The following is a 115,343-nucleotide window of genomic DNA, read 5'->3' on the forward strand; positions in this document are numbered from 1 at the left end:
GCCGGGAAGCGAGCGCCCGTCAGATACCGGCGCCCGCCACATACGTGAAACCTGCGGCCGCGGTGGCGCTTCCGCCGGTTGTGCTGACGACGACGTCGACCGCGCCGGCGTTGCCGGGCGGTGTGACCGCTGACACCGTGGTGCTGTTGATCACCGAGAACGGCGCGGTCACGCCGTCGAAGGTGACCGACTCGGTGGTGGACAGGTCGGTTCCGGTGACCGTGACCGCGGTGCCGCCGGAAGTCGAACCTGACGTCGGTGTCAGCGAGGTGATCGTGGGTGGATCCACGTAGGTGTAGGAGAACCCGTTGTTCGCACCGCCCGCCGTGGTGACGCTCACGCCGACCGAGCCGCTGGCGCCGGCAGGAACGGTGACGCTCAGCAGGCTGTCGGAGGTGACGGTCGGGGTTGCGTTGTTACCTCCGAAGGCGACGGACGTTGCGGTTGCGAGACCGGTGCCGCCGATGGTGACGGTGTTACCGCCGGCCGAGGGCCCTGAAGCAGCACTCAGCGCGGCCTTGAACGGCGCGCCGATGTAATAGAAGTTGAGCGGATTGCTCGCACCTGCGGCCGTGGTCACCGTGACGGGGACCGCACCGCTGCCCGAGGGGGAGGTCACGGTCGCGGAAGTCGGGGTGTTGGCGGTGATTGTGGCCAGCTTGCTTCCGAACCTCACGGCAGTAGCACCAGCGAGGTTGGTCCCGGTGATGGTGACGGTTGTACCACCGCCGGTGGTTCCCTGATTCGGAGAGATGGGCATGGTGACCTCCTAGAAGGCAAACCGATGGTTGGGGCGAAGGGTTGCTCTGCCCGGTGAGCCATGTGCCATTGCTCGTCAGCAACGCGTGCACCGCACTGGAATTGGCGGTAGACAGGTGAAACCGGATGCTCCCTGCATAAACTCGAATTCCGTGGAGTCGACGGCTGTCGACCGGATTCGAATGCGTGCCCCTGAACGCGAGGCGTCAAGGAGTAGGTTGGGGAGGGGGGAATGACACCGCCGTCGGCGGGGCCTGGCCGTTCGAACGTGCCGCGCCGCCGCCGGCCCAGTCGCGGGAATGGGCCAACCATGCGGCTCAGCTGCATCTATTGACCCATATGCGCCGGCCTGGGCACAACCCCCTCATGACGCGACCATAAGAATTGCCGATTTCCACCTCGCTCTCGTTCGCTAATCTCGAACGAATCTGCAAAGTCGAGGAGTGCGGAGAGAGGCTCTCGCGATTTCGGTGCGGCAGAGAACCGTTTTTCCGTCCCTTGCCCGTTGGCTCGGATGCGGAACCGGCCTTCGCCCGGAGCTCCACCGAGATTCTCCAAGTGAGCCCCATATAAAGCGAGTTATGCATGGCGTAGACGGACCGTCCGGTCGGCCGGTCACTTCGGACACGGGAATGGACGTCTTCCGTACGGAAGACACACCATGCGGGGTGACCAATCGATTTCCGGCCGCCGCGAACGTGCATGATTTGTCGCGTGCGCGCGAGGTGGGCGGGTTCGGCCGCCGGACGCACGGCGTTGTCTGCTTCGGCGCCGGCCCTTGCCCGTCAGCACGCGCACAGTTTCGCCGGCCAGCAGCCATGACACCGGCCCGAGGACGAAGGCATCTGGAGCCACCGCGAGGGGCACTCCAGCCGCGAACCAGAACGCAGACCGATTGCGCCTCACCCACACGGCGATGTGACTCCAGCTCACCAACCTGTCCTCCGGTTGCCCCAACCGTGCTGCGCCGCATGGTCACACACGGGCGACCATGAGCACTGGGCGTGAAACCGACTGCGGCTGGTCGTTGAACCGCCCGGACAGCGAAGTGCACCGAGACCCCAAGCTCATGGCGCGGGTCGCGACGTTTCGAATCACGCCGACTGCTGTGCGAGCCTTCCTCGCCAAGCGGGTGCCGCATGGTCTGCCATCCACGGCGGGGGCCCAGGAGGTGCTGGAGGCCCAGGTGGTCATCGTGCCGTCGCCTTCGTCGTGGCAGTCAGGAGGGCGCCCGTGTCCAGCGTGGTGATCTCATCACGCGGCCGCCCTTACGGCCTGGTCGGCTCTTGGCGGGCGAGTTGCTGCTTCGGCCCGTACCACCGCGCGCGGATGCCGGCCGCGGCCAGTACTGCCATCGCGGCGGCGGCCGTTGTGGCGGCAGCGAAGCCGCCGGGTGCACCGGATGCGTCAACTGCCCAGCCTGAGATTGCCGCTGCACCGGCCGCGCCCGCCGCACTGGCGGAGTTCAGCCAGGTGAACGCCTGGGTCAGGACGGCCCGATGGACGGTTGATTCGGCCAGCACCGAGAAGAGCACCAACATGGGAGGGACTGCCGCGCCGGTCAACACAATCACGAACCCGAGTTCGAGTGGTGAGCCAGCCGTGAACAGCAGCAGGCTGCCAAGAGCCAGCCCGGCCGTGGCCGCCGCCAGTTGCACCCGCGGCTCCGCGCGCCACCGGCGCAGCCCGTACAGCCAGCCGGCCAGCAGGCCGCTGCAACTCGACACAGCGAACAGCGGAGCGGCTGCGTCGGGCGCGCCGTGGTCCACCGCGAAGGCTGTCACCGATACCTGCATGGCGCCGAAGTACACGCCGATAGCCAGATTATGGCCCACCAGCACCGCAAATCCGGGCCGCAGCAGTGAGCCGCGTGCTCGAGTGCGTTCGGCGAAGGCGGATACCGGTGGCGGTGCGGTACGGTGCTGCGCGGCGAAGGCCAGTCCGCCAGCCACTACCAGCACAGCGGCCAGTACCGTGCCGAGCGCCGGATGTCCGCCCGCCCCGATAGTGCTGACCAGGGCTGGGCCGGCCAGGTAACCCAGCGCGTTGCTGAGCGACTCGAGCGCGAACGCGGTGGGCAGCCCCGCGGCCCGGTCGCCGCGCAGCAGCGCAGACCAGCGGGCCGCGGACAGTGCGCTGAGCTGCGGGATGGTCGCTCCGACCAGCACCCCGCCCGCTGTCATCAGCCAGCTCGGGCTGCCGCCCGCGACCAGAGTCAGCAGCGCGGCTACCGACGCGGCGTGGGCGAGTAGCACGGGTGGCAGCACCCGGGACTGGCCGAAGCGATCGATCAGCCGGGCGAGTTGCGGCCCGGCCAGAGCCTCGGCGACGGCGAAGCCGCCGGTCACCAGACCAGCATCGGCATAGGAGTCGGTCTGTCCGTGCACCAGCCAGACGATGCCGAGGCTGGTCATCGCGATGCCGACGCGGCCGACGGCGGCGGTCAGAAAGAAGGCTGCGGCGCCGGGAGTGCGCAGCAGGGTGCGGTAGGTCGCCGACGACACGGCGGGTCCCTTTCGCTGCCCGGCGGGGTGGACCACACGGGGTCGTCGGTGTCCGGAATTCACCGACCCGTGGTCGTCACCTGGAACCGTCCAGTGTTGGCGTGGAGCGGGGACACGCACCCCACGCCGACTCCGTCACCGGGCAGAAGTCTCACGAATGGTCTCGACTGGTCTCAGCCGTTCGAATGCGGTGACTGTAGGCGCCCCAAGTCGGCCTGTCCAGACGAATCTGCGCATGTCCTCAGGAACAGCCTTGGCAGCCGGACCCGAACGATCTGCCCTTCACCACCCATCTGATCAACCCGCACGGTGACCGGCACCTGGAATCCGACGACGAAGACAGCCGCTTCCACCGGGGGTACACGGAGCCGGCGCCCACTTGCTTGAACGTCATCATGCAACCCGGCCCAGCGCCTAAAAGGTACTGGGCAACGGCTTGTTTCAAGGGCTCCCGCCCAGCGGGAGGAAAACGTCGACATCACGGGCCGGCCTCCCGCACTTCCCATCCTGCCCCGAACCGGCAGAGCTCCGGTGCTGCAAGAGGCCGGCGCCCTGCACGGGGAATGATCCTGACTTCTTCCTGGCCTTGTCATTTGGTTGATCAACGTGTCTCTCGGCGGAAGAACACGATCAGGCAGACCCCGCCTTGTTGCCCGGCAAACGACGCACCCCCACCGAGAAGCGACCTCGGTGGGGTCTGAAGCCAGGCCGAAGGCCGGGCGCCCTGGGAGAAGTCAAGTGGCGGAGATCAGGTCGCGCGCTGCGGCCCGCACCGCGTTGTAGGCCTGCTCCAGCATCTCCGGAGAGGTCGTCACCCTGGGCAGGTCGTCGGGGGTGTGGAACTCGCGGAAGTTCCCTGCCAGGGACAGCAGCGGGGCCGAGGGCCCCAGGGCCGTGTTCCACACCGCGCCTTCACCGGGGAACTTGGCCGCCTGGTTGAACCTCGCGGAGGCGAGGTCGGCGGCGAGCCCCGGAACCGCGTCGAAACCCGGATTGCTTGCCGCGCCCCGGGGCACCAGTGCAAAGCGCCCGTCAGGTCCGGCGGCGGCTGCCGCAAGCGCGGAGCCCAGGTGGAACACCGCGCGTGGCTCAAGATCGAACTCGTCGGCCAGGTAGGCCCGGACACCGTAGTTGTTCAGCTCGTGCCCCGTGTTGCCGAGGAAGAACACCGGGTGTTCGCGTGAAAGCTCGACGGCCAGCGCCAACGCCAGCGCGATGCCGGTCCCGCGCTCGGCTGCGCAGGTGAACCATCCGCTCAGGGGGGTGGTGACGACGATGGGGTCGGATATCGGCTTCCGGGTGCCGAACCAACCCGTCAGGCAGTACGAACGTGCGGGAACAGTCCGCGCCGTGAAGTCGACGTCGGCGCCGTACTGCTGGATGCGGTCCGCGACGCGTCCAGGGACGAGCAGCGTCGGGACGCCGGACTTCTCGACATCGGGGTCGCTGTTGTAGCCCACCAGCCCGTCGTACGACGGGTAGCCACTGGCGGTCGTACTGGTCGTGGGCAGCAGTGCCACAGCTGCTCCGGCCCGGGCGGCCTCGGCCACCGCGGCGAGCACCGCCGGGTCGCTTCCGTCCTTACTGGTCGTCACAGGCCTCACGAACTCCGCGCGACCCTTCGCCCGGCCGACACCTTCGTAGTACAGCGGAACGGTCGGCACGCGAACCTTCCCGACCCGGACCTCTGCCTTCCACTGGTAGTGCGGGTAGTCATAGCCCCACCGGCCGGTGACCGCACCCCGATCCCGCAACTCGCGCTCGAGCCACGTGAGCGCAGCCGACTCCTCCCGAGTCCCGGTCCGGTGGATCGGCCACCGGCTGTAGCCCTCGACGATCGAGTAGAGCGACGCGCCGACGCGGCTCCCGTCCCGCGATGCGACGCGCGTAGGGTGAGCGGCGTCGGCACGAGCCGGGGCAGCACCGAAGGCTGTGATACCGGCGACCGCGGCTCCGGCAGCGAGCACTGTACGGCGAGTCGGACGCCCGGGAAGATTCGAACTGTTCGAGGTCATTCACTGCTCCGTCAGGGTTCTTGATCGGCCGCACGTCGTAGGCCGCACGGAGAAAGACCAGTGGGAAGCCCAGCTCAGCGGCTTCTTGATCTTTCATGCCCGGCGCCCCGACGGCAACGCCACAGCCGGAGATTTCACACGTTGGCAATCGTTGGGATTCGGCCGGTGGTCAACCCGAGCGTGCAGGTGGGCCAGGAGTCGCTCTCCGCGGCGTCGCCAGTTGCTGACCATGTCCCATGTCTGATGCGGGCGAAGCCCCAACTCTCAGGTCAGGGTGGTCTCGACGGGATCGTGGGAGTGAGACGGGTAGCAGCACCTGCGTCCGACGCGCGAGGTCGTACCTGGGCTTTCGGCTGACACAGCGAGCGTTCGCGCCTGGGGGCGCCTCCCAACTGCCAGGAGTGGGGAAGCGTCGCGGCAGGGCGGACGTCGGCGGGGCGGCCAAGTACTCCGCGGGCGATACTCATTGACCGTTCATCAGCCTGTGGGAACGGAGGGGGCGGTGTCCCCGTGCTCCGTATCCACTCGGGGAGCCATGCCTCCGACAGAGGGTCCCGTGACAGCGATTCCCGATGTCGTCTGTCAAGGCATTCCGCTCAGGTGCGTGGGGTTCAGACGGCCTGTGTCCCGCACGTCTCGATCGTTGTAGCGACCGACCGGCGTTGCAGCCCGGCGGCAATGAAGTCCATCTCGACCAGCGTGCCGACCAAGCCTGTCTCTTTGAGCGTGCTGGCCGTCGCACGCGCCTGGCGCAGGGACAAGTGGAGCACCTCGCGCAGGGCTCGCAGGATGGGGACGAGATTCGATTCGTTGTCCGCAAGGTGAAGGCGCGCGGGCCCGTGCTCCGCGAGCAGGGCATTCCGGATCACCTCGGGAGTCTCTCCGCCGGTGTCCTGCTCGCACCAGCCGTCGATGCAGGTCTCACAAGCTCCTTCGGAGCCCCACCACAACTGCCCGCAGTCGATGTATTGGCCACTGTCGGCTATCAGCATGCCGCCGCAACTTTCGCACCGCGCCGTAACTTTCACTCCTTGAGTGATCACCGGACTCCTCGCCATGGACGTCGATCAAGGGATCCTTCTGCAAGCCGGCCAGGTAGTCGACCGTCTTTTCGCTGGCTAAGGGCTGTCCCGTCATCCCTGGCGGGCGCACGACGACAGCTACGGCATCTCGCTGCGTTGTCGGAACGCCCGAATACGCCCAGTGCTTGGCAGCCGAGTCGTCGTGTGACGTCGGGCGGCCAATCGGTGTCGGCCATAGTCGGCAGAAAGTTGAAAGCCGCATCCGACGCCCCTGGGGGCCAACCCTACGAAGGGCTCGCCCGGTCCCGTGGCAGAACCCAGGCCTTGGTCTGTGTTTTCAGCGGCGCGGCCTGTCGCCGCCCGCCAGAAGTGGCTTCCCGGCATCGCGAGCGCCTCTCCTGCGGTACCCGGCCGTCGCATTCCACTACCCGGGTACGGTACGAAGTCCCGTGTGAACGATCAGACTCAGCCCGCGACCGTTCGTGTGTTCATCGCCCTCGCCCCGCCCGACCACGCGAAAGAAGAACTAGCCCGGGAGCTGCGCCCCGCCTATGACACACACCCTCGCATGCGGTGGAACCGCATCGAAGACTGGCACATCACCCTGGCGTTCCTCGGGGAGCTACCGGCCCAGACAGTTCCGCTCCTACGACCGCCTCTCGCCAACCTCGCAGCGGACCACCAACCACTCTGCTTGGCACTACGCGGCAGCGGAACCTTCGACGACCGGGTGCTGTGGAGCGGAATCGACGGAGACCTCGATGAGCTGCACATGCTCGCCACCGATGTGCGTACCGCCGTCAAGGACTGCGGGGTCGCCTTCGAGGATCGGCCCCTGCGCCCCCATCTGACGTTGGCCCGCGCCCGCCGAGGAGATCGATCCTCGGCAGGAGAAATCGCCGAAGGGTTCGCCGAATTCACCGGACGCCGATGGCCTGCCGAACGTCTGCACCTGGTCGGCAGCAACGTCGGCCGTAGCCGCGGACCGATCCACTACCGCGACATCGAGGCTTGGTCCCTCGGCAGGGGGAACTCCACTGGATCTTGAACGAACCAAAAACGGCGACCTGGGGAAACATGATCATCTCGGGGGCTTCCTCAGAACTCGCGCATCAGGCGCTGGGTGATCACAGCACCGTGGCGGCGCGAGCCCGGCAGGCGGCGGAGAACGCGGACGGGGTGGCGTACGCCGACGTGGTGTCGGAGTACGCCACCCTTGGAGTGGGACGAACTGCGGCCCGCAAGCGGTCCTTCTCCCGCTACTTCGGGTCGCGGTCGTACAGCGACTTGGACCAGAAGTAGCCGAGCACGGCCAGCCCCAGGCACCAGACGACGGCCAGCCACCCGTTGTAGCCGATCTCGCTGCCGAGCAGCAGTCCGCGCAGGGTCTCGATGGCCGGGGTGAACGGCTGGTACTCGGCGATCGGCTGGAACCAGCCCGGCATCGCGTCGACCGGCACGAAGGCGCTGGAGAGGAGTGGCAGGACCATCAGCGGCATCGCGTTGTTGCTGGCCGCCTCGGCGTTCGGGCTGGACAGGCCCATCCCGACCGCGATCCAGGTGAGCGCCAGGGCGACGAGCGTCAACAGCCCCAACGCCAAGATCCACTCCAAGGCAGTGGCATCCGTGGACCTGAACCCGATGGCCACCGCAACGGCCCCGACGAGGACCACGCTCATCACGCACTGCAGCACGCTGCCGATGACGTGCCCGATGAGCACCGACCCGCGGTGGATCGCCAACGTGCGGAAGCGGGCGATGATGCCCTCGGTCATGTCGTTGGAGACGGACACCGCGCTGCCGATCGTGGTGCCGCCGATGGTCAGCAGCAGGATGCCCGGGACGATGTAGGCGAGGTACTCGGACCGGTCCGCCCCGCCGTCCCCGATGCCGGCGCTCATCACGTCGCCGAAGATGTAGACGAACAGCAACAGCAGCATGACCGGGGTGAGCAGCAGGTTCAGGGTGAGGGACGGGTAGCGGCGCGCGTGCAGCAGATTCCGCCGCAGCATCGTCGACGAGTCGCGCACGGCGAGGGAGAGGGAGCTCATCGGACAGCCTCCTTGGGCTGGTTGGGCAGGCTGGACTGACCGGGCTGTGGGTCGGTGCCGCCGGTCAGGGCGAAGAACACGTCGTCGAGGTCGGGGGTGTGCACGGTCAGCTCGTCCGCCTCGATGCCGGCGGAGTCCAGCTGGTCGAGGATGGAGCGCAGTTCGCGCTGGCTGCCGTCGCTGGGGATCTGCAGCGCGAGCGCTTCGTCGTCGCGAGTGACCTCGCGCAGCACGGAATCCGCGGACTGGTACGCGGTCGGGTCGGAGAAGCGCAGCCGTACGTGACCGCCGGGGACGATCCGCTTCAGCTCGTCGGCGCTCCCCTCGGCGGCGATCCTGCCGTCGTTCAGGACCGCGATACGGTCGGCGAGCTCGTCGGCCTCGTCCAGGTACTGGGTGGTCAGGAAGACCGTGACACCACCGGAGACCAGCTCACGGATGATCTGCCACATGTTGTGGCGGGAGCGGGGGTCGAGGCCGGTGGTGGGCTCGTCGAGGAAGATGATCCGCGGGTTGCCGACCAGGGTCATGGCGATGTCGAGGCGGCGCTTCATGCCGCCGGAGTAGGTGGAGGCGGGCTTCTTCGCGGCCTCCACCAGGTCGAAGCGCTCCAACAGCTCGGCGGTGACGCGCCGCCCCTCGCCCTTGGACAGGTGGTGCAGGTCCGCCATCAGGAGCATGTTCTCCTCGCCGGTGATCAGCCCGTCGACGGCCGAGAACTGCCCCGTCACGCCGATCGCGACCCGCACCCCGTCCGGTGACGTGGCGACGTCGTGGCCGGCGGCCTGGGCCTGCCCGCCGTCGGCGGTGATGAGCGTGGAAAGGATCTTCACGACGGTGGTCTTGCCGGCGCCGTTCGGACCGAGCAGCGCGAACACGGACCCCGCCGGGATACGCAGATCGATGCCGTCGAGCACGGTCTTGTCACCGTACGACTTGCGCAGACCGACGGTGGAGACAGCGGCCGGCGACGGGTGACCGTCACCCTTCCTGGATGTGGGCATGACAGAAGAAGGCATGGAACCCTCCCGTTGAAGGCTGAAGCAGCAAGGGAAATAGGCGAGTTGAGGGTGGTGCGGGGTACGGAGGCGCTCAGGCCTTGGCGCGGCGGACGTCGATGTTGCCGTGCCGGGTGCGGGCACGGACCTTGACGGTCTCCTCGGCCTTCTCCGGGGCCTGCGACGCGGTGAGCGTATTGCGCACCTGGCCGGAGCCCGAGCTGACGTCGAGCCAGGCGGCCGTGCCCTCGCGGACGCCGACCTCGATGGCGCCGTAGGAGGTCTCCAACTGGACGGTGCCGCGGGCCACGTCGCCCACGCGCAGGGTGCCGTGGGCGGTGGTGGCGGTGACCGAGTCCTCGGCGCGCCGGATCTCGATGTCACCGTTGGCGCCGCTCACCCGCAGCTCGCCGGTCGCGGCGCCGACGGTCGTGGTGCCGTGCGAGTTCTTCAGGACGGCGGGGCCGTCGATGAGGCCGACGCGCAGGCTGCCGGAGCTGGTGGTGATCTCAGCCTTGCCCTCGGCCCGGTCCACGGTGATCGAGCCGTGCGACGCGGTCAGCTGCAGCGGGCCGGTCGTGTCGAGGCGGACGTCGCCCGACGAGGACTTCACGCGGACCTCGCCGAGCCGGCCCTCGCCGAGCACCTGGACCCAGGCGCCGGTCATGTCGATGCGCGAACCCGTGGGCAGTTCGACCGTCACGTCGACGGTTCCGGTGCGGCCGAACAGATTGGACTTGGGCGTCCTGATGGTCAGTACACCGCTCGCGCACGTGACCACGGTCTGGTCGACCACCCGCACGTCCTGATCCCGCTTCGGGTCGCGGGGCCGCACCTCGACGACGGTGTCGAGGCGGTCGCCCGCCGTGAACTGGATGGAACCGGCCTCCACGTGCGCGGTGACCGAGATCGGTTCGGGAGTGTCGAAAGAAGGCATGGCTGTCCCGTCCTCTTGGGTCTTTGGGACGTCCCCGCTGGTGGGACGTGGTGTGGGTGAAGCGGTGCGGGCGGGGCGCGGCTAGCGCACCCAGCCCGTGAAGCTCTGTCCGACGGTCTGCGTCTTCTCCGTCGTACGCGGCCGGGTGCCGCCGTCGACCGCCGCCGACACGGTGCGCACCAGCCACGCGTTGACCGACAGGCCTTCGCCACTCGCGGCCTCCTCGGCGCGGACCTTGAGATGGGCCGGCAGACGCAGATTGACGCGAGCGGTGCCGCCCTCGTCGCCGTCGGCCGGAGCCGGGGTCTTGAGCGGTTCGACGGGCGCGGCCGGCTCCGCCGGAACGCCACCGTCGGTGGGCGGCAGTGTCACCACGAAGTCGGGTTCGAGCCCGCGCAGCCGTACGTCGACCGAGCCGGGGGCGAGTTCACGGGTGATCTCGTCCATCGCGGCGGAGAGCACATTGAGCATGGTCAGCCGGGTCGCCGACTCCAGGGGAGCAGTGAGCCTCTCCGCCAGCTCGCGGGCTTCGTCACCGCCGGCTTCGGCGGCCACCGCAAGTTGGCGGCGGAGGGTGTCGACATACGGAGTGAGGTCCATGACGCCATCATGGCACCATAATGGCTCCACACACAAGTCGTGCGGCAACATCTCCGGGTCGGTGACTGACGAAATCACCCTGACCTGCGAAGACATCATGGCGTCTACCAAAGTGATTATGGCGTCGTGCGCGCCCACGCGCCTTGGGGATCGCGGAATGGCGCCTCGCGGCACCGGATGGCACCAGATGGCGCCAAGCCGTGCCACCCGAGGCCATGCGATACCGCAAGAAGGTGACCTGCCCCGCCCCACGGTCCACCGCCGAGCCGGCCCCCACCCGCCCCGCCCTGCGCCACCCCATCGCGCGCCGCACGTCGGCCGTAACGGCCAACACAGTCATCACGCCGAATCCCGCCGGCGAGCGGTGTCATTGTGTGGTCACGTCCGCAGCGCGATGGCTCGTGGCGCACGGGCCTGGCGTGATGGGCGGGGCTGGATGGTTCATGCGGTGACCTTGGCGATGAACCTGGCGAGGTTCACGACGGTCCGCTGGATCTTCTCATCCAGGGTGAGCGACTCGTGGAGCCGTGCACCGACGCCCGCGTCCTTCTAGCCCCGCACGTACAGCGGGCAGGCGAGGTCGCTGCATATGTAGGCGCCCACGGAGTTGCCCTGCTGCCCGGCCCTGCCCGCCCTCGCGGCGACCATCAGCGAGACGCCCCCGGTATGGGTGGTCACGCACATCGAGCACATGCTGCGCCGCATCTGCCCGGAGGCGGCACCGGGGCAGCGCAGGGCGAGCGCCGCCGTGCGGCCGTCCAGCTCGGTGGCGAGGTAGGCGCGATCGGGGGCCTGGGGGTCACGCCACCCGAAGAAGTCCAGGTCACCCCAGGGCCGCTCGGCCAGGTCGCGAGGGACGGACAGGCGCTTCGCCTCGCCCTTGGTGCAGTTCACGAACGCGGCACGGATCTCTTGCTCAGTCAGTGGCTTCATGAGCGGGATGCTAATTTGCCTATAGGTGATAGGTAAAAGCATAATGGCTGTCGTTGAAAGTGAGGAAGGTTATGGTTCGAGCAGGGCTGACCACGGAACGTCTGACCCGGGCGGGGGCGGAACTGGCCGACGAGGTCGGCTTCGACCAGGTGACCGTCTCGGCACTCGCCCGGCGGTTCGACGTCAAGGTCGCGAGTCTGTACTCGCACCTGAAGAACTCCCAGGACCTCAAGACCAGGATCGCCCTGTTCGCGCTGGAGGAACTCGCCGACCGGGTCGCCGCCGCCGTGGCCGGGCGGGCCGGCAGGGACGCCCTGGCCGGCTTCGCGGATGCCTACCGCGACTACGCCCGGGAACACCCCGGCCGCTACGCCGCCGCCCGGCTCAGGCTCGACCCCGAGACGGCGGCCGCCAGCGCCGGCGTTCGGCACGCACAGATGACGCGAGCGATCCTGCGCGGCTACGACCTGACGGAGCCGGACCAGACGCACGCGGTCCGGATGCTGGGCAGCGTCTTCCACGGCTACGTCAGCCTGGAGATGGCCGGAGGCTTCAGCCACACCGCCGTCGACTCGCAGGAATCCTGGGCCTGGATCTTGGATTCCCTCGACGCTCTGCTGCGGAACCCGACCACACCTTGACCGGCAGAGGGCCGCACCGCCGGAGGCGGTCCGCCGCGCCGCGCACCGATTCATTCGAACAATCCTAAAAAATCTTGATCAACAGGCTGGGACGATGAACACTGAGCACGACTGGATCACCACACCTGTCACCGCGGACATGCTTCGCGGTTTCCTCGACGTGGAACCGACCGCGCACGGCCTGCTGCCGCATCGCCTGCCCGCTCGGGCTCGTCGGCAGATCCCTGACAGCCAACTGGCCGTAGCCGAGGCCCAGCCCTCCGGCGTGCGGTTGGCCTTCCGCACCCGGGCCACCACCATCGAACTGGACACACTGCCCACCAAGCGGGTCTACCGAGGTTTCCCGGCCCCGGCGGACGGCGTATACGACCTGCTGGTCGACGGCCGACTCGCCGCCCAGGCCACGGTGACCGGCGGGAACGTGCGCACGATCACCGACATGGTCACCCAGTCCGCCGAACTGCGTGAGGGGCCTCCCGGCACCGCTCGGTTCACCGATCTGCCGGCGCGTGACAAGGACGTCGAGATCTGGCTTCCGCACACGGAGACCACCGAGCTGATCGCCCTGCGCACCGATGCCCCGGTCGAGTCGGCACCGGACAACGGGCGCAGGGTGTGGCTGCACCACGGCAGTTCCATCAGCCACGGCTCGAACGCCGCCCACCCGACCGCCATCTGGCCGGCCCTGGCTGCAACCCAGGGCGCAGTGGAGCTGGTCAACCTAGGGTTCGGCGGCAGCGCGCTGCTCGACCCGTTCACCGCCCGTGCGATGCGGGACACCCCCGCGGACCTGATCAGCCTCAAGACCGGCATCAATCTCGTCAACACCGACGCAATGCGCCTGCGCGCCTTCACCCCCGCAGTCCACGGCTTCCTCGACACCATCCGCGAGGGACATCCGACCACGCCGCTGCTGGTCGTGTCCCCCATCCTGTGCCCGGTCCAGGAGGACACCCCCGGCCCCCTCGCGCCCGACTTCGACGGCGCGACCCTGCGGTTCAAAGCCACGGGCGATCCCTCCGAACGCGCCGCCGGACGCCTGACACTCAACACCATCCGCGACGAACTCGCCCGGATCGTCGAACAGCGGGTGGCCGACGACCCGAACCTGCACTACCTCGATGGCCGTGACCTCTACGGCGAGAAGGACTACGCCGAACTGCCACTGCCCGACGAGGTCCACCCTGACCCCTCAGGACACCGCCGCATCGGCGAGAACTTCGCCCGGCTCGCGTTCGGCGTTGGCGGCCCCTTCGCCGCCAAGACCGGCTGATCAAATCGCGGTCACGCAGACCGCGAGGTTACAGCGCGAAGCCCAGCAGCTTCGCCGGGGAAATGAAGGCCAGCCGCTCCACCGCACCCTCCCCGCAGACGCGATACCGGACGCGGTCCGCTCGGCCGGCAGCAGTCCGGCGGTTTCGTAGAAACGCAGCGTCGTGGCCGGGAGAAGCATCGGCGCAGCTTCCCTCCTTCGCTCGTCGGGCGCGGTGACCGGCGTCGCTGACATCGGTGACGGTGGGAGCGTGGCCCCCGCGGTCCGCCCCGTGGGGGCGGGATGCACACGGCTCCCGGAGCCTGTGCTCCGGGAGCCGTGTGATGCTCAGTCGTCCGTCAGGCGACCGTGATGTTCTCCGCCTGCGGGCCCTTCTGGCCCTGGGTGACGTCGAAGGTCACGGCCTGGCCTTCCTGGAGCTCACGGAAGCCGTTTGCGTTGATGTTGGAGTAGTGCGCGAAGACGTCCGGTCCGCCGCCGTCCTGGGAGATGAAGCCGAAACCCTTTTCGGAGTTGAACCACTTGACGGTTCCGCTGGCCATGCTCGTGCCTCTCAGTCGATATCGGATCCGCACCGCGCGAACCCGGAGGTGATCGTCCTGGTCCCGCACTGCACAGCAGAACGCCCACGCCAGGGCGCGGGCAGGAACTGCGAACCACGACATCTGACAACGACGTTACACGGCGAAACCAGCGCCCACCAGAGAGCAACGACCATGATCCAGGCCAGGTCGCCTGTGCCGGACAGCAGCGCCGACGCGCGCACCGGCGGCGTCCCGGCCAAGCCAGCCGCCGTCCCCCGCACCCCACACCCACACCACCGGCCGGCCATCCGCCGCCGTCCCACCCGTCGCAGCCCTCACCCTCGCGAAGCCGTCCAGCCCCGCCCTTGATCTCCTCACCACGTTCACGACGCTCGAGCAGCCCCTGAAAAGCGGGGTCCGCTCGCCGTCATTCGAGTGACCAGCGGCCCGTGCAGACGGTCAAGGCGAGCCCCATACGCACCGCTGGGGTCGGCGCCGCCCCGTCATGGCTTCGCGCCGCGAGGCACGACCATCTCGGTCAGCCGGGCAGCACCCGGCTCCAGGTCCGACCATGGGCCGGGCAGGCACAGCACGGCGATCGCGGACGTCGGGAACTTCGCCCGCGTCTGCTCCAGGGCGCAGCCATCCGCCTCACCGGCGAGCATCAGGACCAGGTCCTGCACGCCGGGGTTGTGCCCGACCAGCACCAGCGTCCGTACACGCGCCGGGATGTCCCGTACGACACCGAGCAACTCCCCGGCGCTCGCCCGGTAGAGGCGTGCGTCGTGGGTCACCGGCGTGGTGGCGTCGAGCTCGTCCGAGACGAGGTCCCATGTCTGACAGGTACGGCCGGCGGTGGAGCACACGACGAAGTCGGGAACGCATCCGGCCTCGCGCAGCCAGCGGCCGGCCGCCGGGGCGTCACGACGGCCGCGCGCGGCGAGAGGCCGCTCGTGGTCGGCCACGTCCTCAGGCCAGGCGGATTTGGCGTGCCGCAGCACGACCAGGCGCCGAGAGTCGCCCGAGGTCATGGTGTCTCCGGGTGCTGGTGGCCGACCTCGCGCGCGAGGTCCAGCCCGAGGACGCGGTCGAGATGTGCGAACGTCTCGAACTTGGCACCGGCCGGCACATCCGCGTCCCTTTCCACGCTGCGCAACATGTCCAGGACGGCGGGGAAGCCGAGATCGTCGGCGAGCGCGGCATGAGCCTGTCGCAGCAGGTCGGCAGGGATCGGCCTGGATGGCTCCTGCGCCCAGTCGGCCACCAGTTGCCGCCAGTGCCCGAGTGTCCGCCGGGCCTGGGCGAGTGCGGCACCGGTGACCATGACGGGCGTGCGGTAGGCATGGCCGAGCAACAGCATCCTGACAGCCAGCGGATCGGTTCCCTCTGGGGCGACTGCGTCCGGGGAGCCTGGGCCGCCCTCGTCCGGGGTTGCTGTGCCGACCTGGCCCACGTCGATCCGTACCCCGCCGACGCCGGCCTGCTGGTCGGCACCGTGCGCGAGCACGTGCACGTCGGCAGCAGCGCTCGGTGTCTGATTCGGATCGTGACCACGGACGGTGGCGGGCGGGTGGATGCCGAGTACGGCCATGACCCGGTCGAGCGCCCGAACCTGCTCCTGCGGCAGGTCCGGCGCGGAGAGCACCGTGAGCGCCTGAAGGCCGTGCAGCTCAGCGGTACGCGCCAGTACATCGCCGAGCAGCAGCACACGCAGGTGCACCACACCGATCCCGTTGTCGATGACCGGCAGATGGACGCAGATGCGCAGGAGGTGGTGGTGCGCGGAGGGAATCTCCACGAGGCGGCCGGTGCGGGCGTCGGCGATACACAGCATGCTGCGGAGGCTAGTCGTGGAGACCTCCGGTACGCAGGAAGCAGGCAGATGAAACCCCGGGCCATGGAACCCCGGGTTCGGTCGGTGCGGCGTCATCGCAGGCGTTTGCGGCCGAGCCTGTGGCGTTCGACGTCGGCAGGGGCACGAGCCAGCCGGGGCCGAAGAGCCAGCCTCCTGCCACGCTCGGCCATGGCAGTGACGCTGGACGGCCACGGCGGTGTCAAGGCCATGACCCGAGGATGGCGAACGGTCAGGATTCAGTGGCACAGGACACCAGCATGGGGGACGGGGCCAGAGAACGCCTAGAACGGCGGGCAGCCCTCGCCCGCGATCGGCACGATCGTAAACTCACTGTCGTGAGCATGACCGGCCGGCTCCTGGCGGACTCGACGCTCCTGGCCGTTTGGCATACACAGCCGGAGCTCGTCACTGTCGAGCAGGTCAAAAATCCGGTTCGTCGGGACACCGCGCAGACTGCCGCGCCAAGCATCAGGCCCAGCCATCAGCTCGGCCTGAACAGGGATCTGCAACTGCCCAGCGACCAACAACGCATCGCCTTGATACCGACTCGCCATATGTCCCACAGTCCCGCCACCACCACACCAGGGCAACCGCACGCCCAGGGCTCAGCCCCCGCTCGCTCACACGGCGAGTTTGTGGATCGACCAGCGGCTGAAGCGCTGGCCGAGCTTGCGCGGGCGAGTGCTCATGCTTTGCGGAGCCGTCATCGGGAGGCGGAGGCGCTTGCACCGCCGCATGACCAGGCACAAGGAGATTCACCGTCCCGACGCGGCGCGACACCTGTGACGGTGTCCGGTCCGAACCCGGCCTGATTACCCTGCTGGGCCGGACGGTCTCCCCCGCCGGCCCGTTCGGCCTGCAGTCGGCGCGGTCACCGGTGGCGGCAGCGGGGGCAGGGCAGCATGGACCGTCGATTCCGCCTGGGTGCCTTCGCACGTCGACCGGGCGGACCGTTTCGAGCGGGGTCTTCGTGACCGGACGGCTGATGACGGCGTACCCGACGTCGGCCGAGCCCGTGATCCATCCCCTGCTGTGCAGCGGGCCACAGCGCTTCGAGACGCTCAGCGGCAGGCCTCGCTCCTTCCACGCGGTCCCGACTACCAGCGTCGGGCGCCCGGCGGACCCGAGCCTGTGCCTGGGCCGCGGCGGCTACTGGATGCGGTGGCACACGCAGCCTCCGCGCGGCCCTGTCGCGGGCCGCTGACGGAAGCATGGGAGAAGGGCCGTCCGCCCGTTCCACGGCCGGAAAGCACAGGGCCATGGCACGCCCCGAGATGAGTTCCGTCAGTCCCCCGTGAGTGACCCGTGCATGTAGCGCAAAGGTCTCCATCGGACGGCATTCCATGATCGCGACGTGGGAATGGTCCGGCCGTTGCCGATGCCCCCCACAAGGAGTGATCCGCCCCATGAGCGCCCCCGCCTCGTCGACGAACGCACCCGCCTCGTCGACAACCTCCACGCCAACCGCACCCGGCGCCCTCCCGCTGATCGGGCATGCTCTCCAGCTCGCCCGCCGGCCGCTGCCGTTCATGACCTCACTTCGCGAGCACGGCAGCGTCGTCCGCATACGTATCGGGCCCACACCCGCGTTTGTCGTCACCGACCCTGCTCTGACCCGCAAGGTCCTGGTGACCGACTCCGCACATTTCGTGAAGGGCGGCAAGATCATTGACGCGCTGCGCACGTTCTTCGGTGACGGGCTCGCCACGGTCGCGGACGGCGACACTCATCTACGCAACCGGCGCCTGATACAACCCATGTTCAACAAGTCCCACATCGCCGATCGCGGCGCCGCCATGATCGACCAAGTGCAGGGCCTGATCAGTGCTTGGCCTGCGGTTGTGCCGCGCGACGTGTACGCGGACATGAACGAGGTCGCCCTCTCCGCGTTCCTGGTCGCCCTGTTCGGCGCGGACCTCCCCGAGCATCTGGAGGGCGAGTTCGTCACCCTCATGCCCGAGATCATGAAGGGGGCGATCCGTCAGACGATCCTCCCGCCCTGGACAACTCGCCTCCCGCTGCCCGCCAACCGTGCGCACGCGGACCGTGTGGCACGGCTACGCACCCTCATCGACCAGGCGATCGATCACCACGCCGACCGGTCCCCGGGCCTGGCGCCCGCAGCCGACGAGGTGTCAGCCGGCGCAGAACGGTGCCCGCATGCCGAAGCCCGGACCAAGGACCAAGGCGGACTCTTCAAAACACTTCTGACCGCCGAGGACCCTCTCACGCGGCAGCAACTCCAGGATGAGGCAATCACTTTGCTGACGGGGGCGATCGAGACCACCGGCACCACCCTGGCCTGGACACTGTATGAGATCACTCAGCACGACGAGGTACAGAGGCGCCTGCGCGAGGAACTCACCGCTGTCTGCGGTGACCGCCCTCTCCGCTACGACGACATCGCTCAACTCCACTACGCCCGCCAGGTGCTGCAGGAAGCCATCCGCAAGTACGGGCCGGCCTGGATGGTGACCCGAACCGCAGCTCGTGACATCGACCTCGGCGGTCACCGCATTCCCGAAGGGGCAGACGTCGTGTGGAGCCCCTACCTCCACCAGCACGACGCCCGCTACTTTCCTGACCCCGACACGTTCGACCCGGACCGCTGGACAGCCGAGCGCGCACCCGCCGGCCGTGGTTCGTTCCTCGCCTTCGGCGACGGACGCCGCAAGTGCATCGGCGAGAACTTCGCCTGGGCCGAACTCCAGATCATCCTGGCGAGCATCCTCCGGGCCTGGCCTCGCTTCACGCTCACCTCCCACCCCCCTCGCGTGCAGGCCGTCGTCACCGTCAAGCCAGACACCCTGACAATGGCGTACTTCCCGCAAGCAACATCGATGTCGCAGGCAGGCGCCGAAGAGGCCCCTCTGTTGCAGCCTTCGAAGTCCCGGCACAAGGAATAGGCGATGAGCATGCTGGGGCACGAGCTATCCAGTTCAGCTCTCCCACCTCGCTACGGACCGTGATCCAGCCCCACCGGAGAAACACGCACGCGAGAATCGGAGCGCCGGGGGCAAGAGGCGGGTGGTGTCGACCAGCTGCCCGCCTCTACCGACCGCAAGTTGAGAGCATCCAAGCGCTCCGGAGGGTCGCCTCGCCGTCCCTGTCCATAGGCTGCCACCGGTGCACGGCCGGATGCCGACCGCACTGCTCGTGGTGCGGGCGATGTCCAACACGCCGTTGCGGAGGCGATCGAAGACGGCGCAGCCCCGCCCGGTCTGAAGGCCTCGATTCCCTCCGAAGATCAGGGATGGGATCCCTTCGACGGGGCACTGGGCATGGCGGTATTGCCTGCTTTCTGGGGGGCGCACGGCTGTTGCGGAGTTCGGGGCGTTCACACCGACAGTTCGACGGTGGTCCGGCAGATGCCGCCGGCGAGCGCGTCCACGAGGTATCCCGGGCTGACGGCACCGGTCCCGGCGGCCTTGCTTCAGCTGCGGCGGGGTGTGCTGAGTTGCGTCCCGCGCGAAGTCACACCTGCATCACGCGTTACGGAGATCACGGCATAGATCGTTTAGGCTCTGGGCAGTCTCGAAGCGTACTTGAGCCATCAACTTCCGGCTCAAAAGGTGCAGTTCGAGTCAGTGGGCGTCAATTCAGATCGCCCTTTCGCAGGGGCGGGGGCCTGTGAATCGTCTCAAGAGAGGACGGCAATGCCGCAGGACGTCACATTCGACCTCCCCTTCAAGACTCCCGTGAGCGAGCATCTCCAGTACGCCCGGGAGCGCCACTTGCGCTGGGTGTGGGAGATGGGCCTGGTGCGCAGCCAGGCCGGGTTCGAGGAGTATCAGTCCTGGGATCTGCCCCAGGCAGCGGCGCGAACCTACCCCTACGCCTCGGCCGACGACATGGTTGTACTGATGAACTGGTTCTCTCTGGCGTTCCTGTTCGATGATCAGTTCGACTCCGGGAGTCCGGACCGTGCGGACCGAATCGCCGAGGTCGCACGGGAGTTGATCGCCACCCCGCTGCGCCCCGCCGGGACCGCCCCTCGCGTGGTGTGCCCGATCACGGTGGCCTGGGCCGAGGTCTGGGCCCATCTCTCGGATGGCATGTCCCTGACGTGGCGGACGCGATTTGCTGCCTCCTGGGGGCGGTTCCTCGTCGCGCACACAGAGGAGGTGGACCTGGCGGCCCGGGGCCTTGCAGGAACACTTGGCCTGGAGGACTACGCGGAGTTCCGCCGGCGGACGGTGGGCATCCACCACAGCATCGACGCGGGCGAGCGCAGCCGTGGCTTCGAGGTGCCGCCACAGGTGCAGGCGCACGAACTGATGGTCAGGATGCGGGATCTGGCCGCGGACACCATCGGGTTCATGAATGACATCCACTCCTTCGAGCGCGAGAAGCGCCGAGGGGATGGCCACAACCTCATAGCCGTGCTCCACCGGGAGCGCAGCTGCAGCTGGGAGGACGCCGCCGCGGAGGCGTACCGGATGACCACCGACTGCCTCGAGGAGTACCTCGAACTTGAGGCACGCGTGCCGAAGATGTGCGAGGAGCTTGGTCTCGACACCGATCAGCGGGTCCAGGTGTGGATGGGGGTGGAAGCCATCCAGCACTGGATCAACGGCAACTACGAGTGGGCGTTGACCTCGGGCCGGTATGCCGCGGCGAAGGAGGGCCCGGCCGCCACCGCCGAGTTGGCGGGCAAGGGTTCGCTGGACGATCTGCTCGCGGTGTGACGTAAGGCTCTGCCCGGCCGGATACGTCCGGCCGGGCAGAGGTGGATCACATACCGGTGGTACGGAGGTGGATCACATACCGGTGGTCTGTGCTGGTCAGACCGCGGTGGTCTGTGCCACGAACTCGACCGGGAGACTGTCCAGGCGCGCCTCCCAGGTGGAAGCGGTCGAGGTGAGGTCGTCGGCCGGCACGGCGAGGCGCAGTCCCGGCAGCCGGTGCACCAGGACGTCGACGGCCGTCTCGATGATGGCCTGGCCGATGTTCTGGCCCGGACACTCGTGCGCGCCGCCGCTGAACGCGAGGTGCGACTGGTTGCCCTGGATGGAGACCCCGGTGTCGGGACGGATCTCCGGATCGAGGTTGCCGGCGGTGAGCCCGAGCACCAGCAGGTCGCCCTCCTTGATGTGGTGACCGGCGAGTTCGAGGTCAGCGGTGGCGAAGCGCCCCGGGAGGACGGCGAGCGGCGGGGTGTTCCACATCACCTCTTCGACGACCGTGGTGATGTTGAGCTGTCCGCTCACCAGGCCCGCGAGCCGGGAGGTGTCGGTGAGGATCAGCTGCAGCACCCGGGCCAGCAGGTTGCTGGTGGTGGTGTGCGCGGTGATCAGCACCAGGCGCAGATGGCTGAGGATCTCCTCGCCGTCGAGGCCGGCTTTGTGTCCGAGCAGCCCGGTGGTGAAGTCGGAGCCCGGCTCGGAGCGCTTGCGGTCGGCGAGTTCCCCGAGGATCTCCATGATGCGGTCGTTGTGGGCGAGGGCTCCTTCGCCGCCCTTGATGACCTGGGCGCAGGAGACGGCGAGGTTGTGTCCCTCGGCCGCCGGGAGCCCGAACAGCCTGGTCAGTACGAGCATCGGCAGGTACTCGGCGTAGTCGCCCACCAGGTCGGCGCTGCCCTCGTCGGCGAACGCGTCGATCTGCTTGTTGGCGAAGTGCGTGACATGGCGGCGGATGCCGCGGCCTGCGATGCTCTGCAGATTGTCGGTGACCGCTCCGCGCAGCCTGCGGTGCGGCTCGCCGTCCTGGGACACGCAGTCGGGGCGCCAGCCCAGCATCTGGATGAGCGGCGAGGTGGCCTCGACGCGTCCTTCCTTCCAGTCCCGCCAGATGCGCGAATCCCGGCTGAACTGGCGGGGGTTGTCGAGCACCCGCCGGTTCTCGCGGTAGCCGAGGACCAGCCAGGCCGGGATGTCGCCCTCGAGGAGTACCGGCGCCACAGCCCCGTGCTCCTTGCGCAGCCGTCCGTAGATGCTGTGCGGGTCGAGTGCCGCGTCCGGTCCGTACAGCCGGGTGAGGTCGTCCGCTCCGCCGTGCGCGACGGGGCAGCCGCGGGGGGCGGAGGGGCCGTTTGTGAGCTGGTCGTTCATCGGGGCTCCAGAGCGGCGGCGGCAGAGCGTTCCTGGAGGTGGCGTATCAGCGCGACGAGGACGTCGCGGCTGGATGCCCGGTCCCGGGCGTCGCAGGCCACGATCGGGGTGTGCGGGGAGATGTCCAGGGCGTCGCGGATCTCCTCGATCGGGTGCTCCTTGGAATCCGGGAAGACGTTCAGCGCGATGACGAAAGGGACGTCCTGCCGCTCCATCTCCTCGATGGCCCTGAAGCTGGACGCCAGGCGGCGGGTGTCCACCAGCACCACCGCTCCGAGAGCGCCCTTGAACAGACCGTTCCACAGGAACCAGAACCGCTCCTGGCCCGGCGTCCCGAACAGATAGAGCACCAGTTCGTCGTTGATGCCGATCTTGCCGAAGTCCAGACTGACGGTGGTTTCCGTCTTGTCCGCCACGCCGATCAGGTTGTCGACACCGGCACTGGCCTGGGTCAGCGTCTCCTCGGTCGTCAGCGGCTTGATGTCGCTGACCGATCCCACCATGGTGGTCTTTCCGGTGCCGAAGCCACCGGCGATCATCACCTTCACCGAGCGGGTGCCGCCGCCCAACTTTCGGTCGGGATGGTCAAAGCCTTTGAAGTCCACTGAGTACCTCCTCAAGCAGCGCGAGGTCGGGCCCGCGGCCGGCGCCTGACGCCGGGATGGGATTACGGGCTTCGACGCGGCCTGCGTCCAGCAGATCGGCCAGGAGCACCGCGAGAATGTTGAAGGGCAATCCGAGATGGGCGCCCAGTTCGGCCACCGACAGCGGATCGCGGCAGCGCCGGACGATCTCCTCGTGCTCATGCTGCATGCCCGGAACGGCAGCGGCGCAAGCGACGATGAGGGTCGCCACGTCGAGACTCGCCGCAGAACCGCCCGGTCCGCTGCGGCCACCGGTAAGGACGTAGTAGCGCTCAAGACCGGACGGGTCCGTGGGACGGCGGGGAGCACTCATCCAGAGTGCTCGTCCAGGCGCGGAGTGGTGCCGAGGAGCTCGCCCATCCTGCGCGCCAGATCCCTCATCTGGTGACCGAGAAGACCCTGGTCGAGTCCTTCCCTGGCAAGCACTCCCAGGTATGTCTCCACACCGGCCCGCACCACGAACAAGTGGCCCCCGTCGACCTCGATCATCGCGAGGCGCAGCTGCCCCGCGTACTTGGGGAACTGCTTGGCCACCGGCTGGGCCAGCGCCTGCAGGCCCGCAACCACGGCGGCGAACCGGTCCACGTCGTCGGGGTCCTCGGCACCGTAGGAAGTGATCGCCTTGCCGTCGCTCGATGCCACGAGGGCGAAGCGGATCTCCTTGATGCTCTCCGTCAGATCGCGGAGCGCCCAGCTCACATCGGTTCCCTGTTGCGTCATGGGACTAGTCGCTCTCTTCAGTGCGGTGCTCGTTGAACTCGCGTACGGCAGTCGTCTCGCCGTCCGGGGCCGGGTCGCGATCCGTGGTCATGTCGCGCGGCGGGCCGCTTGCCCGTCCGGCCGTGGCAAAGGCGGCCAGGCCGGTGAAGGACGCGTCGGGCGGCACGGCGGCCACACTCTCCTTGCGGTCGGCGGCACCGGACTGCGGTACCGCAATATCGTTCCGGATGCTGCGGCGCCTGGGCAGACCACCGGGAGTGGTGTCCAGCGCTTCAGCAGTCTCCACAGACCCGGTCCGGACCGGCTCGGGGGCCGGCGCGGCCACCGCAGTCGGTGCCTGCTCGGTGACGGCAGCGGGCAACTGACTGAAAAACTTGTGCGGTACGACCACGACCACCGATGTGCCGAGCCACGGCGAGTCCGCGAAGGTGACCCGGATGCCGTAACGGCGTGCCAGGGCGCCCACCACACGCAGGCCCAGGTTCGCGTCCTCCGAGATACCACCGAGGCCCGGCCCCTTCGAAGTACCCGCGAGGGACTGTTCCGCCTCGCGCTTCTTCTCCTCGCTCAGGCCCTTGCCCGCATCCTGGATCTCGATGCCGACGCCGTTGGGGACCTCCTTGCCGGAGACGACCACGGCCTCGGTGGGCGGCGAGTAACGCGCCGCATTGTCCAGGAGGTGGGCGAAAATCAGCGTGAGGTGGTCCACCAGACCCCCGTCGACGCCGAGTTCGGGCAGGTGACGGACCTGGACACGGTCGAAGTCCTTGATCCGGCCGATGCCGCCACGAACCACGCTCAGCAGTCGCTGCGGCTCCTGCCACTGCCGTCCTGGCCGGTCCGAACCGCCCAGCACACCGATACTGGCCGCGAGACAGTCGGCCGGGCCGATCTCCTGGTCCAACTCCATGAGCCCCTGGGCCACCGCGGGCAGCCGTCCGTGCTCGCCCTGCATCTCGTGCAGCCGTCCGCGCAGCTTGCTGGTCAGCACATGGATCCGGCTGCCGATACTGATCACAGCCTGCTCGGCCGACGTGGAACGGTCGAACTCCTCCTCCACACCGATCAGCGCAGTCCGCAGGACCTTGCGCAACTCGGCGCGCAACTCCGGTCCGGCATCCGCCTCCCGGCCGACCTCCAGCAAAATGTCGTCGATGGCCTCGCCGTCCCGCAACCGCCTCAGCGCATCGGGCAGATACGAATCCCCGAGCCTGCCCACGACGGCCTGCTGAAGGACGAGTTGCTCCTCCCAGACCCGGGCCTGCGTAGCAACGCCGTTCTCGTGGGCCTGCGACTGCTCGGCGAGCCGAGCCTCGAAACCCCTGGTCTGCTCGGCCAGTTCCGCATTCAGGCCAGAGCGCTCAGCCGCGAAATTCCTCTCCAGGGCCGCCACATGCTGCTCCCACTGCCGGGAGAGCTCGGCCTGCGAGGTGCGGAAGTGCCCGTCTGTACGCCGCAGTTGGTCCCGGGCACGGACGAGGAGCCGCACACAGACAGCACTGGCCGCGGTGGCTGCGGCGCCGGCGAACGTCGCGGGTATCTGGACCTGGTCAGGACCCGCGACCACCGCGGCGACGGTCCCGGCTCCTAAAGCGATCGGCATCAGCCACCAGCTGTACTGGCCAACCGGTGCACGCGCCGCCGGGGGCGGAGAGGCAAGTTCCATCTGCATCCTTCGAAGCAAACGACCGAACAAGGGGGTGTGCAAGCGCCGTATACGTCAAAAACACAGCACGAGGCGACCGAGTACGTTCGTGTCAACTCGCAGCGCCGCAGGGGAGCCTATCGGGTCCGACATCAAAAGGATCAACCCCCTCCGCATACCAGTTCGTATCAAGTCACGCTCCGAGCGGATCAACGCAGTGCACGCACCGGCGTTGCCGGGAAACCCAGCCTCTTCCCGCCAATATCCAGCCAAGTTCCAAGCAACGACCAGGCGAACGCCCCCGACGAGCACCGGCCGCACTCCGTAGGACTGCCCTCGCCCTCCTGGTGACCTGGGGCAGTCAACTCGCAGTGCATGCGACAGATACAGTCGCCCATCCGGACTGAAGAGTCCCGGGACGGCAGTGCTGTCGGCCCCTCGGGCAAGTACGTGCGAGATACTGCAGCCGGTCCAGGACGCATCCGACGACGGCCTCGCAGATGAGCCTCCAGCCCCTGGACCCGCCGGCCGGTGCCGTGCGCTGTCGCCCGCACTTCAACGCGGCAGCACAGGACAGGGCGAGAACCGAACAGAGCGGCCAGGCGGTCGGCGAGGCATCAACAGCATGGCTCAAAGACGGCGGGACGCCTTCGCTCAGCCGGCCAAAGTGTCCTGGCGGAAGCACCTGCGCCAGGGCAATTCAGTCAGACGCCGCAGAGCTTCGCATGCCCGGCGTCCGCTGTCGTCGGCGAAGTACGTCAGGCGAACGACGCCCTGAGCGCGTACAACCCCTGACCTCTCGCTGACATCGACCGGCGGCTCCGGGTCCACCGAACCCGCACGCGTCACGCCTGTGGTCAGAATTCGCGGTCGATGCCGGTCACGGCGGCCGGGCCCAGCGGGGCATCGTCCTGTGTGAAGCCGCCATCCCTCAGCGCGCTGGAAACCAGACGTACTGCTTCCGCCTCGGCTCCGGCCTGACTGTCGGCCTCGACTTCGAGCCTGACGGAAAACGTACTGCCCTCACCGACCGTCAGAAGGTTCAGCTCCTCACTCTCCCCCAGATCGGTGTTCTTCGGATCCTGTGGGCGCAGCCTGCGTTCCATATCGGCGCGTGAGGCATCGGTGACGCCGTGGACGAAGGTACCGGGAACAGTGATGACATAGGTGGTCACAGGAACTCCTTACACGGACGCCCCTGCCATGCGGGGCGCATCCGGCTTGATGAGCGGTTGCTGTCACTCCATGGAGTGACAGCCAGTCAGCACTCACGCCTTGTTGTCACTTGTGCCGCCCAAGGGCTGTCCCGTGATCCCTGGTGGATCAGCGCGCGGCGTCAGATGCAGTGCCTCGCAAGGCGGAGGAGCGCCTTCATACCGGGCGCATTCGGGCGTTCCGACAACGCAGCGAGGCGCTATAGCTGTCGTCATGTGCCCGCCAGAGGTTGCGGGACAGCTCTTAGCCGTCCCGGCCTTCAAAGACACGCCGCATAGCGGCCCCCTCGTCCTCAACCAGCGCACGCCGATCCGGCAGCTCCAGCACCTGCCCACAGTGCTCACACAGCTCCCCCTCCTTCGCCGGCGTGCCGCACGCCTTACAAAACTGCTGCCCCTCCGCCTTCTCCGCCATGACGCCTCCACTTCACCGAACGAGCCGTAGACGCCGCGTACCCCAGAAGGGCTATTGGAACCCCTGCATTGTGGCAGTGACCGGAGGGATTGTTGGCGGAGCGGGCTATCGGGGCGCTCCTGCCCCGGAGTGGCCTGGGTGACGGCGGACCATCCGGCCGGCCCAGGTGCGAGGGTCCCGGTCCGGAGTGAGGATCGGTGTACGGGTGGTGGCCCGGATGTCTCTCCCGGCCGCGGCTGGACCACCACCCGACCGCCCCACGGGGGCCCTGGGGTGTATGCATGCCGTCGACAATCTGGAGGGCGGCGATCTCGTTCGGGCTCGTCACTTCTCTGAACCAAGGCATGTGCGCGTGAGTTGGTGTTTTTCTCCCTCCCTGCTGTAACAGGTAGCGCGGTGTCGACGGAGAGACTTCCTGACGGCAGGGAAGTTTTGTGTCGGTCGTGTTCCCAACCGGCTTCTGGTGCGTCGTAGGAGAAGTTGTACTCGGTGATGTCGGTATCCAGGACGTACCCGATTCGCTCGTAGAGAGCGTTGCTGGTGGGTCGGCCTCGTCTTCGGGGAATCGCCATTCCACAGGTGAGGTCTCGGGCGCCCTTCCAAGGTTCCATGCGGTGTGGGTAGCCGTTCGATCACATGAAGTGTTGACGTGGGATATCTCCCACAAGGAATGTCGATAGCGTCAGAAAAATGAAGCCCCGCCGGCTACGTCCTGGCGTGACTTCCGATTAGCCACCGAAATCACCGGCCCTGTCACGAAGATCACCGGGACCATATGACAGCCTCGGACGCGGCACTCAGGTCTGACTGCCCAACCGGCTGCGTATCCTCGGCGCCGCACCGAACTACACCTATGGCTACCACCCCGTCCCAGGAAACCGTGCCCTGGTATCCACCAGCAGCCTGAGACCGGCAGCCTCGGGCTTACACCACCTGCTGCACCATCTACGACTCCCTGCTGCGCACCCGTGACACCCAGTCCCCGCCCGGCGGCCGCCTCGACAATCTGACGCAGCACGACACCCGCGGCCAGGTCAGCTCCACCTTGTCCGGCATCTGGGACGCGAGCAGCGCACTGTCCCGCACCCCGGCAATCGTCGAGGGCGGCCGGGCCCGCTGTAGGTGGCCACCGCCAACGACGGTGCCGCTGCGCCTGGGCGAGGCCACACCAGGCAAGGTGCACGCGAGTTCCCACGACTGTCGCGATCGACGTCGAGGCTCAAACCAGACGATCGCACATCGGCGAACGCGGAACTCCGCCCTCGGATACAGGGGACGCAAGCTCGCGGAGCTCAAGGCGACAGGCCTTAAGCAGTCCTTATACATTCACAACGAAATCCCGATCCAAGGAGGCGCGAATAACCGCCCCGCGCCCGGGAATGCGGCGGGCTCAAGCCTGCTCGCGGGCGCCACGGAGGCATCGTGTGTCGCATGTCTCAGACAAAATGTCCCCATTTGGCACACATGAGTTCAATACTTATCCGGGTACGAGCAAATCGGACGATGTCAGGGAGTCCTCACTCGTCATGCATACCCTCATACACGCTTGGGACGAGATCTACTCGTCCTGGCGCCAATTGCACTGGTACGGGGTGGCCGTCGGCTCACTCCTTGGTATCAAGTTGCTCCTGTCCATCCGCCGGCGCCGCAGTCCCGGGCTCACATTCAGGAAAACGAACCATCGGCTCAAAATTCACGGGGTCGTCACGGTGTACAACGAATCCCCCGCGATGCTGAGGCGCTGCCTGGAATCGATCCTCGCGCAGACGCTGCTGCCTCAGTCATTGACGGTCATCGACGACTGCTCCGCCGACCAGTCCGCCGCTGCCCTCATCGGGGAGATGCGCCCGCAGTTCGACCGGGCCGGAATCCGTCTCGGCTTCATCCGGTTCCCCGACAACCGCGGCAAGCGCCACGGACTCGCCGCAGGCTTCCGGGAGGACCCGCTCGCGGACGCGTATCTGTGTATCGACTCCGACACGGTGCTCGACGAGCACGCCGTCGCCGAACTCGCCGAACCCTTCGGGGAGCGCCGTGTCCACTGCGTCACCGGGTTGGTCCTCGCCCACAACCGCGGCACCAACCTCCTCACGCGCCTTATCGACATGCGGTACGTCAATGCTTTCCTGGGCGAACGGGTCGCCTACTCGCGTCTCGGTTCCGTCCTGTGTGCCTGTGGCTCTCTCGCAATGTATCGGGGGTGGGTCATACGCAAGAATCTCGACGACTTCCTCGACCAGCGGTTCCTCGGGCGCCCCGCGACCTTCGGTGACGACCGGCGTCTCACGTACTACTGCCTCACCGAGGGCAAGTCCCTCATCCAGCCGTGTGCTGTCGGCTACACCGACGTCCCGGAACGTCTCGGGCACTACATCCGCCAGCAGATCCGCTGGGGCAAGTCCTTCATCCGTGAAGGGTTCCTGCTCTTCGCCAAGTTCCGGCTGAGCCGTATGTACTGGTGGCTCAATCTGATTGAGCTCGTCACCTGGGTTGCCTTCACCGCGGGCATGCTCACCGCCCTCGTGGCCATCGCGCTGCATCCGACCGGTTGGGCCCTGCTCGCCAGCTACGTCGGCTACATGTGTGTCATGTCGTGGGTGCGTTCCATCCACTACCTGCGCGGCGCCGCCATGGTCGGGATCGTCGACCGGGTGCTGACGTTCCTAGCCGCCCCGCTGTACGCGCTGCTCAACATCGCGCTGCTGCTGCCGCTGCGCCTGTGGTCCCTGGCGACCCTGCGCCACACCAAATGGGGCACCCGCGCCAAGATCGAGGTCGGCACGGACGCCGCAGCTCCCGAGAGCCGCGGCGGTGCTCCGGCCCCGGCCCTCGCGATCCCCCACCAGGCTTGGGACGGCACCGCGAACCTACGGAGCGGACCCGCATACAGCCCGGACGGCGGGGTCGCACTGCCAGCCTTCGATCTTCCCAGCCCCCAGACGCAGGCCGTCCAGTAGGCGCCGCTCGGTTGGCGTCGGGGCCGTCCGGAGGTCGGCACATGCGGGAACACGCATAGTCGCCGATCCGCTACGGCGGTGCGACGGAGACTGCCGCCGCCACCCTTCCTGAGCGTTCTGTGGGATGCGCTCAGGGAGGACGGCGTCGGCCTCCGCCACCGTCACCCACGCCGGTCCCGGTACCGCCCCTCCACCTGCACTGGGAGCTTCTGTGGGCACTGCCCTCCCTACCGTCCGCCCTGTCCGTCCTGATGACCGCGGGCCTCGACGTCGTGCGTGGACCGTGTTCAAGACGTTGCTCCTGGTGATCGCCGTGACCGCCGGTGGCCTCGCGCTCTATCCCGAGTGGCGTGCCGCGCATCAGGCGCCCCCGCAGCTCACCGTCCGGTACAAGGCCGGGAGCCCTGCCACGGCCGCGGTAGCCCAGCCATGGCTGGAAGTTGTCAACACCTCCAAGAAGAGGGTGCGCCTGTCAGACGTGGCGATTCGCTACTACTTCACCGGAGACGGGGCTTCCTCGTACGCCTTCAACTGCGTCAAGGCCACTGTCGGCTGCTCGAACATCGCCGGGGAGACCGTCGCGCCGGCCGATCCCACCACCACCGCCGACCGCTACCTCCAGATCAGCTTCACGACGGGCGCCGGCAGCCTGGCACCCGGCGCCAAGAGCGGAGCCATCGGACTGCAGCTGTACCGCCCCGACGGCCGGAAGCTGGACCAGCTGGACGACCGTTCGTTCAATGCCGCTGACACCACCTTTCAGGCGTCGAGGACGGTGACCGCATACCTGCGCGGTGCGCATGTCTGGGGGGACGAGCCCACCGGCCCTGCCGGCTCCACAGGCCCTACCGGCTCCGCGGGCCACGCTGCTGCGTCCGCACGGGGCTCATCCGTCCCCCGCCCGAGGCCTGCCCACCCGCGCGGGATCGTGTTCGACGACTTCCACTACAGCGACGCCGACGATCCCGCGCTCCACGCGCACGGCTGGCTGGTCCGTACCAGCCCGGGCGGTCCGGGCATCCACGACACGTGGTCGGCCGCAGGCGTGAGTTTCCCGGCCGAGAAGACCGCTGCGGGCGGCCAGGTCCTGCAACTGCGGGCCAGCACCGACGGGACAAAGGCGAGCACCAAGCAGGCCGAGGTGCAGAGCAGCGGCACCAACTTCCTGACGGGGACCTACGCCGCCCGGATCTACTTCAACGACAAGCCCACGAGTGGTCGCAACGGCGACCACGTCAACGAGTCCTTCTACACGATCTCGCCCAACAACTCTCGCTACAGCGAACTCGACAACGAGTACATGCCGAACGGGGGCTGGGGTGCGCCAGGTCCCAAACTCGACACCACGAGCTGGTACAGCGCCGACACCGGAGACCGGGTCACACACAAACTGGTCTCCAGCCTTCAGGGCTGGCACACCATGGTGATCACGGCCGCGCACGGCGTGGCCACCTACTCGGTGGACGGCCACAAGCTGTTCAGCAGCGGCGGCAGGTACTTCCCACGCCAGAACATGTCCATCAACTTCAACACCTGGTTCGTGGACCTCCCCTTCACGGGACCGCGCGCCTGGGACATGCGGGTCAACTGGTTCTACTACAACGCCGACAAGGCCCAGTCCCTGCCGGATGTGCAAAAGGCTGTGAACGACCTCTACGAAAGCGGCACCCACTACGTAAACACCGTCCCCGAGCACTGAGCCTGCGGCCTTGCGCGACTGTCGGGTCACTCCGAAGTCCTGTGCCATCCGGGCGCCGGTCCGGCCCGGCCTGCGAGCGCAGGACCGACCACGGCCGGTGTCGAGCGCAGGCGCTCGGTCCACCGGCCGTGTCACCGCGTCAGCCCCGGCGGTTCCGCGAAGACGCCCGACGTCCACACGGAACGTACCTGAGCCGTCACTCAGCGCGCGCTCACGGAAGCGCCGTGGGCAAGCCCCCAGGGGCCGGCATCTTGGCCGCCCCGGCGGCTCTGAGTCGACGGCCTTCCGCACCTGTCCGGCTAGGGCAGACCCACCAGCCCCCAGCCGCGGCGGGCGGCCTCCGTGGTCACGTCGCCCCATTCGCGCAGAAGCGCGGTGAATTCCTCGAAGGTGCCTGGGCGGCCTGCCCAGCCCTCGCACTCGGCGGTGAACGGCTCGCGCAACTCCTCGAGGTGGGACTCCACTCGCCTCCAGGCACGGGCCTTGCCGGGTACTGCCTCAGGCGGGCATACCAGAAGGACGCGCAGGGACCCGTGGTCGGTGGCCGGCGGGAAGAACCCCCCGCCGCCGGCCAGCGCAGGAACGTCGGCCGGATCCGCATCCCAGATCAGACCGACGAGGAAGGTGTCCATCGCCTCGCGCACGGATGCGTCGACGAGGAGTCGTATGTCGGCCCATGCATCGCCCACCCTGGTATGCGGGCTGTAGGCGCCGGTGGTGGTGAAGTCGTACTCGGCGCACCATGCAGACCACCGATCCGGGGGCCACAGCCAGCCGCCGGCCAGTCCGTACCGCTGGTACTCGTCGTCGAGCTCAGGTGGCCAGGTCGTGTCGTCCAGTGCTTGGGCCCGATTCTCGTCGGGGATGGCGCTCAACTGCTCCCAGTCCGCCATGAACAGCGTGAGATCCAGACCCATAGCCGCAGCATAAGTAGGCCCTGAGCAGCAAGCCAGGACGGGTCAGCATTCCCGCCACGGATCAGCGGCGTACCGGGAGTGTCCTGCACGCCGGCGGTGGCACTCAAAGTGCCGACTGAGCTGCTCGAGTGCCTCAGTCACAAGTGGTGCGGCTGAGCACCGTAGTTGGCCGGCTTGAGGGCCGTACTTGGCCACGGGGCCTGGGTCTGTCAACGCATCAAGGCCGGGCGGGCGCAGCTTGGCACGAGCTGGCGCTCGCACCGTGAGACCAGGGTTCAGCTATGGCGAGCTGCACCAGCCGCTGCCGAACGCGCCGGTCAGGCGTCGCTAATACCCGGGTGCGCGCAGACGGGCGATGCTGGGACACTCCCAGCATGCCGATGCGGTGATGTCGGCGTCGTCGGCTTCTTCCCCGCGTACAGTGCGCTGCACTGAGCGGTGCGGTGACGGACAGGCGGTCACGGCCGGTGAGTTGAAGGATCATGGCAGGGCCAGACACAGTGAAGGCCCGGTATCCACCGGGCCTTCACGTTTGAGTAGCGGGGACAGGATTTGAACCTGCGACCTCTGGGTTATGAGCCCAGCGAGCTACCGAGCTGCTCCACCCCGCGTCGGTACGGTGAACTGTACGGCACTGACACGGCTCAGCCGAATCGGCCTTCGCCTCGAGACAGCGCCAACGCATCTGTGAGCGCTGTCGGCGCGTCATGAGCACCATCAGAAACTCGCCCTACGCCAGGAGACGGGGCAGTGGGAGCCTCACGATCCCTTGGCTCACTTGCTCCAACCGGTCGGACGCGCGGCGCTCTGCCGGGCGCGGAGCTGGAGGTACGACGCACGAGCCAGCCACCGCCAGGAGGGACCGGTGACGTCCCGACGGCGCGGGCTCAGCAGGGCGCGGCCCAGGACAACGGCGGCCCCAGACGCCGATCACCCGGCCGGGACCTGCTGCGATCACGACGGGGCTTCCCTTCTGAGGCGGTGTCCAGGTCTGTGGGGTGAGGTGGCTGGGCAGGTAGAGGGGGTTGTCCACTCTGGGCCGGCTTGGCATTTGACGTCTGGCGGAGCCTTATGGATATCTGTAACTTCTCCGCGGTGACGTCGATGGAGACACAGGGCATCGCTTCGATGACCGACGAGGCACAGATCCGCTGGATGGCGCTGGGTGACACGACTCGAAAGCCACTCGTGGTCATGCTCCATGGCGGCCCAGGACTGCCGGACTACCTGAGCGACGTCGCCCCCATGATCGCGGACCTCGCGCCCGTGTACCGCTACGACCAGCGCGGCACGGGCGCATCCCAATGGCACGGCCGCCATACCCTCTCCCGGCATGTGGATGATCTCGCCGAACTGCTCGACGTGTGGGGTGCTGGTAAGGCCGTTCTGATCGGACACTCCTACGGCACCACCCTGGCCGGCCGGTTCTGCCTTGCCCACCCCGACCGGGTGGCTGCAATCCTCCTGATGTGCGGGCCGTTCGTCGGCGACTGGCGCACGGGCGACCGAGCAGAACGCGATCGGCGCATGTCCGCGGCGCAACAGGAGCGCCTCCGCGCGTTGCAGCAGTTGCCGCACCGCACGGAGGACCAGGAAGTCGAGCTGCTCACGCTGTCGTGGTTCACTGACCACGCCGATCCCGAACGCGGCTGGCACTGGGCCGCGCAGGGTGCCCGGCAACGCCGCCCCATCAACTGGGCCATGAACAGTGAGCTGGGCAAGGAAGGACAGTCAGACCCGCTCGATGAGCACCTTGACGAACTACGCGCGTGCCTGCCGACGCACGTGGAGTTTCTCGGCGGAGACGCCGATCCCCGCCCGATGTCGGCACTTGAATCTCTCGCGCTCAGGCTCGATGTTCCGCTGACGCGGGTCGAGGGCGCCGGACACGAACCCTGGCTGGAGCAGCCCGACGCTGTACGCACGCACCTTCGGAGATTCGTGCAAGGCACGGTCGGCCCTGAGGGCTTCAACCGGTTCACTGGCTGATCCCCTCCCCGGCCATCGGCAGCGCAGCAAGTCCGGCGTCGTCGTCATCAGCGAGCCGGCAACCTCACCCCGCCCGCGGGAGTGGCCCGTCCGCTGCACCTTGTTCGATGTGGCGGGACGTCAGATGGACTTCAGCTGCGTACGCAAGAGACAGAACTCGTTGCCCTCGGGGTCGGCCAGGACATGCCAGCTCTCTTCTCCGGTCTGGCCGACGTCGACAGGTACGGCGCCCCGTGCGAGCAACCTGGCCAGCTCTGCGTCCTGGTCGCGGTCGGTGGCGTTGACATCGATGTGCAGCGGAAGCTTCCCGAACCGGGGGTTGCGGCCCGCGTTGAGGACGAGAGTTGGCTGTGCTCCGCCGAATCCGACGCCGGGCGGACCGATTTGGATGCTGCCGTCACCTTCTCGTGCCAGCTCGACGTAGCCGAGGACATCGCACCAAAATGCGGCCAGTCGGCCAGGGTCTTCTGCGTCGATGACGAGTTCGCTGATTCGGCATGCCATGCCGCGAGCATAGGTGCGCCGGCCCGGCCCTGTCCTCACCCGAGCGGCACGACCTCTGCTCCCCCGTCCAATGGGTTGATTCCATCTCATGGCGCGTCACATCGACTTGCTGGGATTCGGGTTGGGTCGGTAGTGGGCGATTCCCGCGTAGGACATCCCAGTGAGGCGGTGAGGACCTTGGTGTCGGGTTCGTCTGCGAGGGTGTAGGCGGGTGGAGCGCAGGATGCGGAGCAGGATGTCGACAGGGGCGAGGCCGTCGCGGACATGAGGGCGCCGACGGGTCCGCGGTGGGTCCGGGTGAGCCGGGTGACGAGCAGGTGGGGGTTACCCGAGCCGAGTGTGGGTGATCACGATTCCCGCCTCTACCGGCGATCTTGTGATGCCGCATGGCGAGCTCGCCATGCAGGTGAATAATCATTCCGGTTTGTTCTTTAAGATCCGATACGCATAGATTTCCGCCATGCTGCCAGCGAACTGTTTGCTCTCAGCTCGCAGTTGAGCGACAACACGACCCGTCATCATCGGCTGGGAGGATCCCGCCCACATGTCCGGAATCGTCGACCGGTGGACCACCACACTCCGCAGAGCCTGGAGGACCGGCACGCTGTGGCCGTGGTGCCTGGCGGCCATCGCGGCGGCCTGCGGCTACGCCGTGGCCACCGTCTTTCATCCCGGGTACCTCAGCGCGGACAGCAACACCCAGCTGTGGCAGGCGCTGGGGGACGAGCCGGTGAACGACTGGCATCCGCCGGTGATGGCGCTTGCGTGGCGGGTCATCATCCAGATCACGGGGGACTTCTCGACCATGGCCGCCCTGCAGGCCGCCTTGTTGTGGGGGACGCTGTGGGTCCTCGCCCGGCTGGGGTGGAAGAAGACCGGCAGCCGCGGGCTCTCCCTCGCGGTGCTGGCCGTCGGATTCGCGCCGCACATCATGAACTTCACGGGAGTGGTGTGGAAGGACGTGCACATGGCGTACGCGCTCCTCGCAGTCTTCGCGATCGCGCTCACCGTACGTGACCTGCCACAGGGCCGGGCCAAGGCCCGCTGGGCCCTGATGGTGCTGGGTGTGCTGTTCCTCGCATACGCCGCCCTCGTACGGAAGAACGGTATCCCCGCCGTGATCCCGGTCTTCGCCCTACTGGTCCTCGCGGCGTGGCCCACCCCGGGCCGACGCCGCTGGCTGGCTGCCACCGGTGTCTTCGTCGCGGTCGTGATCACCGGCAGCGCCGGTGTGTCCGCGGCCACTGCCCCGTTGGCCACCAGCGTGTACGCGGTGATCCCGGTGGACGATCTCGTCCACGTGCTCACCCCGGCCCAGGTGCGCACCGCCGCCGAACAGGCCGGCGCGAGCGCGGACTTGCGTGACCGCTTGGTCACCACCGCCGTCAGCTGCCAGGAGCAGCACATCACCTCCGATGCGTACCTGCAGTGCTACCCGCGCCGCCGGCCATTCGACGTGACGTACCTGAATCAGCACGCTGACGTTGTCGTCCGGATGTGGACGCAGCAGATGCCGCAGCATTGGAAGGGCTACGCCGAGTACCGGGTCCGGGTCTTCACCAAGCTGCTCTTCCAGAGCAACCAGGTCTTCTGGAACGGCACCCATGTCAATGCCGGCGCCCGACTACACCCTGCGGTGCAGAAGGAGCCGCTGAACGACACGCTGAGGTCCGCTCTGCAGAACTATGTGACCGGATTCGCCCGCGACCTGCCGATGCTCTTCCAGGGCTGGTTCTGGCTGGCCGTCTCCCTGGTGCTTGTGCTGCGTCGCCGGTGGACCGGCCCTTACTCCCGGGAACTCCGGCTCCTCGGGGCCAGTTCCCTCCTGTACATCCTCGCCTACCTGCCCACGGCGCCCGAGTCGAACTACCGTTACGTGTACTGGCCCGCGCTCTCCGGGACCGTCGCACTCGCACTCATCGCGATCGCCTTTGTGGCGCGTCGCCGCGCGGCGACCGACGACCCCGCCGGTGAGTCGGACGCCCACCCCACCGTGCCGCCGGCCGGCCGGGCCCCCGAAGCCGCCCCGGCAGGACCGCGCGAGGACTCCGGCGTCGCCGTGTGACCGCCCGTTGATCCGGGCCCTCAACGCTTTCCGGTGCTCAGAGGGCGTTTGATGAGGGTGCGGTCGACCAGCACGACCTCGCCGCCGCCCCGGGCGACTCTCCTCAGCGCGCGGTCCAGGCGATCGGAGCGTGCGGCGAGGAGGGCAGTTGCTCCGAGGTCCGGCCACGGTTACCCAGGCCGGCCGACTCGCACAGCGGCGCCGGCCGGGGTGTGGTGCAGCCGGCCCCGCCCGGCGAGCTGCTTCAGCTTCGCGTGCACCGCCTCGACCTGGGCTGGCAGTGTCCCCATGTCCAGCCGGACGCTGACACCCCCGGCCTTGGCCGGCTCCGCCGCACCGGCTACCACCTGCATGATCGCCTGATAGTCCTAGGGCAGTTCTGCGGTGTCCATGCTGTCCTCACGCAGTGGGTCCAGCAGCATCCCGCCCTCCCCCGGCGTCGTGTTCAACGCCGTACGGAACGGTCTGTGCGCCGGCCTATCGAACACGGGCAGAAGCTTGGCGTCGCTGCCGTTTCAGCGCGGGCGGCCGATCGGTCAGCACTCTGACCTGGGTCGGCAGCATCAGCCGACCTTCGGGTGTTGCGTTCCGTCGAGACGGGAGGAGCATGGGAACAGGGTTATTCGGGAGTCGGAAGTAGCAACGCAACCGATCGGGAAACATGCCCATGAGCTCCAGGAAAGAGGTAAAAATCCTGGTCGCCAGGGCGTCCGCAGAGATGGGCTGGACCGAGGCGGAAATCCTGGCTGCTTTCAGCCCTCGGGCGGCCCTCGACGTCGGTGCCGAGATGCCTCATCCCTTCCGGGAACGGGCGGCATTTCTGCGTCACAGCGTCTCGACCGCGGATGACGGTGTTCGTGTCGCGGATTCGGGCACTGGCCGGTTCGGTGTCCTCCTCAGCATGAGGCCGAGCGGCAGGGGACCCAAGAGATGACTGCAGCAGGCTCATACGATGCGGTCGTGATCGGCGGCGGCCATAACGGGCTGGTGGCGGCCTTGTACCTGGCTCGGGCGGGGTGGTCGGTGGCGGTACTGGAGCGTAACGCCACGGTGGGTGGTGCCATCGCGAGCGGTGAGGTCACATTGCCGGGGTTCATGCACGACCTGTACTCCACCAACCAAAACCTCTTCATCGGATCCCAGACGTACGCCGATTTCGGTTCCGACCTGTCACGCCATGGGCTGAGGTTCCACACCACCGACCACCCGTATGCCAACGTCTTCCCGGACGGGTTGAGCGTGCGTGTCTATTCCGACTACGAGCGCACCATTGGGCAGTTGGCGAAACACAACTCCGGGGATGCCGAAGGCTTCGCCGGCCTCTATCAGCAGTACAAACAATTCGCGCCGCATCTGTTCGGCCTTTACGGATGCGCCGTGCCATCGAGCGCGGCAGTCCGGCAGTTTCTGAACCTACTGCGTCACCATGGCCTGCGGGGTGCGAGGGAACTCACGCACACGCTGTTGATGAGTACCAGAGAGATGGGCACGACCTGGTTCACCACCCGGGAGGCGCGCGCCATGGCTGCCTGCTGGGGCATGCACCTGGACTTCGGCCCGGACGTGGCCGGCGGCGCGATGTTCCCGCTCCTGGAAATGTTCGCCGACATGGAGAATGGCATGTCCGTCGTCGAAGGGGGCGCGCAGCGACTGCCTCAAGCGCTTGCTGCGGTACTGGCGGAGCACGGCGGTGAGGTCCACACCGGTACGGAAGTGGACCGCGTCCTGTGCTCAAATGGCCGGGCTGTCGGTGTGCGCTGCGCCGACGGCAACACGCTGACAGCGCGTCGCGCCGTGATTGCGAACGTCGGGCCACCAGCCCTGTATCAGCGACTGCTGGAACCCGATCAGGTGCCTGCACAGGTGCGCCGAAAATCACGCGGATACCTGTACGGCCCCGGCACCATGATGCTGCACCTCGCACTTGACGGGCCATTGCCTTGGGCGGCGGGAAGCGAGCTTGCCGGCTTCGGGTACGTGCACGTGGCACCGTACGTCGATGATCTGGCACGCACCTATACCGAGTCCCAGGCCGGGCTCCTGCCCGTGGAGCCGCTGCTCATCGTGGGACAAACTTCCGCGGTCGACCCGACTCGGGCCCCGGCAGGCCGCCACGTTGTGTGGATCCAGATCCGTACGGTGCCCTCAGTTATCCGCGGAGATGCGGCAGGGACCATCCAGCACACCGGTTGGCCTGAAGCGGTCGAGCCGATGACCGACCGGATATTGACCAAGTTGGAGCACTACGCGCCCGGCAGCCGGTCACGGATTGTCCGCGCCACCGCATACACCCCCCAAGACCTTGAATCGGCCAATCCGAACCTTGTCGGCGGTGACAGTGTCGCCGGCAGCCACCACCTTTCCCAGAACTTCTTCTTTCGGCCTATGTCTGGACACAGCGGCTACCGCACGGCGGTCCCCGGTCTGTACCTGACCGGTGCGGCGACCTGGCCCGGCGCGGGCAACAACGCCACATCGGGTCGGCTCACAGCCCGCCAGGTACTCAAGGATGTTCGTCTGCGCGGTTGGGCATCACGTTCAGCGCGATGCCGGTGGCCAGCCGGCCCCCGACCTACATACACGGCTTCGGAAGGCCGGAGGGCTCCTTGAACCTTCCGAAGAGCGGCACCGCATCCTGCGCGCGTGCGATCAGACGTTCACGAATTGCCGTTGCTCGCCACGGACGTCGCCGAGCTCGGGCGGCGTGACACCCACTGAGCTTTTTCAGCGTTGCCTCTCCAGGGTGCGGACGGCATTGGCCACTGACGTGAGGCGGTTGGGGTGGCAGCGGGCATGGCGGAAGATGCGCCGGCGAATGAGGGTGCCCATACCGCGTTCGACGGGGTACCTGAGCCGGGAGTGCGCCCCGTTCAGCGACCTCTGCCCGATGGTGAGCTCCTTGCCAGGCGGTCGCCTGATCGGCACGGCGCAGGTGCCGCCGGCGCATCCCGTGGAGCAGGCGCCACCAGTTCACCGACCAGGCTGCCAACCCAAGGCCATACCGGCACGGTTGAACTGACGCATACGCCCGACAACGGGCCCTCTTTTCGGGTGGGACTGGCCAGTCCAGCCGAAGCGAAACTTCCCGTTCTCGTCCGGCCGCACCCCGGGCAAGGCGGACAACAACGAGTTCATCGCCCTACGGATCTCGCACCGTCCGGACGCCGACAAGCGCGCGTTCATCTGATTCCCCGCCTCATCCCGCCGGCGGCCGGTCCTCCGGCCGCCGGCGTGCCCGTACGGAGCGTGGAGTGCTGTTCTCGCCGCCTCGTGAGGGGTGTCAGGCGGCGGGCTGGTGCGGGCCGGCCGCTTCGGGGAGCAGTCGGGCGCTGACACGGTCCGCGCTCGGCCAGCGCACGTCGTGGACCCAGCGCAGCTTCTCGAATACCCAGATGAGGCGTGCCGACGGGTCGAGCTGGCCCGGCAGGACGCCGTGGCGCGCTCCCGTGGGGTCGGCGTGATGTGAGTTGTGCCAGCTTTCGCCGAAGGACAGCAGTGCGAGCGGCCAGAAGTTGGTGGCCTTGTCCCGACTGATGAACGGGCGTTTGCCCGCGACGTGGCAGACCGAGTTCACCGACCACGTGACGTGGTGCAGCAGCGCCATCCGGATCACGCCGGCCCAGAAGAAGCCCGTCAGCGCGCCGGTCCAGGTGCCGGTGACGAGCCCGCCGACCAGCGCCGGGAACAGGAGCGAGACGGCGGTCAGCAGCCCGAAGAACCGACCGACGAGCCGCAGGTCGGGATCGGCGGCGATGTCGGGCGCGAACCTGGCACGGTTACTCAGCTCGCGCTTCAGCATCCACCCGATGTGCGCGTGCAGAAGCCCCTTGAGCAGCGCGTGGGTGTCGGTCCCGTAGCGCCAGGGCGAGTGCGGGTCGCCCTCTCGGTCGGCGAAGGCGTGATGGCGTCGGTGGTTCGCCACCCACTGGACCGGTGAACCCTCGACCCCCAGCGAACCCGCGACGGCCAGGGCGATCCGCAGGCCCCGCCGTGCCTTGAACGAGCGATGCGTGAAGAGGCGGTGATAACCGACCGTGAGTCCGAAGCCGGACACGAGGTAGGCGACCACCGCCATCCCGACGTCCAGCACGGACAGGCCCCATCCCCACACAAACAGCGCCGCAGCGATCAGGCAGATCGGCGGGCCGACGACGAAGATCCACATCGCCACCCCCGCCGCGGCCGTCTGCGGGGCGTCGAGCAGCGGCTTGAACTCGGCCGCGGTCTCGGCGTCGCGTTCGGCGACGGCCTGTTCAGCACGGTCAGCGTCGGTCGGGTTCATCGATTCCTCGCCGTTGCTCGAGCCATTTCGGATGTGGTGCCGGACCGGCCGGGATCATGCGCACCTGTGCGCGCTTTCGAGCGCACTCGCCAGCCCACGGCATACGATCCCACCGGACGGCATCCGTGCAGGTCGTCGCCGATGTCCAGGGTGTGAACGCCGCGGGACCGAATTTCCTTCGACACGCCTCTCGACGTTCCACCCACCTCACCTTGCCCAGCAACGTATGTGCTCTGGCATCGATCTCCTCGTCTGTCGCGCACCGGGTCCGACCCGCGCCCTGCGCGAGGCGGATGCAGAGTATGCGCTGTTGGACGGCACTCTCGCCCAGTGCGACTGCGTTGGTGACGGCCGCGGCGACTATTCGGGCAAGCACCGCCGCCACGGCGTGAACTTCCGGCTCATCACCGACCCGCAGGGCAATATCGTGTGGATCTCTGGGGCCCTGCCGGGGCGGGGCCACGACCTGACGGCGGCCCACACGCATCACATCGTGAGCAACTACGTCTGTCTCGGCATGCCCGCCCTGGCTGACCTGGCCCACATCGGCGCCGGCTGATCCTCCCGTTCTTCGGTCCGATGCGAGGCAGAGTCACGGACCACCCGGGCCGGCGGGCTCGACCACCCGGAAGCGTTCGGCAACAACGAGCGTGTCATCGTCAACGACGGGGGTACGCCCCAGGAACTCGCTCACGCCATCGCTCTGGAAGAACTCTTCGTGGGCTGCCCGCCACTGTGCGACGTCGGAGTAGCCGCGCCCCTCGGCCCGCGCGAAGTCGTCATCGATGTCCTTCACGGGGACGACACGCACGTCGACGAGTTCGATCGTGACGGCCGAACGGCCTTCGGAATCGAGCACTGAGAATCGCTGACCGGCCTGTGGTACCGCCTCCCCGGCGTGCTCGTACATCTCCAGGAGGCCCGTGAGCGCGGTCTTCCGACCGCTCAGGATCGCCGCCACGCCACGGTCACGTTCCGGGCCAGGAAAGGCGAGTTCAAGAGCCGGAAGGTCGTCATGTCCCATCGGGAGAGGGTACGAAGCCCGGCCGCGCCGATCAATGGTCATCGCCCCGCTCGTCCCGGACACTCGCAGCGAGCACCTTCGCAAGCCCCGGCGTTCCGCGCCGGGAGACTCAGAACACCGGTCGGCTGATACCCCCGGTTCAGGCGGCGGGCTGGGAGATGAAAACTCGTTCCAGCAGGGCGTGCAGGGAGTCCCGTTGCTCGTCGCTGAGCGCGTCCAGGCCCTCCTGCGTAGTGTGCATCTTCGCGCGAATCGCGTCGGCGACGCGCTCGCCCTCGGCTGTGAGGACGACGTTCTTGATGCGCCGGTCGGAGGGGCTGGGCTCGCGGCGCACCAGGCCACGCTTCTCCAGCCGGTCGACGATCCCTGTCATGTTGGAGGCGTCGCAGGTCAGGGTGTTGGCCAGGGCGCGCATCGCGGCGGGGCCCCGGCGCAGCACGGTCAATGCCTTGCCCTGGCTCGCGGTGAGGTTCTCGCTCGCTGCCGCGACTGTGAAGTCGCCGTAATAGGCACCGAGGCACACCGAGAGCAGCTCCATGAGCTGTGCCGTATCGACGCGGGCAGTTCCTGTCATGGGAGTCATTTTACCCAGGAAACTTGACAATCTCAAATATTTATATTTACCGTCTTCTCGTTGCTTGAAGTTATCAACCATCACAGTTATCAAGTACTACGAGGAGCACCTCCGTGACCGTCACTGCGACTTCGGCCTCCCGCGCGGCCGAGATCCTGTCCCGGCCCGTCGCGCTGAACGGCCTGACTGTCCCGAACCGCATCGTGATGGCGCCGATGACGCGCATGTTCTCCCCGGGCGGCGTTCCCGGTGAGGACGTGCAGTCGTACTACGCCCGTCGCGCCGGCGCGGGTGTAGGCCTGATCGTCACGGAGGGGACCTACGTCGGCCACGAGTCGGCCGGGCAGAGCGACCGTGTGCCGCGGTTCCACGGTGAGGAGCAGCTGGCGGGATGGGCGAAGGTCGCCGAGGCCGTGCACGCGGCGGGCGGCACGATCGTCCCGCAGTTGTGGCACATCGGTATGGTGCGCAAGCAGGGCGATGCGCCCTACGCCGACGCCCCCGCCGTCGGCCCTTCCGGCATCCGCGTCGACGGCACGGAGGGCACCGGTAAGGCCATGACCCGGAGCGACCTGGACGACGTCATCGGCGCGTTCGTCGAGGCTGCCGCGGCCGCCGAGCGCATCGGGTTCGATGGCGTCGAACTGCACGGCGCCCACGGCTATCTCCTCGACCAGTTCCTGTGGGCGGGCACGAACCGCCGCACCGATGCCTACGGCGGCGGCCCCGTGGCCCGTACCAGGTTCTCGGCCGAGATCGTGGCCGCGGTCCGCGAGACCGTCTCGCCCGACTTCCCGGTGATCTTCCGTTACTCGCAGTGGAAGCAGGAAGCCTACGACGCGAGGCTCGCCCAGACCCCGGAGGAGCTGGAGGCGATCCTGACCCCGCTTGCCGCGGCGGGCGTCGACGCCTTCCACGCCTCCACCCGCCGCTACTGGCTCCCGGAGTTCGAGGACTCGGACCTGAACCTGGCAGGCTGGACCAAGAAGCTCACCGGCCGGCCCACCATCACCGTCGGCTCGGTCGGCCTCGACGGCGACTTCATCCGCGCGTTCGCGGGCGAGGGTGCAGCGGTCGGCAGCATCGACAACCTCCTCGACCGCATGGAGCGCGACGAGTTCGACCTGGTCGCCGTCGGACGCGCCCTGCTCCAGGACCCGGAGTGGGCGGCGAAGGTCCTGGCGGGCCGGGTCGAGGAACTGAAGCCGTACGACGCGGCGGCGCTGAAGATGCTGAGCTAGTGTCCTGCGCCAGTAGTTCGTCGTCAGATCTGGCGGTCCACTTCAGTGCCGCCCGCCGGGTCCGCTCCTCAGTTTTTGAGTGGACCACACGTCAGCTGGTAGGCCTCCTGGATCCAGGGCCTCTTGGTGTGGGGGTTCACACCGCAGGCCAGGGATGCACCTGCATCGCCGAACCAGGTGCTCACGCTGCCGTAGACGTCACCGCCGGGGCAGGTCACGGTGAAGCTCGCGTCGACGGCCTGGACTCCCTCGGCTTCGACGAAACGCCCCGCGTGCCCGAGGAAGTCGATCTTGGCGGGGTAGCGCCGACGATCGGCGGACTCCTTCCCCGGAGCGGCCAGTTCCTCGACGTCCCACCACTTGAGGCGCTTAGCCAGCGCGGCGAGGACCTGGTGCGCTGATACGCGGTCGTCGCTCGTGCTGACCTGGGGCACTACGTTGCGCACGAGCCCCGGGTGAAACGTGACCCCGCCGTCGCTCTTGCGGATGTTCACGACCGGCGAGACTTCGGTGAGTCGCCACTCCCGGTGCACCGAGGTCCACCGGACGGCCCCGCCCGCGCAGGACGGCGTGGACGCGGTGGCCTTCGCCTCGGCCTCGGTCGTCTTCCTCGCCGCCGGCTTCCCGGTCGCTGCCGTACAGGCCGCCGCCGACGGCACCACCGCACACAGCAGCGCTGCTATCACCCACCCATGACGTCGGGTCATCCTGCTGCGTGCCATTCGCTGTCGTTCCGCTCGCTCAAGTGCCGGACCTCGCCGTTCGGACAATTGGGTCCAAGATCCAGAAGTCTGCGACTATAAGCCCTCTGACCAGCGAAAACAGAGTTCGTGATGCAGTCGCAACACACAGATGCGGTGTGCCCGGGATGCAGCAGGGCGGAACGACACCGAAACAGTCTTCACGGGAGAGCTGCTGTCCTCACCCACGACGGGCTCTCGTTCTACAGATCTACCGAAACGGATTTCAGGCGCAGGACACTAGTGTCCTGCAATGCGAAGCCTGATCGTGCGAGATTCGGGGCGAAGCGCGAACTCGGGCCACACATCCGGTCCACAGGCCCGTGAGCCAAGCCCGTGCTGGACTGCATCGACGATCAGGTGACTCGTCGTCGAATCCGGAAGCTCATATGGGTGTCCAGCTTGCGCAATCTGCTGTGGGGTGTGACGGCTGAGCGTGAAGCCGGGGCGACGTCCGTGCGTGTCCGGGAATGTCACGATGCGTAGCACCTTGGTGCCGGCACTCGTCAGCGCCAGCTGTCGCAACTGAGAGCGGTGCCCAGTCTCCTGGGGTCGCGCGTAGTCGACGGAGAGGTCGCGGACGGTGGAGGAGAAACGGCCGGTGCGTGCCGCGCGGAGACTGTCAGGGTAGGACTCGAGCGGGCCAAGGCCGAACCACTCGGCGCCGTCGATGGGAGCCGCACCGTCCGGCAGATCGAAGCGAATCCCGATCCGCGGCCACACCGTCGGCCAACCGCTCGAGGGCTCGATCTCCACACGCAACTCGAGTTCGTCGCCCTCAAGTGACCAGACAGATTCAACAATCACCGACAAGGCGGAGTTCGCCGCGGAGACTCTTGCGATCGTCCGCAGGGCCTTCACGGTGCGCTCCACGGACACTCGCCGCGTGGTCAGCCGGTCAAGACCGTCGCGATGCCACAGTTCAGCGTTGGAAACCCCTGCGATGCTGGCGTCGCTCTCATCGACTTCTTCGGACGCGCCTTCATCGTTGTCGGTTGGGGCCCGAAACAGTTCCAACCGCGGGCCCGACACAGTGCGGCCGGCGAGCCGTACGAGGGACCCGTCAATGAACTCGGCGATTCCAAGCGTCAGCCTTCCGTCGCTCTGCCGCCAATTGGTTTCGGGTCGGACACCAGGGGCGGGACGACGCGTCGAACGGTCCAGCTGGGCGGTCGCGATCACATGCCCGTCGCGCGCCCAAGCAGTCCCAGCTGCCAATACCGCATCAAGGGTGAGCCACGTTTCCGAGGCTTGCGACACCGGTATCCGTGGAAGCGGCACACGTGCCGACTCGCCTGCCGCGACGACGGGAACCTCTATATCCCCAGAATCCACGAGCGTGCCGTCGTGCTCGACGCGCCAGCGGAAACGCAGGTCAGACGTGTCAGCCGAGTGCCGCAGGTTTGTAATCGCAAGTTCGTCACCGTCGAAGGTGAAGCGGACCGGCTGCACGACTGCCTTGTACTCGTGGAGACTGGGGGTCGGGACGTCGTTGCTCAACAGCATTCCGTCCATCACGAAGTTGCCGTCGTGAACGACCTCTCCGAAGTCGCCACCGTACGCGTAGTAGGGCGTACCGTCCGGGGTCGTCGTCAGGATGCCGTGATCGCGCCATTCCCAGACAAAGCCGCCGTGCAGCCGCGGATGCTCGTGCACAAGCGCCTCGTACTGGTCGAGCGCTCCCGGCCCGTTGCCCATCGCGTGGGCGTACTCGCAGAGCAGGAACGGCTTGGTGCGCTGCCGAGCGCCCTGCGCGGGAGTGCAGTTCAGCAGCGTCGAGCGTGAGCCCTCGGTTCCGATCTGCTCGGTCTCGAGCACGGACGGGTACATACGCGAATAGATGTCGGTGTATTCGCCGGCGTGGTCACCTTCGTAGTGCACAGGTCGTCCGGCGTCGCGGGCGTGGACCCACGCTGACATCGCAGCGAGGTTGCTGCCGGTTCCTGCTTCGTTGCCGAGCGACCAGATCACGATACTGGGATGGTTCTTGTCTCGTTCGACGGTGCGCTGGATGCGGTCGAGGTACGCGTCACGCCACACCGGGTCGTCGCTTGGATTGGCAACCCAATCGAGTTTGTCGAAGCCGTGCGTCTCGAGATCGCATTCGAGGATGACCCAGAATCCGAGTTCGTCGGCAAGGTCGAGCAGTCGTGGATGCGGTGGGTAATGGCTGGTGCGGATCGCGTTCACATTGAACCGCTTCATGCGGGCCAGGTCTTCGCGAGCATGCTCCTCGTCGAAGACGCGGCCGCGCTCGGGGTGCGTCTCGTGGCGATTCATCCCGTGGAACACGACGCGGCGGCCATTGACCAGGAACTGGTCGCCGCGGATCTCGACCGTGCGGAAACCCACCCTCATCGCGATGCTCTCTGCGGCGGTTGACACCGTGACGTTGTACAGGCGAGGCTGCTCGGCCGACCAGGGCTCCACGCCATCGACATCGAGCGGGGCCACGTCGGCCGCTGTCGCCCACACCTGCTCGATGCCGAGTTCAGGGAGGCGAAGGGTGACGGGGAATGCTGCCGCATTGGCGGTGACCTCCGTCTCGATCTGTCCGTGCCCACTCTCGAACCCGGTTCGCAGCCAGACGTCCTCAATGCCTCCGGCAGGCCGTGCGATCACGGTGACATCGCGGAAGATGCCTGGCAGCCACCACTGGTCCTGGTCTTCGAGATAGCTGGCCGCCGACCACTGGTGCACGCGCACAGCAACGACGTTGTCGCCCGGGCGTAGAGACGATGTCACGTCAAATTCGTGGGCGAGCCGGCTGCCGCTGGCGCTGCCGATCTCCTCGCCATTCACCCACAGTTTGAAAAGCGACTCGACACCGTCGAACCGCAGCAGGACGCGCTCGGCTTCCGACCAGTCGGCGGGCACGTCGAAATGGCGGCGATAGTCGCCGGTGGGGTTCTCATCCGGGACAAAGGGTGGGTCGATCGGGAACGGGAACTGCACGTTCGTGTAGATCGGCCGGCCGTAGGCTCCGTCACCCTGGAGCACCCAGTGGGAGGGCACCGAGATGCTGTCCCAGCCGCTGTCGTCGAACCCTTCGGCCGCGAAATCCTCTGCCACCGGAACCGTTTGCGAAAGACGGAAACGCCAAATCCCGTTCAGGGAACGAGAAGGGACGTCGGAGTGCAACCACGAGCGCGCCGTGCGCAGCGCGCCACGCCCTGGTGTGGTGTCCGAAACATACGCAGAAAGTTGGGAGGGCACGAGGTCACAACTCTTTCTTGTAACAAAAAGGATCCGACGCCGGCTGCATTCGCCGACTCGAGTGATCGGGGCTTGGCTGGTAATCCTTTTCGTGCGTGCAGTTGTCTACCGGACCACGACCGTTCGGATCTCCCAAGGGCAGAGGGCGAGTTCGAGTCCGTCCGCGACCGGCGTCGTGGAGAGCGGCCGGCCCAGCAGGTCGACCGTGGTGGCCTCTGTGAACGCGCCCGTCACGCGGACGGTCGAGCCCGTGTCGCTCATCGCGACCAATCTCACCTCGGTGCCGACACCGCGATCGTCGTCGGCGACGCGGCGGATGCTCGAGACGAGGATGTCCACACCGTCGACCTGCACGCCGGTCGCGTCGGGGGGCAGATGACCTTCGGCGGGCGCGGTCCCGCGGGCCACCAGCACGTCGTTGCGGAAGTCTTCGGCGAGAGCGACCACGTTCGCACCCTGCCAGCCGGTCGCTGAGGGCACGACCGCGAAACGGTTCTCGATGCGCACGCCGAGATCTTGCGCGCCCGGTGCGGGGATCTCGCTCGCCGCGGGTTCGTCACGGAGTGGATGGATGTTTACGCTGATCGAGCCGATCGCGCGCAGCAGAGTGATGGCGAGTTCGGAGCCGTCGCCGACGAGTTCGTACTCAGTGGCGTGGTCGAGCAGTACGTTGGCGGCGCCGGCTGACACGAACGAACTCGCGGGGAAGGTCGGGATCGGGTATTCGCCCCAGCCGCCCTCGGCGGTGAGCCCACGCTCGGTGACGGCGAACTGCCCGGCGGACGCGGACACGGCCGCAGGCTCGGGCAGTGGCACGTGGAAGCGCAGCCGGTGGTCGGCGGACTGGTTCAGGAACGACGTGGACACGCGTACGAACGGCTCACCTGCGCGCACCTCCACGAGTGTCTCCACCGGGGTCGGCACGGTCTGGCTGCTGCGTACGTCGCGCTCGGAGGTGAGCGCGGCGGGCCATGCGTAGACGCGGGTGACACGCATCCTCGAACGCAGCGGGCCGTTCTCGAGGAGTTCGACGGTGACCTCCGTCGGCTCCGACACGAGCACATCCTGCGCCGGCGGAGCGTAGTTGTAACTGTCGCCGCGGTCACCGCCATCGATGAGGCGGCCGACTCCGTGCAGCGCGGTGCCGTCGGCCCCGGCCACGTCCAGGGTGCCGTCGGCGGCGACCGCGACCTCGACGAGTCCGTTCGAAAGCGCGCGGGCCGTCGCCGTCGCAGGTGCGAACGTCGTCGAGTGCGCGGCAGTCCGGTCGCTCGGTTCGACCCGGAAACTTGCAAGCCCGGAGGCAGGGACGTCCACGGGCACGAGCGCGGTCGCGCGAGCCTCCTCCAGCGTGAGCACCCTCCACTCACCCGGATGTGCGGCGGCCGCGGCAGCGACCTCCCGGCGCAGGATCAGCAGGTCGAACGGTCCGCTGGTCGGCACCTCGGCAAGGTGGAAGACCAGCGACCCCGGGGTGAGTTCGTAGTGGTCGATCAGACGGCCGAAGAGCTCGCGGCGGTGGATGCGGCGCAGCACACGTTCGAGCTGCGAGGCGTCCATGTGCTCGTCGCTGAGCACGGTCGGGGCCTGCGAGATCAGCTGCACGGGGTGCGCCGAGCCGTCGGCGACAGTCGCGACGAGAACGGTTCCCTCGGGCGGGGCGACGACATCCACCTCGGCCAATGCCGTGCGCGGGAACGGCAGCGGGTTGGCGACCAGGTAGCCGTCGCTCGGCACCAGGGCGGCGGGCTCGGCGAGGGCCGCATCCCGCACCGCCCGCGCAGCGTGCGTGGCTTCGGCGAGACGCGCTTCGACCTGATCGGAGGTTTCGTCGGTGCCGGAGCCGACGACGGAGTCGTGCGCGGAGGATTCGATGATCTTGTGCCACGCGAGCATGAGGAACGGCGAGTCGTCGCGCTGGGACCACAGAGCGTTCGCCCGCTCGGCGTGGTCGACGGTGCGCTCGGCCACTGCCATCCGCTGCTTGAGCGCGAGCCGCACGGAGAGCACGCCCGGGAGGATGTTGCCGCGCACGTGGCTGCGCAGTTCACCGGTGACGAGGGCGGAGACCTCGTCACGCACGTGCTCCCGGATGTACTCGTCGAGCGTCGCGATGGTGATGGCGAGCTCGTCGCTGGATGCGCGCCGAAGCCAGGTCGCGAGTTGCGGGTCAGGCGCGTTGTGGTCGGTGCCGGCCATCGCGAGTACCGGGTCGTCACCCCACCGCTCGGCCGTCATCTCCGCGTACTCGCCGAGCGCGCGCCTGATGCGGTCGGGCACCAGCAAGACGTCGAGGCCGTTGTCGTAGCCGTCGAAGAGGAACTCGGTGCGTACCTCGGAGCCATCGGGAGCGCGCCAGCGGAAGGCGTGGCCGCCGACCGAGCCGGGAACACCGCGCCACAGCGCCGCATGCTCGATGCCGGCGCGCGCCAGGATCTGCGGCATCTGCGCGACGTGGCCGAACATGTCCGGCAGGTAGCCGACGGGCATCGGGCCGCCGAGGTCAGCCGCGGCCGCCCAGCCCATCTGCAGGTTGCGCACGATGGTCTCGCCGGAGCAGAGGAACTCGTCGAGCAGGATGAGCCACGGCCCGATGGCGACCCGGCCATCGGCGACCAGGGCCACGACGCGATCGCGGTTCTCCGGTCGCATCTCCAGGTAGTCCTCGATCGCGGCCATCTGACCGTCGACGGTGAACCGGAAGTCCGGGTTCGCCTCGGCTGTCTCCAGCACAGTGTCGAGAGCGGCGACAAGCCGGTGCCGGAACACCTGGAAAGGCTCGTACCATTCCCGGTCCCAATGGAAATGGGGCACGAAGACGGCGGAGTTCTGCATAGCGCGAGGGACCTTCTATTGGCGGGTGACGTGGGAGGCAAGAACGCAGGGGTGCGGAGCTACTTGAGAGAGCCGGAGGCGAGCCCGGTGCGCCAGAACCGCTGGAGGAGGATGAAGACGATGATCACGGGCACGATCGAGACCAGCGAGCCGGTGATCACGGATTCCTGAAGCAGTGGGGCACGGGCTGTCTGACCGTTCCACTGGTAGAGGCCGAGCGTGATCGGGAAGAGCGACTCCTTCTGCAGCATCACCATCGGTAGGAAGAAGTTGTTCCAGATGGCGACGAACTGGAACAGGAAGATGGTCACCAGCGACGGCGCCATCAGCCTGATCGCCACCGAGAAGAACGTGCGGAACTCGCCGGCGCCGTCCAGGCGCGCCGACTCGAGGATCTCCTCGGGGACGGCGGCGGCGGTGAAGATGCGGGCGAGGTAGACGCCGAACGGGCTGACGATGCTGGGCAGGAACACCGCGAGGTAGGTGTTGACGATCCCGGTCGCCGAGAACAGAAGGAACAGCGGGAGCGCGAGCGCGGTGGTGGGAACGAGGACGCCACCGAGGATGACGGAGAACAGGAACTCGCGGCCCCGGAACTTGAACTTGGCGAGCGCGTAGCCGCACAGCGCGGAGATCAGGGTTCCGACGGCCGCGCCGAGCACCGCGTAGATCACGCTGTTCAGAGCCCACCGCCCGAAGATGCCGTCGCTGCGGCCGAACAGGGTGCCCAGGTTGCTGAACAGGTCGAAGTGCGAGAACGCCAGCCCGTTGGTCGAGGCGAGGTCGCCCTGCGGTTTCGTCGCCGCGACGATCAGAAAGTAGATCGGCAGCAGGAAGTAGATCGCCAGGAGGAACATCAGAGCCATGGCAGCCGTGCGGCTGACGCGGCTTTCGCGGATCAGGGTCTGGTTGCTCACAGTCCGGCCTTCTTCGAGGTCAGTCGCATGAACCCGAAGCTCAAGACGAAGGTGATGACGGCGATGACCACGGAGATCGCTGCAGCCTGCTGGTAGTTGTTCCCGGAGGCCACCGCATACGCGAGCATGTTCGGTGTGTACGTGCTCGAGATGTTCGACGAGATCTGGCGCAGCACGGCCGGCTCGGCATAGAGCTGCAGTGTGCCGATGATCGAGAACACCGTCGTGAGGACGATGGACGGGGCGATGATCGGGACTTTGACCTTCCACGCGATCGCCCAGTTACTCGCACCGTCGAGCTTGGCAGCTTCGTAGAGCTCCTGCGGGATCGACTGCAGCGCCGAGTACATGATCAGCATGTTGTAGCCGGTCCAGAGCCAGGTGGAGACGTTCGCCGCCGACCACAGCACCGCGCCCGGGCCCAGGAAGTCGGGCTGGAGACCGATGCCTTTCAGCACGTCCACGAGGGGGCTGACCTGCGGCGAGTAGAGGTACGACCACATGATCGCGGCGATGACGCCGGGCACGGCATACGGCATGAACGCCGTGATACGGAAGAACGACTTGATCTTCAGCAGGGGCGTATCGAGCAGCAACGCCATGCTCAACGCGACGAACAGCATGACCGGCACCTGCACGATGCCGAACAGTCCGATGCGCCCGATGCTGGACCAGAACTCGGTGTTCTGGAACACCTGCGCGTACTGCTCGAAGCCGCCGAAGGTCGTGTATGACGTGCCGTACTGGCCACCGGTGCGGCGCACGACCAGGAAGCTCTGCCAGATCGCGTAGCCCACCGGCACCAGGTAGAACAGCACGAACGGGAGGAAGAACGGAGTCAGGAACGCGACGATGGTGCCCGCCCGGGGGCCGCCGCCGTTGCGACCACGGCGGCCTCCTCGAGCCACCACCACGCGGGTCTCGCGGGTTGCGATGTCGGTCATCCGTCGGTCACTTGCCCGCGACAGCCGGGATCGCCTGATCCTTCATCGACTTCAGCGCGGCCGCCTGGGCGGCCGCGAGCGCGTCGTTGAGCACACCGTCACCGGCTGCCGCCTTGGCCATGGTGTCCTGGAGCGCCAGGTTCACCGTCTTCTGGGTGGGGCCCCAGGAGAACTCGGTGTCGATGTTCTTGGACGACTCGGCGAAGACGTCGAAGATCCTCTCGTTGTTGTAGTACTCGACGCCCTGCGAGAGCGCGGGAAGCTCCGAACCGGCGGTGGCCGCCGGGTAGAGGCCGCCCAGCTTGTTCTCCAGCGCGAGGGCCTCCGGGTCGGTGTTCAGCCAGGAGTTGAACTTGACCGACTCGTACAGATGCGTGTTGCCCTTCATGAACGCGACGGTGGATCCGCCCCAGTCGCCGGACGCGGCGTTCGAGCCCCAGGTCGGCATCGGGACGATCGACCACTTGCCGGCCTGCTTGGGCAGGTTGTCGCGGAACATGCTGTAGCCCCAGGCGGCGCCGACGTAGCTGGCGATCTGGTTCTTCTGGTACGCGGTGTACATCTGCGTCGAACCGTGCGCGAGGTCGGTGCGGACGAGCTTGTCGTCGATCAGCTTCTGCCAGTAGCCGGCGACCTGCTTGCTCTGGTCGGACGCGACGGTGACGTGCCACTTGTCGCCGGCGTACGCGTACATCTCGGCGCTGTTCTGCCAGAGGAGCCCGTTGAACCACTCGGCGTTGTTCGGGTCGAAGAACGTGATGCTGAGGTTCGGGTCCGCCTTGTGCAGCTTCAGAGCGTCCGCCGCGTACTCGTCCCAGGTCTTCGGTATCCCCAGGCCGTGCTGCTTGAAGATGTCGCTGCGCACGTACAGGGCCATCGGACCGGTGTCCTGCGGAAAGGCGAACACCCCGGTGCCGCCGAAGCTGGACTGCGACCAGGTCCACGGCACGAACTTCGACTCGGCTGCCGCGGCGTCCTTGCAGGCCGAGGCGTCCACGAAGGCGTTCTGTGTGCGCAGGAAGGGGAGCTCGTCGTAACCGACCTGGGCGAGCTCCGGCGCCTTGCCCGCCTTGAGGGCGTTGCCGATGGTGCCGTACTGGTCGTTCGAGATGTTCTTCATCTGAACCTGGATGTCCGGGTTTTTCTTGTTCCACAGGGCGACGACCTGGTCCATGCCCGGAACGGTGTTCCAGTACTGGAGGGTGACCCTGCCCTTGGCCGGCTCACAGGAAGCCGCGGATGCGTCAGCCGACGGCGCGGGCGACGAGCACCCGGCGAGTACGGCGACACTGGCTGCCGCCGCGACGGCGGCGAGGCGGATGCGCGTGACTGTGCTGCTCATAATTTCCTTACCAGAGAACGACTAGCGGTGGCGCCAGCCGGGTCGACGTTGACACCTCAGGCGGGATGCCTTCTGGTCGGAATGGACAGGACGCAACGGTGTCGGTTCAAGCGCCGAGCGCCGTGGCGGGAATTAGCAGAGCCGTTCCCGTGAGCGCTCCCGTGAACGTTCACGTGAGCGCTCACGGGAGCGCTCACGGGAGCATTGTGAATTGCTCGGAAGTGTGCTCTCCGGTGCGGCCGAGTGTCAAGGCTTTCGGGTCACGCACGAGTCCGGCAGGTTAAGCCGACCCGCCCAACCGCAACTCGGCCCGGACGACGAGGTCGTCGGCCGCGAGCGGGGTCACCCCGGTCAGCAGCCGTTCGACCTGGTCGATGGCGAGCGCGCCGAGCTTTCGCGTGTCGAGGGCGACGCTGGAGAGTGGGGGTTCGACCAGGGTGCCGAGCTGCAGGCCGTCGAAGCCGATCACGGCGAGATCCTGCGGAACGTTCCTGCCGAGCCGGCGCGCCTCGCGCAGGACGCCGATCGCGATGATGTCGTTGAAGGTGAAGACCGCGGTGACATCAGGATGGGCGGTGAGCAAGGTCCTGAGCGCCGCGCCGCCGCCGTCGGCCGACTGGTCCGCGCCGACCACCAAGCCGGAGTCGATCCCGTACGCCGCCGCGGCCGTCGTGAACCACTCACGCCGGATGCTCGGCTCGGCGCGGCCGTCGTGGTCGAGCATGCCGATGCGTTCATGGCCCGCGGCGACCAGGTGCGCGACCGCGGCAAGGACGCCCGCCTCGCCGTCGATCCGGATCGAGCTGAACCGCGCCGTGTGGTGCTCACGGCCGATGAGCACCACCGGGACGCCGCGGGTGAACAGCTCGAGTTCGTCCTCGGAGCAGCTGAAGTAGCCGACGACCGCATCCACTTGTGAGGCGATCACCTGCAGCGTGCCGAGTTCCTCTTCGGCCCTGTCCGCGGTGTCGTACACGACGACGTGCCAGCCGCGGGCCCGGGCCGCCTCCAGAGCGGCCGCGGCGACCTCGGTGAAGAACGGGTTGAGCAGGTCCGGGATCACCAGCCCGATGGTGGTGGTGTCCTGCCGGACCAGACCGCGGGCGAACCGGCTCGGCCGGTAACCGAGCTCGCGGGCGGCGTCGAGCACGCGCTGTTTGGTGGAGCCGTCGATCTCGTCCTTGTCGTTGAGCGCCCGCGACACGGTCTGACGGGACACCCCGGCGGACCTGGCGACGTCATTGATCGTGACCTTCCGGGTTTCCGTCCCCGACAACGACACCATCGCGCACCTCCCGCTGCTCGCGGGTGCCGATGCGCCCGCAGGGCCTGAGTATGCCCGTGGCGGGCGCGGCGGCGCGATATCAGCTGCCCTTACGGACGTGATCTCCGGACTCCGGGAACGTGTCGCTTGTGAGCGGCTCGTCGCCGAGGAACGGGCCGCAGCAGGTCAGTGCCGCTTCCCTCGGTACTCGATGACGTCGACCGCGAGCCCGCCACGGGGTCTCCTCGTGACCAGCACCCCAGCCGCTCTTGATCATGTCGCTGACCTGGCCTCGGCCGATGTAGTGCGTTCTCTCCGGTACCGGGGACTTCGCAGGCGGGGTCGGCGAGTTCACCGGAGGGCCGGATCCGGGCAGGGGTGTCGATGAGCTGGGCCGTAATGCACTCGTCTTGGCCAATCGGGCGGCTCTTGCGGCAGCGGGCGATCTTGGGCGCCCAAGGTTAATGTAGGCCGATTGGTCACTCCGCCCGTCGGAGTTGTCGTGACGTGATCCCCCCACGCCGGCCCCTGGGCGCGAGCGGCGTCCCGCAGACGGACCCCCAGCCGCCCTCTTCGTGCCGGCACCCACTCAGAAGATCACGGAAGGACCCACCATGCGCAAGATCAGTCTCCGCAAGCTCATCCCCGCCGCCGGTGTGACCGCCGTGCTCCTCGCCGGTGCTCCGCCGGCATCGGCCAACACCCCCGACTTGCACCACGAGGACCACAACACGGAAATCATCCAGATGGTCGCCAAACAGACCCAGACCGCATCCATCGACGTGGGCAAAAAGGGACACAGCCTCGGCGACCAGCTCGTCATCGCCGAAGACCTGTACCAGAACGGAAAAAGGATCGGCGACCACAGCGTCGTGTGCACCTACGTACACACCAGCCCCGACGCACTGCAATGCCTGGGCACCTTCGCCCTGCCCAAGGGACAGATCGCCGGCCAGGCGCTCCTCCACCTCCCGGCCGCCTCCGCCGTCGACGTCGCCATCACCGGCGGCTCGGGCACCTACAGCGGCGCCGGAGGCTACGTCCACACAGTCCCGGCCGGCACGACGGAGAGGCACCTCACCTTCCACCTCACCCAGTGACCACACCGGCACGACCACGGTGAGACAAGCGCAAGAACCGCTGCGGACCTCCCGCACGCATCTCACGGCATCCCTCCGCACCGGACGGCCTCACACCGGCCTGCTGCAGTCGCCTGCGGCAGGCCGGTGCCCGCGACCGGCCTATGGGATGCCGCCGACGGTGGAGAAGCAGTGAGGCCGTGAGGGCGCCTACGGCGCTCCGACAGGCTCAGTGCGGTGGCTGCTCGCTGGGCGATCCCTGCTGGGCGCCAATGTGACGGGCTCTCTGTCCACTCGGGCAGCGCACACTTTTCCGACTCTGCATGGCCCCCTTCGCCCTGGTCACGGTCGCCCGTGGGCCGGGTCCCTGGATTGTCTGCAGGAACGCTGAACGGCCGTGAACGGCAGCGAATGAGACTGTCGATGAGACTGATGGCCCGCTCGGCCGGCAGTCGAAGACCCACAGCTCGTTCAAGTCGGGACAGGTGGGCCGACACCCGCTTCAGGAGTTCGACCTCACGTCCGCCACGGCCCCTGCTTGCCGCATCCGGACGAGCGCTGGTGAGACTGGCGCCTAAGGGCTGTCCCGCAAAGATCTTTGGGTCACCTTGGGCGTGCTTGGCCATCGTGTGGCCCGCTCGTCCATCCGGCGAGGGCGAGGTCGTGCATCCGGGCGATGCCGCGCATGGCGTGGTGGACTCCGTCACCTTCGGGGCGGCAGTCGCGGAGGACCTTCCAGGTCTTCATGCGGGCGAAGACGTGCTCGGCACAGGCGCGAACCTGCTTGTGGGACTTCGACACGGCCCCGCTACCGGCCGTCGGCCGGCTCACGGCCGAATACACCCTGGCCGACAACGTCTTCACCACGCCCCGGGATGCGGGGCACCAATTCTCCGCAGAACTGCGGACACAACTGCGCGGTGTCGTCGACGCCGATCATTTCCACCAGGGCTGAGGCCCCGGTTTCGCTGAGGAGGATATTCATGGGTGAGCGCAAGGACGTCGCGTTCGAAGCCGACGGCGGAGTCACGCTGCGCGGATGGCTCTTCCTGCCGGACGGGCCTGGTCCGCATCCGGCGATCACGATGGCCCATGGCTACGCGGCCGTCAGGGACCACGGCCTCGAGCCCTTCGCGCGAGCCTTCGCAGAGGACGGATTCGTCGTCCTGCTCCACGACCACCGCACCTTCGGAGCCAGCGACGGCGAGCCACGGCAGGACGTCGCCCCCTGGCAGCAGATCACCGACTGGCGACGGGCCATCTCCTACCTGGAGAGCCGGCCCGAGGTCGACGCGGACCGGATCGGCCTGTGGGGCACCAGCTACGCCGGAGGCCACGCCGTCGTGCTGGGCGCGACCGACCGCCGCCTGCGGGCCGTGGTCTCCCAGGTGCCGACCATCAGCGGGTTCGAGCAGGGGTTGCGCCGCATTGCACCGGACGCCGTCGCAGGCATCGAGGAGTCCTTCGCCGAGGACGAGCGGGCACAGTTCCGCGGCGAGGCGCCGCACACCCAGACCATCGTGAGCAGCGACCCGGCGGTGCCCGCGTCCTACCGGTCGCAGGAGGCCATCGACTTCTACCTGCAGCCCAAGCCCGACGGCGTGTGGGAGAACCAGGTCACCGTCCGCTCCACCCGCGCGGCCCGCATGTACGAGCCCGGGACCTGGATCACGCGAGTCTCCCCCACTCCGCTGCTCATGGTGGTCGCCCTCAACGACACGGTCACCGTGACCGACCTGGCGCTCACGGCCTACGAACGTGCACTGGAACCGAAGCGACTGCGGATGATCCCGGGCGGCCACTTCGACCCGTACACCGCCCGGTTCGACCAGGCAAGCGCCGCTGCCCTCGCCTGGTTCCGCGAGCACCTCACCTGACAGGCGGACAGGCCGAGTCACGCCGCATCATCGGCACGACCTGGAGGAACAACCATGTCGCACCTGACCCGGCCGGGGTCTACTCGGCGACCGCTCCGGCCGTCTCCCGCGCCTGGCGCAATCTGCCCGGGGAGCCGGCGTCCCGGCGCCGCAGTACCGGACGGGCGGACGGGATCAGCAGCGCCATCAGAGCGGCGGCGAGGCAGAGGGCCGTCAGGAGGGCGAAACCGTGGGTGTAGCCGGACTCGTGGGGCAGGCCCGTCGGCTGGAGACGGGCCGTGACCAGGAGGCCGGTGACCGCGGCGCCCAACGAGCCGCCGATCGTGCGGATGTTGGCGTTCATGCCGGTCGCCGCGCCGGTCTGGGTGGCCGGGACGCTGTGCACGATGAGCGTCGCCATCGACGCGAACGCCAGCCCGATGCCCAGGCCGAAGATGCCCGCGGCGAGAGCGACCTGCCAGGCCTGCGCGTGCAGCACGGTGAGCAGCCCACCGGCCGCAGCTGCGAGCGCGGAGCCGGTGACGAGCTGGGCCTTGGCACTGAACACCGGCGCGAGGCGGCCGCTCAGCACGCCGGAGACGAACATCGCGACCAGCATCGGCAGCATGAGCAGACCGGCCCCGGTGACGCCCGCCCCGAACCCGTACCCGGCGACGGCCGGGGTCTGCGTGAAGGCCGGCAAGAACGACCACAGGGCGAACATGCCCGCGCCGAAGAGCAGTGCGACCGTGTTGGTCGTCCACACCGCGGGCAGCCGCATGATCCGCAGGTCGATCAACGGATGCGCGGCCCGGGCCTCAGCGAGCAGCCACAGGGCGAACAGGACGACGGCGGCGGCGAGCAGTCCCAGGACCCGGGCCGAGCCCCATCCCCAGGAGCCTGCCTGGCTCAGCGGCAGCAGCAGTGCCACCAGCCACGCCGACAGCAGGCCGGCGCCGAGCCAGTGGACGCTGCCCTCGGCCCGCCGGGGCGATTCGGGTATGTGCCGGACGGCGAGCACGACCGTCACAGCGACGACGATGACCGGCAGCCAGAACAGCCAGTGGTAGTCGAGTGCTGCCACGGTGGGCCCCGCCAGGACCATGCCGAGGCCGCTGCCGGCCGCGATGACAGCGGAGAGGTTGCTGATGGCGGAGCCGACCCGTGACGAGTCGAACTCGTCACGGATGATGCCGAAGGAGAGCGGGAAGAGGGCGCCGCCCATGCCCTGGACGACACGCGCCGCGATCAGGACGCCGATGTTCGGTGCGAGGGCGGCGAGCAGGCAGCCCGCGAGTACGGTCAGCAGCGCGGCGACCAGCGTGCGCTTCTTTCCGAGCAGGTCGCCGACGCGGCCCAGGATCGGAGTGAAGACCGAGGCTGACAGCAGGTAAGCCGTCATCACCCAGGTCACCGTCGTCTGCGAGGTGTGCATCGCGTGCTGGACGGTGGGCAGGGCGGGCGCGATCAGCGACTGCAGGAGGGAGAACACCCCTGAGCCGGCCGCGAGGACGGCGAAGGTGGTGCGGTGCGAGGACCGCGGGCGAGAAGGTACGGACACAGTCAGCTTCTTCTTCCTCAGGCATGCGGGCAGGCCGATTTCACGCAAGGGGCGCGGCGAGAGGCCAGTCACTCCGAGAGGGGAAACGGGTGCCCGCGCCGATGGGGGACGCGGGGGTGCCCGGAGGCACGATGAGGCGCGCGGCGTCACTGCCGCGTCGGGGAGGATGGAGGGTCCTGGGCAGGGCACGACAAGTGCCGCCGCCCACCCACTGCTAAAGTGGAGGTATGCCTCCACATTACCGGAGGCATACCTCCGGTTCAAGTCAGGAGTTCCTCGTGGCGCACACCCCGGTGAACGAGATCGTCGCGGCCCGGCGCCCTCGCCGCGCCGACGCGCGACGCAATTACGACGCGCTGCTGCTCGCTGCCCGCGAGGCCTTCGCCGCGCATGGCGCCGACGCCTCACTCGAGGACATCGCACGCCGGGCACGCGTCGGCATCGGCACGCTGTACCGCAACTTCCCCTCCCGCACCGAACTCTTCGAAGCCGTCTACGCGGACGAGGTCCACGCACTGTGCCGGGTCGCCGACGAAGTCGCCGCAGAGCCCCCCTGGCAAGCACTCACCACATGGCTCCGTCGCTTCGTCGACTACATGGCCACCAAACGCGCGATCCGCGAGGCGATGGACACACAATCAGCCGTGTTCACCTCCTGCCGCGCCTCCATGTACGAAGCAGGCGCCCCCCTCCTCACCCGCGCCCAGACAGCTGGCGAGGCCCGCACCGACATGACCTTCGACGACCTGATCCGCATGGTCGCCGGAATCACCGGAGCGGCCTACCTCGAACCGGAACAGCGCGACCACATCCTCAAGATCGCCCTGGACGGCGTCCGCATCCACCGAACCTGACAAGCCCGCACGCACAAACGCGACCCCCACCCCTCACCGCCCTCGTCACCGGGCCGTGAACGCGCCCCACGTCGTCGCCCTCGTCAGCGCCGGGGCCCGCTTCGAACGCGACCAGCCGGTCGCACGCCCGGAGAGTCCTGCGGCATGATCAAGCTCAACTGATCCTGGAGGTCCCACGTGACATGGTCCGAGCACACCGTGACGCGAGACGGCGTCCGACTTGTCTGCCGGGACTGGGGCGGGCCGGGGCAGCCCGTCGTGCTGCTGCACGGACTCGCCGGTCACGCGGGCGAATGGGACCAGACGGCACAGAGACTGAGCCCCCGGCATCGGGTGATCGCGCTCGACCAGCGCGGACACGGCGCCAGCGAACGCCACCCTCAGGATGTCTCCCGCGACGCCTACGTCGCCGACGTCATCGCCGTCCTGGACCAACTGGCCCTGCGGCGCCCTGTCCTGGCCGGCCAGTCGCTGGGCGGGCACACGGCCATGCTCACCGCCGCCGCACACCCCGAGCGGGTCCGAGCGCTGGTACTCGTCGAGGCCGGCCCAGGCGGCCCGAACCCGAACGTCCCCGCCGACATCGGCAGTTGGCTCGCCTCGTGGCCGACACCATTCGTCTCCCGCGAGGCCGCTGCCCAGTTCCTCGGCGGCGGACCCGTCGGCGAAGGCTGGGCAGCCGGGCTGGAGGAACGCGGAGGCGGATGGTGGCCCCGCTTCGACCGAGAGGTGATGACCCGCTCGCTCGCGGAGAACGCCCAGCGTTCCTTCTGGCACGAGTGGGCACAGATCACGTGCCCGACCCTGGTCGTCCTGGCCCAGTCGGGCTTCATCCCTCGACAGGAAACCGAGGAGATGCTCCGGCAGCGGCCAACCACCGTGGCCATGAGCATCCCCCGAACCGGCCACGACCTGCACTTGGAACAGCCAGGGACCCTCCACTCCGCGCTCTCGGACTTCCTGACGGACCTCTCCTGAGAACCCTGCGGGGTCCCACCGACGAGGACATCAGAAACTGCAGACCGCCACCGATCCACAGACCTTGGCACTCGGAGTGGGCCGCACCGGGTACGTAGGTCTGAGCATGATGTGGCCGACCGAAAATTCCGTCGCGCCCTTCTCTCCGGCTGCCAGGAACTGGCCGCAGCCTGGGGCGAGGCGAGCTGAGTGAACAGCCGCACCGGAGTTCCTCCGACAGCGGGGATCGCCCATGTCGCGGACCCCTGAAACCGCGACGGGCGCCCGTGGTCGGCCGACGGCGAGGGCTGGACCGATCGGTGAATTGGTCCCCTCCGCCACCTGGGAATTGGTCCATGCGGCCGGGATGTCCAGTACGTACCGTCGAGATCATGACAGCAGCAGCTCCCACCACGATGAACGTCTGTGTTTTCCTCTCCGCGGCAGACCTCGACGAGCACTACACCCGACCTGCCCGCGATCTGGCGGAGCTGCTCGGCCAGGGCGGTCACACCTTGGTGTGGGGTGGATCCGATACCGGGCTGATGAAGGTCGTCGCCGATGGGGTGCGGGAGACCGGAGGGCGGCTCGTGGGGGTCTCGGTCACCTTTCTGCGGGAGTGGGCCAGGCAGGAGGCCGACGAGATGGTGTTCGCCGATGATCTCGCCGAACGGAAGGCCCTGCTGCTCGCCCGCGCGGACGCGGTGGTCGTGATGGCGGGCGGCCTGGGCACGCTGGACGAGGTGACCGAGATCCTGGAGTTGAAGAAGCACGGCCTGCACGACAAGCCGGTGGTGCTCCTGAACACGGCCGGCTTCTACGACGGTCTGACACTCCAACTCCGCCGGATGGAGGAGGAGGGATTCCTGCCGGTGCCCCTGAACAAGTTGTTCTTCCCCGCCGACACGGCTGCCGACGCCTTCGCCTTCCTGGAGGAATCCGTCGGATTGCGGTGAGTCGACCACGGTAGGCGTGACACTCGCCTGAGGCACCGAAGCCTGTTCCGGAGGCGGCGCAGCGGTGACCCGTCGCCTGCTCAACCGCGGTCACGAGGGCTGGTTCGGTTCATGTTGCCGACCGCGCGTGGGGAGGGAGCGGCGGAACGGGGGCATCGGACCGCGGTGATCGGCGACCTGAAGCAGCATCCGGGCCACGGCGGCCCTACCGACGGCATCAACCCTGCGTCTGTGGCATCACCCTGCACAGTGTGTCCAGCGCACCCGTCCACGCACTGTCCGAGGGTGCCGCATAGTTCACCACGAGCGCGTCCCGTTCGGGCAGCCGCCAGCCGGACTCCGGCACTTCGTAGTGGAACTCGGCGAGCCCACTGACTGCGAGGCCCTGCCGCGCTGCCGCCTGGGTGACCGAGTGCTCCGTTCCGTGTGGGAGTTCGAGGACCGCTTGCAGTCCGGCGGCCATGCCGGTCACGCGGACGCGGGGGGCCCTTTGCGCCAGGGCCGTGACCAGTTGGTCGCGGCGGCGCCGGTAGTGCAGCCGCATCGAGCGCACATGACGGTCGTACGCGCCTGACGTCAGGAACTCCGCGAGCGTCAACTGTTCCAGCGCACTCGACATGTAGTCGCCGTATCCCTTGGCTGCAACGATCTCCGGGACGAGTTCCTGCGGCAGGACCATCCAGCCGAGCCGCACCCCGGGCGCCAGTGACTTGCTTGCCGAGCCGAAATACACCACCCGGTCGGGGTCGAGGCCCTGCAGGGCACCCACCGGCTGACGGTCGTATCTGAACTCCCCGTCGTAATCGTCCTCCAGGATCAGCCCGCCGGTGCGCCGCGCCCACTCGACAGCCGCCGTGCGACGGTCCGGGCGCAGCGCGACGCCCGTCGGGTATTGATGGGCGGGTGTCATCAGTACCGCGCCGATGCCGTCCAACCGCGCCAAGTCGTCGGTGCGCGCGCCGAATTCGTCGACGTAGACGGGCGGGGTGCGCAGGCCGGCGCCGGTCAGCAGGTCGCGATAGAGGTCGAGTCCGTACGACTCGACGGCCACCGCCCGGACCTGCCGTGCCTCGAGCGCCTTCGCCATCAGCGCGAGCCCGTGGTGGAAGCCGGAGCAGATGACGATCCGCTCCGGCTCGGCGTACACCCCGCGAGCCCGCGCCAGATAGTCCGCTAGGGCGGTGCGCAGTCGGACCTGGCCGAGGGCGTCGCCGTAGCCGAAGGCGTCGTGTGGTGCCGAGGTCAGGGCGCGGCGGGCAGCGGTGAGCCACTGCGTGCGGGGGAAGTTCGCGAGGTCCGGTGAACCCGGCTGCAGGCCGTACATGGGACGTTTCCGGGTCGGCTGCGCGCGGGAGGCGGCGGGTGTGGCCCGGCGCGGCGCGGCCCGCGTGGCCACCCGGGTCCCGGATCCCTGTTGGGCGGTGAGCCAGCCCTCCGCGACGAGTTCGGCGTAGGAGTCGGTCACGGTGTTGCGGGAGACACCGAGATCGGCGGCGAGCGAGCGGGATGGTGGCAGCCGGGTGCCGGGGGCCAACCGCCCCGTGCGCACGGCGTCCCGGAGGGCGTTCGTGAGCCCGGCGCGCAGCCCGGGTCCGCGCAGTTCCAGATGGAGGTCGGTGCCGGGTTCGGGGGGCGGGCCGGCCTCTGAATTGGTCTGTGAATCTGCCACGGAAATGGACCCTACTTCAGTGCCACTGGGTGCGTAGCGTTGCAGGCATGAACACGAACGAAGCACACGAAAGCCTGGAACGTCTTCCCGAACACGCACCCCGACTGGACTGGACGAAACTCGCCCCGGAGGCATTCAAGGCCATGGTCCGCCTGGACACGGCGGCGAAGCAGGGAGTCGAGCCCGTCCTGCTGAACCTGGTCAAGATCCGCGCCTCTCAGATCAATCACTGTGCCTTCTGCCTGGACATGCACAGCAAGGATGCACTTGCGGCAGGCGAGTCGGCGGAGCGGATCTTCCAGCTCGACGCCTGGCGGGAGTCGAGGCACTTCTACACGGCCAAGGAGATCGCGGCGATCGAGCTGACCGAGGCGGTCACCGTGCTCACGGATGGGTTCGTGCCGGACGAGGTGTACGCGCGGGCCGCGACGGAGTTCAACGAGAGCGAGCTGGCCCGCCTCATCGTCGCGATCACCACGATCAACGCATGGAACCGCTTCGGCGTCTCCACCCGCCTCGTCCCCGGCCACTACACCCCCGCCGGCTGACAGGTCCGGGAGGACCGAGCCCGGCTGTTCGGCAACATCCCGGCTCCGATCTTGCTCCGTGCAGGCCAACACCAGGAGATTTTGGTGAGTACCGTCTCTTCTCTGTCACGTCGGCTGCGCCTGGCGCGTGCCGCCGACGAGTTCGTGCTCACCACCGTCCTGCTGTTCCTGGCGGTGACGGTCGTCAGGTGGCTGCGTGACCCGGACTCCGCTCTTTACGTGGGCGACCTCGACGCCGCGCTCGCCGTCGTCGGCGTCCTCAGCGGAGCCATCCTCACCGGGCTGATTTTCAGCCCGCCCGGCCGGCGCAGTGGGGGCCACCTGAATCCCGCTGTGACGGTCTCCTTGTGGCTCATGGGCGTCTTCCCCGGGCGCAGCGTTGTGCCCTACGTACTGGCCCAACTCGCCGGGTCGGCGGCGGGGACGGGTCTTGGGCGCTTGGTGTGGGGGCCTGCGGTCTCGCTTCCGTCCGTGGACTACGCGGCGATCGTGCCCGCACCCGCGTGGCAGCCCACGTCCGTCTTCGCAGCCGAGGCGGGCAGCATGACGATCATCATCGTCGCTGTCGGGTTCACCATGGCCCATGCCCGCTATGCACGCCTGGTGCCGTACGTCATCGGGCTGTCCGTCACCCTGGTGATCGCTGTCCTGGGCCCCTGCAGCGGCGGCTCCATCAACCCGGCCCGCCAGTTCGGCCCTGCCGCACTCGCCGGTCAGAGCACTGATCTGTGGATCTACCTGGTCGCGCCCGTCCTGGGAGCGGTCCTCGGGGCCTGGCTGCACCACCTTCTCAGCCGGCACCGGCCGCTGACACGCAGAGTGCGGGCCCCGGCGAGCAACCAGTCGCCACCGGAGGGCAATGCTGCCGCCGGCGTAAGCCGACGGTCCTCGGATCCCCGGGCAGGACGGCCGAGCCCGGTGGGTGGTCCGGGCCGCCGACAAGGTCGTACTCCCCCGCGGGCGGCCGAGGGCACGGGGGTGGAGTCGCTCCCGGGCACGCTGCCACTCCCGAGCCGCCTGCCGATCGGGGTCGTCATACGCGACACGCACTGCGGCCCATCTGGGTGAACGACATCCCGGCCTCCAAGGACGGCATCCCCCATCCACAGCGGCCGGCCACAGACTGACGAAGGCGTTACCCGGGGCAGAGGCCGAAACCTGTGCTGATCAACGACTTTATGCTTGCTCATAACGTTTTCACCCTCTGCGTCGCCTCCCCTGTGCGAAGGATTCCCGAACCAAGTGAAGGACTGATCCCCATGCGCATCTTGATCGCGGGCGCGACCGGCACGGTCGGCCGACTGCTCGTCCCCCTGCTGCTGAACGCCGGACATCAAGTCACAGGACTCTCGCGAACGCCTGCAGGAGTCGAGCGCGTGCGACGCCAGGGCGCCTCGGCCGTCCAGGCGGACGCATTGGACAGAGACGGACTGCTGCAGGTGATGACGGCAGCGGCACCGGATGCGGTGGTCCACCAGCTCACCGCCCTGTCGGACGCAGACGGGGAAGCGACCAACCGGCTGCGCCGGGAGGGGACACGCAACCTGGTCGACGCGGCCAAGTCCGCCGGGGTGGGAAGAATCGTCGCCCAATCGATCTCCTGGGCGTACGCGCCGGGAGAGGCACCGGCCGACGAGACCGTCCCGCTCGATATCGGGTCAGCACAGCCGCGAGGAGGAATGGTGGACGGCATCCAGGCTCTGGAAGAAACCGCGGCTGAGCTGGAGACTGCCGTGGCGTTGCGGTACGGCATCCTGTACGGCCCCGGCACCTGGTACGCGCCTGGCGGCGCCGTTGCCGCGGCCCTGGCAGGTGACTCGACCGCGCGTCTGCTCGCATACCTTGAGGCGGACCGTTCCGTCACTTCGTTCCTGCACGTGGCCGATGCCGCAAGAGCCACCGTCGCCGCCCTCAACTGGCCATCCGGCCCTGTCAACATCGTGGACGACGAGCCGGCCCAGGGGCGCCAGTGGCTGCCCGTCCTGGCCGAAGCTCTCGGCGTACCCACCCCGGAAGCCACATCAGGACGGCAGAGCTGGGCACGGGGAGCCTCCAACGCCCTGGCCCGCTCCCGCGGATGGCAGCCCGAACATGAGACGTGGCGATACGGCTTCGCGGCACAAGACGCGGCTTGAGACGGGCTCCACCACGCGATTCCCCGGCCGGCGCCGGCCTGCGCGTCCCGAACGGGACCGCCACATCTGACGATGCCATCCCCGCCACAAAGCCGCAGATACGTCGCCTCGCTCACGGAGTTCTCCATCACATGGTCGACGACGACAGCCCCGCGGCCCTGCGTTCACACGCCTACAACTCGGCGTCCGGCAACCGCAACAACGTTCGTCCGGGCGCAGTGACTGCGCATCTCAGCCTCCGTATCCGGTGCGGACCGTACCCACGGCATGGCTCAGCACGAACTCGCGCGCCAGTCGTGCAGCCTGCTCACGGGCCTCGAAGGTGATGCCGTGCCGAATACGCGGCAGGATCACCAGACGTGCGCCAGGGATCTCCGATGCCATGAGTTCCGCGACCTGAGCACGGATGATCGGGTCCTCCGCGCCATGCAGCACGAGAGCAGGAACCGTGATTTCATGCAGCCGGGCAGTGCAGTCGTGGTTCTGGATCGCTGCCGTGCGGCGTGCGTCGGCGTCTGCGGGACGCCCCCGCAGGGCGCGCTTGGTGTCGGCGACGAGCTGCGGGTCGTTCGCCTGCCCTTCAGGGGTGAGGACCAGATCCAGCACGAACTGCGCCCGTGCGTCCGGCCCCATGGCGACGGTACGGTCACCGAAGTTCTCGGTCATGGTCCGGCTCGGGGTGGCGCCTGACAGTATGAGAGACGCGACCCGATGCGGGTAGTGGATCGCCAGGTGCATGGCGATCGATCCGCCGTACGACGCTCCCATCACATGCACGCGCTCAAATCCCAGTGCGGCGATGAAGTCGGCGCAGTCAGCAGCTTGGCGAACGATGTCGTACGGCTCGGTTCCGTTGAGTGTGTCGCCGGTGTCACGCTGGTCGAAGCTTATAGCCCGGATTCCAGCGCCCAGCAGGGGGCGAAAGGTGTCGAACTGCCCCTTGTGGCTCTCCCCGCCGTGCAACAGAACCAGCGGCTCACCCTGGCCGGACTCAACGTAGGCAATATCGATGTCGCCGGCTTTGACACGCTGAAACGCCTCGGAACTCACGCGCTCACCTCCGCAGGACTTCGGGATCCACACCGATTTCTGTCGAACATGGGCTGAACGCCGCGACGCCGGCCCGGCTACGCGCCCCCGTCCCCTCCCCCGCCCCGAGACGACGCCCGGTCGGGTGTCGAGACAGACACCCCGAGAGGGCGGGCCAGACCGATCAACCCTTCGTCCAGGCGCTGCAGATGCCGAAGGACACGGTCCGTGACACGGTCGTGCCGGGGAAAGCCGGGCTTGTCCGTCTCCAGCATGGACGCCAGGCTCGCGCCGGTCTCCACCACGCCGTCGCTGTCGTCGTCCTCGACACGCGCGACGAGGACGTCGATGTTGTGGGCGATGCGCCGGCCTGCCCCCTTCAGGAGGGGGTCCGCGGCGACGCTCTTGCTGCTCGGGAGGAGTTCGGCCGTCGCCGCCAGCGAACGCGCGTGGTAGGCGCACGTCTCCAGCAGCGCCACGACGTAGCGGGCGGTCTGGCGGCGGGTCCGCAGCGGGGTGATCGGGTGGGTCAACGGCTGCGTGGAGGACTGCAGATCCTCCAGTGCCGTATCAAGATCCCGGGCCATGTCCAGCAGATCGCGCGCGGGCCCGCCGCTCAGCTGCTCCACCGCGGCATCGCTGACGACACCGAGCCGGGTCAGCACCGTGCCGAGAAGTTCGTCGGTACGGCGATCGGTATGCACCGGCAGGATCACGGCCGCCGCAATCACGCCGCAGGCGGCGCCGAGCGCGGTCTCCTCGATCCGCAGGACAAGCACCGCGTAGCTGTAGGTGTTGAGCAGGGTGTACAGCAGCCCCAGTGCCGCCGTGACGAAGAATGACATCAGGGCGTACGACAGCGGCGCGGTGAAGAACATGGCGAAGACGAACAGCAGCACGAGTGCGAACGCCGTCCAGGTGTGGTGGCCCACCAGGCCCGCCAGGCCGACACCGGCGACGACGCCGAGAACCGTGCCCAGCAGCCGACGGTAGCCCTTGACCAGGATCTCCCCGGTTGACGCCGTGTTCAGGAAGACGACCCAGCAGGTCAGCACCGCCCAGTACCAGCGCTGACTGGAGAGGAACTCCCCTCCCACGATGGCCAGCGCCGAACCCACCGACACCTGGACCGCGGCACGGGTCGTGGGACGCTCAAGTCCCTTGCGGGCATCCTCGACAGGCTCGGTCTCCTCGGCCTGCGCGATGGCGACGTCCTCGGCGTCCAGTTCCTCGCGCGAACGCGTCGTCGCAGGTGTGTCGTGGGACTCGTCCTGTGGCCCGTCGAGCGCCAGCCGCAGGCCCATGACACCGCGCGCCGCCTCCCCGATGCCGCGGAAGACGTCCTGGACGGGGGCCGAGGCGCGCGGCAGATTCTCCTCGTCCCGATAGCCGAGCAGCCGGTTGCGCAGGTGGGCCACCGCGGCGCCGCGATTGTTCGAGGCCGGGCGGGCGATGAGCAGGCGCAACGCGTCGAGATCACGGCGCAGCGTCGCGGTGATGTCGTCCTGTTTCCGCAGCTGGTTGCCGGGCGCCGGCGCGGGCGCGTGCGGCAGATGAAGCGTGAGCGTATCGGCGCGTTCGGAGCTGCGCGCGGTGAGGACGAGTACGCCGAGCCGCTCGGCAGCGATCTCGGCGTCGGCGACACGGCGCTGGACGAGCAAGGCTGTGGCGCTGTCGCTGGTGCCCTCCTCCAGCCTCCCCTGGATCATCATCGCGCTCTGGTGGAGGCGGGCGGTGTGCCGGCGTACGTCCTCCAGCGCCTTCTCGACGTGGTCCGGCCCGGCGACGAGCAGCTCGATCTGGGCGGACACCAATTGGGCGAGGCGGGCGCGGAAGGCCTCGCGCAGCCGCAGCAGAATGCGTTCGGGCGTCTCGACAACCAGGCCGAACCGCACGGCCGCGCTGCAGACGAACGCGACCACCAGTGTTCCGCACAGCCCCGGCAGCGCGGAGACTGCGGCCCCGACGAACAGCGACACAAAGTAGATCTGAAACCCGATGAGTCCCAGGGCCGTACCGCGATCACCGAACCGGCGGCTGTAGACCGCGGCGAAGATCAAGGCGAGGAAGACGAGGTCGCCCGCGACGACCTGGGTGCTCAACAGCGCTCCCAGTGACATCGCAACGAGCGCCACGGGCAGGCCGAGCGCCAGCGTGATGGCCTGTTCGCGCCGCTGCTTCTCCTTGATGGCGAAGGTCGCGACCATGGCCGAGATGGCACCGGCCACCATGTGGCTCACATCGGCCTTGAGCAGCGCCAGGACCGCGAGCGTGAGCGCGATGGCGCCGACTGTGCGCAGGCCGGCCATCAGCCGCAACAGTCCGGGATCGGAGGCCGAGAACCGGTCCCAGATCCTCGTCCGGCTCGCCCGTGTCACTGTCCTCACCCTGCCGCTTTCCCCGCTCGCCACCAAAAACCGGAAGTTCCAGCATGGCACGCGTCAACCCCCGCCCTGGCGCCGCCGTCCCGCGGGAGTGATCAAGCGGTTGTGTGTACATGCCGGACGGGAAGGTGGTGTCCGGGAGTCCTTACTCGTATCTACGGGGCCTAAGGTCCTCTTCGGCCGGCTCCCGATCGGTGTAGTACATGAGCTTGCCGTCGCCGGCGGTGCATGTGTGTGCGCGGGTACCGGCCTTGATGTCGCTGACAGCGTGGAGATCGACGACGTTGTCCTTCTCTCAGGTATGCACACTTCGTTGACAGTCAGCTCCACGCTCGTCTTGGCCCGGCTCGTCCCGTGACCCGTCTTGGCCCGGCTCGTCCCTTGACTCGAACGTGGCGCTCCTCCGAGCCGCGGGTGCAGCGCAGGTCGTAGGACCTGCCCAGCTTCCGTCCGGTCCTCGTCCTCGTGGCGGACCAGGCCTGTGTCCGGAGAACGTCCGCTGCGCGAGCAGCTGTCCGAGGGCGCCGAGAGTCCGCACGCAAAGGTAGCGGCGGATACGGGGGTAGTCCGCCAGTGTGTGCCGGCCGCGCCCCCACATGACGGTCACCCAGGAGCGCAGAGGGTGGAGCAGACTCCCGGTGCCTGTGAACCACCGTCACCACAGGCTCGGGCCATGCCGGGAGGGTCCGCAGCAGTCTGCCTCCCGGCGCCCGAGCGTCTCCGGAATGAGACGAATGGCTCTCTGCCCTGGTCGGCCCCGGCCGCGTCAGAACGCGCTGCTCAAGTGCGTCGTGCTGCCCATACGGTGCGCTCGGTGCGTACCGTCAGGTCGTCGCGGCGCAGAATGCTGCGAGGGCTGTCGGTATCGAGCAGCTGATCGAGAGCGGTCAGGTCCTCGACCGTCAGCGCCTCGGCGACGCTGCCGCGGATGCGGCGCAGGCCGCCGAGTGCATAGCGGCCGACTGCCTCGGTGTGGGGCGGGCCGAGGTTCACGGTGATGGTGCGTTCGCCCTCGACGATGAAGCCGGCGGCGGTCAGCATGGGCCCCCAGTCGGCGCCGCGGTGCGGCATGTGCTCGGCATGGTGACGGTCGAGTGCGGCATGACAGCGTCCCTCGAGGCCGGGCCGGTCCTCTGGGGCGTCTTCGGGCAGGAATCGTGGGAAGCCGGCCAGTTCGACGACTGCGAACAGCCCGCCTGGCGCCAGCGTGGCGTGGACTTGGCGCAGGGTGCGATCGGGGTCGGCCATGTGGTGCATGGAAGCTGATGCCCACACGAGATCGGGCGTGCCGAGATCGGGCCAGGCAGTATCGAGGTCGGCCTGAACGGTATGCACCCGGCCGACCAGGCCTTCCGACTTGGCCTTCTCGAGCAGACGGTGCAGGTGGCTGGTCGAGGCGTCGACGGCAGTCACCTCGGCATCGGGGAAGCGCTTGAGCAGTGCGAGAGTGCCGGCTCCGGTCCCGCTGCCCAGGTCCACAATGTGACGGGGGGCGGCTTCGACGGGCAGCCATGCGGTGATGGAGGCGATGTGATCTGCAAGCACTTCCGCATCGAGGTCGAGGATCTCCGCCTGGCCGTCGGCGTCCTGCTGCTGTCCGTGCTGGTGGACCGAGCGCGCGCCGTGGTCGTGCGCCGCATGCGGGGATGTGTGCGTCATGGCACCCACGCTAAGAGGATCAGAGGCGTGCGGCACGGTTGCTTTCCGAATACGCAAGACAATGGCTGCTTGGACTGCTGAATAGGCAAGCAGCTAAGGGCTGTCCCGTAATCCCTGGCGGGCGCACGCAACACATACGGCACCTCGCTGCGTTGTCGGAACGCCCGAATACGCCCGGTATGAGGACGCCCCTCCGCCTTACGATGCACCGCATCCGACGCCGCGCGCCGATCCACCAGGGATTACGGGACAGCCCTTGGCGACCTGCGGCAAGGAGAGCCGGCTGCGCGACGCTCACATCACTGCGACGGACGGCCGGCGCCCCCTGCGCTCTCACCGCTTTGGTGCCCGCGGCGGGCATCGCGGTCGAAGATGCCCAGGATCTCGCACGGGCCGCCCTCTGCGCCGATGGCATGCGGAAGCATGGTGGGGAACTCCGCGGCCTGATTGGTCTCTACGCGAAAGCGGCGGTTGCCCAGCAGCAGGATCGCGGTGCCGGAGAGGACAACGAGCCATTCGTGGCCGGGATGGGCACGCATACGCGAAGGGCTGTCGGGCGGTGGATCCGTCATCCGCTGACGCACGACCGTCATACCCGGGTCCGCCCGGACGGGCCACCGCATCGACTGGTGGGCCGCGTCGATCATCGGGCTGGAGATGACATCGTCCGTGGCCGTCTCGACGAGCTGATCGAGCGAGGTGTCCAGGGCACGGGCGAGGGTGACGAGCTGGTCCAGAGCAAGGCGGCGCTGACCGGTCTCGATCCGACTGAGCGTGGAGGGACTGAGCCGGGCCCGGGCGGCCAAGTCGTCCAGAGACCAGCCTTGTGCCACCCGCAGCGCGCGGATCCGCTTGCGTACCAGGCTGTCGAGCTCACCATCACCTTGCGTCATGAGCAAGACTGTATGCCCGATACGCAATGCGTTCTGAGCGTGAGCGCGTGGGGGCCCGCGGCGTGCGGGTGTCGAACCCGGCGGCGCCACCCGGATGAGATCGCGCTCGCCGAGTACCAGGCGAAGCGTTCCGTCGAGGACATGGATCCGGCGATTGCCCGCTCACAGCTGCGATGGCAGGTATGCGCGGCCGAGAGGCGACCACGGCAGCCCGACAGCATACTGAACAAAGGGAGCACGAATAGCGGAATCGATCGCCAACCTGTCCGGGGTATGCCGTGAGAGAACCGGGGATCGACTATCACGCCATCTTCGAGGCGTCACCCAGCGCAACGCTGATACTCAATTCCGTGTTCGTCATCATGGACGCGAACCCGTCTTTTCAAGATCTGGTCGGTCGCACCCGCGACGAGCTCATGGGCAAGTACGTGTTCGACGCCTTCCCACAGGACGACCAATCCGAAATGGCGGGTCTGAAGGCATCATTGCACCGGGTGCTGGAGAGCCGCGCCCAGGACGTCGCGGGCCCCATCCGCCACGATCTGGAGGAACCGGACCGGCCGGGAGTGTTCGCGGAGCGCTACTGGAGCCCGATCAATGCCCCCGTCCTGGACTCCGACGGACAGGTCACGCTGATCGTGCACCGCCTCGAGGAAATCACCGACCTCGTCCGCGCCGGCGACCCGGACGCCGATCACCGGCGTCGTCAGATGGAACTCGAGCTGTACGCCCGCTCCCGCCAGTTGCAGCAGGTCAACGAACGACTGCGCCAGGCCAACGCCCGCGAACGACAAATCGCCCTCGCGCTCCAGGAATCGATGCTGCCCGCCCCCCAGGTCCTCGCCCGCCACCAGGCAGCGGTCCGCTACCGCCCCGCGGTCCACGCCCTCAACGTCTGCGGGGACTGGTACGACGTGACCCAACTCCCCGACGGCAAGTACGCCGTGGCCGTCGGCGACGTCGTCGGGCACGGCCTGGCCGCGGCCGGCGTCATGGGCCAGCTGCGCAGCGCCCTCAGCGCCGCCATCCGCGTCGTGGGCGGCCCCGCATCGGCACTCGACGGACTCGACCTGTACGCCCGCTCCGTGGACGGCGCCCTGTCCACCACCGCGGTGCAGACCATCATCGCCTGGGCCGACCACCGAATCACCTACAGCAGCGCCGGCCACCCGCCCCCGGCCCTGGCCGACCCCGATGGCACCGTGCGCTTCCTGGACGAGGCGACCGACCCGCCATTGGGGGCCAGCCTCGAACACACCCCCCGACCACAGGCCTCCACCACCTACGTCGACGGCGCCACCCTCGTCCTGTACACCGACGGGCTGATCGAGCGCCGCGGGGAGGACATCGACCAAGGCCTGCAGCGCCTCGCCGACCATCTGGCTCGCCATGGCAACGGTGAGGTCGAGGAACTGGCAGACGCACTCATCGACCTCAGCTCCGCCACCGATGACACGGCCGTGGTCGTCGTCCGCCTGTGACCTGGCACTGCCCATCGGCCGGGTAGAGATGACGAAACTGTCCGGATGCGGTTGCGCCTGCGCCACCCGAGGCATGGCATGCGGAAACGGCCGCAACGCTGTCACCGAAACGGCTCGCTCAGCTCCATGCAGCCCGAGGCGGAGGCCAACGCCCCTTCGTCACCGACATCAAGGCGGTGTCGGTCAGCTGGACACCGTGGGCCGATCGGTGGGTGGCAGCGCGGCAACGTTGGTGACGGGCCGGTGCCGTGCAGCCCGGCAGCCGAAGCCCTGAGCAAGGTCGGTGAGCCGAGGCCCGGACTCGTCTTCGATGAGCAGGGCACGCACGGGGTACCCCGACGGCGGCGCCTGACCTGGCCTGCGGACGCCAGCCGAGCCCGCCTGCCTCTACCGCGCTGAACGACCACCCGGCCTGGCCCGTTCAATCTCGGCAGCCGGATACGGGGTCCGTTTGCTCACCGTAAGCAGCCGGCGGTGGAACCCGTCCAGCACAACGGCAGCCCGGGCGTGCCGGTCGATGATCGCGGCGATCGCGGGCGGAACCGCCTCGGACCTTTCACCCGCGATCCAGTTGTGCAGGAACACCTCGTGGTCCACTTTGCCGCGCACGCCGTCGGGTAGATGATGGCGCAGCAGATGGTTGGCGATGTAGTAGCTGTCATACGCGAGATGGGCGGTGAGGAACTCGACTTCGTCCTGCGATAGTTCGAACCTGGAGCTCAGGGCGAGACCGAAGTCCGCGAAGTAGATCAACCGGCCGTCGGTCAAGACGTTGCTGAAGTGGGCATCGAAGTGGACGAGCCCGCGGGAGCTCATGAAGGCGGCTCCGCGCGTCAGGATTTCCTCCGCCCACGCGTACGTCGGGCCGTCTGCGCCCTCCGTTGCGGCCTTCCGTTGGTCGTCCAGCCACACGGCAAGTGTGTGCGGGACGTGTTCCAGGAAGAACACAAGACTGAAGGAGGACCGACCGATGGCCTCCAGCCGCTCACGCACGGCTGACGAGCCCTCCCAGTGCGCGACCGCCCCGTCGACGCCCCCAAAAGCGTCGGCGAATCCCTGGGGAGGGGAGTCCGGAAGGACTCGCCAGTGGTACATCAGCGGAAAGCCCTCGTACTCGTTCCCGAGGACCCAGTTGGTGGTCATCGTGTGCACAGCCAACTCGCGCCAGGCCCCGAAGCCGGCTGAGCCCACCCCGTACTGATAGAACATCGGCAGGCCGAAGTGGTTCGCCGTCGACCGTAGGTTCTCCGGCCGCATCTCGATGTCCGTCAGAGGGACTCGCTTGACGAAGACGCGGGTCCCACCGACCTTGAGCTCCGCCGACCTGCCCCCGATGCCTGACCCGAGAGGGGTGGCCGCGGCCACGACTTCGCCGACTCGATGGTCGCTGAGCAGCGACAGGTGCGTGGAAACGGATCCGTACGTGGCCAGGCGTGCGACATACTGCGGGTCCGGGTGGTCCATCAACGACTCCTCAATGCCCGAACCATCAACGTCATCGATCTCGCGAATGTGCTCGACCCTACCTTTGGCCATCGGCCGGCATCCTGAGCACCGAGGTGTCACGGCCCGACGAACCAAGAAGCCTCAATACGTAGAACCCCGACGGTTCCAGGGAGCCATCCGCTGCGCCGCATACCCGAGTACGCGAAGGCGATGGCAGTCCGGTCTCGTGGCCCGCGCCCCTCACGGAGTCCGCTGACCGGGCCGCGGGCCTGATCCGCAGCGGCAGCAGTCGGGGGGGGGGGGGGGGGGGGGGGGGGGGGGGGGGGGGGGGGGGGGGGGCGCGGCCCCCCCCCCCCCCCGCCGGGCGCCCCCCCCCCCGGGGGGGGGGCGGCTGGGGGGGTGTCGCGCGGCCGGGCCGGGGCGTGGCGGCGGCGGGGGGGGGCCCGCCGGCGGCGCCCCCCCCCCCCCCCCCCCCCAACCCGGTACGCCATGGTTGTGCGCGCCGAGACGTCTGGGCTCGTCCTCGCCGTGACCGTCCGCGCCCTGCTGATCGATCTGAACGGGGGCCGTCGGTTGCGACGGCCCCCGTTGCTGCTGCCCGGCGAGTCCGGGGATGCCGGCTCCCGGACGGTCGGCGGGACTGCGCCGCTATCCGGCGTAGGTCTCGTATTCGGCGATCTTCGGTGTGCCCGTCGAGCTGGTGATCTCGAAAGTGATCTTGCTCAGTGAGGTCCGGGGTACCGAGATGACGCCCGCACCGCTGCCGGACGTCAGGACTGCGCCGGTGTCGCCGTTGATGACCTTCCACGATCCGATGCTGCCTGCGGAGCCTGACGCTTCCCGGATGTTGATCCTGGATACGGCGGTGGAGGAGGCCCACTTGATCGAGATGGAACCGGTCGAGCCGGCCGGTGACCAGTAGGTGTTCATGTCACCGTCGCGCACGTTACCGAAGCTCGTCCCGCTGGCTTTGCTGGAGCCGTCGGAGCCGGCGCCGATGCTGAGGTTGGTCCCGCTGGGCTGGGTCGGGTCCGGCGTGGGGGTGGTGGGGTCGGGCGTGGGGGTGGTCGGTGTCGGTGTCGGTGTCTGCGGCGAGCAGTTGCCGTTCGATACCTGCAGCCCCTTGTCGGCGCCTGCCGTCTGGGTCACGATGTCCGGCACGCAACTGGCCGCATCGAGGTTGTAGGAGTAAGGGATGCTGACAGTGGTGTTGGACTGGGGGTTGGGGCCGGCGGGGTTGTTCTCGCTGCCGGGGGTCGACCAGGTCACGTTGTCGAAGGTGTTGCCGCTGACCTGCCAGTAGCCGGCCGCGTCGGTGTAGAAGGTGCCAAGGACGTCCTTGGAGTCCTTGAAGTAGTTGTTGTCCACCTTCGCGCGAGCCCCGGCTCGGGAGTTGATGCCGGATTCGTTGAGCTTCACGTAGTAATTGTTGTAGATGTGGGCTATGCCGCCACGCAGCAAGGGGGTGCGGGAGTCGATGTTCTCGTACAGGTTGTGGTGGTACGTGATGAAGCCGTTCGAGAGCTCGGTCTCACTGGATCCGACGAGGCCCCCGCGGCCGGAGTTGCGCAGGATGCTGTAGGACAGGGTCACGTACTGGGTGTTGTCCTTCATGTCGAAGAGGCCGTCGAACCCTTCGGACTCTCCACCGGACGCCTCAAGGGTGGTGTGATCGACCCAGACGTTGCGGACGTCGCTCTCCATGCCGATGGCGTCACCACCGTTGGACGTGGGCGAGCCGGACTTCTTGACGTTCCGGACGGTCACGTTCTGGATGATGATGTTGCTGGCCTCGCGGATGTGGATGCCCAGCTGGTCGAAGACCGCTCCGCTGCCGACGCCGACGATCGTGACGTTGCTGATCTGCTTGAGCTCGATCACGCCGTCGGCGGTGTTGCAGCTGTCGCCCGACACCTTGGCGGTGTTGCTGTGGTTGATGGTCCCCTCGACCTCGATGGTGATCGGGGTACTGCTGCTGGCCCGGCCGCACAGGGCCGCATGGATCGCGGTCCCCGTGGTGGCCCGCACCGTCTGGCCGCCCGCACCGCCGGTGGTCCCACCGTTCTGGGTCGCATAGCCGGTGGCGGTACCGGTTGCTGCCGACGCCTCGGGCATCGACATGACCACACCGGTCGCGGCCGCAAGGGCCATCGTGGCCAGTGCCGCATTGAGTCGCAGTGCGACTGGTCGTCTCATCTCGCCTCACCTTTCGCTGTCGAATGCTGGGTGTTGCTGCTACGTACCGTGCTCATTTCGGCGGGCCGTCGAGGCTGCCGACCTGTTGCCGGGCAGGTCGCTGGTCGGCCCAGATGTGGGTGGTGAAGGTCGTGCCCGAGTCCACAATAATTCTCGTATGAGAACCGAGTTCTTGTATGTGAACTGCAGTGACGGTACGTCACCCGCTTTGGCCCGTCAAGAAGTTGAGACGAACGATCAGCCGGCCGGTTACTCCGGGGCGGCGGTGGAGTCCCTGACGACCAGGGATGTCGCCAGCATGGTCTGGGCCGTGGCCGGTTCGCCGGGCGTCTCCAGAGCCTGGATCAGCAGATCGACCGCCGTGCGCCCCGCCGCCGCGGTGGGCATGGCGACGGTGGTGAGCCGGGGGCGGTTCAGCCTGCCGGCAACGGTGTCGTCCACGCCGATCACACTGATGTCCCGCGGCACGCGTACGTTCCGGTCGTCGAGCCCTTCGATGAGCCCGATGGCGACCAGGTCGTTGTAGGCGATCACCCCGGTGGCGCCCGTCCCCAGGACGGCGGGCGTTGCCGCGGTGCCGCCGTGTTCCGTCGGCGGATTGGGGCCGATGACGTCCAGCCGGACCCCCTGGTCGGCGGCGGCCTTCCCGGCGGCCCGTCGCATCTGCGCACTGGTCCACGAGCCGCGGGGACCACAGACCAGGGCCAGATGCTCATGACCCAGTCCGGCGAGGTGATCCACCGCGAGTGCCGCACCGTTCGCCACGTCCATGAGTACGGCCGAGAGCCCCGCCACGGAACGGTTGACCAGGACGAAAGGCAGCTCTCCACCCAGCCGGCCGATGACGTCGTTGGCCAGCCGGGGGCTGACCAGGATCACACCGTCCACCTGGCGAGCCAGGGTCTGGATCAGTTCCTCCTCGACGGCCGCGTCCTCGTCGGTGTCGGCGACGAAGACCTGGTAGCCGCGGACCCGCGCGTAGGCCTGAGCGGCCTTGATGAGTGGTGGGAAGAAGGGGTTGGCGATATCGGAGACGATCAGTCCCAGATTCCGTGTGCGCCCCGTGGTCAGAGCGCGTGCGGTCTCGTTGGGCTGATAGCCCAGTTCCGCAGCGATGGCGAGCACCCGCTCGCGGGTTTCCCGCTTCACCAGGTGGGAGGCGGAAAAGGCCCGGGAGACGGTCGAGACATGAACCCCGGCGGCCTGGGCGACGTCACGGATGGTCATGACCACGGTTGCTTCCCTTGCCCGCCGTAAGCACTGCCGGCCGGCCTCTGCCCACACCCGGCCGACTCTTCGTCAGGTGCACACACTAGCCCGCACCGGCGGCACCGCCTTCTTCCTTACAACCGGTTGCAAAAATGTGCAGCGGCCCAGGGGCTGCGTTGACCATTCCGACTCCGCACCTGCTTCCACGGACGCCTTGGCGGCAACCGTGGTCCGCGCCTTGTAGCACCGGAAGTCCTTTCGGCCGGGGGTCGATGGGGCGCACGAAGCGCGGGGATACCTCGCTCCTCCGGCATGCGGCCCTCAGACAGTGGGATGCAACCGGTTGCATTCCGAGCTGGCATCAGAGTGGCGGCGGGTCCTGAGCATGTCAACGCTTCGGCCAAATCCCGTTCTGTGTAACGTCCTTGTTCCGCCAGCGGGATATCGGCCTCGAAAGAAGTCAGCACTTCCAGGCCGGCGACCAGGCCGTCGTCCTCAAAGGGGTTGCCGGCGGGGAGCTGTGGGCGGACTCGATACGCATCGTCGCCCCGTCCTGGCACTCCCCGACCGACGAGCGGATGGCGACTGCGCGACGCCACCAGAGGCGCCCAGTCATACGTGACCAGCCACGCCCGCTGCCTGGTGCGCCTCTCGCGCCACTGCCCGGACTGCCTGATCTACCTCCGCGCCACGGAGGACCGACCGCCTCCCGCCGAAGTACACCGGGCACACCACACTGAGCGACTGCGGTTGGTACACCACCACGGCCCTCGGCCAGCTCGTGCACATCGCCGACGCCCGGAGCAGCCGGTGACCCACTCCGTCCGCCGCCCCGACCGCACCCTCCTCAAGACGAAGGCCTGAGCCACCGCTCATCCGGCCGCCCCCTGCTGGCCGGTCCGCCCGGCAGAGGACCTGCGCGAACTCGACGCCGACTGGCGGGAATCGGCGGAGGTGTGTGCGGAAGCCGCCTGCACGACACGTTCCGCTGGGCACTGCGTCCTCGGCCGGGTCCGGATCCTGGGCGTGACCGCTCACCCGTGTGCGGCCCGGGTGGTCCAGGTCGTGAGAACGGGGTGAGCGCGCCGGAGCGGCGGATGCCCTGCCGCATCCGCTAGGGCACTTCGGCCACGTTTGTGCCCTATCATCCGAAGTAAGGTCGGTGCCGACGGATCCCAGAGTCCGGAGCACCGACGGATACCTTGCCGCCGACAGCCGGACGTCCATGGTCGTGCCGAGGGGAACGAGCGGCATACGGGCGCATACGGTGCCGGGACCGCGACGACCGCGGGCGGCGCCCATCCCCCTTCAGCGCAGGAGGACTGCCATGCCCAGACACACGACCCGCCTGCGGCAACTGCTCAACGATCCGAGAATCCTGGTGGCTCCGGGAGCCTATGACGGAACCGGGGCGCGGCTGGTGGAGCGGCTCGGCTTCCAGGCGTTCTACCTCAGCGGATTCGAGACGGCCGCCAGCATCCTGGGGCAGCCCGACGTGGGATATCTGTCGCACACACAGATGGTGGAACGAGTCACGGCCATGGCCGATGTGGTGGACCTGCCGCTGATCGCCGACGCCGACACCGGCTTCGGCAACCCGCTCAACGTCCGCCGCGCGGTCATCGCCTACGAACGGGCCGGCGCCGCGGCGATGCACATCGAGGACCAGACCTTCCCGAAGCGCTGCGGGCACATGCTGGGACGCGAGGTCGTGCCCGTCCACGAGATGGTCCAGAAGATCAAGGCAGCGGTCGACGCGCGGCAGGACCCCGACTTCGTCATCATTGCCCGCACCGACGCGCGGACGGCACACGGGCTCGACGAGGCGATCGACCGGGGCGCCGCCTACCACGAGGCCGGCGCCGACATGCTGTTCATCGAATCCCCCGAGAGCGAGGAGGAGATGCGGCGGATCTGCGAGGCATTCCGCGGCACCGTCCCCCTCCTCAGCAACCAGGTCGAAGGCGGCCGGACGCCGACTCCCGGTGTCGGCGTGCTCCAGGACATGGGATACGCCCTCGCGATTTTCCCTGTGGGTACGGCATTCGCGGCCGCCAAGGGAATGCGGGACTATCTCGAGGTGCTCGCGATGGCAGGCGACACGCGAGGCGCACTCGGGAACCTGATCCAGTTCGAGGAGTTCACCGCGCTGATCGGTCTCGGCGAGCACACCGAACTCGAGCGGCGCTACCAGCCCGGACAGTAGGACCGTGTCCTACATGATGGTTGGTCCTTGAGAAATGCATGGGGAGCGTTGGGTGGGGCGGAATCGTTCCGGACGAGCTGTGGGAGATCGCCAAGCCCCTGTTGCCACCGGCCCGCCCGAGGCCGCAGAGTGGCTGGGTCGTGAACATCGGCGACGAGGCTGTATTCGCCTCGATCAGCTACGTTCTGGTCAGCGGGTGTGCCTGGCAAGTCATTCTTCGGGGCGTCCAAGTCGACCGCGCACCGTCGGTTGGTCATCTGGCCTCGGGCCGGTGCGTGGGGCCGGCTGCACCAGAAGATTCTCCAGCTCTGAACGAACAGGACTTGATCGAGCTCTCCCGCGCGGTCCTGGACTCCGCCCTTGTCCGCGCAGCACTGCTGCCCGCTGAACGAGGCAGGCCCCAACCGGCCACCGCGGCGCGACAGCCTGGCGCAGGCACAGACTGGGGAGTCCCAGGACTCGCCGAGTAGACGCGAAGGCCGGGGCCGCGCGCGTCGGGTGGATCAGAGGTCACTGGGGCATCGAGAGCCTCCTGCACCACATCCGTGACCGCACCTTCCGCGAGCATCTTCCGCCGGAACGGCAACACCGATATTGCCGCCGCCGCCCTCCGCCACAGGCACCCGTCGACCCACGTGACAGGCGCCCCGTCGCTCCACCGGCCGGGCGGCCCACTCGGACGACCCGTCAGACCGCCTGCACCACCATCGCGTTGGCGAGTCCGCCTGCCTCGCACATCGTCTGCAGGCCGTAACGGGCGCCGCGCTCGCGCATCGCGTGGACCAGGGTGGTCGTCAGGCGGGTGCCGCTCGCGCCGAGGGGGTGGCCGATAGCGATCGCGCCACCGTGCACGTTGACCTTGGCGAGGTCGGCGCCGGTCTCCTGCTGCCAGGCCAGGACCACGCTGGAGAAGGCCTCATTGACCTCGAACAGGTCGATGTCGTCGAGCTGCAGGTTCGCCCTGCGCAGCACCTTCTCGGTCGCCGGGATGACGCCGGTGAGCATCAGCAGCGGGTCGGAGCCGGTGACGGCGAAGCTGTGCAGGCGCGCGATGGGGCGCAGGCCGAGGCGGGCGGCGGTCTCGCTGGAGGTGATCAGGACGGCCGAGGCGCCGTCGTTGATGGGGCTGGCGTTCCCCGCGGTGACGTTCCACCCGATCTGCGGGAAGCGCTCGCCGAAGCCAGGCTCGTAGTAGGCGGGCTTGAGGCCGGCCAGGATCTCCGGGGTGCTGCCGGGCCGTACGCACTCGTCGCGGGTGACGCCCTCCAGGGGCGCGGTCTCTGCGTCGAACAGGCCGGCGTCCCAGGCGGCGGCCGCCTTATGGTGCGAGGAGACGGCGAAGGCGTCCATCCGCTCGCGCGTGATGGACCACTTGGCGGCGATGAGTTCGGCGCTGATGCCCTGCGGGACGAGGCCCTCGGGGTAGCGCTCGGCGACTCCGGGGCCGAAGGGGTCCTTGCCGGCGGGCACGTTCGACCCCATCGGCACCCGGCTCATCGATTCGACGCCACAGGCGACGACCAAGTCGTACGCGCCCGAGATGACGCCTTGCGCTGCGAAATGCACCGCCTGCTGGGAGGAGCCGCACTGGCGGTCCACCGTGGTTGCCGGGACCGTCTCGGGGAAGCCGGCCGACAGCACGGCGTACCGAGTGGTGTTCATGGCCTGCTCGCCGACCTGGTCGACGGTGCCGCCGATGACGTCGTCGATGAGGGCGGGATCGACACCGGAGCGCTCGACGAGGGTACGCAGGGTGTGGGCGAGGAGCTCCACGGGGTGGACGTGCGCGAGGGCGCCGTTCGGCTTGCCCTTGCCTATCGGCGTGCGTACGGCTTCGACGATGACTGCGTCACGCATGGTGCGGGCCTCCTGGCCGCCGGGGCGCCGGGCGGGTCGCCCGGCGCGATTACCAATGAGTTGGAGAATCAAACCCACTCTAGCTCGATTACTTGGAAAATCAAACCGACCAGGACCCGGCGTCATGGCCGCCACGAAAGATCCGCCCCTGCTCCATAGCCGACCGTCAAGCCCGGCCGACGCCCCCTGACTCCCGACCTCCTGACGCCCGTCGCGTCCGAACGCCGTCACGGCCCCGACTGCCGCCGAATGAAGGGAAAGTCGCCGGTCAGGACGCGTCCGCCAGAGCCCGCGCATCCGCCTCGGGCTCCTTCGACGCGGCGGCCGCCGTCCGGCCCGAGCCGCCGCCACGGCTGAGGCGCACACCGATCACCGACGGCGACAGGCCCAGTACGGCGGCTACCCACCAGACGATCCGGAAGTCGGGACGCGAGGCGGCACCTACGTGGGAGCCGACCACCGTGACCGAGATCTGGCAGACGGAGGCCGGCACCGTCGCCAGCAGCAGGGCCAGGGATGTCGGCATCTCGGCGGACGCCCCGATGGCCTGCACCACCCGGGCACGACGAGGGTCCCCAGGTTCGGGGCCAGGGCACAGCCCAGCGACGCGAGGGTGAAGACGGCGATCCCAGCCAGGAAGACCGGCCGCCGGCCTATCCGGTCACCGGCACGCCCGGCCACCTCCAGCAGCGCGGCGAAGGCGATGGCGTAAGCGTTGAGAACCCAGGACACCGAACCGAGGGTCACGCCCCTGCCGCCCCCGGAGAAGGCCGCTCCCACGGTCGGAAGCGCGACGTTGACGATCAACAGATCCAGGTTGGCCATGAAGACGGCCACCAGGACGACTACGGCGGCCGTTCGAGGGTGTTCTGAAAATTGAAACGTCGTAGATGAGCAAGCCAAGCACCGAGCGATTTGGAAATCAAACCCCTCTGGGGTGATACTGGGCCTGTGACCACGCGCATCGATCCCCAGGACATGGCCGGACGCCCCTGCTCGCTCGCCGCCGCTCTGCAGGTCGTCGGCGACCGATGGGCCCTGCCGGCGATCCGCGAGGTCATGCTCGGCAACCACCGGTTCCGGCAGATCGCCAGGAACACCGGTGCCCCCACGGACCGCCTGGCGGCGCGCCTGAAGGCGCTGGTGGAGAGCGGCGTCCTCGAACGGCGCCCGCTGCCGGACGACGCACGCTACAGCGGCTACTACCTGACGGAGGCGGGGCGCGATCTGGGCGGCATCACCCGCGAGCTCATCGGCTGGGGCGACCGCTGGGTCGTCACCGCGCCACCCAGCAGGATCCGTCACCGGGGCCACGAACTCGTCACTCACACGGTCTGCGAGGCCTGCGGCGAGCAGGTCCACACCGAGGACATCCACCGGGAGGAGCTGACCCCCGGCTGGGACCGGTCCGGCCCGGTACAAGCCCCGTAGACCGTGCGATGGTCGTCGATCCCGCCCCGGAACCGGCGCGCGATCTCGGCGCGGTCGTCGGCCCGGAAAGTCTCGCGGATCTCCCGGTCATTGCTCGGTTCGCCGTCCGTACCGACGGGTCAACCCCGCATCCGCTCGGCGAAAGTCCGTCAGGCGTTCGGCAACCTGCAGCGCCAGGGCATCGGGACCGCCCCCGTTGATCCGTAGATCCAGCACCAGACCGTCGAGGGCGACGCGGCCTGTGCCGACCTCGCGATTCACGAGCCCGGGAACGAAGGCGCGCCCGCCATGAGGCCGCCGTCGACAAGGAGGATGTGCCCGGTGACGTAGCTCGCCTTGTCCGAACCCAGGAACTGGACGGCCTCGGCGATCTCCTCCGGGGTGCCTGCCCGGTGCATGGGCAGCGTCGAATCTACCGCGGCACGAGCCGTGTCGTCGCCGGTGAACCGCTCGTACATAGCGGTACGGGTGTAGCCGGGCGCGACCGCGTTGACCCGGATACCGTGAGCGGCGCCTTCGAGTGCGGCCGCCTTGGTGATGCCGACGACGGCGTGCTTGCTCCCGACGTACAAGGTCGCCTCGGGATAACCCATCAGGCCGAAGGCGGAGCTGACGTTGACGATGCTGCCGCTGCCCTGTTCTCTCATGACTCGGAACTCGTGCTTCAGGCACAGCAGCGTGCCCTTGACGTTGGTATCGAAGGTGGCCTGATATCCCTCGTCCGTCACCTCGGTCACAGGGCCGGGTGTTCCCTCGGTGCCGGCGTTGTTGAAGGCGACATCGATCCGCCCGAACCGTGCCACCGCGCGGTCGACGAGGTCCTTCACATCGGCGTCGAAGCGGACATCGGCGCGCACGAATTCGGCCGTGGCGCCGAGGTCGGAGAGCTCCCCGGCAAGCTGCTCACCCACGTCCTCGTGGCGGCCGGAGACTACAAGGTTCGCGCCTTCACGGGCGTATGCGAAGGCGGTGGCGCGGCCGATACCGGTAAGTGCGCCCGTGATAAGGACAACGGGATCTGACACGTCGAGGGTCCTTCCTGCAACCACCCAGGTGAACGACGGGCAAGCGGTCCGGAGCCCGCACGACACCGGGTTCCTCTTCGTACCGGCGCGTATCCCCCGGTACGCCCGCAAGGAAGGTGTCCCAGCCGGACGACAGCCGCACCGGACCGGACCGTCGCATCCATCGAACGGCGGCACTCGATGCCCCGTATGGCGCGCGGATGGCGGCTGGGACGGACGACCTGACGGCCGTCACGCGGGCGGGAGGCGAACGCCGTAAGCCTGCTGGTGACATCAGGGGCCGGACCAGGCGCCCGGGAAACGCGAGAGAACTCGCCCACCCACAACGGACCGGCCCCCCTGAAGGGCCGTCACCGAGCGGGAAGCGAACGCGGGGACCAGCGCATCCAAAACCGTTCGGGATGCGCCCAGCACGTGACGACGACCGGGTCCGGGCGCTCCCCCGCCCGGACCCGGCTCACAGGTCACCGGTCACGGGTCACAAGTCGGCCGAACAGTGCGCGTCCGGAGGCAACCAGCCCGGACGCGCTACGGCCGGTCGCGGCCTTGCTCCGAGACTTGGACTTCGGTTTCACTTTGGACTTGGCCTTGGATACAGGCGTGGCCTTGGTCTTGGATGACGGCTTGGGCCTGGACTTGGGCCTGGGCTCGGGCCTGGACGTCAGCTTGGACTTGGTCCTGGACTCGGGCCTGGACGTCAGCTTGGACTTGGTCCTGGACTTTGGTCCGGACTTCGGCGCAATCTTCCGCTCGGGCTTCGGCCCCGGAGCCGCCACCGCTCTGGTCGTCCCCTCCGCCAGCAGGTGATAGCGATGACTGATCCGCCGCCCCAGCAGCAGATATCCGAGCAGCGCGCCGCTCGTGTTGAGGATCGCGTCGTCGATGTCGAAGGCGCGCCCGGGGACCAGGGCGCCCTGGACGAGTTCGATCACCACCATCACCGTCACCGTCAGCGCGGCCATGCGAAGCATCCGAAGCCGGCGCGGAATGAGAATCGGCAGCAGGATGCCGAACGGGACGCCCAGCAGGAGGTTTCCGCCGGCCTGCTTGCAGGCCGCGAGGAAGGTGTAGTCCTCGGCGTACTGTCGCAACGACCTTCCGGGCCTGAGGTTGGACCGGACGAGGTCCTCCGATGCCGGTGATGGGGTGAGCGTCACCTTCGCCAAAGCGATGGAGAAGGCGACCAGGGCCAGGAATGTTGCCACCAGGACGAGCGCACGCAGCAGCGTGGTTCCCCACACCCTGCGTCGCCGCTCTTCACGATCCACCTCTGCAGCCATGGCACACAGTTGCCCTCATCGGCCACGAGCACACCTTCGCAACGCCCTTTCATGCCCCCGCGGGCCGGAAGGGATGGGGTCAGGCGAAACAGGGCAGCTCGACGATCCCGCGCACCCCTCAGTCTCCCTGTGGCAGGGCACGGGTGGGATGCCGGTGGTCACGGTCGGTGGCCGTTCGCGCGGCAGATGAGGAGGGCCACGTCGTCGTGGTCGTGCGGATGGCGCAGCGCACCCAGGAGGTGGTCGCAGGTGGCTTCGAGTGTCGGTTGCGGCTCGGTGAGGAGGTCCAGGAGGGCGTTGAGGCGGGTGTCGATGGATTGTTCGCGGGTTTCGACGAGGCCGTCGGTGTAGAGCAGCAACTGGTCGCCGGTATCGAGGTGCAAGGTGGTCTGTTCGAACTCGGCGACGCCGACGCCGAGGGGGGTGCCGGTGGGCAGGTCGACAAGTTCGGGCGGCCGGCCGAGTCGGGTCAGGACGGGCGGCATGTGGCCGGCGAGGGCGATCACGCAGTGCATGCGGTGCGGGTCGTAGACGGCGTAGATGCAGGTGGCGAATCCGGGCTCGAGGCCGGCGGCGATGTGATCGAGGTGCAGGAGGACCTGCGCAGGGTCGAGGTCGAGTTCGGCCAGGGTGCGGACGGCGGTGCGGAGTTGTCCCATGGTCGCGGCAGCGTTGATCCCGCTGCCCATCACGTCACCTATGACCAGGGCGGTCTTGTCGCCCGCCACGGGGATGGCGTCGAACCAGTCACCGCCGACCTCCGCGGAGACCTGGGCGGGCTGGTAGCGATAGGCGATCTCCAGGCCGGTCGGCTGGGGTGGCCGGTGGGTCATGAGGTGGCGTTGCAGAGTCAGGGCTGTGCGGCGCTGGTTCTGGTACAAGCGCGCGTTGTCGATGCGCACCGCAGCGCGGTCGGCCAGCTCGACGGCCAGGACGACGTCGTCGGGGTCGAACGGCAGCGGGTTGCGGGCGCGGCACAGGTCCAGGGCGCCCAGGACTTCCCCACGGGCTATCAGCGGCACGGCCAGGTAGGCGTGCAGGCCGGCCTGGGCCAGGAGGGCGGCTCCCCGTGGCTCGGCGGCGATGTGCTGCAGGTCGGCTTCGGTCACCCGATTCACCAGGACGGGGCGGCCGGTGGTCACACACTGGGTGATGAGCCGGTCGGCGGCGTAGGTGGCGATGTGGCCGGTCTGGTCGGCCGCGTAGACGGCGTCGGTGGGATAGGCAGCGGTCACTGCCAGCGCCCTGAACAGCGCCGGCGCTCCGGGGGACACAGTTTCCGGTTGCCGGTCGTCGAGGACTGCGTCGAGGATGTCGACGGCGGCCAGGTCGGCCAGCTCGGGCACCAGGATGTCGGCCAGCTCCCGGGCAGTTTTTTCCACATCCAAGGTGGTGCCCACCATCGCCGAGGCCTGGGCAATGGTCGCCAGCCGCTTGCGGGCAGCGGCCGCCTCCAAGCCGGCCCGGTGCTGCTCGGTACTGTCCACCACCGACGCCGCCACGCCCAGCACCCGCCCGGCCGGATTCTCGAGCCGGTAGTACGACACCGACCGGGCGATTTCATCGTCCGGATCGGTCGGTGACCGGCCGACGATGAAGTGGTTGATCACCGGTCTGCCGGTGTCCAGAACCTGCCGCATCATCGACGCGACGGACCCGGTATCGTCCAGGAACCGCAGAACCTGGTGGACATCACGGCCGATGTGCTGGGCGGCCGGCAGGCCGTTGAGGCCCTCCAGCGCCGGGTTGACCATCACGTACCGCAGGTTGGTGTCCAGGACGGCCAGGCCGATCGGGGACTGGGCCACCAGCTGCACCGACAGCGCCAGATCCCGTTCCACCTCTCGCAGAGTGGCCTGATCGGTGGCGATACCCAGGGCGTACGGCTGTCCGTGCTCGCCCAGCAACCGCATGTTGCGGAACTCCACCAGCCGCGAAGTACCGTCCTTGTGCCGCACGGGAAACACGCCGGCCCAGGTTTCACCACTGCTCATCACCTGCGCGAACAGGTGCAGGACGAGGTCGAAGTGCTCCGGGGCCACCAGCAGAGGGGCCGCGAACCGGCCCAGCGCCTGGTCGGCGGTCCAGCCGAACAGCTCCTCGGCCTGCGGACTCCACAACGCGATCCGTCCCGCGCTGTCCAGCACCACCGCGGCCACACCCAGCACGTCCAGCAGCCCACCCGGCTCGGCCGGGGCCACCCCCACCGAGGCAGGACCCTCCGGGAACGCGCCGGTGGCACCCATGCGGCACCTCTTCTCCCGAAATGCATAGCCGTGCCCGACTCCGTGGCCCCTCACCAGGCCTCTCATCGTCTTCCATACTCTCTCCCGGCGCTACTGACCACAGCCTGAGGCCGTGACGGGTGGAAGAAGGCGGGGATTCAGCATCCGGCCGGACGCTGGGGTGTGGGCCGGTGGGGCCACCGTCTGGGTCAAGGGGCGAGCAGACCCCAGTAGTGGGCCCGGGGCACGAAGGCGATTGGAACCGTGGTCTCACAGGGCCGGGCGGGGCCTTCAGGAGCCTCCGCCGTGGCTCCGCCCGGGTGAAGGCCCAGACGTCCGGCGGACGGCACTCCACCCGCCGTCCCGCCTGACTCCGCAGAGCAAGCACGGCACCGCCGGATCGTCGGATCTCGGGCCGATCAACGCGGTACCGGCAGTCGACCGCCGACAACCGTTACGGACCGTCACCGTGGCATGCCTCGCTGGTACCCCCGGAGTCCGATTCACTGCGTCCAGCACGTGCGATCCCGCTTGACGCGATCTGGCGGCAGGACCGAGAGATCCTTGAATCACGAGTGGACTCGAAGGCGAGATGATCGGCCCATGGACACACCGGCAAGCATGCCAGGTGACTCCCTCACCCCCGCCGCGGCTCTGGCCGTGGCAGCTCCGGATGGAACGCTGACCGGCTGGAGCACCGGTGCGGAACGGTTGCTCGGGTACTCCGCCGGTGAGGCCGTCGGCCGGCTCGCGACCACGCTGCTTGCTTCGCCCCTCCCCGCTGGTGTCGGTGAGCGTTTCGATCGGCAGGAGGATTGGACGGGACACGTGGTACTCCGCCACCAGGACGGCGGCACGGTCGCATGCCGGCTGCGGGCACGCCCGCTGCCCACCGGTGACGGGCGAGTCGGATGGCTGCTGGAGGGCGTTCGGGAGGGAGAGGAGAACCGCGACGCGGACCCTCTGATCCGCTGGTCGTTCGACCAGTCCCCGTTCGCCCTGGCGATCTACGACACCGAGGGCCGGTTCCTGCGGGTCAATGAGCACATGACCGAGCAGCTCGCCGCCACGGAGCGGGATCTTCGCGGGCTCCGGATCACCGAGCACATGCCCGATCCTGCCTTCCAGGCCCCTGAGCAGTCAGTCGATCACGTGTTGAGTACCGGGGAGCCCGAACACATCGAGAACTACGTCAAGGTGCCAGGAGAGCCCCAAGCCCATGCCTGGACCATCCACTTCACCCCACTCAAGGACTCCCTTGGGCTGGTGCACGGCGTGCAGCAGGCAGCTCTCGACTTCTCCGAGCAGTACGCGGCCCGCGAACGCCTGGCGCTGCTCGATGCGGCCAGCAGGCGTATCGGCAGCAGCCTGGACGTGGCTCGCACCGCGCAGGAACTGGCCGACGTGGCCGTGCCCGACCTCGCGGACTTCGTCTCGGTCGACCTTCTCGACGCCGTGCTGCACGGCGACGAGCCCCCACCGGTTCCCGACGACAGTCCTCTGGTGCTGCGTCGTGTGGCCACCCGCCCCGGCGTAAAGGCTGTGGTCGCGGTCGGCGAGTTGTCCCGCTACCCGGAGTTCTCGCCGATTGCTCGCAGTCTGGCCACCGGTCGCGGCACCGTGCACCAGGTCGGCGAGCCCGAGATCACCCGCTGGCTGGCCCACGACCCGGTCCGGACCGCCTGGGTGAGTCGGCATCGCGCGCACTCGCTGATGGTGGTGCCGCTGCGCGGCCGCGGCACCAACCTCGGCGTCGTGCTCTTCGCCCGCCTGGATCCGTCCGCCGCACCGTACGAGCAGGCAGACCTGCAGATCGCCAAGGAGCTTGCGGCGCGCGCCGCGGTCTGCCTCGACAACGCGCGCCGCTACACGCGCGAACACACAACAACTCTGGCCCTCCAGCACAGCCTTCTGCCGCAGGGGGTTGCCGAGCAGGCCGCTGTCGATGTAGCCAGCCGCTATCTGCCCGCGGACTCGAAAGTCGGTGTCGGCGGTGACTGGTTCGACGTGATCCCGCTCTCCGGCGCCCGCGTCGCCCTGGTGGTCGGCGATGTGGTCGGTCACGGGATCCACGCCTCCGCCGCCATGGGGCGTCTTCGCACCGCGGTACGCGCGCTCGCCGACGTCGATCTGGCCCCGGACGAGCTGCTCGCGCATCTGGACGACCTGGTCGTCCGGCTCAAGTCCGGGCCCGAGGCCGGAACCGGGGCACCCCTCGGAGAATTCGGAGCCACCTGTCTGTACGCGGTATACGACCCCATCTCCCGCAAGTGCTCGCTAGCCAGCGCCGGCCACCTCTGGCCCGCTCTGGTGACCCCTGACGGCACGGTGGACTTCCTCGAACTGCCCACCGGGCCGCCGCTCGGCCTGGGCGGGCTGCCGTTCGAGGCGGTTGAACGCGAACTGCCCGAAGGCAGCCTCCTGGCCCTGTACACGGACGGCCTTGTCGAGGCCCAGCATCGCGATGTCAACTCCGGCCTGCACGCTCTGCGCACGGCCCTCGCCGACACGTCTCCGTCGTTGGAGACCACCTGCGACCGCGTGCTCGATGCTGTGCTCGGCAAGCGGCCCGCCGATGATGTCGCGCTGCTCCTCGCCCGCACCCGTGCCCTGGACAACGGGCACGTCGCCGTCTGGGATCTTCCCGCCGATCCGGCCTTTGTGGCCGAGGCCCGTTCCAAGGCGACCGCCCAACTGCACGCCTGGGGACTGGACGATCTGGCCTATGTAACCGAACTCGTGGTCAGCGAGCTGGTGACCAACGCGATCCGCTACGCTTCCGCACCCGTTCAGCTGCGGCTGATCAAAGAAAGGACACTGATCTGCGAGGTCTCCGACGCCAGCAGCACCGCACCCCACCTGCGCCGTGCCCGCATCTTCGACGAGGGCGGACGGGGCCTCATGCTGGTCGCCCAGCTCACCGAGCGCTGGGGAATGCGGCATACCGGCACAGGCAAGACCATCTGGGCCGAGCAGCCCCTTCCCGAGTAGGTGTGCGGAAGCAGTCAGGGGGCCGTACCGGCCGGCGCGGAGGTACCGGCTCGGCACAGCGACCGGCCACAGACAAAACGGCCTTGCCGCGGAGGGCCGAGCCCGTCGGCCCAGGTGTCCCGCAGCGATCCGGCGGTGGGCGGGGAAGGGAGGAGCCCACCGCACCACTCGTGAATCCCCCGGCGAGTAGGGGCACGCGGTACCTGGGCGCGACAGGCGGACCGGGTTCAGTCAGGGAGCGAGAGCCTCCTGGTCAAGCACATCGCCGCCGACAGCATCCCCGCCCGGACCCGGGTGCTCCGGTACATCCAGTCCGACCGGAAGGAGATTCCGAGCGAACCGACCTGGTCACCGCTGTACACGGGCACCGCGGCGCACGTCGTGCCGCGGGCGTACTCCTCCCGGTCCATGACGACCGGCTCTGTGAGTGGGGAGTCGAGTTGCCGCATCAGCTCCTCCCTGCCCGTGATGGTGCGCGGCGTGAGTTCGGTCAGTGAGTGCCGGGAGAGGTAGTCGGCGCGCGCTTCCTCGTCCAGTTCACGCAGCACGCTCTTGCCCAGCGCGGTGGCGTGTCCGGCGTCCTGGAAGTCCACCCAGAGGTCCACACGCGGAGCCTGCGCGCTGTCGACGATTTCCATGACACGGATTTCGCCCTGCTCGTACATGGTCAGATAGACAGCGACCGAAAGATCGTCCCGCAAGGACATCAGGACAGGGCGGATCCGCTCCAGCAGATCCTGCCCGTTGTGTCCCGCGCCGAGCGGGTGATGGCTGCAGGTGAGGACGAATGCGCCGTCGTCCAGCTCTGTCACGTATCCGTCCTGGGCGAGTGCGGGCAGCAACCGGTGGACGGCGGCCAAGGGCAGTCCCGTCTCCACGGCCAGCTGCTGCGCGGGGGCACCTGCCTCGTGCGCCCCTACGGCCTCCAACAGGCGCAGGGCGCGCTCGACGGACGCGATGAGCTCGGGGCCGGCCTGGTCACCCATGCCACCAAGCATGGACCCGGTGCCTGAGGGCGGCAAGGCGTCTTGCTCCGTCTCGGAGGCCGACTCCTGCGGTGCTGCACACCCTGGACAATGTCCTGCCGTCATCACTCGGATGTGGTGCCCTGGTGCTCATGGCCGGTGTCGAAATAGTGGTCCAGGTACGACTCGGCGCCGAAGTGGCTGTCACGCAACAGAGAGAAGACTTCGTCTCCGTCGCCGGGCCGTCCTGGGGTGGCCAGGTGGTAGCACTGGGCCAGTTCCAAGTAGCGAAGGCCGTTCTCCTCGGCATAGCTCCGTGCCTCGCTCTCGGCCCTGACAATGGCTTCGCCCAGGGAGGCGGCCTGCCACAGCGTGAGGCGCTCTTCGTAGGGAGTTCCCTCCCATGCCTCCCACTGGAACACGCAGCGAACCACGTACCAGGACCTCTCGCCGTCGGCGTTCGCTGCTGTCACAGTGCTCTCCTTGGACTACGCGTCGTGCCGACATCGGCGGACGATGCGCCGGGGTCCGAACCGCCGCCGATCATCACCACGCAGTGCCGCCACCGCAACCGAATACCCGTTTCGTCGGGCCTCGTCTGCGCAGGGAGGAGTGACCCGATCCGCATCATCGGTGCGGGCGTCGCCACCCACCGGTGAGTGTGTCGGCCGCCCCACCAGTGGCTGGTGCAGGTGCCGTGCACAGCTTGGCCGGGTGGTGGTAGCGGTACGCGATGCCGTGTCCGGAGGCTCAGCGGCGCACGGCGGATGGCAGCAGTCCATCCACCGGCGGCCGGCGATGCCGCCCGTCAGCTTCAGCCGCCCGGCGCCGAAACCTGCACGGCTCGGAGCCCGACCACGATCTTGAACCGGCTGGCCCGGTCGCGATCGTCTCTTCGGGGGGATCAACGCGCTGCCTCAGCACAAGGTGCGGGGCGTATGCCCCAAGGAGTGATCCGATGTGATCCGGAGTCAGGAAAAGAGCGAGAGGGATGGTCATGTTGAAGATCTTGGAGAGGCACGCTCGGCGCATCGCAGCGGGCACGGGTGCTGCCGCAGTCGTCGTGCTCGGTACTCCGCTGCTTGCCGCTGCTGCTCCTCCTCAGGTCACTGCTCCCGTGCAGCCCTACGCCACGGTGACCAGCCAGAGTGGTTTGAACGAGCGGCAGTACCCCAGCACCGACTCGTCGGTGGTGGGCATCCTCGACCACCAGGATCAAGTGGGCGTGCGATGCAAGGTCCGTGCGCAGACCATCGCCGGCAACAACGATTGGTACCTGTTGCGTGACACGCAGGCATGGATCTCGGCAAGTTACGTGGTGCGGACCGGGACCGTCCCGTACTGCAAGGACATCCAGGTGAACCGGCTCACTCACAGTCCGCAGGCCGCCGACGCCATGGGCTGAGAGGACTGAGAGGACCTGTCCCTCAGAACGTTCGCACCATGGCGGACCGTGGTCGTGCTGGCACCCCGCCCGAAACCACGGTCCGCCATGGCGTGCCCCGTTCCGGTGCGACGCGGGCGCGACCCACGTCGACCTTTACGACAACCTTTACGACGACAAAGAGGCCGTCACGCCGGCCGTCGCCAAGCTGACCGACTTCCTCGGCAAGCACCTCTGACAGCCGTACCGGCCCTGTTCACCCGCGCCGGGCCGATGTGCCCCCTGCCCCAGCGGGCAAGGGGCATCTGTCGAATCCGGCCGGTCACAGCCGCATACCCCCACCTGGCCTTCCGATGCACGGGCGAACGTCTCGTCCCCGCCCCGACACCGTGGTCATCCTCGCGGATCACACCAGGCAGCTTCGGCAAGCTCTGGAGGCGGCGGCGTGCCGGCTGACCGGCGCACCGCGGAATGAGCGACGGTCGGCGACGCGTTGGCAGGTAATAGGGCGAGGAGCAGCGACGTGACAACTGCCAGCATCACCACACCACTGGGCCAGTTCCTTCGGTTCTGGCGTCGATCGGCGCCGGGCCCTCTGTGGTTGGTGGTGCCCCTGGTGCTGATCGTCGCCATACCGGTGGCCGACCACTTCCTGCCATCGGACATCCACCTCGGCCACCTGCTGATCGTGGCCCCGGCCGTCACCTCCGTAGTCGCGGGCCCTCGGCTCACTGCGCTGATCGGCGGGCTCGCGGTGGTTTCTCTCATCGTCGCGGGGACGGAGCGCGGCGTCCTGACCACCGAGAGTGTCCTCGTCGAGTTCCTGTCCCTCGCAGCGCTCTCCGCTCTCTTGGTGATCTTCTCTCTTCTGCGGGACCGACTGTGGCTGGAACTGCTCCGGGTGCGTTCGGTCTCCGACGCGACACAGCGCGTCGTCCTGCGCCCGCTGCCGGACAAGGCCGGACCGGTGTCCATCGCCTCGGAGTACCGCAGCGCCGAGGCCGACACCCGCATCGGCGGCGATCTGTACGCCGTCGCCCGCGCCTCCGACTCCACCCGGCTGGTCATCGGGGACGTACGGGGCAAGGGCCTCGCCTCGATCGGCGACACCGTGATCATGCTGGGCGCCTTCCGCGCCGCGGCCCACCGCCAGTCCCCACTGCCGGAGCTGGTCGCGTACCTGGAGGGTGCCGTCCGGTGGGGTCTGGCGGAGTTCTCTGAGTCTTCGGGGTCCGAGGCGGACGTCGGGGAGCGTTTCGTGACCGCCGTGGTTGTGGACATCCCGGACAACGAGCCGGTGGTCCACGTGATCAGCTGCGGGCATCCGCCGCCGCTCCTGCTGCGCAACGCCACCGCGACCGCGCTCAGTGTGCCCACCCCCGCACTGCCCCTCGGTCTCGGCGGGCTGTCCGACGCTTCCTACGTCCAGGCGACCTTCCCGTTCGCCTACGGCGACCGGCTCCTGCTCTACACCGACGGAGTCAGCGAGACCCGCGACGGACAGGGCACCTTCTATCCGCTCGCCGAGCGCGCCGCCGCCTGGACCGATCAGGCGCCCGGACAACTGGTGCAGAAGATCACCGCCGATCTCAAGGCGTACGCGCCAGGCCCGCTGAACGACGACATGGCGATGATCGTCGTCCAGCGCGACGAAACACCGGGCGCTCTCAGCAAGTCGCCGCAGCAGGTCCCCCGCCACGATCGGCATCAACCGGATGCGGCGGCCGACGGCGTGGTACACAGCGTCTGACCTGCCAGGAATTCCGCGTCGCCTCCCCCATCTCCAAGTTCGGCGTTGAGGGATGGATGGAATCCCTGCGCTACGACGTCGAGCCCTTCAACATCCGCACCACCGTCGTGGAGCCCCGCTTCTTCCGCACCGAACTGCTCGTGGACGCCTCCACCACCTGGCCCGAGCCGACCATCGACGACTGCGCCGAACGCACCCGCGCCACGATCGAGGCCTGGAAGGGCATGAACGGCCGGCAGTCCGGCGACCCCGCCGAGCTCGCCCGAGCCCTGCTGGCCATCGCCGACTCAGGAGAAGCCGATGCTGCGCTTCGTCGCCGGCGCCATCGAGGGCGTCGAGGCCAAGGCCAAGGTGCTCCTCGCGCAGGCGCACGGCTCCCGCGAACTGGGCGTGGGAGCCGACCTCGTTCCCGACGAAGCACACCGCGGCGGTCTTCCGGACGAGCGCGACAGCGCTGTGGGTGTCCACAGCCCAGGAGCACCCCCATTCCAGCCGCATATTCAATTCCAGAAGAGACCAGGTCAGACCGTGCTGACGCACTCGAATGCAGGCTGATCCCCATTCATATGCATGGTCGGAGAATGGCGGGGCAGGCGGTGGTACGGAGGTTGATAATTATGGTTCCCCTGCTTCTCGTTCTTCTGCTGGCCCTGATTCTCTTCGGCGCGGGTTTCGCGCTGAAAATTCTGTGGTGGGTCGCGATCGCCGTGCTGGTCCTGTGGCTGATCGGCTTCGTCGGCCGCCCGAAGAGTGGCAGTGGCCGCTGGTATCGCTGGTAGCCGACACCTTCGGCGCATTCCAAGCAGTGCATGGCGGTGGCCCGTCGTCCTCCGGACGAAGCAGCAGGCCACCGCCGTCACAGCAGGCGCCGCCGCTGTCTTCCGATGGCCGATTGAAGCCGGATATCGAGGGAAGGCGGAGAATGTCGGGTGGTCGCCTTGACCTGGCAGAGAAAATTCCTGCCCTTCTGGAGATCGGAGACGGTCCCGATTCATTTTTCGATCGGGGCGTCAATCTCCGGATACGGGGCACCCGAACCGCACGCGGCCGATGAGACCGCTGTGCACGACGTACGGAAAAAGGAGGCCGGCGGGCGTCCCTGCTGTCCCCCGTTTACCGGAGGAGTTGTTTCGCGTGACTGAGAATGTGTGGAATTACAAGTCGACTGCGGGCCGTGTGACGGGCCCCGACCTCACCGGCTACAAGGTCGAGGCCACGGACGGCAGCATCGGAAAGGTCGACAAGCATTCCGATTCCGTCGATGACGCCTACCTCGTGGTGGACACCGGCGTGTGGATCTTCGGCCGGGAAGTCCTGCTCCCGGCGAGCACGGTCGTCAGTATCGACCCGGACGAGCAGAAGATCTTCGTCGACCGCACCAAGCAGCAGATCAAGGACGCCCCGGAATTCGATCGGGGGAAGCACCTCGGGGACCCGGGCTACCACGACCAGCTGGGCACCTACTACGGCGCCGGCACACCCTTCGGCGGCCCGTTCATCTGACCCTGCGTCCGTTCTGTGCAGCACGGCCCCCGGGACTCTTCGAGGAGTCCCGGGGGCCGTCGCATGCCCCGGCAACGATGGCCGCCGACAGGGCCCTCCTGGCCATGCCCCGTCAGAGGTGCCGCCTCTCGCTCGGCAGATCGTCAGTCACCACCGCAGGGCCTGAACCCGTGGGACAAGCATGAAGGGCCAGTGCGGTGTGGGGTTTGCAAGCCGCCGTCCACCGGCCCATTCCGCTGGTCCTTGGGGGTCTCTTGGGGCTGTTCGCACGTGTGGGCTGCAGAAATCCGGCAACCCGTCCGTGGTGATACGAATCGGCTTGGTGGGTCTCAGTGTGTTCGCGGCTCTCGCGGCGGTGGGTGCCGCCGCGTGGATCTCGTCCTGGTGGTGGATTGCCGGTGTGCTGTTCGCTCTGATGGGCCTGCTCGGGATCTGGGATCTTGCGCAGCGCAGACACTCGGTGCTGCGCAACTACCCCGTGATCGGGCACGCCCGTTTCCTCATGGAGAGCATCCGCCCCGAGCTCCAGCAGTACTTCGTGGAGCGGAACTTCGACGGCCGCCCCTTCGACCGAGACGTACGCAGCATCGTGTACGAACGGGCAAAGGGCACGGATGCCGAGGAGCCGTACGGCACGGAGCGAGACGTCTACCGACCCGGCCACGAGTTCCTGGTGCCGTCGATGGCGCCCTGCGCGGTCCCCAGGACACCGCCGCGCGTCAGGATCGGCGGCCCCGACTGCGCCCGGCCGTACGACATGTCGCTGCTGAACGTGTCCGCCATGAGCTTCGGCTCCCTCTCGGCCAATGCCGTCCTGGCTCTCAACGCTGGTGCAGCGGGCGGGCACTTCGCCCATGACACCGGTGAAGGCGGCCTGTCGGAATACCATCTGCGGCCCGGAGGGGACCTCGTCTGGGAGATCGGCACGGGTTACTTCGGGTGCAGGACCGAGAACGGCGGGTTCGACGCCGCGAAATTCACCGACAAAGCAGCCCACGACCACGTGAAATGTGTGTCACTCAAATTGTCGCAGGGCGCCAAGCCCGGCATCGGCGGCGTGTTGCCGGGGGCCAAGGTCAACGCGGAGATCGCCCGAGTACGGGGCGTGCCCCAGGGGCAGACAGTCATCTCGCCCCCGTACCACCGGGTCTTCTCCACACCTCGTGAACTGGTCCGCTTCGTCGCACGGATGCGAGAACTGTCCGGGGGTAAACCCACGGGATTCAAGCTGTGCCTCGGCTCGCGGCGGCAGTTCCTCGCCGTGTGCAAGGCCATGCTGGATGAGGGCACGGCCCCTGATTTCATCATTGTGGACGGGGCCGAGGGGGGCACCGGGGCCGCGCCGCTGGAGTTCGCCGACCATGTCGGTGCCCCGCTCACCGACGGTCTGCTCACCGTGCACAACGCCCTCGTCGGCGCCGGCCTCAGAAATCGCATCAAGGTCGGAGCCAGCGGCAAGATCGCCACGGGCGCCGACCTGGTGAAACGCCTCCTCCAGGGCGCCGACTACGGCAACTCGGCCCGCGCGATGATGTTCGCCGTGGGGTGCATACAGGCGCAGCGCTGTCACACCAACACCTGCCCCACTGGCGTCACCACTCAGGATCCCCGTCGCGCACGCGCCCTGGACGTCGCAGACAAGTCGGTGCGGGTTCAGCGTCTCCAGGCGGCGACCGTGGCCAGCGCGCTCCAGATCATGGCCTCCATGGGTGTCACAGACCCTGGCCAACTGCGTCCGCACATGCTCCAACGGCGCATCGACCCCTACACCCTGCGCTCCCTCGACGAGATGTACGAATGCCTCGCGCCAGGGCAACTGCTCGCCGAGCCCCCTTCGTCCTGGGCTGCCGACTGGGAATCTGCCGACCCGGACCACTTCACTGTCTGACCTGGAGGATCTTGTGACCCGTACCGTTGCCCGCCTCATCGGAGATGCGCTGCGCCAACTCGGCGTACGCCAGGTGTTCGGCGTCGTCGGGGACGCACTCAATCCGCTGACGGAAGCCATCCGCACCACCGAGGACGTCGAGTGGGTGGGATGCCGCCACGAGGAGACTGCGGCTTTTGCCGCCAGTGCCCAGTCCCAGCTCTCCGGCAACCTCGGTGTCTGCATGGGCACCGTCGGTCCCGGCTCCATTCACCTGCTCAATGGTCTCTACGACGCGGCCAAGAGCCGCACTCCGGTCCTGGCGATCGCCGGACAAGTGCCATTGACCGACATGGGAAGTGGCTACTTCCAAGAGGTCGACAACGACGCCCTCTTCAGTGATGTCGCAGTCTTCCGCGCAACGATCTCCTCCCCCGACCAGCTGCCGCAACTGCTCGAGACTGCCGTTCGCAATGCCCTGGGGCGTAAGGGGGTTGCCGTTCTCACTGTGCCGGGCGACATCAGCGACCGGCAACTGAGCACAGACCGCACAGCCCGTTTCTCGCTGAACCCGGGGGTGACGCGGCCTGAGGAGTCCGCTGTCCGGAGCGCGGCCGGCCTCCTCCAACGTGCCGAACGGGTCACCCTGCTCGTCGGTCAGGGCGCACGCGCAGCCCGCGAGGACGTCCTGGCACTCGCTGACCGCCTCGCCGCACCCATGGTGCTCACGCTCAAGGCAAAGGAGGGCTTCGAGGGAGACGACAACCCCTTCCAAGTCGGCCAGACCGGGCTGATCGGTAATCCGGCCGCAGCTTCCGCCATGCAGAAAGCCGACACGCTTCTGCTGCTGGGTACGGACTTTCCCTACCGGGAGTGGTATCCGGACGGCCGGACTGTCATCCAGGTGGATACCGAACCCACGCACATCGGACGCCGCGTCCCGGTCGAGGCGGGGCTCGTCGGCGACGTGGGCGCCACAGTCCGCGACCTGCTCCGGTGTCTGGGATCCGGGGAAGCGCGCGACCGCAAGCATCTTGACCACGCCCGCGGACGTTTCGAAAGCTGGCGCGACGGCCAGGCCCGGCTCGCCGATCCGAAGCACGACAAGGGTGCGGTCGGACGGATCCGCTCGGCGCTCGACAATCCCGAACACGGAATAAGGCCCGAGGCGCTGGCCGCCACGGTCGACCGGGTCGCCGCCGACAACGCCGTCTTCACCTCCGACACCGGAATGGCCACCGTGTGGCTCTCACGATTCGTGGAGATGCGCGGTGCGCGACGGCTCCTCGGCTCGTACAACCTCGGCTCCATGGCCAATGCCATGCCACATGCTCTCGGAGCGCAGTACCTCGACCGGCAGCGCCAGGTGATCGCCTTCTGCGGTGACGGTGGCCTGAGCATGCTTCTCGGCGATCTCATGACCCTCAAGACCAGCAATCTCCCCGTCAAACTCGTCGTCTTCGACAACCGCCGTCTCGGCATGGTCAAGTTGGAGCAGGAGCGGGCGGGACTGCCTGAGTTCGGCACTTTGCTGGACAACCCGGATTTCGCCGCGGTGGCCACCGCCATGGGCATCACCGGCATCCGTGTCACGGACCCCGTCGAGCTGGAGGAGTCGGTACGACGCGCGTTCTCCACACCGGGACCGGTCCTGCTCGACGTACTGACGAACCCTGACGAAATAGCCATCCCGGCCGAACCGACGGTCGGACAGGGCTGGGGGTTCGCGGTCGCCAAGGTGAAGGAGGTCGTACGGAGTCACCGCGAGCCCGACTCGCACTGATCCGAGTACCACCGGCTCCGCCATCCCGTGCCAGGAGTTGTCGGCAGCGCGGTGCACGCCCACACCAACAGCGATGGCAGGGCTGCGGATGGGCCGCAGACGCTTCCGGCTGAGCGGCGCCGCACGGCCGCACCGGAGGCGGCCGGGGTCGGCCTCAGCAGGGCGGGATCAGCCGTTGCCTGCTTCCCGCGCCGCGCGCTCCAGTCGGCTCCGGTGGTTCTCCCACCATGCCTGATCGCCCGGTGGCACGTTGTCGCTGCCCTTCAACAGCCCGACAGTCCCGTCGATGAGCTCTCGCACGATGTCGGCGTGACCGGCGTGCCGTTGCGTATCGGCGAGCACACGCACCAGGACGTGGTGCAGTGTCACCTCCCGTCGTTCCTCCGGCCACCACGGGACGTGACCGATCGTGTCAAGCGTCAACGACGCGATCGTGCTGTTCGAGTGCTCCCACACCTGGTGGTACAGCCCGATGATCTCTTCGCGTGACTCGTCCGCTGTGGCCCACATGTCCGCGTTGGCTTCTGCGTCCTCCGTGTACCACCAGGGCGGCGGCTCGTCGTCGAAGAACGGCCGTCCGAACGTGTCGCCGAGGTACCCCGCCTCCACGCCGGCGACATGTTTGACCAGTCCCAACAGGTTGGTGCCGGTGGGTGTCAGAGGGCGGCGGATGTCGTACTCCGAGAGCCCGTCGAGCTTCCACAACAGGGCGTCACGAGCATCTTGCAGGTAACGGAGCAGATCCGCTTTCGGGTTCGGTTCGATCATGCGGGCAGTCTTCCATCCGGCACTGACAACCAGGCTCTACGGGCAGCGCAGGACGGTGCTGCAGGGACTTTGCCTCGCGACACCACGGTCGACGCTTTCGCGGGACGCGCACCAACTCCGCCGTGTCCGTCCTTCCGCGATTCTCCGGAGCGCCGTGCGCTCGTGCCCACTCGATACGGTGATCCAGCTCAACGGCCACCACCGACAGCCGAATTGGTGCAGTGGGCCGGGTGGTCGCCGGTGCCGAGCGCACTGCGTCCTGCGCCCGTGATCACCGACAGGGCGGCAGCCCGGAGCGAGTCCTGTGTCGTTCCCAGGCCCGTGGAGGCAGTCCGGGTCCCGCGGATGGGTCTCCCCGTGGAAAGACGAAGGGAGTGGATACTGGGCTCCGAATACGGCCACGGACGAGGGGTACGACCAGTGACCAGCGACAATCGGATAGGACCGCCCAACTTTGGCAGCGAACGCGACATGCTGCGGGCCTTCCTCGACTACCACCGTGCGACTCTCGCCATGAAGTGCGAAGGGCTTGCCGACGAGGAACTGCGGCAGCGTTCGATGCCACCGTCAACGCTTTCGCTGCTCGGTCTGGTACGGCACATGGCGGAGGTGGAACGCGCTTGGTTCCGCCGAGTGTTCGAGGACAACGACGCGCCCATGGTCTGGTCCGACAAGCCCGACTTCCAGGCGGCGTACGACGCAAGCGGATCAACCAGGGCCGAGGCGTTCCTCGCCTGGGAGACGGAGGTGGAGAAGTCGCGCTCCATCGAGCGAGAGGCCGACTCTCTCGACCTGGCCGGGTACCAGCCGAGATGGGACGAGGAAGTATCACTGCGGATGGTGATGGTGCATGTCCTCCTCGAGTACGGCCGCCACAACGGACACGCTGACCTTCTGCGGGAAGGGCTCGACGGGACTGTGGGTGCCTGAATCCCGCGAGAGGCACCGCCTCCGAAGACCGGAAGGCAGCCAGAGCCTTCGCGCTCTCCGCTTTCCCGGCGGCCACTGAGGTGACCCCGCCCCGCCCTGAAGGACGGGGCTTCTCGCCATGGCTCGGGGGTCGGCGATCGACGCATCGAGCCGCCGAAGCCTGACCGGCCGTGCGCCTCGATCGCCAGGGCGACGCTGCCGCTGCCGCCCGAGAAGACCACCCGCGTCGAACCGGTTGTCGAGCTACCAGCCTGATACCCGGATCGACGAGCGGATACGTGAGAGTGCGGGCCGGCCTACGAGAACGGTTCAATCCGGTTCGCGCGCGAGTTCGAGTGCAAGGGCCTGAAGAATTTCCTCCGTCGGCGTCGCAGGTACTGACTCGTCATAGGCATCCGCAACGGCCTGGAACGCAAGCACGAATCCGGTGATCAGTGCACTGAGCGGCTGAGAAAGCTGGCCCAGAACAGATAGCCCGACCTCGCGCGGACCCGCGGCGGCAGACACGACGAAATGCTCGGGAACCACTTCGCCGAGCAGGTCCGAGACATAGTCCGTACCGACCCCGCTGCGCAGTGCGGTGAGCGCCGCGATGGCCTTGAGTTTGATCTCGTTCTCGGTCATGGGACGAGGGTAGGAGCAAACCTCAGCACCTGGGCGGCACGGACATCCCGGCGATGTCGGGTGGTCGGTCACTACTGCCTGCGGTCAGATCCGGCGCGGGCGGTGCCAGACCGCGTGTCGCCGCAGCCACTCCGGGTTGTACAGGTGACTCCGCCGACAAAGCGACGGCCTCGGGCGGCAGGCTGCCGGGAGTGGCGAGCAGGGAGCTATCTGCGGCAGGCTGACCAGGACGGTTGGCATCCCCGCGAGCTCTTCGTCAGTGACCGGGACGACCTGGTCCGCGCCGGTCTCGTAGCCCTTGCCGATCTCCTCCTGCGGTACGACCTCGTCCTCGATCTCGCACACCTTCCGGGTGCGGACCCTGCCCATGTCCTCGAGGTGCACCTGGTGGAAGTGCAACGAACGGTCCTCGGTCGCACTGATGATCTTGATCGGGATCGTGACCAGGCCGAACGAGATGGCACCGGCCCACAAGGGCCGAACGGCAAATGTTCCTCCGGGCCCCCCTGGCAGCGTGGGCCGGGAAGCGGACCGGCGCGCCGGGGAAGGGACCGACCCACGCAGGGTCGGGGCGCAGCCGGGCCACCGCCCGTGATCCGATCCTTACGCGAGCCGGCCGTGATCGCATACGCAGATGTCGAAAGGTGTCCCGCGATGGTGCCGTGCCCCCCTGCGGACCCCGGTTGACGGTTCAGCCGGCGGTCGTGCGGCTGCTGAGCAGGTCGCGTACACGGTCCACCAGTCCGACGCCGGGCACGAGCAGTTTGTTGGCGGGCGGGGTGATCGGGAGGGCGGGGTGCGCTCGGGTGGGGGCCACCTCCTTGGCCTTGCGCACCAGCCGCCCCAACTCGTCCAGCTTGTCGGATGAAGACGACTCCGCGAGTCTCGGGAACAGCTCGTGCTCCTCCTCACGCACGTGGGAGGCGACCTCGAACTTCAGCTTCGCAACGATGTCGTTGAACTGTGGATCGTCGGCGTGCAGGTCTTCGAGGTCCTTGAGCATCCGCTCGACCTTGGCGTGATCGGCGAGTTCCTTGTCCGCCAGCGCGCCACCGTGCGGTACGTGCTTGCGTACCGTCGGATACAGGTACATCTCCTCGGCGACGGAGTGCCGCACCAGTTCCGCGGTCAGCCGGTCTGCCAGCTCACGTCGCCGCGGATGGTCGACCGGCTGCGCTTCGATCTGCGCGAACAACTCCTCCAGCTCACGATGATCGGCCGTGAGTTCCACGATCACATTGCCGCCGTGTCCCATGACAGTCCCTTCCTAGGGTTCGTCGCCCTCCGCAGAACGGAGCCGAAGACACCCGGACAACAGGCCGAAAACGCAAAACCAGCGCTCTGCGCGCGAGGGCGGACACGGCGCTCACCTCCCCGGCGCAGCCACGCCCCAGGCACACCCCAGCGACCCCCTTCCCTGCGGCATGGCGCGCCCACACGCCGGTATTGGATGGCGTCGGTCCCTCGCCACTCGGTCCACGCCGGGTCGCCGAGACTCGCCTCCCAGCCGTGGAGGCCGCCCGCTCCAGCCGGAGCCACGTCTCAGCAGGGTGTCGCGATTCGGCGCACGGCGGGACGAATCCTCACTCCGCGCGCCGCTCCGAAGCCGGTGGTGGGGCCTTCCGCTTCTTCCGGCCGCGGTGGCTCGTGTCGCACCAAGGGAAGATGAGGCTCCGTCGGCAGGTGCACAGTGCGACGACGGGCCGGTCCGAGCGGGCAACGCTGCCGTCCTCCTGAACGACTTCGACGGGCCCTTCCACGAGCATGGGTCCGCCCGGCTCCTGCATGACGCGTCGTGCGGCTGCCCGAGGCGCGGTCCCTGGTTCATCACGGCCGTTCTGCACGGATCACCACCAGTTCCTCTTTCTCCTGGCCGTGCTCGATCAGACCCTGGGCCTCCAGCCAGTCGGCGCGTTCACGAAGCACAGGGCCGAATGGAACGAACCGGCGGTCGGTCACGGTGACGTCCAGTTCGGCCTCAGTCAGCCGCGCCACGGTCATCGCCGGGTTGCTCATCACGGAGTGGACCGCGAGCAGCACACCCCTTGGGCGCAGCAGTGCGGGAACCTTGGCGCAGAGCCGGTCGATCACCGCCCGGCCGTCGCTCCCCGCCTCCCAGGCCCGAGCAGTACCGCGGCCGGGCATGCGGACGTCCGCAGACGGAACGTACGGAGGGTTCGCCAGCACCAGGTCGAACTTCAGGCCGGTCACAGGTTCCGTCAGGTCGCCGCGGCTGACCCTGATAGCCCGCGCGTGCCCGGACAGCAGTGCGTTCAGTCGTGTGGTGAGCACCGCCGCCGCCGACGTGTCGATGGCGACAACGCGGGCAGCACCGTGGTGGGCTGCGGCGATCGCCACTGCGCCGGTACCGGTACCCACGTCGAGCACTTCGGCTCGGGGTGACAGATGTTCGCGCCACAGCGCGGCTATCAGCATGGCTGTGTCTTCCTGCGGCGGGTAGACACCTGGGGGCTTGAGGAGTTTCACTGTCGCGTCCGACTCTCAGAACTCACGCGGACCGGCCTGCTCGGTCATCCTCGTGTATCCGACCAGCACCATGGAACGCTCCTTACCGAACCCTTGGCTTCGCAGCATGAGCTGTCCAACTGCGGGGGCACCCTGGTCGCGTGACGAGGCCGCTCCCCCGGACCTGAGGACTCACGAGACGGAATTCCGCCGTCCCGCGCCATCACACCGTGAGCCGGGTACCGGGACCACGGTCTCTGTCACGCGCGACAGCGGCGCAGCAGCCGAACGAGCAGAGGTTTGTGAACCCGTCCACCCCGCCATGGCTGTCCTTTGCGCAACACGAACGCTCAGGAACAGCCCTGGCGGGCGCGGGACGACGGGCCGGGCGCGATGACTCCACCTGTGGAGAGGCGTGCATGACGGGTGATCGGCTTCCCAGCCGGTGTTGCAAGCAACTCGACTCGGCGTTCGCTGAACGCCGGCGAAGTTCTGTAGCACCGAAATCAGAAACCCCGGCGCGCGAGCGTGAAGCCCGGATGCCGTCACCCCGGCTGTGCGGTCCTTCCTGCGTCCAGGAAACTATCGTCCGGACTTCTTCAACCGCTCAGCCGCCTTTGCTGCGGTCTCCTGGGCCTTGCCCGTCAATCGCTCGCTGCGGCCCTCTGCCTGCATGCCCTTGTCGCCCATGGCATCGCCAGCGGTTTCCTTCAGCTTGCCCTTGACCTGCTTGGCCTTCGCCTTTGCCTTGCTCATAACGATGCTGTCCTTCACTGTGAGGGGGACTGACGTACCCACCCTGCGCCGATCACTCTGAGGCCGCAATCGGTGAGGTTCCGCGCGCACGAGCAACCCGACGAGGAAGGGTCGTACGCCTGTAGCCGGCCGTGCACCTGGTCGGCGCAGTCGACTTGAGTACGCGGATGAGGTGGCCGCCGTTCGTGTCGGACACGGTGAAGAGGGCGCCGTCGGGTCGCGGACGATGAAGGCACCCTTGAGGCACCAGTGGGTGAAGGCACCCGTGACGATTCGCCCCGACAGCGACGGCAGCCGTCGCAACTCCATTTGCTGTGCTGGACATCGACACCGGGCCCGACTCCCGGTTCCGGGTCGGCCTAGCGGAGAGTGACCCGTCCGGGAGTTCATGTTCCCTGACGCAAGGCGGTGGCGCCTGCTGCCGATTCGGCCGTCCGGGTGGCGGGCTCCTCGGGGCACAGTCCACCGGGCTTCATGTCCCGGATGAGCAAAGGAGTCGGCCACGCATGGTCCGATCAGCGACGCCAAATCACCGGCGCTCACGTTCCCAGACGATCCCGCGGGACCAGCGGCAGCAGAACCCGCATCGTCCCCTCAGGGTCGTGGACTGAGATCGCCAGCCTGCTGAACGGTGCACACCGGCGCAGTTCCACACACAGCACCGGCCCGCCGGCCCGTACCAACGCGAAGTCCTGCCCCTCCTGAAGTGGGCGGATGCCCGCGCACAGCAGTCCAGGAATCCAGGTACCCCGACCGCGCCCACCACGGAGCGCCCGCCACCAGTCGGGCTCGAGATAGAGCTGGCGAAGTGCCGATCCCGGTACCCGCACCTCGCGGTGGCGTGTCGCCACCTTCTCCCACCATGACAGGCGAACAACGATATCGGTGCCCTCCACTTCCACCCGCGCCATGACCTCTCCTCATTTTCGTGTTGCGAGGACGGCAGGACCTGGCGCTTCGTCCGAGCCCCTTCGCGATGCTGTGAACGCGGTCCTGGTCTCCATCGCGCCGTCGAGAGTTTCCTCAGCTAAGGGCTGTCCCGTAATCCCTGGTGGATCAGCGCGCGGCGTCAGATGCGGTGCATCGCAAGGCGGAGGAGCGTCCTCATACTGGGCGTATTCGGGCGTTCCGACAACGCAGCGAGGTGCCGTAGCTGTCGTCGTGCGCCCGCCAGGGATTACGGGACAGCCCTTAGGCGACCCCGAATCAGCCGACGGTTGCCGATTCCATGTCGGTCGGGCCTCGATGGCTCTTCTGCCGTCGCCGACCACTCCGGGACCGCCGCACCACCACGGACATGTCCGACGGCACCGATCCCGTCGTCCACAGGGCCGGCCGGGCGGGCGACGCAGGCCACGGCCGTACGGCCCCGTGCGCGATCGAACTGACCTCGACCGTCACACTCCTGGAGATCCGCACGGGAGCGCCCTGCCGACGAGGAAACGGGAGACCTCTCCGGCGCGGACACGTCCCCGGATGTCCTCTCGCGTCAGTGGTGCCAACCGGCCGAGTCGCATCCTTTGTAGCCCGGTGGCCGGTTCGGCCCCAGGGATTGCTCACATCGTCGGCGAGGCGGCGTACTCGTCCGACCCTCCCAGCGGAGCCGTCACCCGTCGCCGGGCTGACCGTCGCGTCAGCGCTCATGCACCGCCGATCACCGTGGTCCATCTTGCTGCTCTCGGTGGGTGCCGCCTCGCAATCGCGGCCTCTGCTCTGTCCGGGGGCAGTTCACTGTCGTTCGAACTCCCGGAACGGGTCGGTGCTCATCAGGGCCCGCAGGGTCGAAACGCCGGCGAGCAGGCCGGTGACACGGCGAACGGGGACAATGGCCCCAGGGAGTAGCAGCACGGTGGCCGGCCGGTACTCCGGACCGGTTCGCACCCGAATTGCAGGGCCGCCGACGTCAGGGCGTCCCCCTCCCGGTGTGCGGTCGACTGCAGCGAGTCGCCCGCCTTGTGGAGCCGCTCGTTCACGCGCGCCCGCACCTGGAGGACCCGCCGCGATCCTGCCGACCGTGTGGACCTCCTCGTCCGGCAGATCGAGAGGTTGCGCAGGCACCACAACAGGCGACGCCGCGATGTGAGCGCCCGAGCAGGCCGGCCCGGACGCCGCGCTGCAGCAGGCCAGGGAGGCGGACCATATTTGACCCAGGTGCACTCAAGTTTTATCAATGGAAGAACATCAAGCATTGCCGGGAAAAGGAGGCAGTGATGGCACGGGCTGTGGGCGTTGACCTGGGAACGACGAACTCCGTGGTGTCTGTGCTCGAGGCCGGCGAGCCGACGGTCATTGCGAATACCGAGGGCGCGCGGACCACTCCGTCGGTGGTGGCGTTCGCCAAGACGGGTGAGGTACTCGTCGGCGAGATCGCCAAGCGGCAGGCAGTGACGAATGTCGAGCGCACCGCGCGGTCGGTCAAGCGGCACATGGGAGAGGCGCAGTGGCGTTTCCCCGAGTCCGGCGACATCGATGGCAAGCGGTACACCGCGCAGGAGATCTCCGCGCGCGTGCTGCAGAAACTGAAGCGGGACGCCGAAGCACATCTCGGGGAGGACGTCACCGACGCGGTGATCACCGTCCCGGCGTACTTCAACGACTCTCAGCGCACCGCGACCAAGGAGGCGGGCCGCATCGCGGGCCTGAACGTGCTGCGGATCATCAACGAGCCGACGTCCGCGGCGCTGGCCTACGGCCTGGACAAGGAGAACGACCAGACGATCCTCGTGTTCGACCTCGGTGGCGGCACCTTCGACGTATCCCTGCTGGAGATCGGCGAGGGCCTGGTGGAGGTCAAGGCGACCAATGGCGACACGCACCTCGGCGGTGACGACTGGGACCAGCAGATCGTCGACCACCTGGTGAAGCAGTTCAAGAACGGCTACGGCGTCGACTTGGCCAAGGACAAGATGGCGCTGCAGCGTCTGCGCGAGGCCGCGGAGAAGGCGAAGATCGAACTGTCGTCCGCGACCGAGACGACGATCAACCTGCCCTACATCTCGGCGTCGGCCGAGGGACCGCTGCACCTGGACGAGAAGCTGACGCGTGCGCAGTTCGAGCAGCTCACCGCGGACCTCCTGGAACGCTGCAAGGGTCCGTTCCACAACGCGGTCAAGGACGCCCGGATCAAGGTGTCGGACATCGACCATGTGATCCTGGTGGGCGGTTCGACGCGGATGCCGGCAGTGACGGAGCTGGTGAAGGAGCTGACCTCCAAGGATCCGCACAAGGGTGTGAACCCGGACGAGGTCGTCGCCATCGGTGCCTCGCTCCAGGCCGGTGTCCTCAAGGGTGAGGTCAAGGACGTCCTGCTCCTCGACGTCACGCCGCTGTCCCTCGGTATCGAGACCAAGGGCGGCATCATGACGAAGCTCATCGAGCGCAACACCACGATCCCGACCAAGCGCTCCGAGATCTTCACGACGGCCGACGACAACCAGCCGTCGGTGCAGATCCAGGTCTACCAGGGCGAGCGCGAGATCGCGGCGTACAACAAGAAGCTCGGCATGTTCGAGCTGACCGGTCTGCCGCCGGCCCCGCGTGGTGTCCCGCAGATCGAGGTCACGTTCGACATCGACGCCAACGGCATCATGCATGTCGCTGCCAAGGACCTCGGCACCGGCAAGGAGCAGAAGATGACCGTCACCGGTGGCTCCGCGCTGCCCAGGGACGACATCGACCGCATGGTGCAGGAGGCCGAGCAGTACGCCGAGGAGGACCACCGCCGTCGCGAGGCCGCCGAGACCCGCAACCAGGCGGAGTCCCTGGTCTACCAGACCGAGAAGCTGCTGCAGGACAATGCGGACAAGATCCCGGGTGACGTGAAGACGGAGGTGGAGGCGGCGCTCACCGAGGTGAAGGAGAAGCTCAAGGGCGAGGACACCGCCGAGATCCGTACCGCCACCGAGAAGGCAAGTACGGCCGCACAGCGGATCGGCACCGCCCTGTACGCGCAGGCGCAGACCGAAACCGGTGAGAGTGGCGCGGCCGACAGCAGCGCGGCTGGGAGTGCGGGCACCGGCGAGGAGGAGGTCGTCGATGCGGAGATCGTCGACGACGAGCGGAAGGAAGGCACCGGATGAGCAAGGACCCGCACCTCAGGCATCAGGGGTGAGCGGTCACCTGTGGTGGTGCGCGACGTGCACAGGATCGACCCGGTCATCCTGCAGTCCCGGTGACGCCAGGATGTGTCCGGTCCGGACGGCGTGGGTCAAGGACGGCCGGACTCCGATCGGGCGGAGGCCGCACGGCTGCGTGAGCGGATCGCGGAGCTGACCGACGGCCGTTCGCGGGCCTTTCCGTGACCGTCGCCTGAAGCTTCGTGCCGTCCGAAGCGACGCGGCCCATATCGACCCTGCCGAGACCCTGCGGGAGGCGCAAGGACTGAGCGAACAAGTCGGCGAGCGCCTCCAAGTGGCTGCGGAATCGTTGCGTGGAGTGGAAGTCCGGGGCCTTGTCGGCGGCAGGGAACGGGCACGCGTTGTGGTCGTTCTCCTGTCCTCGTGTGTGGGGTCAGCCTTGCCGGCGGAGGTCCAGCATGTAGAAGACCTTGTGGTAGCGGCGGTCACCGACGGCGACGAAGTCGGGCAGACGGCCGTACTCGGTGAAGCCCAGCGACCGGTAGAGACGCAGGGCGTCGCTGTTGTCGCCACGGGCGTCCAGGGTGAGGACCTCCACACCCGTCCGCCGGGCGTCAGCGATCAAGGCAGCGGTCAGCGCCCGACCGACGCCACGACCCTGGACAGCAGCATCCACCGCGATCTTCTCCAGATCAGCGTGTGGCCGATGAGTCGGTCGCACGTAGCGCAGCCAGTACCCCAACCCGACAAGCCGGCGGTCGAGGTAGGCGGCACGCAGCGCCCCATCCCCGGCCTGCACGGCAGTGACGACGTGGCCGAGGAGTTCCGCCACCTCATCGCGTGAGGGGGGTTCGACCCACCCCAGCGCGGCACCTCCACGGACCAGGTCCGCCAGGATCCGGTGGGCCGACTCCACCAACCGGGCTCCCAGTTCGGGATCGGACGTCAGCTCCGCCACGTCGAGGATGGCGGGTTCAGCAGCCCCGCTGCTGGTGATGGCCGCATTCATGAGCGTCAGCCTAAGGGCTGTCCCAAGAATCAGCCGGAGCTCCGGCATCGCAGCGTCAGCCGAGCCCCGATACTGACCCACGCTTCTGGATACGCGGCACATCATCGAGGGCCCGTGGTTCGTCGGCTCACACAACAGTCGGCCCGTCCGGACCGCCGAACGCGTTTCGCGCGCCGGGGTCAGCGGTCGGCGATGTCCTCGCGGAGGCCGTCGGAGAACTCCCACCACGAAAGCGGTAGCCAGTCGCCGTTGACGAAGGCATCCACAGTCGCGCCGCGACCGCGGACAGTCACCGTCGTTCCGGGCGGGTACGTGGTACCGGACAGGCCAGGTACTGGGACGAGCAGGGTCCCGAGCCGTTGTGCTGCCACTCCTCGCCCTCCTTTTCCATATCTCGGTGCGACACCTGGGTGGGCATTTCTCCCGAGATTACCGGGTTGTCTGTTGGCGCAGGCCGGAGAATCATGAGAGATGGGTCACGCGGAAAAGCGCGGGGCCGGGGCGGGAAGCGTGCGTGCATCGCCGAGCGGAGGTGGCAGGTGTGAAAGCCGTCGTGTACAAGGGACCGTTCACCGTGGCGGTCGAAGACGTTGAAAAGCCCAGGATTCAGCACCCGAACGATGTGATCGTAAAGATCACCTCCACCGCGATCTGTGGCTCTGACCTGCACATGTACGAGGGTCGTACCGCGGCTGAGCCAGGCATCGTCTTCGGCCACGAGAACATGGGAATCATCGAGGAAATCGGCCAGGGAATCACCTCGCTCAAAGAAGGCGACCGCGTGGTCATGCCCTTCAATGTCGCCTGCGGATTCTGCACCAATTGTGTGGAGGGATTCACCGGATACTGTCAGACCGTCAATCCCGGCTTCGCAGGCGGCGCTTACGGCTATGTCGCCATGGGGCCCTGGCCGGGCGGCCAGGCAGAATACCTGCGCGTTCCCTACGCCGACTTCAACTGTCTGAAGCTGCCGCCCGGAGACGAGCAGGAGACCGACTTCATGCTGCTTGCCGACATCTTCCCCACCGGCTACCACGGCTGTGAACTCGCCGATGTCCGGCCGGGCGAGAGCGTCGCCGTGTACGGCGGCGGGCCGGTCGGGCTCATGGCCGCGTACTCGGCCCTGCTGCGCGGCGCGAAGAAGGTGTTCGTCGTGGACCGGGTCCCAGAGCGGCTGGAGAAGGCCCGGGAGATCGGTGCGGTTCCGATCAACTTCGCCGAGGGCGATCCCGTGGAGCAGATCAGGGAGCAGACCGAGGGCATCGGCACGGACAAGGGCGTGGACGCCGTCGGCTACCAGGCGACGGCTCAGGGCACGGACCGCGAGGAACCGGCGACCGTCCTGAACTCGCTCGTCAGCACGGTCCGGGCCACCGGAGCGCTCGGCGTGCCCGGACTCTACGTCCCGGCCGACCCCGGAGGCCCCAACGAGCACGCCAAGCACGGCATGCTCCTCGTCTCGATCGGCAAGCTCTTCGAGAAGGGCCTCCGGATCGGTACGGGGCAGTGCAACGTGAAGCGCTACAACCGGTACCTGCGCGACATGATCATCGAGGGCCGGGCGACGCCGAGCTTCGTCGTCTCGCATGAACTGCCCCTGGACCAGGCATCGTCGGCGTACGACAAGTTCGACAAGCGGATCGAGGGATACACCAAGGTCGTGCTGCATCCCTGACCAAGGTCCGGACGGAGCGCCCGGACCTGCCCACGGTGGGGGTTCGCAGTGGTCAGCAGCGGTTCCAGCTGCGGAGCTTGTCGGGGTTGAGGACCAGCCACACGTCTGTGATCTTCTCGTCCTGGACGTGGAAACTGACGACACCGGACACGGTGGAGTCGTGGCGGAGGACCAGACCGGGCTTGCCGTTCACTGATTGCAGGGTGGCTCGGAGCTTGGGGTACTGCAACAGTGCGCCGAGCATGAAGCGGGCCGTGCGGTCCGCGCCGTGGATCGGCTTCAGGGCAGCGCGTACCTTGCCGCCACCGTCGCTGAGCGTGGTGGCGTCCGGGTCGAGCAGCGAGACGAGAGTGGCGAGGTCGCCGGTGTCGCAGGCGGCCCAGAAGGCCGTGACGATGCGGGTGTGCACATCGGACGCGGTCTCCCGTCGACGCCGGTCGCGCTCGTGCCGACGGGCGCAGGACGCGAGTTTCCGGCACCTCTGCGGGGTACGGCCGACGATCGCAGCAATTCCTCCGAACGACAGGGCGAACATGTCACGCAGGACGAACGCGACCCGGGCCGCAGGCGTCAGGGATTCCAGCACGACCGTCAGCGCCGTGTTCCCGGGCTCGTCGAGCGTGATCCGGTCCAGCGCCCCCACCGGGGTCGAAGCCACGGTGGTCGTCCCGTCCGGCACCGGCTCAGGCAGCCACTCACCCACGTACAGCTTCCGCCGGTGCCGGGCGGAGCAGAGGATGCCGAGACATATGTGTGCAGCGACGTGCGTCGGCCCCACCTGCGGTTCCTCGATGACCTCAGCAATGGACAGGTCCTCTTCCTGGTTCTCATCCATGAGGGATGGTCCTTTCTGCTGGGGCGTCGGACGACGGCCACCGGGCCCGCGTCGGGTGCCGGTGCGGGCGCGGCCTCGCAGAAGCGACAGGACAGCGCGTCGCACAGCCGCTGCGCGGCCGCGGTGCGCCCCCTGTCGCTTCCGCCGGACCCGCTGATCTCCGTGCTTGGTGGAAGGGGGCGGGACGGAAGGCTCAGGCGGCCATGGCGGCGAGTTTCGACGGGTTCATCATCCACAGCACCCGGTCGATACCGTCAGCTTTCACACTCACTGTGACAACGGCGAACACGTTCCCGTCACGGTACAGACGCACCGCGGCCCGGCCGTTGGCCTCGACCGGCTCCACCGTCGCCCCGGTCCAGAAGGTGTCGGCGAACGCGTGGACGTACCGCGCCACACGGTGACGGCCCACAACGGGGAACTTCGACGCCCGAACGGCCCCTCCGCCGTCGGCATACGAGACGACGTCCTGTGCGAACAGCTCCTCCAGGGCGGTCACGTTCCCTGTCTGTGCCGCCGCCAAGAACGCTGTCAGGAACCGCTGGTGCTCATCAGCCGCGACACTCGCACGTTTCTCCGCGGCCAGATGCTTACGCGCCCGGCTCACCAACTGGCGTACGTTCGCATTCGTCTGACCGATGATCTCCGCGATCTGCTCATACGGGTAGTCGAACGCCTGCCGCAGAACGTATGCCGCACGCTCCGTAGGCGT

The 115,343-nt window shown here is 68.0% G+C and carries 96 protein-coding genes, 1 tRNA gene and 6 pseudogenes (1 of these 103 running past the window's edge); 38 read left to right on the forward strand and 65 right to left on the reverse strand.

The genetic code is table 11. The features are described from left to right. Window positions 1-19 precede the first annotated feature (19 nt). The 4 genes from ACIA8E_RS28870 to ACIA8E_RS28885 form a co-directional block, all read right to left on the reverse strand. Window positions 20-760, reverse strand: a complete 741-nt coding sequence (locus ACIA8E_RS28870; protein ID WP_399302235.1) for an IPT/TIG domain-containing protein — start codon at window positions 758-760, stop codon at window positions 20-22. Window positions 761-2,027: 1,267 nt separating this feature from the next. After that, window positions 2,028-3,263 carry an MFS transporter gene (locus ACIA8E_RS28875; protein ID WP_399302237.1) on the reverse strand — a complete coding sequence of 412 codons (1,236 nt, stop codon included), beginning with the start codon at window positions 3,261-3,263 and terminating at the stop codon, window positions 2,028-2,030. Window positions 3,264-3,997: 734 nt separating this feature from the next. Then, window positions 3,998-5,278: a hypothetical protein gene (locus ACIA8E_RS28880; protein ID WP_399302239.1), complete on the reverse strand. Its 1,281-nt coding sequence runs from the start codon at window positions 5,276-5,278 to the stop codon at window positions 3,998-4,000. A gap of 611 nt (window positions 5,279-5,889) precedes the next feature. Then, the gene (locus ACIA8E_RS28885) at window positions 5,890-6,270 is read right to left on the reverse strand and encodes a hypothetical protein (protein WP_399302240.1); all 381 of its coding nucleotides are present in this window, start codon (window positions 6,268-6,270) and stop codon (window positions 5,890-5,892) included. Between the two features lie 481 nt (window positions 6,271-6,751). Between ACIA8E_RS28885 and thpR the strand changes: the two genes are divergently transcribed. Together thpR and ACIA8E_RS28895 are read left to right on the forward strand one after the other, a co-directional pair. Then, on the forward strand, window positions 6,752-7,348 hold the full coding sequence (gene thpR, locus ACIA8E_RS28890) for an RNA 2',3'-cyclic phosphodiesterase (protein WP_399302242.1): 597 nt from the start codon (window positions 6,752-6,754) through the stop codon (window positions 7,346-7,348). Next, the gene (locus ACIA8E_RS28895) at window positions 7,345-7,602 is read left to right on the forward strand and encodes a hypothetical protein (protein WP_399302244.1); all 258 of its coding nucleotides are present in this window, start codon (window positions 7,345-7,347) and stop codon (window positions 7,600-7,602) included. The genes thpR and ACIA8E_RS28895 overlap by 4 nt, the downstream gene beginning before the upstream one ends. Here the strand turns inward: ACIA8E_RS28895 and ACIA8E_RS28900 are convergent. From ACIA8E_RS28900 to ACIA8E_RS28920, 5 genes and pseudogenes are all read right to left on the reverse strand, one after another. Then, window positions 7,560-8,351: an ABC transporter permease gene (locus tag ACIA8E_RS28900; RefSeq protein WP_399302246.1), complete on the reverse strand. Its 792-nt coding sequence runs from the start codon at window positions 8,349-8,351 to the stop codon at window positions 7,560-7,562. The two genes, ACIA8E_RS28895 and ACIA8E_RS28900, sit on opposite strands and share 43 nt — an antisense overlap. Continuing rightward, window positions 8,348-9,355 (reverse strand): ATP-binding cassette domain-containing protein, encoded by a 1,008-nt coding sequence (locus ACIA8E_RS28905; protein ID WP_399302248.1) that lies wholly within the window; start codon window positions 9,353-9,355, stop codon window positions 8,348-8,350. The genes ACIA8E_RS28900 and ACIA8E_RS28905 overlap by 4 nt, the downstream gene beginning before the upstream one ends. Window positions 9,356-9,443: 88 nt before the next feature. Beyond that, complete coding sequence (locus tag ACIA8E_RS28910) at window positions 9,444-10,286, reverse strand: DUF4097 family beta strand repeat-containing protein (RefSeq protein WP_399302250.1); 843 nt, start codon at window positions 10,284-10,286, stop codon at window positions 9,444-9,446. An 81-nt stretch (window positions 10,287-10,367) separates the two neighbouring features. Continuing rightward, entirely contained in the window at window positions 10,368-10,886 is a 519-nt protein-coding gene (locus ACIA8E_RS28915; RefSeq protein WP_399302252.1) for a hypothetical protein, read from the reverse strand. Window positions 10,887-11,327: 441 nt separating this feature from the next. Further along, a pseudogene (locus tag ACIA8E_RS28920) lies at window positions 11,328-11,819 on the reverse strand (FBP domain-containing protein). A 71-nt stretch (window positions 11,820-11,890) separates the two neighbouring features. Between ACIA8E_RS28920 and ACIA8E_RS28925 the strand changes: the two are divergent. Both ACIA8E_RS28925 and ACIA8E_RS28930 read left to right on the forward strand, forming a co-directional pair. Next, window positions 11,891-12,460, forward strand: coding sequence for a TetR/AcrR family transcriptional regulator (locus tag ACIA8E_RS28925; protein WP_399302254.1), 570 nt, complete (start codon window positions 11,891-11,893; stop codon window positions 12,458-12,460). A gap of 94 nt (window positions 12,461-12,554) precedes the next feature. After that, window positions 12,555-13,733, forward strand: a complete 1,179-nt coding sequence (locus ACIA8E_RS28930) for a GDSL-type esterase/lipase family protein (protein WP_399302256.1) — start codon at window positions 12,555-12,557, stop codon at window positions 13,731-13,733. A gap of 338 nt (window positions 13,734-14,071) precedes the next feature. On the opposite strand, the gene ACIA8E_RS28935 is transcribed toward ACIA8E_RS28930, so the two are convergent. The 4 genes from ACIA8E_RS28935 to ACIA8E_RS28950 form a co-directional block, all read right to left on the reverse strand. Beyond that, window positions 14,072-14,275, reverse strand: a complete 204-nt coding sequence (locus ACIA8E_RS28935) for a cold-shock protein (RefSeq protein ID WP_030932662.1) — start codon at window positions 14,273-14,275, stop codon at window positions 14,072-14,074. Between the two features lie 485 nt (window positions 14,276-14,760). Then, window positions 14,761-15,288 (reverse strand): SixA phosphatase family protein, encoded by a 528-nt coding sequence (locus ACIA8E_RS28940; RefSeq protein ID WP_399302258.1) that lies wholly within the window; start codon window positions 15,286-15,288, stop codon window positions 14,761-14,763. Further along, window positions 15,285-16,091, reverse strand: a complete 807-nt coding sequence (locus ACIA8E_RS28945; protein ID WP_399302260.1) for a hypothetical protein — start codon at window positions 16,089-16,091, stop codon at window positions 15,285-15,287. Before ACIA8E_RS28945 ends, ACIA8E_RS28940 begins: the two co-directional genes overlap by 4 nt. Before the next feature lie 302 nt (window positions 16,092-16,393). Next, window positions 16,394-16,666, reverse strand: a complete 273-nt coding sequence (locus tag ACIA8E_RS28950) for a hypothetical protein (protein WP_399302262.1) — start codon at window positions 16,664-16,666, stop codon at window positions 16,394-16,396. Window positions 16,667-17,518: 852 nt separating this feature from the next. Here ACIA8E_RS28950 and ACIA8E_RS28955 point away from each other — a divergent pair. Beyond that, window positions 17,519-19,018, forward strand: a complete 1,500-nt coding sequence (locus ACIA8E_RS28955) for a cytochrome P450 (RefSeq protein WP_399302264.1) — start codon at window positions 17,519-17,521, stop codon at window positions 19,016-19,018. Between the two features lie 750 nt (window positions 19,019-19,768). After that, complete coding sequence (locus tag ACIA8E_RS28960; RefSeq protein WP_399302266.1) at window positions 19,769-20,800, forward strand: 7-epi-alpha-eudesmol synthase; 1,032 nt, start codon at window positions 19,769-19,771, stop codon at window positions 20,798-20,800. 96 nt (window positions 20,801-20,896) lie between these two features. On the opposite strand, the gene ACIA8E_RS28965 is transcribed toward ACIA8E_RS28960, so the two are convergent. The 6 genes from ACIA8E_RS28965 to ACIA8E_RS28990 all read right to left on the reverse strand — a co-directional run bounded on the left by ACIA8E_RS28965 (window position 20,897) and on the right by ACIA8E_RS28990 (window position 26,349). Beyond that, window positions 20,897-22,165 carry a cytochrome P450 gene (locus tag ACIA8E_RS28965; protein ID WP_399302268.1) on the reverse strand — a complete coding sequence of 423 codons (1,269 nt, stop codon included), beginning with the start codon at window positions 22,163-22,165 and terminating at the stop codon, window positions 20,897-20,899. Next, a complete protein-coding gene (locus ACIA8E_RS28970; protein ID WP_319740458.1) occupies window positions 22,162-22,770 on the reverse strand; it encodes an ATP/GTP-binding protein in 609 nt (202 codons plus the stop codon). The genes ACIA8E_RS28965 and ACIA8E_RS28970 overlap by 4 nt, the downstream gene beginning before the upstream one ends. Then, window positions 22,751-23,122, reverse strand: coding sequence for a DUF742 domain-containing protein (locus tag ACIA8E_RS28975; RefSeq protein WP_399302271.1), 372 nt, complete (start codon window positions 23,120-23,122; stop codon window positions 22,751-22,753). The genes ACIA8E_RS28970 and ACIA8E_RS28975 overlap by 20 nt, the downstream gene beginning before the upstream one ends. Next, window positions 23,119-23,529 (reverse strand): roadblock/LC7 domain-containing protein, encoded by a 411-nt coding sequence (locus tag ACIA8E_RS28980; RefSeq protein ID WP_030976251.1) that lies wholly within the window; start codon window positions 23,527-23,529, stop codon window positions 23,119-23,121. The genes ACIA8E_RS28975 and ACIA8E_RS28980 overlap by 4 nt, the downstream gene beginning before the upstream one ends. Window positions 23,530-23,533: 4 nt before the next feature. Beyond that, the gene (locus tag ACIA8E_RS28985; RefSeq protein ID WP_399302272.1) at window positions 23,534-25,195 is read right to left on the reverse strand and encodes an ATP-binding protein; all 1,662 of its coding nucleotides are present in this window, start codon (window positions 25,193-25,195) and stop codon (window positions 23,534-23,536) included. An 836-nt stretch (window positions 25,196-26,031) separates the two neighbouring features. Then, window positions 26,032-26,349, reverse strand: a complete 318-nt coding sequence (locus ACIA8E_RS28990) for a hypothetical protein (protein WP_399302274.1) — start codon at window positions 26,347-26,349, stop codon at window positions 26,032-26,034. 1,980 nt (window positions 26,350-28,329) lie between these two features. Here ACIA8E_RS28990 and ACIA8E_RS28995 point away from each other — a divergent pair. Beyond that, complete coding sequence (locus tag ACIA8E_RS28995; RefSeq protein ID WP_399302276.1) at window positions 28,330-29,760, forward strand: glycosyltransferase; 1,431 nt, start codon at window positions 28,330-28,332, stop codon at window positions 29,758-29,760. 304 nt (window positions 29,761-30,064) lie between these two features. Next, a complete protein-coding gene (locus ACIA8E_RS29000) occupies window positions 30,065-31,459 on the forward strand; it encodes a cellulose binding domain-containing protein (protein ID WP_399302278.1) in 1,395 nt (464 codons plus the stop codon). A 299-nt stretch (window positions 31,460-31,758) separates the two neighbouring features. Here ACIA8E_RS29000 and ACIA8E_RS29005 read toward each other — a convergent pair whose 3' ends face one another. Together ACIA8E_RS29005 and ACIA8E_RS29010 are read right to left on the reverse strand one after the other, a co-directional pair. Then, window positions 31,759-32,376, reverse strand: a complete 618-nt coding sequence (locus tag ACIA8E_RS29005) for a hypothetical protein (protein WP_399302280.1) — start codon at window positions 32,374-32,376, stop codon at window positions 31,759-31,761. Window positions 32,377-32,913: 537 nt separating this feature from the next. Beyond that, window positions 32,914-32,987, reverse strand: a tRNA-Met gene (locus tag ACIA8E_RS29010). A gap of 493 nt (window positions 32,988-33,480) precedes the next feature. On the opposite strand from ACIA8E_RS29010, the gene ACIA8E_RS29015 reads away from it, so the two are divergent. Beyond that, entirely contained in the window at window positions 33,481-34,365 is an 885-nt protein-coding gene (locus ACIA8E_RS29015) for an alpha/beta fold hydrolase (protein ID WP_399302410.1), read from the forward strand. A 120-nt stretch (window positions 34,366-34,485) separates the two neighbouring features. Here the strand turns inward: ACIA8E_RS29015 and ACIA8E_RS29020 are convergent, their stop codons facing one another. Continuing rightward, a complete protein-coding gene (locus ACIA8E_RS29020) occupies window positions 34,486-34,869 on the reverse strand; it encodes a VOC family protein (protein WP_399302282.1) in 384 nt (127 codons plus the stop codon). A gap of 544 nt (window positions 34,870-35,413) precedes the next feature. On the opposite strand from ACIA8E_RS29020, the gene ACIA8E_RS29025 reads away from it, so the two are divergent. Then, entirely contained in the window at window positions 35,414-36,934 is a 1,521-nt protein-coding gene (locus tag ACIA8E_RS29025; protein ID WP_399302284.1) for a hypothetical protein, read from the forward strand. Between the two features lie 170 nt (window positions 36,935-37,104). Here ACIA8E_RS29025 and ACIA8E_RS29030 read toward each other — a convergent pair whose 3' ends face one another. Further along, window positions 37,105-37,287 (reverse strand): hypothetical protein, encoded by a 183-nt coding sequence (locus ACIA8E_RS29030; protein WP_399302286.1) that lies wholly within the window; start codon window positions 37,285-37,287, stop codon window positions 37,105-37,107. Between the two features lie 607 nt (window positions 37,288-37,894). Between ACIA8E_RS29030 and ACIA8E_RS29035 the strand changes: the two genes are divergently transcribed. Further along, window positions 37,895-39,544, forward strand: coding sequence for a phytoene desaturase family protein (locus tag ACIA8E_RS29035; protein WP_399302288.1), 1,650 nt, complete (start codon window positions 37,895-37,897; stop codon window positions 39,542-39,544). Window positions 39,545-40,214: 670 nt separating this feature from the next. On the opposite strand, the gene ACIA8E_RS29040 is transcribed toward ACIA8E_RS29035, so the two are convergent. Continuing rightward, on the reverse strand, window positions 40,215-41,216 hold the full coding sequence (locus ACIA8E_RS29040) for an acyl-CoA desaturase (protein WP_399302290.1): 1,002 nt from the start codon (window positions 41,214-41,216) through the stop codon (window positions 40,215-40,217). Window positions 41,217-41,460: 244 nt separating this feature from the next. Here ACIA8E_RS29040 and ACIA8E_RS29045 point away from each other — a divergent pair. Beyond that, a pseudogene (locus tag ACIA8E_RS29045) lies at window positions 41,461-41,772 on the forward strand (transposase family protein); the annotation flags it as partial. 36 nt (window positions 41,773-41,808) lie between these two features. On the opposite strand, the gene ACIA8E_RS29050 reads toward ACIA8E_RS29045, so the two are convergent. Together ACIA8E_RS29050 and ACIA8E_RS29055 are read right to left on the reverse strand one after the other, a co-directional pair. Continuing rightward, window positions 41,809-42,240, reverse strand: coding sequence for an ASCH domain-containing protein (locus ACIA8E_RS29050; protein WP_399302292.1), 432 nt, complete (start codon window positions 42,238-42,240; stop codon window positions 41,809-41,811). Window positions 42,241-42,379: 139 nt separating this feature from the next. Further along, window positions 42,380-42,814 carry a MarR family winged helix-turn-helix transcriptional regulator gene (locus ACIA8E_RS29055; protein ID WP_399302294.1) on the reverse strand — a complete coding sequence of 145 codons (435 nt, stop codon included), beginning with the start codon at window positions 42,812-42,814 and terminating at the stop codon, window positions 42,380-42,382. 113 nt (window positions 42,815-42,927) lie between these two features. Between ACIA8E_RS29055 and ACIA8E_RS29060 the strand changes: the two genes are divergently transcribed. After that, complete coding sequence (locus ACIA8E_RS29060) at window positions 42,928-44,055, forward strand: NADH:flavin oxidoreductase (RefSeq protein ID WP_399302296.1); 1,128 nt, start codon at window positions 42,928-42,930, stop codon at window positions 44,053-44,055. A 68-nt stretch (window positions 44,056-44,123) separates the two neighbouring features. Here the strand turns inward: ACIA8E_RS29060 and ACIA8E_RS29065 are convergent, their stop codons facing one another. Continuing rightward, window positions 44,124-44,549, reverse strand: a complete 426-nt coding sequence (locus ACIA8E_RS29065; protein ID WP_399302298.1) for a hypothetical protein — start codon at window positions 44,547-44,549, stop codon at window positions 44,124-44,126. A gap of 16 nt (window positions 44,550-44,565) precedes the next feature. Between ACIA8E_RS29065 and ACIA8E_RS29070 the strand changes: the two genes are divergently transcribed. Beyond that, window positions 44,566-44,751: a hypothetical protein gene (locus ACIA8E_RS29070; RefSeq protein ID WP_399302300.1), complete on the forward strand. Its 186-nt coding sequence runs from the start codon at window positions 44,566-44,568 to the stop codon at window positions 44,749-44,751. Between the two features lie 284 nt (window positions 44,752-45,035). Here ACIA8E_RS29070 and ACIA8E_RS29075 read toward each other — a convergent pair whose 3' ends face one another. From ACIA8E_RS29075 to ACIA8E_RS29100, 6 genes are all read right to left on the reverse strand, one after another. Next, on the reverse strand, window positions 45,036-48,011 hold the full coding sequence (locus ACIA8E_RS29075) for a glycoside hydrolase family 2 TIM barrel-domain containing protein (protein WP_399302302.1): 2,976 nt from the start codon (window positions 48,009-48,011) through the stop codon (window positions 45,036-45,038). 105 nt (window positions 48,012-48,116) lie between these two features. Further along, the gene (locus ACIA8E_RS29080; RefSeq protein WP_399302304.1) at window positions 48,117-50,846 is read right to left on the reverse strand and encodes an alpha-mannosidase; all 2,730 of its coding nucleotides are present in this window, start codon (window positions 50,844-50,846) and stop codon (window positions 48,117-48,119) included. A gap of 59 nt (window positions 50,847-50,905) precedes the next feature. Then, a complete protein-coding gene (locus ACIA8E_RS29085) occupies window positions 50,906-51,763 on the reverse strand; it encodes a carbohydrate ABC transporter permease (protein ID WP_030976201.1) in 858 nt (285 codons plus the stop codon). Further along, entirely contained in the window at window positions 51,760-52,707 is a 948-nt protein-coding gene (locus ACIA8E_RS29090; RefSeq protein WP_399302306.1) for a carbohydrate ABC transporter permease, read from the reverse strand. The genes ACIA8E_RS29085 and ACIA8E_RS29090 overlap by 4 nt, the downstream gene beginning before the upstream one ends. A 7-nt stretch (window positions 52,708-52,714) precedes the next feature. After that, on the reverse strand, window positions 52,715-54,049 hold the full coding sequence (locus ACIA8E_RS29095; protein ID WP_399302308.1) for an ABC transporter substrate-binding protein: 1,335 nt from the start codon (window positions 54,047-54,049) through the stop codon (window positions 52,715-52,717). Between the two features lie 280 nt (window positions 54,050-54,329). Beyond that, a complete protein-coding gene (locus ACIA8E_RS29100; RefSeq protein WP_399302310.1) occupies window positions 54,330-55,334 on the reverse strand; it encodes a LacI family DNA-binding transcriptional regulator in 1,005 nt (334 codons plus the stop codon). A gap of 593 nt (window positions 55,335-55,927) precedes the next feature. On the opposite strand from ACIA8E_RS29100, the gene ACIA8E_RS29105 reads away from it, so the two are divergent. Beyond that, a complete protein-coding gene (locus ACIA8E_RS29105) occupies window positions 55,928-56,413 on the forward strand; it encodes a hypothetical protein (protein WP_399302312.1) in 486 nt (161 codons plus the stop codon). Window positions 56,414-56,995: 582 nt separating this feature from the next. Here ACIA8E_RS29105 and ACIA8E_RS29110 read toward each other — a convergent pair. Then, window positions 56,996-57,190 (reverse strand): annotated as a pseudogene (locus ACIA8E_RS29110) (hypothetical protein); the annotation flags it as partial. Between ACIA8E_RS29110 and ACIA8E_RS29115 the strand changes: the two are divergent. Both ACIA8E_RS29115 and ACIA8E_RS29120 read left to right on the forward strand, forming a co-directional pair. Next, the gene (locus ACIA8E_RS29115; protein WP_399302421.1) at window positions 57,138-57,347 is read left to right on the forward strand and encodes a hypothetical protein; all 210 of its coding nucleotides are present in this window, start codon (window positions 57,138-57,140) and stop codon (window positions 57,345-57,347) included. The pseudogene ACIA8E_RS29110 and the gene ACIA8E_RS29115 overlap by 53 nt on opposite strands. A gap of 28 nt (window positions 57,348-57,375) precedes the next feature. After that, the gene (locus tag ACIA8E_RS29120; protein WP_399302314.1) at window positions 57,376-58,269 is read left to right on the forward strand and encodes an alpha/beta hydrolase; all 894 of its coding nucleotides are present in this window, start codon (window positions 57,376-57,378) and stop codon (window positions 58,267-58,269) included. 79 nt (window positions 58,270-58,348) lie between these two features. Here the strand turns inward: ACIA8E_RS29120 and ACIA8E_RS29125 are convergent, their stop codons facing one another. Continuing rightward, window positions 58,349-59,809 carry an MFS transporter gene (locus ACIA8E_RS29125; RefSeq protein ID WP_399302316.1) on the reverse strand — a complete coding sequence of 487 codons (1,461 nt, stop codon included), beginning with the start codon at window positions 59,807-59,809 and terminating at the stop codon, window positions 58,349-58,351. 278 nt (window positions 59,810-60,087) lie between these two features. Between ACIA8E_RS29125 and ACIA8E_RS29130 the strand changes: the two genes are divergently transcribed. The 3 genes from ACIA8E_RS29130 to ACIA8E_RS29140 all read left to right on the forward strand — a co-directional run bounded on the left by ACIA8E_RS29130 (window position 60,088) and on the right by ACIA8E_RS29140 (window position 62,576). After that, window positions 60,088-60,663, forward strand: a complete 576-nt coding sequence (locus tag ACIA8E_RS29130) for a TetR/AcrR family transcriptional regulator (RefSeq protein WP_399302318.1) — start codon at window positions 60,088-60,090, stop codon at window positions 60,661-60,663. A gap of 177 nt (window positions 60,664-60,840) precedes the next feature. Beyond that, window positions 60,841-61,641 carry an alpha/beta fold hydrolase gene (locus ACIA8E_RS29135; protein WP_399302320.1) on the forward strand — a complete coding sequence of 267 codons (801 nt, stop codon included), beginning with the start codon at window positions 60,841-60,843 and terminating at the stop codon, window positions 61,639-61,641. A 395-nt stretch (window positions 61,642-62,036) separates the two neighbouring features. After that, window positions 62,037-62,576 carry a TIGR00730 family Rossman fold protein gene (locus ACIA8E_RS29140; RefSeq protein ID WP_399302412.1) on the forward strand — a complete coding sequence of 180 codons (540 nt, stop codon included), beginning with the start codon at window positions 62,037-62,039 and terminating at the stop codon, window positions 62,574-62,576. A gap of 217 nt (window positions 62,577-62,793) precedes the next feature. On the opposite strand, the gene ACIA8E_RS29145 is transcribed toward ACIA8E_RS29140, so the two are convergent. Further along, window positions 62,794-64,245 carry a PLP-dependent aminotransferase family protein gene (locus ACIA8E_RS29145; RefSeq protein ID WP_399302322.1) on the reverse strand — a complete coding sequence of 484 codons (1,452 nt, stop codon included), beginning with the start codon at window positions 64,243-64,245 and terminating at the stop codon, window positions 62,794-62,796. A gap of 47 nt (window positions 64,246-64,292) precedes the next feature. Here ACIA8E_RS29145 and ACIA8E_RS29150 point away from each other — a divergent pair, with 47 nt between their 5' ends. The 3 genes from ACIA8E_RS29150 (at window position 64,293) to ACIA8E_RS29160 (ending at window position 66,928) form a co-directional block, all read left to right on the forward strand. Then, entirely contained in the window at window positions 64,293-64,793 is a 501-nt protein-coding gene (locus tag ACIA8E_RS29150; RefSeq protein ID WP_326601445.1) for a carboxymuconolactone decarboxylase family protein, read from the forward strand. Between the two features lie 84 nt (window positions 64,794-64,877). Next, window positions 64,878-65,861, forward strand: coding sequence for an MIP/aquaporin family protein (locus ACIA8E_RS29155; RefSeq protein WP_399302324.1), 984 nt, complete (start codon window positions 64,878-64,880; stop codon window positions 65,859-65,861). A 191-nt stretch (window positions 65,862-66,052) separates the two neighbouring features. Continuing rightward, window positions 66,053-66,928 carry an NAD-dependent epimerase/dehydratase family protein gene (locus ACIA8E_RS29160; RefSeq protein WP_399302326.1) on the forward strand — a complete coding sequence of 292 codons (876 nt, stop codon included), beginning with the start codon at window positions 66,053-66,055 and terminating at the stop codon, window positions 66,926-66,928. A gap of 231 nt (window positions 66,929-67,159) precedes the next feature. Here ACIA8E_RS29160 and ACIA8E_RS29165 read toward each other — a convergent pair whose 3' ends face one another. The 4 genes from ACIA8E_RS29165 to ACIA8E_RS29180 all read right to left on the reverse strand — a co-directional run bounded on the left by ACIA8E_RS29165 (window position 67,160) and on the right by ACIA8E_RS29180 (window position 72,893). Next, on the reverse strand, window positions 67,160-67,978 hold the full coding sequence (locus ACIA8E_RS29165) for an alpha/beta fold hydrolase (protein WP_399302328.1): 819 nt from the start codon (window positions 67,976-67,978) through the stop codon (window positions 67,160-67,162). A gap of 77 nt (window positions 67,979-68,055) precedes the next feature. Further along, window positions 68,056-70,266, reverse strand: coding sequence for an FUSC family protein (locus ACIA8E_RS29170; RefSeq protein WP_399302414.1), 2,211 nt, complete (start codon window positions 70,264-70,266; stop codon window positions 68,056-68,058). 855 nt (window positions 70,267-71,121) lie between these two features. Continuing rightward, entirely contained in the window at window positions 71,122-72,000 is an 879-nt protein-coding gene (locus ACIA8E_RS29175; protein WP_399302330.1) for a methyltransferase domain-containing protein, read from the reverse strand. A gap of 299 nt (window positions 72,001-72,299) precedes the next feature. Continuing rightward, window positions 72,300-72,893, reverse strand: coding sequence for a helix-turn-helix domain-containing protein (locus ACIA8E_RS29180; RefSeq protein ID WP_399302332.1), 594 nt, complete (start codon window positions 72,891-72,893; stop codon window positions 72,300-72,302). A gap of 278 nt (window positions 72,894-73,171) precedes the next feature. On the opposite strand from ACIA8E_RS29180, the gene ACIA8E_RS29185 reads away from it, so the two are divergent. Then, a complete protein-coding gene (locus ACIA8E_RS29185; protein WP_399302334.1) occupies window positions 73,172-74,374 on the forward strand; it encodes a PP2C family protein-serine/threonine phosphatase in 1,203 nt (400 codons plus the stop codon). A 387-nt stretch (window positions 74,375-74,761) separates the two neighbouring features. On the opposite strand, the gene ACIA8E_RS29190 is transcribed toward ACIA8E_RS29185, so the two are convergent. The 3 genes from ACIA8E_RS29190 to ACIA8E_RS29200 all read right to left on the reverse strand — a co-directional run bounded on the left by ACIA8E_RS29190 (window position 74,762) and on the right by ACIA8E_RS29200 (window position 79,243). Further along, window positions 74,762-75,838 (reverse strand): protein kinase family protein, encoded by a 1,077-nt coding sequence (locus ACIA8E_RS29190; RefSeq protein ID WP_399302336.1) that lies wholly within the window; start codon window positions 75,836-75,838, stop codon window positions 74,762-74,764. A gap of 630 nt (window positions 75,839-76,468) precedes the next feature. Continuing rightward, window positions 76,469-78,016 carry a polysaccharide lyase family 1 protein gene (locus tag ACIA8E_RS29195; protein WP_399302338.1) on the reverse strand — a complete coding sequence of 516 codons (1,548 nt, stop codon included), beginning with the start codon at window positions 78,014-78,016 and terminating at the stop codon, window positions 76,469-76,471. Between the two features lie 249 nt (window positions 78,017-78,265). Continuing rightward, window positions 78,266-79,243 carry a LacI family DNA-binding transcriptional regulator gene (locus ACIA8E_RS29200; protein WP_399302340.1) on the reverse strand — a complete coding sequence of 326 codons (978 nt, stop codon included), beginning with the start codon at window positions 79,241-79,243 and terminating at the stop codon, window positions 78,266-78,268. Between the two features lie 386 nt (window positions 79,244-79,629). Here ACIA8E_RS29200 and ACIA8E_RS29205 point away from each other — a divergent pair. Next, window positions 79,630-80,039 (forward strand): annotated as a pseudogene (locus tag ACIA8E_RS29205) (hypothetical protein). 513 nt (window positions 80,040-80,552) lie between these two features. Beyond that, window positions 80,553-81,431, forward strand: coding sequence for an oxaloacetate decarboxylase (locus tag ACIA8E_RS29210; protein ID WP_399302342.1), 879 nt, complete (start codon window positions 80,553-80,555; stop codon window positions 81,429-81,431). A gap of 687 nt (window positions 81,432-82,118) precedes the next feature. On the opposite strand, the gene ACIA8E_RS29215 is transcribed toward ACIA8E_RS29210, so the two are convergent. The 3 genes from ACIA8E_RS29215 to ACIA8E_RS29225 all read right to left on the reverse strand — a co-directional run bounded on the left by ACIA8E_RS29215 (window position 82,119) and on the right by ACIA8E_RS29225 (window position 84,113). Beyond that, a complete protein-coding gene (locus ACIA8E_RS29215; protein ID WP_399302344.1) occupies window positions 82,119-83,288 on the reverse strand; it encodes a thiolase family protein in 1,170 nt (389 codons plus the stop codon). A gap of 268 nt (window positions 83,289-83,556) precedes the next feature. Beyond that, the gene (locus tag ACIA8E_RS29220) at window positions 83,557-83,844 is read right to left on the reverse strand and encodes a hypothetical protein (protein WP_399302423.1); all 288 of its coding nucleotides are present in this window, start codon (window positions 83,842-83,844) and stop codon (window positions 83,557-83,559) included. Continuing rightward, on the reverse strand, window positions 83,730-84,113 hold the full coding sequence (locus ACIA8E_RS29225; RefSeq protein WP_399302346.1) for an MFS transporter: 384 nt from the start codon (window positions 84,111-84,113) through the stop codon (window positions 83,730-83,732). Before ACIA8E_RS29225 ends, ACIA8E_RS29220 begins: the two co-directional genes overlap by 115 nt. Before the next feature lie 126 nt (window positions 84,114-84,239). Here ACIA8E_RS29225 and ACIA8E_RS29230 point away from each other — a divergent pair, with 126 nt between their 5' ends. Continuing rightward, complete coding sequence (locus tag ACIA8E_RS29230) at window positions 84,240-84,719, forward strand: winged helix-turn-helix transcriptional regulator (protein WP_399302348.1); 480 nt, start codon at window positions 84,240-84,242, stop codon at window positions 84,717-84,719. 257 nt (window positions 84,720-84,976) lie between these two features. Here the strand turns inward: ACIA8E_RS29230 and ACIA8E_RS29235 are convergent, their stop codons facing one another. The 3 genes from ACIA8E_RS29235 to ACIA8E_RS29245 form a co-directional block, all read right to left on the reverse strand. Then, window positions 84,977-85,744 (reverse strand): SDR family NAD(P)-dependent oxidoreductase, encoded by a 768-nt coding sequence (locus ACIA8E_RS29235; RefSeq protein WP_399302350.1) that lies wholly within the window; start codon window positions 85,742-85,744, stop codon window positions 84,977-84,979. Window positions 85,745-86,208: 464 nt separating this feature from the next. Continuing rightward, entirely contained in the window at window positions 86,209-87,024 is an 816-nt protein-coding gene (locus ACIA8E_RS29240) for a VanZ family protein (protein ID WP_399302352.1), read from the reverse strand. A gap of 158 nt (window positions 87,025-87,182) precedes the next feature. Beyond that, window positions 87,183-89,270, reverse strand: a complete 2,088-nt coding sequence (locus tag ACIA8E_RS29245) for a SpoIIE family protein phosphatase (RefSeq protein WP_399302354.1) — start codon at window positions 89,268-89,270, stop codon at window positions 87,183-87,185. A gap of 582 nt (window positions 89,271-89,852) precedes the next feature. Between ACIA8E_RS29245 and ACIA8E_RS29250 the strand changes: the two genes are divergently transcribed. Then, complete coding sequence (locus ACIA8E_RS29250; protein WP_399302356.1) at window positions 89,853-92,240, forward strand: SpoIIE family protein phosphatase; 2,388 nt, start codon at window positions 89,853-89,855, stop codon at window positions 92,238-92,240. Window positions 92,241-92,467: 227 nt separating this feature from the next. On the opposite strand, the gene ACIA8E_RS29255 is transcribed toward ACIA8E_RS29250, so the two are convergent. Then, a complete protein-coding gene (locus tag ACIA8E_RS29255) occupies window positions 92,468-93,226 on the reverse strand; it encodes an IclR family transcriptional regulator (RefSeq protein WP_399302358.1) in 759 nt (252 codons plus the stop codon). A gap of 104 nt (window positions 93,227-93,330) precedes the next feature. After that, a complete protein-coding gene (locus tag ACIA8E_RS29260; RefSeq protein ID WP_399302360.1) occupies window positions 93,331-93,678 on the reverse strand; it encodes a hypothetical protein in 348 nt (115 codons plus the stop codon). A 524-nt stretch (window positions 93,679-94,202) separates the two neighbouring features. Between ACIA8E_RS29260 and ACIA8E_RS29265 the strand changes: the two genes are divergently transcribed. Next, window positions 94,203-94,610 carry an SH3 domain-containing protein gene (locus tag ACIA8E_RS29265; protein WP_399302362.1) on the forward strand — a complete coding sequence of 136 codons (408 nt, stop codon included), beginning with the start codon at window positions 94,203-94,205 and terminating at the stop codon, window positions 94,608-94,610. Between the two features lie 502 nt (window positions 94,611-95,112). Further along, on the forward strand, window positions 95,113-96,339 hold the full coding sequence (locus tag ACIA8E_RS29270; protein WP_399302364.1) for a PP2C family protein-serine/threonine phosphatase: 1,227 nt from the start codon (window positions 95,113-95,115) through the stop codon (window positions 96,337-96,339). Window positions 96,340-96,409: 70 nt separating this feature from the next. On the opposite strand, the gene ACIA8E_RS29275 is transcribed toward ACIA8E_RS29270, so the two are convergent. After that, window positions 96,410-96,565 (reverse strand): hypothetical protein, encoded by a 156-nt coding sequence (locus ACIA8E_RS29275; RefSeq protein ID WP_399302366.1) that lies wholly within the window; start codon window positions 96,563-96,565, stop codon window positions 96,410-96,412. Between the two features lie 74 nt (window positions 96,566-96,639). Here ACIA8E_RS29275 and ACIA8E_RS29280 point away from each other — a divergent pair, with 74 nt between their 5' ends. From ACIA8E_RS29280 to ACIA8E_RS29300, 5 genes are all read left to right on the forward strand, one after another. Beyond that, on the forward strand, window positions 96,640-96,894 hold the full coding sequence (locus tag ACIA8E_RS29280) for a hypothetical protein (RefSeq protein ID WP_399302368.1): 255 nt from the start codon (window positions 96,640-96,642) through the stop codon (window positions 96,892-96,894). Between the two features lie 62 nt (window positions 96,895-96,956). Next, the gene (locus ACIA8E_RS29285; protein ID WP_399302370.1) at window positions 96,957-97,118 is read left to right on the forward strand and encodes a hydrophobic protein; all 162 of its coding nucleotides are present in this window, start codon (window positions 96,957-96,959) and stop codon (window positions 97,116-97,118) included. Between the two features lie 355 nt (window positions 97,119-97,473). Further along, complete coding sequence (locus ACIA8E_RS29290) at window positions 97,474-97,842, forward strand: PRC-barrel domain containing protein (RefSeq protein ID WP_399302372.1); 369 nt, start codon at window positions 97,474-97,476, stop codon at window positions 97,840-97,842. Window positions 97,843-98,146: 304 nt separating this feature from the next. Then, window positions 98,147-99,730 (forward strand): FMN-binding glutamate synthase family protein, encoded by a 1,584-nt coding sequence (locus ACIA8E_RS29295; RefSeq protein ID WP_399302415.1) that lies wholly within the window; start codon window positions 98,147-98,149, stop codon window positions 99,728-99,730. A 13-nt stretch (window positions 99,731-99,743) separates the two neighbouring features. Next, the gene (locus tag ACIA8E_RS29300) at window positions 99,744-101,492 is read left to right on the forward strand and encodes a thiamine pyrophosphate-dependent enzyme (protein ID WP_399302374.1); all 1,749 of its coding nucleotides are present in this window, start codon (window positions 99,744-99,746) and stop codon (window positions 101,490-101,492) included. Between the two features lie 168 nt (window positions 101,493-101,660). Here the strand turns inward: ACIA8E_RS29300 and ACIA8E_RS29305 are convergent, their stop codons facing one another. Beyond that, window positions 101,661-102,260, reverse strand: coding sequence for a DinB family protein (locus tag ACIA8E_RS29305; protein ID WP_399302376.1), 600 nt, complete (start codon window positions 102,258-102,260; stop codon window positions 101,661-101,663). A gap of 420 nt (window positions 102,261-102,680) precedes the next feature. On the opposite strand from ACIA8E_RS29305, the gene ACIA8E_RS29310 reads away from it, so the two are divergent. Beyond that, window positions 102,681-103,190, forward strand: a complete 510-nt coding sequence (locus ACIA8E_RS29310) for a DinB family protein (RefSeq protein ID WP_399302378.1) — start codon at window positions 102,681-102,683, stop codon at window positions 103,188-103,190. A gap of 309 nt (window positions 103,191-103,499) precedes the next feature. On the opposite strand, the gene ACIA8E_RS29315 is transcribed toward ACIA8E_RS29310, so the two are convergent. The 7 genes and pseudogenes from ACIA8E_RS29315 to ACIA8E_RS29345 form a co-directional block, all read right to left on the reverse strand. Then, window positions 103,500-103,814 carry a hypothetical protein gene (locus ACIA8E_RS29315; protein ID WP_399302379.1) on the reverse strand — a complete coding sequence of 105 codons (315 nt, stop codon included), beginning with the start codon at window positions 103,812-103,814 and terminating at the stop codon, window positions 103,500-103,502. A gap of 234 nt (window positions 103,815-104,048) precedes the next feature. Continuing rightward, window positions 104,049-104,327, reverse strand: a pseudogene (locus ACIA8E_RS29320) (Ku protein); the annotation flags it as partial. 178 nt (window positions 104,328-104,505) lie between these two features. Beyond that, window positions 104,506-105,069: a hemerythrin domain-containing protein gene (locus tag ACIA8E_RS29325; RefSeq protein ID WP_399302381.1), complete on the reverse strand. Its 564-nt coding sequence runs from the start codon at window positions 105,067-105,069 to the stop codon at window positions 104,506-104,508. 328 nt (window positions 105,070-105,397) lie between these two features. Continuing rightward, window positions 105,398-105,601 (reverse strand): CDGSH iron-sulfur domain-containing protein, encoded by a 204-nt coding sequence (locus ACIA8E_RS29330; RefSeq protein ID WP_399302383.1) that lies wholly within the window; start codon window positions 105,599-105,601, stop codon window positions 105,398-105,400. 40 nt (window positions 105,602-105,641) lie between these two features. Next, window positions 105,642-106,301: a HemK2/MTQ2 family protein methyltransferase gene (locus ACIA8E_RS29335; RefSeq protein ID WP_399302385.1), complete on the reverse strand. Its 660-nt coding sequence runs from the start codon at window positions 106,299-106,301 to the stop codon at window positions 105,642-105,644. Window positions 106,302-106,862: 561 nt separating this feature from the next. After that, on the reverse strand, window positions 106,863-107,036 hold the full coding sequence (locus ACIA8E_RS29340) for a CsbD family protein (RefSeq protein ID WP_326601489.1): 174 nt from the start codon (window positions 107,034-107,036) through the stop codon (window positions 106,863-106,865). Between the two features lie 539 nt (window positions 107,037-107,575). Then, entirely contained in the window at window positions 107,576-107,947 is a 372-nt protein-coding gene (locus tag ACIA8E_RS29345) for a hypothetical protein (protein ID WP_399302388.1), read from the reverse strand. A 1,299-nt stretch (window positions 107,948-109,246) separates the two neighbouring features. On the opposite strand from ACIA8E_RS29345, the gene dnaK reads away from it, so the two are divergent. After that, on the forward strand, window positions 109,247-111,115 hold the full coding sequence (gene dnaK / locus ACIA8E_RS29350) for a molecular chaperone DnaK (RefSeq protein WP_399302389.1): 1,869 nt from the start codon (window positions 109,247-109,249) through the stop codon (window positions 111,113-111,115). Window positions 111,116-111,320: 205 nt separating this feature from the next. Here dnaK and ACIA8E_RS29355 read toward each other — a convergent pair. The 3 genes and pseudogenes from ACIA8E_RS29355 to ACIA8E_RS29365 form a co-directional block, all read right to left on the reverse strand. After that, window positions 111,321-111,521: pseudogene (locus ACIA8E_RS29355) on the reverse strand (IS1182 family transposase); the annotation flags it as partial. Window positions 111,522-111,545: 24 nt separating this feature from the next. After that, window positions 111,546-112,121, reverse strand: coding sequence for a GNAT family N-acetyltransferase (locus tag ACIA8E_RS29360; RefSeq protein ID WP_399302391.1), 576 nt, complete (start codon window positions 112,119-112,121; stop codon window positions 111,546-111,548). Between the two features lie 179 nt (window positions 112,122-112,300). After that, complete coding sequence (locus ACIA8E_RS29365) at window positions 112,301-112,492, reverse strand: hypothetical protein (RefSeq protein ID WP_030931808.1); 192 nt, start codon at window positions 112,490-112,492, stop codon at window positions 112,301-112,303. A 170-nt stretch (window positions 112,493-112,662) separates the two neighbouring features. Between ACIA8E_RS29365 and ACIA8E_RS29370 the strand changes: the two genes are divergently transcribed. Continuing rightward, complete coding sequence (locus ACIA8E_RS29370) at window positions 112,663-113,796, forward strand: glutathione-independent formaldehyde dehydrogenase (RefSeq protein WP_399302394.1); 1,134 nt, start codon at window positions 112,663-112,665, stop codon at window positions 113,794-113,796. Between the two features lie 52 nt (window positions 113,797-113,848). Here ACIA8E_RS29370 and ACIA8E_RS29375 read toward each other — a convergent pair whose 3' ends face one another. Together ACIA8E_RS29375 and ACIA8E_RS29380 are read right to left on the reverse strand one after the other, a co-directional pair. Then, complete coding sequence (locus tag ACIA8E_RS29375; protein WP_399302396.1) at window positions 113,849-114,631, reverse strand: RNA polymerase subunit sigma-24; 783 nt, start codon at window positions 114,629-114,631, stop codon at window positions 113,849-113,851. A gap of 193 nt (window positions 114,632-114,824) precedes the next feature. Continuing rightward, window positions 114,825-115,343, reverse strand: partial view of an RNA polymerase sigma-70 factor gene (locus ACIA8E_RS29380; protein ID WP_399302398.1) — the 3' portion only. The gene runs 378 nt beyond the window's last position; the window shows 519 of its 897 coding nt (coding positions 379-897); the start codon falls outside the window, past its right edge — the gene reads right to left on this strand; the stop codon is at window positions 114,825-114,827.

This window comes from Streptomyces sp. NPDC051664 (assembly GCF_044453545.1).
Lineage (GTDB): Bacteria > Actinomycetota > Actinomycetes > Streptomycetales > Streptomycetaceae > Streptomyces.

Coding starts and splice junctions, on each gene's coding strand:
- ACIA8E_RS28870 (WP_399302235.1), bottom strand. CDS start 760: ATGCCCATCTCTCCGAATCAGGGAACCACCGGCGGTGGTACAACCGTC.
- ACIA8E_RS28880 (WP_399302239.1), bottom strand. CDS start 5,278: ATGACCTCGAACAGTTCGAATCTTCCCGGGCGTCCGACTCGCCGTACA.
- ACIA8E_RS28885 (WP_399302240.1), bottom strand. CDS start 6,270: ATGCTGATAGCCGACAGTGGCCAATACATCGACTGCGGGCAGTTGTGG.
- ACIA8E_RS28900 (WP_399302246.1), bottom strand. CDS start 8,351: ATGAGCTCCCTCTCCCTCGCCGTGCGCGACTCGTCGACGATGCTGCGG.
- ACIA8E_RS28905 (WP_399302248.1), bottom strand. CDS start 9,355: ATGCCCACATCCAGGAAGGGTGACGGTCACCCGTCGCCGGCCGCTGTC.
- ACIA8E_RS28910 (WP_399302250.1), bottom strand. CDS start 10,286: ATGCCTTCTTTCGACACTCCCGAACCGATCTCGGTCACCGCGCACGTG.
- ACIA8E_RS28915 (WP_399302252.1), bottom strand. CDS start 10,886: ATGGACCTCACTCCGTATGTCGACACCCTCCGCCGCCAACTTGCGGTG.
- ACIA8E_RS28925 (WP_399302254.1), top strand. CDS start 11,891: ATGGTTCGAGCAGGGCTGACCACGGAACGTCTGACCCGGGCGGGGGCG.
- ACIA8E_RS28930 (WP_399302256.1), top strand. CDS start 12,555: ATGAACACTGAGCACGACTGGATCACCACACCTGTCACCGCGGACATG.
- ACIA8E_RS28935 (WP_030932662.1), bottom strand. CDS start 14,275: ATGGCCAGCGGAACCGTCAAGTGGTTCAACTCCGAAAAGGGTTTCGGC.
- ACIA8E_RS28940 (WP_399302258.1), bottom strand. CDS start 15,288: ATGACCTCGGGCGACTCTCGGCGCCTGGTCGTGCTGCGGCACGCCAAA.
- ACIA8E_RS28945 (WP_399302260.1), bottom strand. CDS start 16,091: ATGCTGTGTATCGCCGACGCCCGCACCGGCCGCCTCGTGGAGATTCCC.
- ACIA8E_RS28950 (WP_399302262.1), bottom strand. CDS start 16,666: ATGGCGAGTCGGTATCAAGGCGATGCGTTGTTGGTCGCTGGGCAGTTG.
- ACIA8E_RS28955 (WP_399302264.1), top strand. CDS start 17,519: ATGAGCGCCCCCGCCTCGTCGACGAACGCACCCGCCTCGTCGACAACC.
- ACIA8E_RS28960 (WP_399302266.1), top strand. CDS start 19,769: ATGCCGCAGGACGTCACATTCGACCTCCCCTTCAAGACTCCCGTGAGC.
- ACIA8E_RS28965 (WP_399302268.1), bottom strand. CDS start 22,165: ATGAACGACCAGCTCACAAACGGCCCCTCCGCCCCCCGCGGCTGCCCC.
- ACIA8E_RS28975 (WP_399302271.1), bottom strand. CDS start 23,122: ATGAGTGCTCCCCGCCGTCCCACGGACCCGTCCGGTCTTGAGCGCTAC.
- ACIA8E_RS28980 (WP_030976251.1), bottom strand. CDS start 23,529: ATGACGCAACAGGGAACCGATGTGAGCTGGGCGCTCCGCGATCTGACG.
- ACIA8E_RS28985 (WP_399302272.1), bottom strand. CDS start 25,195: ATGGAACTTGCCTCTCCGCCCCCGGCGGCGCGTGCACCGGTTGGCCAG.
- ACIA8E_RS28995 (WP_399302276.1), top strand. CDS start 28,330: ATGCATACCCTCATACACGCTTGGGACGAGATCTACTCGTCCTGGCGC.
- ACIA8E_RS29005 (WP_399302280.1), bottom strand. CDS start 32,376: ATGGGTCTGGATCTCACGCTGTTCATGGCGGACTGGGAGCAGTTGAGC.
- ACIA8E_RS29015 (WP_399302410.1), top strand. CDS start 33,481: ATGGAGACACAGGGCATCGCTTCGATGACCGACGAGGCACAGATCCGC.
- ACIA8E_RS29020 (WP_399302282.1), bottom strand. CDS start 34,869: ATGGCATGCCGAATCAGCGAACTCGTCATCGACGCAGAAGACCCTGGC.
- ACIA8E_RS29025 (WP_399302284.1), top strand. CDS start 35,414: ATGTCCGGAATCGTCGACCGGTGGACCACCACACTCCGCAGAGCCTGG.
- ACIA8E_RS29030 (WP_399302286.1), bottom strand. CDS start 37,287: ATGCAGGTGGTAGCCGGTGCGGCGGAGCCGGCCAAGGCCGGGGGTGTC.
- ACIA8E_RS29040 (WP_399302290.1), bottom strand. CDS start 41,216: ATGAACCCGACCGACGCTGACCGTGCTGAACAGGCCGTCGCCGAACGC.
- ACIA8E_RS29050 (WP_399302292.1), bottom strand. CDS start 42,240: ATGGGACATGACGACCTTCCGGCTCTTGAACTCGCCTTTCCTGGCCCG.
- ACIA8E_RS29055 (WP_399302294.1), bottom strand. CDS start 42,814: ATGACAGGAACTGCCCGCGTCGATACGGCACAGCTCATGGAGCTGCTC.
- ACIA8E_RS29080 (WP_399302304.1), bottom strand. CDS start 50,846: ATGCAGAACTCCGCCGTCTTCGTGCCCCATTTCCATTGGGACCGGGAA.
- ACIA8E_RS29090 (WP_399302306.1), bottom strand. CDS start 52,707: ATGACCGACATCGCAACCCGCGAGACCCGCGTGGTGGTGGCTCGAGGA.
- ACIA8E_RS29095 (WP_399302308.1), bottom strand. CDS start 54,049: ATGAGCAGCACAGTCACGCGCATCCGCCTCGCCGCCGTCGCGGCGGCA.
- ACIA8E_RS29100 (WP_399302310.1), bottom strand. CDS start 55,334: ATGGTGTCGTTGTCGGGGACGGAAACCCGGAAGGTCACGATCAATGAC.
- ACIA8E_RS29105 (WP_399302312.1), top strand. CDS start 55,928: ATGCGCAAGATCAGTCTCCGCAAGCTCATCCCCGCCGCCGGTGTGACC.
- ACIA8E_RS29115 (WP_399302421.1), top strand. CDS start 57,138: ATGCGGGCGAAGACGTGCTCGGCACAGGCGCGAACCTGCTTGTGGGAC.
- ACIA8E_RS29120 (WP_399302314.1), top strand. CDS start 57,376: ATGGGTGAGCGCAAGGACGTCGCGTTCGAAGCCGACGGCGGAGTCACG.
- ACIA8E_RS29140 (WP_399302412.1), top strand. CDS start 62,037: ATGAACGTCTGTGTTTTCCTCTCCGCGGCAGACCTCGACGAGCACTAC.
- ACIA8E_RS29150 (WP_326601445.1), top strand. CDS start 64,293: ATGAACACGAACGAAGCACACGAAAGCCTGGAACGTCTTCCCGAACAC.
- ACIA8E_RS29160 (WP_399302326.1), top strand. CDS start 66,053: ATGCGCATCTTGATCGCGGGCGCGACCGGCACGGTCGGCCGACTGCTC.
- ACIA8E_RS29170 (WP_399302414.1), bottom strand. CDS start 70,266: ATGGCCGGCCTGCGCACAGTCGGCGCCATCGCGCTCACGCTCGCGGTC.
- ACIA8E_RS29175 (WP_399302330.1), bottom strand. CDS start 72,000: ATGACGCACACATCCCCGCATGCGGCGCACGACCACGGCGCGCGCTCG.
- ACIA8E_RS29180 (WP_399302332.1), bottom strand. CDS start 72,893: ATGACGCAAGGTGATGGTGAGCTCGACAGCCTGGTACGCAAGCGGATC.
- ACIA8E_RS29190 (WP_399302336.1), bottom strand. CDS start 75,838: ATGGACCACCCGGACCCGCAGTATGTCGCACGCCTGGCCACGTACGGA.
- ACIA8E_RS29195 (WP_399302338.1), bottom strand. CDS start 78,016: ATGAGACGACCAGTCGCACTGCGACTCAATGCGGCACTGGCCACGATG.
- ACIA8E_RS29200 (WP_399302340.1), bottom strand. CDS start 79,243: ATGACCATCCGTGACGTCGCCCAGGCCGCCGGGGTTCATGTCTCGACC.
- ACIA8E_RS29210 (WP_399302342.1), top strand. CDS start 80,553: ATGCCCAGACACACGACCCGCCTGCGGCAACTGCTCAACGATCCGAGA.
- ACIA8E_RS29215 (WP_399302344.1), bottom strand. CDS start 83,288: ATGCGTGACGCAGTCATCGTCGAAGCCGTACGCACGCCGATAGGCAAG.
- ACIA8E_RS29225 (WP_399302346.1), bottom strand. CDS start 84,113: ATGGCCAACCTGGATCTGTTGATCGTCAACGTCGCGCTTCCGACCGTG.
- ACIA8E_RS29240 (WP_399302352.1), bottom strand. CDS start 87,024: ATGGCTGCAGAGGTGGATCGTGAAGAGCGGCGACGCAGGGTGTGGGGA.
- ACIA8E_RS29245 (WP_399302354.1), bottom strand. CDS start 89,270: ATGGGTGCCACCGGCGCGTTCCCGGAGGGTCCTGCCTCGGTGGGGGTG.
- ACIA8E_RS29250 (WP_399302356.1), top strand. CDS start 89,853: ATGGACACACCGGCAAGCATGCCAGGTGACTCCCTCACCCCCGCCGCG.
- ACIA8E_RS29255 (WP_399302358.1), bottom strand. CDS start 93,226: ATGGGTGACCAGGCCGGCCCCGAGCTCATCGCGTCCGTCGAGCGCGCC.
- ACIA8E_RS29265 (WP_399302362.1), top strand. CDS start 94,203: ATGTTGAAGATCTTGGAGAGGCACGCTCGGCGCATCGCAGCGGGCACG.
- ACIA8E_RS29275 (WP_399302366.1), bottom strand. CDS start 96,565: ATGCCCTTCCAGGCCTCGATCGTGGCGCGGGTGCGTTCGGCGCAGTCG.
- ACIA8E_RS29280 (WP_399302368.1), top strand. CDS start 96,640: ATGCTGCGCTTCGTCGCCGGCGCCATCGAGGGCGTCGAGGCCAAGGCC.
- ACIA8E_RS29285 (WP_399302370.1), top strand. CDS start 96,957: ATGGTTCCCCTGCTTCTCGTTCTTCTGCTGGCCCTGATTCTCTTCGGC.
- ACIA8E_RS29305 (WP_399302376.1), bottom strand. CDS start 102,260: ATGATCGAACCGAACCCGAAAGCGGATCTGCTCCGTTACCTGCAAGAT.
- ACIA8E_RS29315 (WP_399302379.1), bottom strand. CDS start 103,814: ATGACCGAGAACGAGATCAAACTCAAGGCCATCGCGGCGCTCACCGCA.
- ACIA8E_RS29325 (WP_399302381.1), bottom strand. CDS start 105,069: ATGGGACACGGCGGCAATGTGATCGTGGAACTCACGGCCGATCATCGT.
- ACIA8E_RS29330 (WP_399302383.1), bottom strand. CDS start 105,601: ATGCAGGAGCCGGGCGGACCCATGCTCGTGGAAGGGCCCGTCGAAGTC.
- ACIA8E_RS29340 (WP_326601489.1), bottom strand. CDS start 107,036: ATGAGCAAGGCAAAGGCGAAGGCCAAGCAGGTCAAGGGCAAGCTGAAG.
- ACIA8E_RS29345 (WP_399302388.1), bottom strand. CDS start 107,947: ATGGCGCGGGTGGAAGTGGAGGGCACCGATATCGTTGTTCGCCTGTCA.
- dnaK (WP_399302389.1), top strand. CDS start 109,247: ATGGCACGGGCTGTGGGCGTTGACCTGGGAACGACGAACTCCGTGGTG.
- ACIA8E_RS29360 (WP_399302391.1), bottom strand. CDS start 112,121: ATGAATGCGGCCATCACCAGCAGCGGGGCTGCTGAACCCGCCATCCTC.
- ACIA8E_RS29375 (WP_399302396.1), bottom strand. CDS start 114,631: ATGGATGAGAACCAGGAAGAGGACCTGTCCATTGCTGAGGTCATCGAG.